103 protein-coding genes, 2 pseudogenes and 1 CRISPR repeat array (1 of these 106 only partly in view) are annotated in these 115,343 nt (G+C 66.7%); of the genes and pseudogenes, 28 read left to right on the top strand and 77 right to left on the bottom strand.

Translation table 11 applies throughout. The features are described 5' to 3' along the window. Window positions 1-1,320: 1,320 nt before the first annotated feature. The 6 genes from cas6e to cas3 are packed head-to-tail and all read right to left on the bottom strand — an operon-like array spanning window position 1,321 to window position 8,984. On the bottom strand, window positions 1,321-1,998 hold the full coding sequence (cas6e, locus tag EV646_RS35390; RefSeq protein WP_132156563.1) for a type I-E CRISPR-associated protein Cas6/Cse3/CasE: 678 nt from the start codon (window positions 1,996-1,998) through the stop codon (window positions 1,321-1,323). Window position 1,999: 1 nt separating this feature from the next. Beyond that, window positions 2,000-2,725 (bottom strand): type I-E CRISPR-associated protein Cas5/CasD, encoded by a 726-nt coding sequence (gene cas5e, locus EV646_RS35385; RefSeq protein WP_132156561.1) that lies wholly within the window; start codon window positions 2,723-2,725, stop codon window positions 2,000-2,002. Then, window positions 2,722-3,843: a type I-E CRISPR-associated protein Cas7/Cse4/CasC gene (gene cas7e, locus EV646_RS35380; protein ID WP_132156559.1), complete on the bottom strand. Its 1,122-nt coding sequence runs from the start codon at window positions 3,841-3,843 to the stop codon at window positions 2,722-2,724. Before cas7e ends, cas5e begins: the two co-directional genes overlap by 4 nt. Before the next feature lie 11 nt (window positions 3,844-3,854). Further along, entirely contained in the window at window positions 3,855-4,514 is a 660-nt protein-coding gene (gene casB / locus EV646_RS35375; RefSeq protein ID WP_199237375.1) for a type I-E CRISPR-associated protein Cse2/CasB, read from the bottom strand. After that, the gene (gene casA / locus EV646_RS35370) at window positions 4,511-6,160 is read right to left on the bottom strand and encodes a type I-E CRISPR-associated protein Cse1/CasA (RefSeq protein WP_132156557.1); all 1,650 of its coding nucleotides are present in this window, start codon (window positions 6,158-6,160) and stop codon (window positions 4,511-4,513) included. The genes casB and casA overlap by 4 nt, the downstream gene beginning before the upstream one ends. Beyond that, window positions 6,150-8,984: a CRISPR-associated helicase Cas3' gene (gene cas3, locus EV646_RS35365; RefSeq protein WP_132156555.1), complete on the bottom strand. Its 2,835-nt coding sequence runs from the start codon at window positions 8,982-8,984 to the stop codon at window positions 6,150-6,152. The genes casA and cas3 overlap by 11 nt, the downstream gene beginning before the upstream one ends. 158 nt (window positions 8,985-9,142) lie before the next feature. Continuing rightward, window positions 9,143-9,416: direct repeats of the CRISPR family, unit length 30 nt; unit sequence GTGCTCCCCGCAGACGCGGGGGTGATCCCG. A 776-nt stretch (window positions 9,417-10,192) separates the two neighbouring features. On the opposite strand from cas3, the gene EV646_RS35360 reads away from it, so the two are divergent. Beyond that, window positions 10,193-10,558, top strand: a complete 366-nt coding sequence (locus tag EV646_RS35360) for a hypothetical protein (RefSeq protein WP_132156553.1) — start codon at window positions 10,193-10,195, stop codon at window positions 10,556-10,558. Window positions 10,559-10,689: 131 nt separating this feature from the next. On the opposite strand, the gene EV646_RS35355 is transcribed toward EV646_RS35360, so the two are convergent. The 3 genes from EV646_RS35355 to EV646_RS35345 form a co-directional block, all read right to left on the bottom strand. Further along, window positions 10,690-11,184, bottom strand: coding sequence for a hypothetical protein (locus tag EV646_RS35355; RefSeq protein WP_132156551.1), 495 nt, complete (start codon window positions 11,182-11,184; stop codon window positions 10,690-10,692). A gap of 458 nt (window positions 11,185-11,642) precedes the next feature. Then, window positions 11,643-12,080, bottom strand: coding sequence for a hypothetical protein (locus EV646_RS35350; RefSeq protein ID WP_132156549.1), 438 nt, complete (start codon window positions 12,078-12,080; stop codon window positions 11,643-11,645). Between the two features lie 428 nt (window positions 12,081-12,508). Further along, on the bottom strand, window positions 12,509-13,081 hold the full coding sequence (locus EV646_RS35345) for a recombinase family protein (RefSeq protein ID WP_132156547.1): 573 nt from the start codon (window positions 13,079-13,081) through the stop codon (window positions 12,509-12,511). Between the two features lie 364 nt (window positions 13,082-13,445). Here EV646_RS35345 and EV646_RS35340 point away from each other — a divergent pair, with 364 nt between their 5' ends. The 3 genes from EV646_RS35340 (at window position 13,446) to EV646_RS35330 (ending at window position 16,383) form a co-directional block, all read left to right on the top strand. Next, complete coding sequence (locus EV646_RS35340; protein WP_132156545.1) at window positions 13,446-13,751, top strand: hypothetical protein; 306 nt, start codon at window positions 13,446-13,448, stop codon at window positions 13,749-13,751. A 405-nt stretch (window positions 13,752-14,156) separates the two neighbouring features. Next, the gene (locus EV646_RS41135; RefSeq protein ID WP_132156543.1) at window positions 14,157-15,221 is read left to right on the top strand and encodes a recombinase family protein; all 1,065 of its coding nucleotides are present in this window, start codon (window positions 14,157-14,159) and stop codon (window positions 15,219-15,221) included. A 121-nt stretch (window positions 15,222-15,342) separates the two neighbouring features. Further along, complete coding sequence (locus tag EV646_RS35330; RefSeq protein WP_132156541.1) at window positions 15,343-16,383, top strand: hypothetical protein; 1,041 nt, start codon at window positions 15,343-15,345, stop codon at window positions 16,381-16,383. Window positions 16,384-16,439: 56 nt separating this feature from the next. Here EV646_RS35330 and EV646_RS35325 read toward each other — a convergent pair whose 3' ends face one another. The 3 genes from EV646_RS35325 to EV646_RS35315 all read right to left on the bottom strand — a co-directional run bounded on the left by EV646_RS35325 (window position 16,440) and on the right by EV646_RS35315 (window position 23,731). After that, window positions 16,440-16,643: a hypothetical protein gene (locus EV646_RS35325; protein ID WP_132156539.1), complete on the bottom strand. Its 204-nt coding sequence runs from the start codon at window positions 16,641-16,643 to the stop codon at window positions 16,440-16,442. 156 nt (window positions 16,644-16,799) lie between these two features. Next, window positions 16,800-17,066, bottom strand: coding sequence for a hypothetical protein (locus EV646_RS35320; protein ID WP_132156537.1), 267 nt, complete (start codon window positions 17,064-17,066; stop codon window positions 16,800-16,802). Beyond that, window positions 17,066-23,731: an RHS repeat-associated core domain-containing protein gene (locus EV646_RS35315; RefSeq protein ID WP_132156535.1), complete on the bottom strand. Its 6,666-nt coding sequence runs from the start codon at window positions 23,729-23,731 to the stop codon at window positions 17,066-17,068. Before EV646_RS35315 ends, EV646_RS35320 begins: the two co-directional genes overlap by 1 nt. A 349-nt stretch (window positions 23,732-24,080) precedes the next feature. Here EV646_RS35315 and EV646_RS35310 point away from each other — a divergent pair, with 349 nt between their 5' ends. Together EV646_RS35310 and EV646_RS35305 are read left to right on the top strand one after the other, a co-directional pair. Continuing rightward, window positions 24,081-24,383, top strand: a complete 303-nt coding sequence (locus EV646_RS35310) for a hypothetical protein (protein ID WP_132156534.1) — start codon at window positions 24,081-24,083, stop codon at window positions 24,381-24,383. Window positions 24,384-24,476: 93 nt separating this feature from the next. Continuing rightward, a complete protein-coding gene (locus EV646_RS35305) occupies window positions 24,477-25,061 on the top strand; it encodes a hypothetical protein (RefSeq protein ID WP_132156532.1) in 585 nt (194 codons plus the stop codon). A gap of 496 nt (window positions 25,062-25,557) precedes the next feature. On the opposite strand, the gene EV646_RS35300 is transcribed toward EV646_RS35305, so the two are convergent. From EV646_RS35300 to EV646_RS35290, 3 genes are all read right to left on the bottom strand, one after another. Then, window positions 25,558-25,803, bottom strand: coding sequence for a hypothetical protein (locus EV646_RS35300; RefSeq protein ID WP_132156530.1), 246 nt, complete (start codon window positions 25,801-25,803; stop codon window positions 25,558-25,560). Window positions 25,804-25,879: 76 nt separating this feature from the next. Then, the gene (locus EV646_RS35295) at window positions 25,880-26,512 is read right to left on the bottom strand and encodes a ribonuclease H family protein (protein WP_199237376.1); all 633 of its coding nucleotides are present in this window, start codon (window positions 26,510-26,512) and stop codon (window positions 25,880-25,882) included. A gap of 271 nt (window positions 26,513-26,783) precedes the next feature. Continuing rightward, on the bottom strand, window positions 26,784-27,857 hold the full coding sequence (locus tag EV646_RS35290) for a nuclease-related domain-containing protein (protein WP_132156526.1): 1,074 nt from the start codon (window positions 27,855-27,857) through the stop codon (window positions 26,784-26,786). A gap of 81 nt (window positions 27,858-27,938) precedes the next feature. Between EV646_RS35290 and EV646_RS35285 the strand changes: the two genes are divergently transcribed. Then, window positions 27,939-28,496 carry an IS630 family transposase gene (locus EV646_RS35285; protein WP_132156524.1) on the top strand — a complete coding sequence of 186 codons (558 nt, stop codon included), beginning with the start codon at window positions 27,939-27,941 and terminating at the stop codon, window positions 28,494-28,496. Between the two features lie 94 nt (window positions 28,497-28,590). On the opposite strand, the gene ltrA is transcribed toward EV646_RS35285, so the two are convergent. Next, window positions 28,591-30,027: a group II intron reverse transcriptase/maturase gene (ltrA, locus tag EV646_RS35280; RefSeq protein ID WP_132156522.1), complete on the bottom strand. Its 1,437-nt coding sequence runs from the start codon at window positions 30,025-30,027 to the stop codon at window positions 28,591-28,593. 610 nt (window positions 30,028-30,637) lie between these two features. Between ltrA and EV646_RS35275 the strand changes: the two are divergent. After that, window positions 30,638-31,180, top strand: a pseudogene (locus tag EV646_RS35275) (IS630 family transposase); the annotation flags it as partial. A gap of 68 nt (window positions 31,181-31,248) precedes the next feature. Here EV646_RS35275 and EV646_RS35270 read toward each other — a convergent pair. The 11 genes from EV646_RS35270 to EV646_RS35220 form a co-directional block, all read right to left on the bottom strand. Next, the gene (locus EV646_RS35270; protein ID WP_132156520.1) at window positions 31,249-31,653 is read right to left on the bottom strand and encodes a hypothetical protein; all 405 of its coding nucleotides are present in this window, start codon (window positions 31,651-31,653) and stop codon (window positions 31,249-31,251) included. Beyond that, window positions 31,650-32,042, bottom strand: a complete 393-nt coding sequence (locus EV646_RS35265) for a hypothetical protein (RefSeq protein ID WP_132156518.1) — start codon at window positions 32,040-32,042, stop codon at window positions 31,650-31,652. The genes EV646_RS35270 and EV646_RS35265 overlap by 4 nt, the downstream gene beginning before the upstream one ends. A 141-nt stretch (window positions 32,043-32,183) precedes the next feature. After that, window positions 32,184-32,546 carry a hypothetical protein gene (locus EV646_RS39640; RefSeq protein WP_199237373.1) on the bottom strand — a complete coding sequence of 121 codons (363 nt, stop codon included), beginning with the start codon at window positions 32,544-32,546 and terminating at the stop codon, window positions 32,184-32,186. 875 nt (window positions 32,547-33,421) lie between these two features. Continuing rightward, window positions 33,422-34,768 (bottom strand): hypothetical protein, encoded by a 1,347-nt coding sequence (locus EV646_RS35255; protein ID WP_132156516.1) that lies wholly within the window; start codon window positions 34,766-34,768, stop codon window positions 33,422-33,424. Window positions 34,769-34,777: 9 nt separating this feature from the next. After that, on the bottom strand, window positions 34,778-35,353 hold the full coding sequence (locus EV646_RS35250) for an HD domain-containing protein (protein WP_132156514.1): 576 nt from the start codon (window positions 35,351-35,353) through the stop codon (window positions 34,778-34,780). After that, window positions 35,350-35,958 (bottom strand): class I SAM-dependent methyltransferase, encoded by a 609-nt coding sequence (locus tag EV646_RS35245; protein ID WP_132156512.1) that lies wholly within the window; start codon window positions 35,956-35,958, stop codon window positions 35,350-35,352. The genes EV646_RS35250 and EV646_RS35245 overlap by 4 nt, the downstream gene beginning before the upstream one ends. A 9-nt stretch (window positions 35,959-35,967) precedes the next feature. Next, a complete protein-coding gene (locus EV646_RS35240; protein WP_132156510.1) occupies window positions 35,968-36,807 on the bottom strand; it encodes an SDR family oxidoreductase in 840 nt (279 codons plus the stop codon). Between the two features lie 333 nt (window positions 36,808-37,140). After that, window positions 37,141-37,626 (bottom strand): abortive infection family protein, encoded by a 486-nt coding sequence (locus tag EV646_RS35235; protein WP_158291106.1) that lies wholly within the window; start codon window positions 37,624-37,626, stop codon window positions 37,141-37,143. Beyond that, entirely contained in the window at window positions 37,623-38,249 is a 627-nt protein-coding gene (locus EV646_RS35230) for a hypothetical protein (RefSeq protein WP_132156506.1), read from the bottom strand. Before EV646_RS35230 ends, EV646_RS35235 begins: the two co-directional genes overlap by 4 nt. Before the next feature lie 519 nt (window positions 38,250-38,768). Beyond that, on the bottom strand, window positions 38,769-39,794 hold the full coding sequence (locus EV646_RS35225; protein ID WP_132156504.1) for a PIN domain-containing protein: 1,026 nt from the start codon (window positions 39,792-39,794) through the stop codon (window positions 38,769-38,771). A gap of 472 nt (window positions 39,795-40,266) precedes the next feature. After that, the gene (locus EV646_RS35220; protein WP_158291105.1) at window positions 40,267-43,185 is read right to left on the bottom strand and encodes a tetratricopeptide repeat protein; all 2,919 of its coding nucleotides are present in this window, start codon (window positions 43,183-43,185) and stop codon (window positions 40,267-40,269) included. A gap of 1,284 nt (window positions 43,186-44,469) precedes the next feature. Between EV646_RS35220 and EV646_RS35215 the strand changes: the two genes are divergently transcribed. Then, window positions 44,470-45,057: a hypothetical protein gene (locus EV646_RS35215; RefSeq protein WP_132156500.1), complete on the top strand. Its 588-nt coding sequence runs from the start codon at window positions 44,470-44,472 to the stop codon at window positions 45,055-45,057. A 1,198-nt stretch (window positions 45,058-46,255) separates the two neighbouring features. Here the strand turns inward: EV646_RS35215 and EV646_RS35210 are convergent. From EV646_RS35210 to EV646_RS35125, 19 genes are all read right to left on the bottom strand, one after another. Then, entirely contained in the window at window positions 46,256-46,630 is a 375-nt protein-coding gene (locus EV646_RS35210; RefSeq protein WP_132156498.1) for a hypothetical protein, read from the bottom strand. Continuing rightward, window positions 46,627-48,384, bottom strand: a complete 1,758-nt coding sequence (locus EV646_RS35205; protein WP_132156496.1) for a type IV secretory system conjugative DNA transfer family protein — start codon at window positions 48,382-48,384, stop codon at window positions 46,627-46,629. The genes EV646_RS35210 and EV646_RS35205 overlap by 4 nt, the downstream gene beginning before the upstream one ends. A gap of 4 nt (window positions 48,385-48,388) precedes the next feature. Continuing rightward, window positions 48,389-49,822 (bottom strand): ATP-binding protein, encoded by a 1,434-nt coding sequence (locus EV646_RS35200; protein ID WP_241996534.1) that lies wholly within the window; start codon window positions 49,820-49,822, stop codon window positions 48,389-48,391. Beyond that, complete coding sequence (locus EV646_RS35195) at window positions 49,819-51,258, bottom strand: SCO6880 family protein (RefSeq protein WP_132156494.1); 1,440 nt, start codon at window positions 51,256-51,258, stop codon at window positions 49,819-49,821. Before EV646_RS35195 ends, EV646_RS35200 begins: the two co-directional genes overlap by 4 nt. Further along, a complete protein-coding gene (locus EV646_RS35190; RefSeq protein ID WP_132156492.1) occupies window positions 51,258-52,412 on the bottom strand; it encodes a dermokine domain-containing protein in 1,155 nt (384 codons plus the stop codon). The genes EV646_RS35195 and EV646_RS35190 overlap by 1 nt, the downstream gene beginning before the upstream one ends. A 58-nt stretch (window positions 52,413-52,470) precedes the next feature. Beyond that, window positions 52,471-52,764, bottom strand: coding sequence for a DUF6112 family protein (locus tag EV646_RS35185; RefSeq protein ID WP_241996533.1), 294 nt, complete (start codon window positions 52,762-52,764; stop codon window positions 52,471-52,473). Window positions 52,765-52,775: 11 nt separating this feature from the next. Continuing rightward, window positions 52,776-53,300 (bottom strand): CHAP domain-containing protein, encoded by a 525-nt coding sequence (locus EV646_RS35180; RefSeq protein WP_199237372.1) that lies wholly within the window; start codon window positions 53,298-53,300, stop codon window positions 52,776-52,778. Then, on the bottom strand, window positions 53,297-53,890 hold the full coding sequence (locus tag EV646_RS35175) for a hypothetical protein (RefSeq protein WP_132156490.1): 594 nt from the start codon (window positions 53,888-53,890) through the stop codon (window positions 53,297-53,299). The genes EV646_RS35180 and EV646_RS35175 overlap by 4 nt, the downstream gene beginning before the upstream one ends. A 2-nt stretch (window positions 53,891-53,892) precedes the next feature. Next, window positions 53,893-54,054, bottom strand: a complete 162-nt coding sequence (locus EV646_RS39125) for a hypothetical protein (protein ID WP_158291104.1) — start codon at window positions 54,052-54,054, stop codon at window positions 53,893-53,895. Window positions 54,055-54,089: 35 nt separating this feature from the next. Next, the gene (locus EV646_RS35170) at window positions 54,090-54,815 is read right to left on the bottom strand and encodes a hypothetical protein (RefSeq protein WP_132156488.1); all 726 of its coding nucleotides are present in this window, start codon (window positions 54,813-54,815) and stop codon (window positions 54,090-54,092) included. A 107-nt stretch (window positions 54,816-54,922) separates the two neighbouring features. Next, window positions 54,923-56,041: a toprim domain-containing protein gene (locus EV646_RS35165; protein ID WP_132156486.1), complete on the bottom strand. Its 1,119-nt coding sequence runs from the start codon at window positions 56,039-56,041 to the stop codon at window positions 54,923-54,925. Further along, window positions 56,001-56,915: a hypothetical protein gene (locus EV646_RS35160; RefSeq protein WP_132156484.1), complete on the bottom strand. Its 915-nt coding sequence runs from the start codon at window positions 56,913-56,915 to the stop codon at window positions 56,001-56,003. The genes EV646_RS35165 and EV646_RS35160 overlap by 41 nt, the downstream gene beginning before the upstream one ends. A 104-nt stretch (window positions 56,916-57,019) precedes the next feature. Then, window positions 57,020-57,346: a hypothetical protein gene (locus EV646_RS35155; protein ID WP_132156482.1), complete on the bottom strand. Its 327-nt coding sequence runs from the start codon at window positions 57,344-57,346 to the stop codon at window positions 57,020-57,022. A gap of 72 nt (window positions 57,347-57,418) precedes the next feature. Beyond that, window positions 57,419-57,691 (bottom strand): hypothetical protein, encoded by a 273-nt coding sequence (locus tag EV646_RS35150; RefSeq protein ID WP_132156480.1) that lies wholly within the window; start codon window positions 57,689-57,691, stop codon window positions 57,419-57,421. A gap of 8 nt (window positions 57,692-57,699) precedes the next feature. Further along, on the bottom strand, window positions 57,700-58,314 hold the full coding sequence (locus EV646_RS35145; protein ID WP_158291103.1) for a hypothetical protein: 615 nt from the start codon (window positions 58,312-58,314) through the stop codon (window positions 57,700-57,702). 570 nt (window positions 58,315-58,884) lie between these two features. Beyond that, window positions 58,885-59,121, bottom strand: a complete 237-nt coding sequence (locus EV646_RS35140) for a hypothetical protein (protein WP_132156476.1) — start codon at window positions 59,119-59,121, stop codon at window positions 58,885-58,887. A gap of 993 nt (window positions 59,122-60,114) precedes the next feature. Continuing rightward, a complete protein-coding gene (locus tag EV646_RS35135) occupies window positions 60,115-60,537 on the bottom strand; it encodes a hypothetical protein (RefSeq protein ID WP_132156474.1) in 423 nt (140 codons plus the stop codon). Window positions 60,538-61,001: 464 nt separating this feature from the next. Then, window positions 61,002-61,745 carry a potassium channel family protein gene (locus EV646_RS35130; protein WP_132156472.1) on the bottom strand — a complete coding sequence of 248 codons (744 nt, stop codon included), beginning with the start codon at window positions 61,743-61,745 and terminating at the stop codon, window positions 61,002-61,004. A 611-nt stretch (window positions 61,746-62,356) separates the two neighbouring features. Beyond that, entirely contained in the window at window positions 62,357-62,710 is a 354-nt protein-coding gene (locus EV646_RS35125) for a hypothetical protein (protein ID WP_132156470.1), read from the bottom strand. 170 nt (window positions 62,711-62,880) lie between these two features. Here EV646_RS35125 and EV646_RS35120 point away from each other — a divergent pair, with 170 nt between their 5' ends. Beyond that, window positions 62,881-64,194, top strand: a complete 1,314-nt coding sequence (locus tag EV646_RS35120; RefSeq protein WP_132156468.1) for a tyrosine-type recombinase/integrase — start codon at window positions 62,881-62,883, stop codon at window positions 64,192-64,194. Between the two features lie 39 nt (window positions 64,195-64,233). Here the strand turns inward: EV646_RS35120 and EV646_RS35115 are convergent, their stop codons facing one another. After that, entirely contained in the window at window positions 64,234-65,433 is a 1,200-nt protein-coding gene (locus EV646_RS35115; RefSeq protein ID WP_132156466.1) for an acyl-CoA dehydrogenase family protein, read from the bottom strand. A 164-nt stretch (window positions 65,434-65,597) separates the two neighbouring features. After that, complete coding sequence (locus EV646_RS35110; protein WP_132156464.1) at window positions 65,598-66,926, bottom strand: acyl-CoA dehydrogenase family protein; 1,329 nt, start codon at window positions 66,924-66,926, stop codon at window positions 65,598-65,600. A 72-nt stretch (window positions 66,927-66,998) separates the two neighbouring features. Between EV646_RS35110 and EV646_RS35105 the strand changes: the two genes are divergently transcribed. Next, on the top strand, window positions 66,999-68,069 hold the full coding sequence (locus EV646_RS35105) for a class I SAM-dependent methyltransferase (protein ID WP_132156462.1): 1,071 nt from the start codon (window positions 66,999-67,001) through the stop codon (window positions 68,067-68,069). Here EV646_RS35105 and EV646_RS35100 read toward each other — a convergent pair. Genes EV646_RS35100 through EV646_RS35090 form a run of 3 tightly spaced genes read right to left on the bottom strand, consistent with a single transcriptional unit; the run spans window position 68,058 to window position 71,780 of the window. Next, window positions 68,058-69,296: an RNA polymerase sigma factor gene (locus EV646_RS35100; protein WP_132156460.1), complete on the bottom strand. Its 1,239-nt coding sequence runs from the start codon at window positions 69,294-69,296 to the stop codon at window positions 68,058-68,060. The genes EV646_RS35105 and EV646_RS35100 overlap by 12 nt on opposite strands. Next, window positions 69,293-69,700: a TIGR03668 family PPOX class F420-dependent oxidoreductase gene (locus EV646_RS35095; RefSeq protein WP_132156458.1), complete on the bottom strand. Its 408-nt coding sequence runs from the start codon at window positions 69,698-69,700 to the stop codon at window positions 69,293-69,295. Before EV646_RS35095 ends, EV646_RS35100 begins: the two co-directional genes overlap by 4 nt. Further along, the gene (locus tag EV646_RS35090; RefSeq protein WP_241996532.1) at window positions 69,687-71,780 is read right to left on the bottom strand and encodes an MMPL family transporter; all 2,094 of its coding nucleotides are present in this window, start codon (window positions 71,778-71,780) and stop codon (window positions 69,687-69,689) included. Before EV646_RS35090 ends, EV646_RS35095 begins: the two co-directional genes overlap by 14 nt. Before the next feature lie 242 nt (window positions 71,781-72,022). On the opposite strand from EV646_RS35090, the gene EV646_RS35085 reads away from it, so the two are divergent. Both EV646_RS35085 and EV646_RS35080 read left to right on the top strand, forming a co-directional pair. Further along, entirely contained in the window at window positions 72,023-73,165 is a 1,143-nt protein-coding gene (locus tag EV646_RS35085; RefSeq protein WP_132156456.1) for a sensor histidine kinase, read from the top strand. Continuing rightward, window positions 73,162-73,818: a response regulator gene (locus tag EV646_RS35080; RefSeq protein WP_132156454.1), complete on the top strand. Its 657-nt coding sequence runs from the start codon at window positions 73,162-73,164 to the stop codon at window positions 73,816-73,818. The genes EV646_RS35085 and EV646_RS35080 overlap by 4 nt, the downstream gene beginning before the upstream one ends. A 36-nt stretch (window positions 73,819-73,854) precedes the next feature. On the opposite strand, the gene EV646_RS35075 is transcribed toward EV646_RS35080, so the two are convergent. The 11 genes from EV646_RS35075 to EV646_RS35025 form a co-directional block, all read right to left on the bottom strand. Then, window positions 73,855-75,450 (bottom strand): phytoene desaturase family protein, encoded by a 1,596-nt coding sequence (locus tag EV646_RS35075; protein ID WP_132156452.1) that lies wholly within the window; start codon window positions 75,448-75,450, stop codon window positions 73,855-73,857. A 231-nt stretch (window positions 75,451-75,681) separates the two neighbouring features. Further along, window positions 75,682-76,512, bottom strand: coding sequence for an HpcH/HpaI aldolase/citrate lyase family protein (locus EV646_RS35070; protein WP_132156450.1), 831 nt, complete (start codon window positions 76,510-76,512; stop codon window positions 75,682-75,684). Further along, window positions 76,513-77,700: a CaiB/BaiF CoA transferase family protein gene (locus tag EV646_RS35065; protein ID WP_132156449.1), complete on the bottom strand. Its 1,188-nt coding sequence runs from the start codon at window positions 77,698-77,700 to the stop codon at window positions 76,513-76,515. It lies immediately after the preceding gene. Further along, window positions 77,697-79,682 (bottom strand): SUMF1/EgtB/PvdO family nonheme iron enzyme, encoded by a 1,986-nt coding sequence (locus EV646_RS35060; RefSeq protein ID WP_132156447.1) that lies wholly within the window; start codon window positions 79,680-79,682, stop codon window positions 77,697-77,699. The genes EV646_RS35065 and EV646_RS35060 overlap by 4 nt, the downstream gene beginning before the upstream one ends. After that, window positions 79,679-80,587 carry a ribokinase gene (locus EV646_RS35055; protein WP_132156445.1) on the bottom strand — a complete coding sequence of 303 codons (909 nt, stop codon included), beginning with the start codon at window positions 80,585-80,587 and terminating at the stop codon, window positions 79,679-79,681. The genes EV646_RS35060 and EV646_RS35055 overlap by 4 nt, the downstream gene beginning before the upstream one ends. Next, window positions 80,577-81,872 carry an ADP-ribosylglycohydrolase family protein gene (locus EV646_RS35050; protein ID WP_132156443.1) on the bottom strand — a complete coding sequence of 432 codons (1,296 nt, stop codon included), beginning with the start codon at window positions 81,870-81,872 and terminating at the stop codon, window positions 80,577-80,579. The genes EV646_RS35055 and EV646_RS35050 overlap by 11 nt, the downstream gene beginning before the upstream one ends. Before the next feature lie 39 nt (window positions 81,873-81,911). Continuing rightward, window positions 81,912-83,060: an ADP-ribosylglycohydrolase family protein gene (locus EV646_RS35045; RefSeq protein ID WP_132156441.1), complete on the bottom strand. Its 1,149-nt coding sequence runs from the start codon at window positions 83,058-83,060 to the stop codon at window positions 81,912-81,914. Next, window positions 83,060-84,346: an ABC transporter substrate-binding protein gene (locus tag EV646_RS35040; protein WP_132156439.1), complete on the bottom strand. Its 1,287-nt coding sequence runs from the start codon at window positions 84,344-84,346 to the stop codon at window positions 83,060-83,062. Before EV646_RS35040 ends, EV646_RS35045 begins: the two co-directional genes overlap by 1 nt. 20 nt (window positions 84,347-84,366) lie before the next feature. After that, a complete protein-coding gene (locus EV646_RS35035; protein WP_132156437.1) occupies window positions 84,367-85,200 on the bottom strand; it encodes a carbohydrate ABC transporter permease in 834 nt (277 codons plus the stop codon). Beyond that, window positions 85,197-86,120 carry a carbohydrate ABC transporter permease gene (locus tag EV646_RS35030; RefSeq protein ID WP_132156435.1) on the bottom strand — a complete coding sequence of 308 codons (924 nt, stop codon included), beginning with the start codon at window positions 86,118-86,120 and terminating at the stop codon, window positions 85,197-85,199. Before EV646_RS35030 ends, EV646_RS35035 begins: the two co-directional genes overlap by 4 nt. 115 nt (window positions 86,121-86,235) lie before the next feature. Further along, entirely contained in the window at window positions 86,236-87,225 is a 990-nt protein-coding gene (locus tag EV646_RS35025) for a LacI family DNA-binding transcriptional regulator (RefSeq protein WP_132156433.1), read from the bottom strand. 170 nt (window positions 87,226-87,395) lie between these two features. Between EV646_RS35025 and EV646_RS35020 the strand changes: the two genes are divergently transcribed. Next, window positions 87,396-88,712, top strand: a complete 1,317-nt coding sequence (locus tag EV646_RS35020; RefSeq protein WP_132156431.1) for an MFS transporter — start codon at window positions 87,396-87,398, stop codon at window positions 88,710-88,712. Beyond that, entirely contained in the window at window positions 88,709-89,857 is a 1,149-nt protein-coding gene (locus EV646_RS35015; RefSeq protein WP_132156429.1) for an LLM class flavin-dependent oxidoreductase, read from the top strand. The genes EV646_RS35020 and EV646_RS35015 overlap by 4 nt, the downstream gene beginning before the upstream one ends. A gap of 202 nt (window positions 89,858-90,059) precedes the next feature. Here EV646_RS35015 and EV646_RS40445 read toward each other — a convergent pair. The 4 genes and pseudogenes from EV646_RS40445 to EV646_RS34995 form a co-directional block, all read right to left on the bottom strand. Then, window positions 90,060-90,176: pseudogene (locus EV646_RS40445) on the bottom strand (zinc metalloprotease); the annotation flags it as partial. A 69-nt stretch (window positions 90,177-90,245) separates the two neighbouring features. Then, complete coding sequence (locus EV646_RS35005; RefSeq protein ID WP_241996531.1) at window positions 90,246-91,196, bottom strand: potassium channel family protein; 951 nt, start codon at window positions 91,194-91,196, stop codon at window positions 90,246-90,248. Beyond that, a complete protein-coding gene (locus EV646_RS35000; protein WP_241996530.1) occupies window positions 91,168-92,283 on the bottom strand; it encodes a GNAT family N-acetyltransferase in 1,116 nt (371 codons plus the stop codon). The genes EV646_RS35005 and EV646_RS35000 overlap by 29 nt, the downstream gene beginning before the upstream one ends. Before the next feature lie 101 nt (window positions 92,284-92,384). Then, window positions 92,385-92,774: a hypothetical protein gene (locus tag EV646_RS34995; protein ID WP_241996529.1), complete on the bottom strand. Its 390-nt coding sequence runs from the start codon at window positions 92,772-92,774 to the stop codon at window positions 92,385-92,387. A 68-nt stretch (window positions 92,775-92,842) separates the two neighbouring features. Here EV646_RS34995 and EV646_RS34990 point away from each other — a divergent pair, with 68 nt between their 5' ends. Further along, window positions 92,843-93,448, top strand: coding sequence for an RNA-dependent RNA polymerase family protein (locus EV646_RS34990; protein WP_132156425.1), 606 nt, complete (start codon window positions 92,843-92,845; stop codon window positions 93,446-93,448). A 246-nt stretch (window positions 93,449-93,694) separates the two neighbouring features. Here the strand turns inward: EV646_RS34990 and EV646_RS34985 are convergent, their stop codons facing one another. Together EV646_RS34985 and EV646_RS34980 are read right to left on the bottom strand one after the other, a co-directional pair. Continuing rightward, entirely contained in the window at window positions 93,695-93,874 is a 180-nt protein-coding gene (locus EV646_RS34985) for a hypothetical protein (protein ID WP_132156423.1), read from the bottom strand. A gap of 4 nt (window positions 93,875-93,878) precedes the next feature. Continuing rightward, window positions 93,879-95,993 (bottom strand): S8 family peptidase, encoded by a 2,115-nt coding sequence (locus EV646_RS34980; protein WP_132156421.1) that lies wholly within the window; start codon window positions 95,991-95,993, stop codon window positions 93,879-93,881. 23 nt (window positions 95,994-96,016) lie between these two features. Between EV646_RS34980 and EV646_RS34975 the strand changes: the two genes are divergently transcribed. From EV646_RS34975 to EV646_RS34955, 5 genes are all read left to right on the top strand, one after another. Continuing rightward, on the top strand, window positions 96,017-96,991 hold the full coding sequence (locus EV646_RS34975; protein WP_199237370.1) for a helix-turn-helix transcriptional regulator: 975 nt from the start codon (window positions 96,017-96,019) through the stop codon (window positions 96,989-96,991). A gap of 102 nt (window positions 96,992-97,093) precedes the next feature. Then, window positions 97,094-97,846 (top strand): ABC transporter ATP-binding protein, encoded by a 753-nt coding sequence (locus tag EV646_RS34970; RefSeq protein ID WP_422386736.1) that lies wholly within the window; start codon window positions 97,094-97,096, stop codon window positions 97,844-97,846. Then, entirely contained in the window at window positions 97,843-100,500 is a 2,658-nt protein-coding gene (locus EV646_RS34965) for an ABC transporter permease (RefSeq protein ID WP_132156417.1), read from the top strand. Before EV646_RS34970 ends, EV646_RS34965 begins: the two co-directional genes overlap by 4 nt. Window positions 100,501-100,546: 46 nt before the next feature. After that, window positions 100,547-101,269: a hypothetical protein gene (locus tag EV646_RS34960; protein ID WP_132156415.1), complete on the top strand. Its 723-nt coding sequence runs from the start codon at window positions 100,547-100,549 to the stop codon at window positions 101,267-101,269. A 123-nt stretch (window positions 101,270-101,392) separates the two neighbouring features. Then, complete coding sequence (locus EV646_RS34955) at window positions 101,393-103,168, top strand: glycerophosphodiester phosphodiesterase family protein (protein WP_132156413.1); 1,776 nt, start codon at window positions 101,393-101,395, stop codon at window positions 103,166-103,168. Here EV646_RS34955 and EV646_RS34950 read toward each other — a convergent pair. Further along, the gene (locus tag EV646_RS34950) at window positions 103,165-104,220 is read right to left on the bottom strand and encodes a carboxylate-amine ligase (RefSeq protein ID WP_132156411.1); all 1,056 of its coding nucleotides are present in this window, start codon (window positions 104,218-104,220) and stop codon (window positions 103,165-103,167) included. The genes EV646_RS34955 and EV646_RS34950 overlap by 4 nt on opposite strands. Window positions 104,221-104,276: 56 nt before the next feature. On the opposite strand from EV646_RS34950, the gene EV646_RS34945 reads away from it, so the two are divergent. Continuing rightward, window positions 104,277-105,014 carry a HipA family kinase gene (locus EV646_RS34945; RefSeq protein WP_132156409.1) on the top strand — a complete coding sequence of 246 codons (738 nt, stop codon included), beginning with the start codon at window positions 104,277-104,279 and terminating at the stop codon, window positions 105,012-105,014. A 76-nt stretch (window positions 105,015-105,090) separates the two neighbouring features. Then, window positions 105,091-105,474: a DUF3037 domain-containing protein gene (locus EV646_RS34940; RefSeq protein WP_132156407.1), complete on the top strand. Its 384-nt coding sequence runs from the start codon at window positions 105,091-105,093 to the stop codon at window positions 105,472-105,474. Here EV646_RS34940 and pgm read toward each other — a convergent pair. Genes pgm through EV646_RS34920 form a run of 4 tightly spaced genes read right to left on the bottom strand, consistent with a single transcriptional unit; the run spans window position 105,471 to window position 109,392 of the window. Beyond that, complete coding sequence (gene pgm / locus EV646_RS34935) at window positions 105,471-107,093, bottom strand: phosphoglucomutase (alpha-D-glucose-1,6-bisphosphate-dependent) (RefSeq protein WP_132156405.1); 1,623 nt, start codon at window positions 107,091-107,093, stop codon at window positions 105,471-105,473. The two genes, EV646_RS34940 and pgm, sit on opposite strands and share 4 nt — an antisense overlap. Window positions 107,094-107,145: 52 nt before the next feature. Beyond that, window positions 107,146-108,612 carry a fused MFS/spermidine synthase gene (locus EV646_RS34930; RefSeq protein ID WP_241996528.1) on the bottom strand — a complete coding sequence of 489 codons (1,467 nt, stop codon included), beginning with the start codon at window positions 108,610-108,612 and terminating at the stop codon, window positions 107,146-107,148. 9 nt (window positions 108,613-108,621) lie between these two features. After that, the gene (locus tag EV646_RS34925; RefSeq protein WP_132156403.1) at window positions 108,622-108,987 is read right to left on the bottom strand and encodes an MmcQ/YjbR family DNA-binding protein; all 366 of its coding nucleotides are present in this window, start codon (window positions 108,985-108,987) and stop codon (window positions 108,622-108,624) included. 24 nt (window positions 108,988-109,011) lie between these two features. After that, the gene (locus EV646_RS34920) at window positions 109,012-109,392 is read right to left on the bottom strand and encodes a winged helix-turn-helix transcriptional regulator (protein ID WP_132156401.1); all 381 of its coding nucleotides are present in this window, start codon (window positions 109,390-109,392) and stop codon (window positions 109,012-109,014) included. Window positions 109,393-109,531: 139 nt separating this feature from the next. Here EV646_RS34920 and EV646_RS34915 point away from each other — a divergent pair, with 139 nt between their 5' ends. From EV646_RS34915 to EV646_RS34905, 3 genes are all read left to right on the top strand, one after another. Continuing rightward, window positions 109,532-109,939, top strand: a complete 408-nt coding sequence (locus EV646_RS34915; protein ID WP_132156399.1) for a RidA family protein — start codon at window positions 109,532-109,534, stop codon at window positions 109,937-109,939. Between the two features lie 253 nt (window positions 109,940-110,192). Beyond that, a complete protein-coding gene (locus EV646_RS34910) occupies window positions 110,193-110,759 on the top strand; it encodes a hypothetical protein (protein ID WP_132156397.1) in 567 nt (188 codons plus the stop codon). A 468-nt stretch (window positions 110,760-111,227) separates the two neighbouring features. Continuing rightward, a complete protein-coding gene (locus EV646_RS34905) occupies window positions 111,228-111,731 on the top strand; it encodes a hypothetical protein (RefSeq protein WP_132156395.1) in 504 nt (167 codons plus the stop codon). A 144-nt stretch (window positions 111,732-111,875) separates the two neighbouring features. Here the strand turns inward: EV646_RS34905 and EV646_RS34900 are convergent, their stop codons facing one another. Then, window positions 111,876-112,427: a YceI family protein gene (locus tag EV646_RS34900; protein WP_132156393.1), complete on the bottom strand. Its 552-nt coding sequence runs from the start codon at window positions 112,425-112,427 to the stop codon at window positions 111,876-111,878. Between the two features lie 280 nt (window positions 112,428-112,707). On the opposite strand from EV646_RS34900, the gene EV646_RS34895 reads away from it, so the two are divergent. Further along, window positions 112,708-113,196 (top strand): FBP domain-containing protein, encoded by a 489-nt coding sequence (locus EV646_RS34895; RefSeq protein WP_132156391.1) that lies wholly within the window; start codon window positions 112,708-112,710, stop codon window positions 113,194-113,196. A 71-nt stretch (window positions 113,197-113,267) separates the two neighbouring features. Then, a complete protein-coding gene (locus EV646_RS34890; RefSeq protein WP_132156389.1) occupies window positions 113,268-113,519 on the top strand; it encodes a hypothetical protein in 252 nt (83 codons plus the stop codon). A gap of 63 nt (window positions 113,520-113,582) precedes the next feature. On the opposite strand, the gene EV646_RS34885 is transcribed toward EV646_RS34890, so the two are convergent. The 3 genes in view from EV646_RS34885 to EV646_RS34875 are tightly spaced (at most 58 nt apart) and all read right to left on the bottom strand, a layout consistent with a single transcriptional unit that may run on beyond the window. Continuing rightward, on the bottom strand, window positions 113,583-114,185 hold the full coding sequence (locus tag EV646_RS34885; protein WP_132156387.1) for a TetR/AcrR family transcriptional regulator: 603 nt from the start codon (window positions 114,183-114,185) through the stop codon (window positions 113,583-113,585). A 58-nt stretch (window positions 114,186-114,243) separates the two neighbouring features. Beyond that, window positions 114,244-114,978, bottom strand: coding sequence for an SDR family oxidoreductase (locus EV646_RS34880; protein WP_132156385.1), 735 nt, complete (start codon window positions 114,976-114,978; stop codon window positions 114,244-114,246). A 36-nt stretch (window positions 114,979-115,014) separates the two neighbouring features. Continuing rightward, on the bottom strand, window positions 115,015-115,343 hold the 3' end of the coding sequence (locus EV646_RS34875) for a strictosidine synthase (RefSeq protein WP_132156383.1). It continues 478 nt past the right edge of the window; only the last 329 of its 807 coding nucleotides appear in the window; the start codon falls outside the window, past its right edge; the stop codon is at window positions 115,015-115,017.

Raw genomic sequence — 115,343 nt, 5'->3', positions numbered from 1 at the left:
GATCACCCCCGCGTGCGCGGGGAGCACCGCCCGCCGGTGCCGGGACTCAACAAGGACCACGGATCACCCCTGCGTCTGCGGGGAGCACCGCCGCGCCGCGACCCGCTCCATCCTGGCCTACGGATCACCCCCGCGTCCGCGCGGGGAGCACACGATGCCGGCCAGCATCTCGCTCTTGCCGTTCGGATCACCCTCGCTTCTGCGGGGAGCACGCGGCAACGAATGCCACCATGGCGTTGACCCACGGATCACCCCCACGTGCGTGGGGAGCAGTTCGACCATCTTGTCGTAAGCGGTCTGAACGAGGGGATCATCCCCGCGTCTACGGGGAGCAGGACTTCTCCCGGCCGAACGTCTCGAACGTCTGTGGATCATCCCCGCATCTGCGGGGAGCACGAGAAACCCGTATGCACCCGGCTTCATCCGGATGGGATCACCCCCTCGGGCACGTAGACCGCGGATCACCCCCCGGGTCTGCGGGGAGCACGCCGAGGCGATCGTGCTGGACACCGCGTACAAGGGATCATCCCCGCGTCTGCGGGGAGCCACCCCCGCGGTCGGGCATGTTGCTGTTCGAATCTGGGATCACCCCCGCGGCTGCGGGGAGCACAACGGATCACCCCCGCGTCTGCGGGGAGCACATGTTCGCGTGCGGTCTGGTCGCGCACTGCCTGGGATCACCCCGCGTCGCGGGGAGCACCGGTCGTTCCGGCGCACGGTCTCGTACGTGATCGGATCACCCCGCGTCTGCGGGAGCACAACGGCTGGCAGGTCCAGGTTCACGCGGTGCCGGGATCACCCCCGCGTCCGTGGGGAGCACTACGTCACCAGCCTGGGAGCACTCCCGGATGATTGGATCACCCCCGCGTCTGCGGGGAGCACTCCTTCTCCACGTACGTGGTGTAGCCGTTGCTGGGATCACCCCCGCGTCTGCGGGGATCACAGCCTGTCTTGCCAGGTGTGCCAGCGGGTGTAAGGATCACCCCCGCGTCTGCGGGGAGCACGGGATGAGCTGCACGTCGGTCAGCGTGATGTCCGGATCATCCCCGCGTGCGCGGGGAGCACCACTTGACCGGGATCAGCACCCAGTTGACCGGGGGATCACCTCCGCGTCCGCGGGGAGCACGAGGACCACACCCAGCGCAAGGACGGTATGCACGGATCACCCCCGCGTCTGCGGGGAGCACACCCCACTCGGTGACGGCCTCGGTGCCGGTGTAGGGATCACCCCCGCGTCGGCGGGGAGCACTGCCTGCCGCCGTAGGTGTCGTTCCAGTTGTTGGGATCACCCCCGCATCCGTGGGGAGCACGGCTAGGACGTCAAGGCCTATCCGGGCGTGCGAGCGTGAGCAGTCCGCAGCCGTAGGCTTTCGCGCGTCCGATGCCGTGGGTGAGGGTGCGTCGTAGAGTGGCGGGGTCGGTGACCTCGAGATGTCCTTGGAAGGTCGCGGTGGCGACTGTGACTGTCGAGCCTTGGCGCTTGAACCTGTGTACGGTGCGCGCCATGACCGCGAGATCGGGTTCGCCTTCGGGCGATGCGGTGCGGTTCGGGACGATTTGGAATCCCAGCCTGGGGGCGCGGTCCAGCAGCCATTGTTCCTGTTGCTTCACGGTCACGTGGGCCAGGGGTTTGGTGTCGCTCCATCCGTCGCGTCGGGCTGAATGGACCGGGTTCGCGGTGAGCCGGAACTGCCACTGTTGGCCTGTCCGAAGCGAGTCCAGTAGGCCGTCGTACGAACGCATGTCCCAGGCATGCGTCGTCGGCCAGCCGGCCTGTTCGATGACGTGGGTGAAGTCGGGCTTGTTGGGGCTTACGACGTAGAGGAGGAGTTTGCGGCCGTCGTCGTACTTGTCGAGCCTCCACAGGACGCGGCCTTCGGGTGTGGGGCGTGGGTCGGGGAAGCCGGCGAGAACTGCCGCGTGCAGTGCCTGCGGTGAAGACAGCAGCGTGCGAGTTCCGCGGCGGGCGGGGTTCAGCTGCATCTTGGTCAGGAACATGTCAGCCTCCCAACAGCGACATGGGATCGTGCTCGGCCGGCGGCTCCTCGGTGCCGTGGGGATTGGGGAGCAGCACGGATCCACGAACGATCGTGCGCCAGGCGTACTGGCGGCGGTTGGGGTCAAAGCTCACGGGGATATCTCGGAGTGTCTCCGCTCCGACCTCTCCTGGAAGGGCGTCGCGCATGGTCTCCAGCCGCACCTCGCGCTCACGGCGGTGCCGCTGGTGGTGACTGCTCGCGAGCCACGGCACGGTGGTGAGTGCGTGGTCCAGGTCGCCGTCGACGAGTCCGAGTGCGACTGGCCCGGCGGGCGGGCATGATCTGCGGCCGAGGTAGAGCGGGAAGGCCGGGCTTCGCAGCGCGGTGTCGATGCCCTCGACCAAGGCCTGGTCGCCTTCCAGGACCACGAGATACGTTGCGTCGGCCAGGTAGAACCGGTACGACAGCGGCAGCGGCTTCCAGGTGATCGACCCGTCGCGTGCCTTCTCGGGCCGTTGGGCGGTGTGGAAGTCGCGGACCAGCTGGCCAGGCTGGTCGATTCGCACACCGAGGCGAAGGGGCAGCAGTTCCTCGATCGGCTCGGTACGGCGGACTCCCTTGGCGGCCGCGACAAGTCCGAGAACACCGCTCTTGGTCGGTGCCGTCTCCGTCCCGCGGCGGACGAATTTGCTCCCCGAACCCCAGGACTGCAGTGGCCCGGCCAGCCTCAGCGCAACGACGGTCATGCCGGGTCCCGGAGACGTTCGGTCACGAGCGCGCCCAGGGCTGAGATCAGCTCGCTGAGCGGCACGTTGGGGCCTAGGTCGTCGAGGCTGGCGGTGTCGGTGCCGACGCGCGTGACCCAACTGGCCACCGGCTGCTCGCCGTAGGCTCGCTCGATCTCGCGTGCTTCGTCCCGCAGCGCCTCGGCTGCCGCCTTGACCCGGCCGGCCGTCTCGGTCTCGCGGACCGGGCTCTCGAATGCCCCGACCAGGTTGATCGGCTGACTGCCACGAACCTGGACCACGACCGCCTCCGGCAGTGTCCGGTTGGCGAACGTGTTCTGCTTGCCTGTCGGCATCGAGCGGACGAAGCAGTCGGCGAATGCCTCGACCGCTCGGGTTGTCGCGGCGGCGTCGCCGAGGTTGTGGGCCAACTGGTCGACGGAGATCGTTGCGTACCGGTACAGGGTGGAGGAGTTGAACTCGACCGTACCGATCATGCCGGCGCCACTCTGCTCCTCGGTGTTGGTGTCGTCGACAGCGGTGAAGTAGTCGAACTCGGTCTCGACCGGATGAACGCTGATCGCGTGCGCCACCTGGGCGGCCGCGTCCACGCTGATGTCCTTCTGGTCGGCGACCATGCGGCCGAACAACGCGATGTCGACCGAGTGATCCTGGTCGGCGATCTGCTTCACCTTGGCGTCTCGCAGCGCCTTCGGCACGTCCTCGGCGCTGGCCGCTTCGATCGCCGCCACGGCCAGATTCTCGATCTGGCGCCGGCTGAGGAAAACCAGGTAGCCCGCCTCCTCGGGCAGGTCCGCCTTGGATGCCTTGACCTCGATCCCGACGGCCTTCAGCGTCATCGACGCCAGCTCGGACGCCTGGTCTTCAAGCTCTGGACTGCGAGCGATGATCTCGTCGGCGAGCAGCATGACGACCCGCTTCGTCCGGGTTCCCAGCTCGCTGCGGTCCAGGCGATCGTTGAAGGCGAGCCGGGCCGCGCGTTTCCACGCCTGACTCGACACCCGGGCACGGCGGACGCCGCCGTAGATCGCGGTCTTGGGGCTGCCGGTGTCGTCCCGGTTGAGGTTGCTGGGCGGCACGGTTTGCAGGACGTGGATGTCAACGAAGGTGCGGTTCACTGTCTGCTCCTTTAGTTGTCAGGAAGGTCGTCGGCAGGGGTGTCAGAGGCGGCGTCTGCTTGACCCGTCGTCCGATAGAAGGCACGGCCCCAAGCCAGCCGTACCGACGTTCCACGCCCGGGCGTGAGGATTGCCATCACGTCGTCGGCGAACTGGGCGTAGTCCATGCCTCGTTTGGCCGTCCTGAGCTGGCTGACGAGTCCTCGCACGTGGGTCAGCAACTCGTCGGCCGACTCCGCTGTGGCCGCCGCCATGAACCGACGGGCAACCGCGGCCTGGCTGGGTCCGGCGCCTCCGCCGAGGTGCCCGACCGCCTGACCGAACCCGACGCCGGGAATGTGAGCCGGGCCAGACATTGATTGCTGGTGTAGCGCGTATAGCGTGAGCGCGGCATGTGCCGCATGCTCGGCCCGGCTTGGCTCGTCACGGTCCCAGCTGAGGTCGGGCGGCACCGCCGCAATTGTCAGCTCCCACAGCTCCGGGACGCTCCCGGCCGGCTTGCCCAATCCACGGCGCAGCCGCGCCAGGTCTGCCCGAGCTGCCGGTGAGCCACGCAGGTACTCCGCCTGCAACCGCCCGACCCGGCGGTCCAGTACCGCGCCGAGAGGGCCGAGCCGCCGCCTCCTTGCTGCCCGTGCGGCCGGCTCCGGTCCGGTCATGGATGTCGTCACGATGCGACCTCCTCCTCTGAGCGGTTCGTCGTCGGGCCGAGCGCCAACCCGAGAATGCTGCGGACACGAGCGCTGAACCACGCCTCCGCTTGGGCGACGTTCACAAGCCGGCCGTGGATCTCGCGTCCGATCCAGGCCGTCGGCCCGGCCGACTCCACCACCACCGCGGCGATGGGCCGCGCCAATCCGTACACAGTCGATTGCCACGCCGCTCTCGCCGCCGCGGTGTCCGTTGCCGCATCCAGCGAGGCCAGCCAGGCCCGGTACGGCGACTCGAGCGCGGCGTACAGCTGCTCGCGAGCGCGCTCACCAGCGCCCGATTTGGGGGCAGCGCCGCCGGCCTGGGCAACGTTCTCGGCCAGTTGCCAAAGCGCCGCCGCGGTGCGCTCGGCGTCCTCCACGCCCGCCTCTGCCAGTCGACCGAGTGCCGGGCTGTCCTCACGGAGCAACGCGATCGCGAGGGTCAGGCGGTCGTCGACGATCTCGTCGTAGGTCGCGCTCTGGGTCCCGTAGACGGCCCCGATCGCTCTCGTTCGGACGACGTGGCTGGCAGGGAGGATCCCGGCCGCTGACAGTTCGCCCAACCATTGCAGTACGCCGGGTGCGAGGAAGGGTGACGGTTCGTCGTGCCGAGCCCGGCGGCCGGACAGTGAGGGCAGCAGCGCCTCGAGTCCGCGCCAGACAGATCGTTCGGGGGCATGGCCGCGAGGCATGTACGTCGGCCGTTTGAGCTTCTTTGTCTGAGGTTCGCTGAACCGCCACGCCGTGTGCGGATCCAGCTGATGCCGATTCTGCGGCTGAATCTTGTCTCCGTTGGCCAGCACGACGCCTGTCACGCCCCACCGGTCACCCTTCAGCCAGACTCGCCGGGTCTGCCAGGTGTAGAGATCGATCGCTCCGCCCGGGGGACGGTCCTCGAGCCCCGCCGGCCCGTCGATTTCCCTCTCCCACGGTGGGAGGTCGCCTGGACCGCCGATACGCACGTAGGCCTCGACGTCTCGGGCAACCAAGTTGAGCAACAACGTCTCCCGCAAGTTATTGCCCTCAGCAAGGACACCACCGATCTGCCCAGACCACCCGGTGCCGATCGGATATCCCTTGCCATTCTTGACCTTCGGATCTCCGACCGCTCCGGACTTGATGCCCGACGGATCGAATGCGTGCACGTGCACCAGCCATCGTGCAGCCTCAGCGCTGCTGATCGAGGCAAGACTCGCAGCTGATCGAGTCGTGAACAGTGCCGCGCCGTTCGGCACGTCGGCGACGATCTTCTCCAGGCCGGACGCCTCACCGTTCGCTGTTCGCAAGCGGGGAACTTGGAAGAACGGCACGTCGGCGTCGAAGAGGTCAAAGCGGTGCCTGACCTGGTCGGCGTACCGGCGGATCCTGTCGATCGGCAGTGCAGACGCATGCCAGAGATCAGCCCACTCCTGCTGATCTTCGGGCCCGTCGACAGCTCGGTGCAGGAATGCCAGCAGAAGTCGGGTGATCGCGAAGCCCTGGGTGGGCACCTCGCCCCCCATGGTGATCAGACCCGGAGCTTGCTCGAGCACGCCGAGGATCGACAGTTCGACCTCTTGACCTTCCGGGCCGAGGGCGACGATCCAGGGCTCGTCAAGCAGGTTGAAGCCGTTGTCACTGCTCACGTTCCATCACTTCCAGTCCCCTGCCTGTCGTGTACCGGACGCGACGACCGTTGATGACAGCCCACCCAGCGTCGTCGACGAACAGCGCGGGCCATCGGTAGATCAGCGGGGAGTGCTCCCACGCCGGTGGAGTGGACTCCCACAGCTCCTTCTCGGTCTCGGCGTTGCTGAACTCCAGTGGCAGGCGGATCGCGCACGACGCAAGCACCTCGGCCACCTCATCGGGTGGCGTCTTGTCGCTGGGCACCGCGAGATCGAGGACCGGTGCGCCCAGCCAGCTCGGCGTGTGCAACCGACCGTCGGCGCCGACCTGCACCAAGATCGCCTCTAGGCTCGGTGCCCCGTCGCGAACCTGGCCGCGGCCCTCGGAACTCTCGTCAGCCTCCCCCACGTTCGCCGACAGCCAGCCAACGATCGCCCTACCTGGCTTGGCCGGATCGGCGATCTGGAAGTCGCGCGCTCTCTCCTCACGGCGCGCGGTGTCGGCCAGCCAGTCGGACTCGGCCTGTTGCATGGCGTCTTGCCAGTCCACCGGGCCGAGCGGCTGGTCGCCGTAGGCCGTCTGGACCAGCGGTGCGATGTCGTCCGGCAACTCGATCGTGCCGCCGAAGTGCGGCACCAGCACCGCGGCCGACCTGAGCAGCGCATGAGCGCCGTAGACGTACCGCCGCGCACCCGGTTCCAGCGCCGGTGGGCTCTGGTTGAAGTCGGCGCCCGTGATGAGGGCGCGGGCCGCACGCACCCGCTCGGGCCGGTCTCGCTGATCGGTGCCGCGCTGGTGGCGATGCAGCCGACCCATTCGCTGCAAGATCAGGTCGATCGGCGCCAGGTCCGTGACGAGGAGATCGAAGTCGACGTCGAGCGACTGCTCGACCACCTGCGACGCGACGACGACGTGACGATGCGGACGCTGCAGTGCCCGGCCGGGCGCACCGAAACGGTCCAGAAGGGCGTCATCGTTACGCAACCGATCCGCGGTGATGAACCGGGAATGCGCGACCGTGACCTCGCCCGGGAATTCCCGCTCGATCACCTCCGCCGCGTCAAGCACCCGGCGGACCGTGTTACGGACGACCAGCGCAGTCCCTCCCTCGGCCAGCGCGTCCCGCAACACCGCGAGCAAAGACCCGGGGTCGTCGTCGAGGGCATCGATCCGCACCGTCGTACGGCGTCCCGACGCCGCCGCGACCCGCGCCCGGACCCGACCACCATCGGTCCACGTCACCACCGGATAGCCGACGCTGCCATCGACGGGAGACGCGTCGATCTGTACCGATGCCGGCACGGCTCTGGCCATCCCGGTCTGGTACGCCGTGACGAGCGCACGGCGCCGGTCGGCGGGCAGGGTCGCCGACAGCGCAACCACCGGCACCCGGTACGCGCCGAGCCACGTAAGCACCTTCGCCAGGTACGAACTCATGTAGGCGTCGTATGCATGGATCTCGTCGATGATCACCACTTTGCCCGCGAGGCCGAGGTGCCGGAGCATGAGATGTCTGGACTTCAGGGCGGCGAACAGTAACTGGTCGATCGTGCCGACCGTGAAGTTCGCCAACTGCGCCTTCTTGCGGCCCGACAACCACGAATGCGCGGCAACCACATGCGGGACCTCGCGGGATGACTCGTCACACCCCACCTCTCGCAACCGACCCTCGATCATCAAGCCGCGGAACAGGTGGTTGAACCTGGCCTTGCCATGGCTCAACGTGATGGACGACCCGGCCGGCGAGCTCGCCGAGTCCATTCGGTCCAGCCAGTCGACAATCCTGGCGAACATCGCGTCCGTCGTGGCCTGCGTCGGCAACGCAACGAACAAGCCGCCCGCACCCGTCTGAGCGGCCAGTGCCTCGGCGGCCGCCAGCGCGGCCTCCGTCTTGCCCTCCCCCATCGGCGCCTCGATGATCACGATGCCGGGTTCGGCCATCTCCCGGGCGACGTCGATGGCTACCTCCTGCACCGGCCGAGGCTGCGCCCCCGGCGGGAGCTCGAACCGCTCGCGGAAGAGCTCGGCAGCCGACAACCTGACCGGCGGGCTTCGCCACGGAGCCGGCAGTCGAAGCCTGGTGAGAGCCTCCGCTGCCCGAGGCGCTGTCCCGTCCGGTGCCGGTAGTTGCTCGGAGCAGTAAGGGAAGAGATCGGCGTTGCTGGCGATCCAGTCCGACATGATCACCACGCCCGTGGCAAGCACCTGGAACTGCTGAGACAGGGCCCGATCGCGCCAGGTCTCAAGGAACGTCACCGCACCCGACCTGATCGCGATCCGCTGGACCAGCTCCTCCCGCACCATCTCCCACGCGCCGGACCCGAACAACTGGGGGACCTCGCCGGGCCGGCCCCGTTGTTCAGCCATCGCGTCGGGCGGCACCCCATGATGGCCGCCCAAGACAACACCCCAAGTCCGCGCGACGCCTCTCGACCACCCACGACCGACGAGCCACTCAACCAACAGGTGGTGGCCGGCCAGCGAGTGATGTGCGAGCTGCCGGTCGGGAAGTTCTGACTTCGTCAGCGGCACGTACAGACCGAGGTCGCACATGCGCTTGGCCAGGACCGTGTCCTGAACGGCGAACGCCGGTGTCGCCTTCCCCAGGTCATGGACCCCCGCAAGAAATGACACCGCCGCGCAAGCCGCCGTCGCATCACCGCCGAACTCGGCCGCGAACAGTTGCGCCACGCTGGGCGCCAGCCACTCGGCGAACAGACGCCGAGCCACATCGGTCGAGTCATCCAGGTGCTGCCAAAGCGGCAGCCACCCGCCTTGCTCGTCGAGCGACTTCGCCCACACGGACCGGGCAGCATCGCTCAAAGCGCTCTGATGTCTCATCACCGATGACGATCCCCGAATACCCGCATTGAACCAATACTGCGCAGACTAGGCCAGAGCCCGGACAAATCTGCTCCACAGCGTCCAACCCTGAGGCCCCGAGCATCCAACTGATCTAAAATCACGGATCCGAGGTGTATCTGCGCAGGTCATGCAGTGTGCTCCCCGCAGACGCGGGGGTGATCCCGTGGTCCCTGCACCGGTGAACGATGTCGATCCGTGCTCGCCGCAGACGCGGGGGTGATCCCTGCCGGTAGATGCGCGAATCGGTCCAGGCCATGTGCTCCCCGCAGACGCGGGGGTGATCCCGTCGGTTACGGCACCCTCCAAATCATCCCCTCGTGCTCCCCGCAGACGCGGGGGTGATCCCGGCGGCGGAAAGAGCGCGGCGGCGGTGTGGGAGTGCTCCCCGCAGACGCGGGGGTGATCCCGGGTCCGGTTCGGGATCGGGGGCGAAGTGATCCTGCTCCCCGCCGCACGTGGGGATGATCCGGTGGACAGGTCCGGTACGACGATCTCGCCGTCCTGCTCCCCGCGCACGCGGGGGTGATCCGTACGGTGGGTACGGCCAGCTCGATCCGAAGCGCTGCTCCCCGCGGACGCGGGGGTGATCCGTCGTTCGGGAACCGCACATCCGTGATGACGCCCTGCTCCCCGCAGACGCGGGGGTGATCCCATCATCACGACCCCGGGTCGAGGAGTGGATCGCGTGCTCCCCGAACGCTCATCACCCGTCACCTCCTTGAAAAGGACGCTTCCGCGGAGGTTGCCGAGTTGTTGCGCGGTCGCCGGGTCCTTGATTCGGTGGGGTGTTGAGAATCGATCGTTTTCTGGACATCCATTGCGCGTGTCTGGGTCGGCGTATGGATGGACTGGAAGTTGAACTCCTGCCGTGGCTGACCTTCTCATACGAGTTCGTGGCCTTGAGCATCAATCACGCGACGACCTCCGACCCTGAGCAGTGACCAGGGTCGTTGAGGGCTGTTCAGGGCCATTCGGGGCATCTCGGAGGCACCGGTCAAGGTTGCTGATCGACCGTCGATGGGGGTCGATCGCGCCCTTTGGCATGGTCGGCGCTGAGCGTGCAGCCCGCCCTGATCGGCGCGAGCTGTCCACAGCCGTCCACGGGTCCTGTTAGCAAATCCGTTAGCAACGTGGCCAGCTTGGAATGGCAGAAGACGCGCTGGTCGCGTGATAGGTAGGTCAGCATGGATGGGGCTTCTTGGGTGCTGGTCGGCTTGCAAGCCCTGTGGCTGGTGGCGCTTGTTGCCGTCGGTCTGCTGCGCGCAGTACGGCATCGCGTGCTGGTGACATCCGGGCTCGGCGTGGTGATCTCCCTCGTCGTCTCGACCACCGCCACCCCGATGGAGCGCGGTTTGCCGCTTGGCGTAGCGCTGGGGGCCGGGGTGGCGGTCGGGCTCTCGCTCGCCACCCGTAGTGGGGTGACCTTCACCTGGATGCCCGACAAGGTGTACTGGCTTGATGAGAAACGGCCACCGATGACCGAGAATCTGATCCTGCTGTTGACCGCGCTCTGCTGCTGTGTCGCGGCGGCGGCACTGGTGACCAGCTAGCAGTTTGGAAGTGCGGCTGACTGCCTGCGCGGACCGGGCCTCCACGCCTGCAACGAAGGCCCGCAACACACCGTGAGTGACCGTCAGCGACCATCGGCTAGGGCACGTAGAGGGCACGAGCCCTAACGGTTCTACGGTTCTGCTGGGTCGCCTTCAGGTCGCTCGGATTGGGCCCACCGGGTGATCTGGAATGCCACGCTGTCAGGTCCGGGTCTGCCGCCACTGCTCAGCTCGGTCGAGGTCCACTTCGGCGCGACGAATGCGAACGCGAATCCACCGCCTCGCTTGCGAATGATGAGCCCCCAGTAGTTGAAGTGGGCCGACTCGACCTCGGCCCTGGGAACACGTTGACCACCGATCGGATAGCGGATCAGCAGCTCGTCTCGTGTCAGGCGCACAGTCCAGCTACTGCGGAGCGCCGCCAGCGCGAAGTAGGACACAAGCAAGTACACGGGCCAAGTGACGCTGATCGGCGCAACCTCACCGATGTGGACAGTCCACAGAGTCCCTAGGATCGCGGCGAGCAACGGCAGGAACATGATGATGCGCCACACAAGAGCGGTACCCCACTCCTGCTCCGCTGGCAGAGAACCCGGTGATGGTTCATGCGGATCGCCACCGTTCATGGGTGAAGTCTGGCAGGAATGGCCCAGCGTCGTTGTCAGGGGCAATGATGGAGCGCTTCGAGGTCCACACCTGCCCCGTCCCCCCATAGCTGCCAAACCCAGGCCAGCGCGGCGCAGAGTCGGCTTGCCGATCCCGCAGGGACGCCGTAGGCGCTCTTGACCTGGGTCGTGGTGGCCGTACGATCGAGCGGCCGGGGGGACGAGGCAACCGGGGTCAGCCGCTCGCACGTCGGTCATTGGGAGTTGGGATCGCGTGGACGTGGAAGCGTCCTGCTCGATAGGCCCGGCGAGGACGGCGCGCCAGGGCCGCCCGCAGTCCGGGTCTGCGCGCCGAAGGCGCGCCCTTGATCCATAGGAGCGAAATTCGGCAAAGAGGCGTCGAGCCGCGTCGAGCCGCGAGGGCCCTCCGTCGGGCGATGCGCGACACTCGTCCGCGGAGCCGTGGTGAAACGGGCGTGCTATGTGTCGTACTCGAGCCCATCCCAGGGTTCGTAGTACGCGATGAAGTCGCCTGGTTCGATGTTGATCGAGTAGAGGCCTTCGAACTCACTGCCCACCCATCCAAAGGTCACACCGTCGACCTCAACGGCAAAAGGCTCGACCTCGACCGGTTCCAGGACGTACTTGCCGAGCTCGGCCAGCCGGGAGGCGATGAGGTCGTCCGCACCGGCGGCCGCCGCCTGGCCCGGGGGTACGCCCTCGGCGCGACGAACCTCGTCGACTCTCACCTCGTCGAACGTCCCGTCGGCCTTCCACAAGAACAGCCCGACATAGCCCGATCCGGGGGCGAACAGTTCGTCGCTGAGGAAGAACTTGCGGCCGTCCTCGGCGGTGCCGGCGTAGGGCACGTGATAGTCGTCAGGAACGATCGTGAAACGCTCAGGTGCTTGGTTCATGGCAGCTTCTCCTGCGGGATCTGCGGACGTTGATGCACACCCGGACAGGGCGGGGAACAGCGAGAGCGCGACTGCACACAGCACGCGAGAACGCCGATCCAAGCGAGGCGCTGTTCGCCTCGCCACCGAGCGCAGATCGACTGACTCACGGCGCACAACCTAGCCTGCCGTCCGCGACCGCACCCATCTTGGAGCCCCGGTTACTGCGCAGATGTCCGCTGCATGAGGAGCTGGTTGAGGGCGGCGCTGGGGCTGAAGTCGCCCGCCGCGATGCCGCGTCGGATTAGGTGGGCGATGAACCGGTGCCTCGGGGGCATGGCACTCCTCGCGCTGGTTGCTGTCCACGGTACGTCCCTTGGCGAGCCGGATCGAGTGCAGCGGAACTGCGGCTCGTGACCTTGACTGTCGCCGGCGCGACCGTTGGGTGATTAGGCCCGAGACAGGTGGCGGTAGATGGTCGGGCGGGTGACGCCGAACTCTGCCGCGATTTGCGCCACGGTGTAGCGCCGCTTCCCGTCGGCGCCGGTCTCTTCGTACATCTGCCGCGCCAGTTTGACCTGGCGGGGGCCGAGTTTGGGTTTCTGGCCGCCGGTGCGGCCGCGGGCGCGCGCGGCCGCGAGCCCGTCGATCGTGCGCTCGGACATCAGCGCGTGCTCGAACTCGGCGATCGAGCCCAGGATCTGGAAGAACATGCGCCCGACCGCGGTGGAGGTGTCGATGCCCTGGTCGAGCACCACCAGGTCCACCCCGCGCGACTGCAGGTCCTTGGACATCTCGATCAGGTGTTCCAGCGACCGGCCGAGCCGGTCGAGCTTGGTGATCACCAGCTGGTCCCCCGCGCGGTTGGCCGACAACAACGCCCGGTCCAGCTCCGGGCGGCGGGCGAGCTTCCCGGATGCCTTGTCGATGAACACGTCGTCGCAGCCGGCCGCGCGGAGCGCATCGTGTTGGGCCTCGGGGTGTTGGTCGCGGGTGGAGACTCGTCCGTAGCCGATTCGCATGCGCCGGACTGTATCGCGAACCCCCGAGCTCGTGACGTTGCCGCGTACACGGCATTCGTTACAACTTCCCCCGCCTGGACGCCGCCGGCTTTAAGAGTGTCTCGTGAACGATCGTTAGTGAGAACCTCCGCAGTGGAGACCTCAGTCCTTAGAAGAGGGCTGTTCCGCCAGGGAACCCGTTAACCGGACTGTCGGCGCCGCCGGGTCGCCGACGCGGCCGGGAACGCTTTCCGCGTCGTGACTTGACGATCGTTGTGAGCCATGGCTCTCAACCTAGTTGTGATCATCTTCGGGAGATATGTATAACTCGGTGAGATGCTGATAAACTAGAGGAGTAAGTCCCCCACACAGGAGGTTGAATCTAATGGTCGAAAACCCGCCCGCGAGTACCCCCGAGCCGAACTGGTACAAGCCGTTCGAGATCCGCTACAGCATCGCGTTCAACGACAAGGCATGGCGGAAGGTCCACCCGCCACACCTCGCGGCTGCTGTTGCCGCGGGCGAGGCCGCGATCCGTGCTCACCTGCAGAGCGTGACGCCGGTGCCCTACAGCGTCGCTGAGGTTGAGGCGCAAGCCTCGTACTCTCGGAGACTGTGGGATAGCGAGTGGGAGTACGAGGAGGAGGGCGTCGAGGAGCCGTCGGCTGAGGATCTGGAGGCGAAGGCCTAATCAGGCACAACCGCCGCCCGAGGTCTTTACGACAGCACGACAGCGCGTCTCGAGGATGGTATTCCCCGGGGGACGCGCTGCTCGTTACTTCGGTCATATACGGGCCTGGTGGTCGGCCAGGTTGCCGACAAAGTCCAGATGGGACGACTCGGCAGCGGCACAAGACGGGGAGGACGTCGACGACTGACGTTAGCCGCGCGACGCAAGTCTCGCGAGACCAACACCGTTCAGCATCTCTGGACGAATCCCGGCTGCCTGTTGTTGGTGCTGACGATCGTTATCTGGACACCACCCGCCTGAGTCCGTTCGGCACTCGACACGCAGGCTCTGAGTGTCGAGAAAACGTGTTGCGAAGTCGGAGTGTCCAACAACCTGCCGCTGTCCCTTTCTCGTACAGTCGCGGTCATGGCGACCCCTGTGACCGCACCCGACCTGCTCGCAGCTGAACCCGCAGTGCTCACTGGCGCCTCGGTCGGGTATGCCAGGGTGTCGACGCACGGCCAGCTCCTCGACCGGCAGCTTCGGACGCTGAACGAGGCCGGGTGCATCAAGGTGTTCGCCGATAAGCAATCCGGCCGCGACGCCGACCGGCCCGAGCTCATCGCCTGCCTGGCGTACCTGCGCCCGGGCGACACGCTCGTCGTACCGAGCCTCGACCGGCTGGCCAGGTCGCTGCAGGACCTCCTCACCATCGTCGGTGACCTCCGGCGTAGTGGTGTCGGGTTCCGATCACTGCACGAGGCGATCGACACCACGACCCCCGGTGGCCGGCTCGTGTTCCACATCTTCGCCGCACTCGCGGAGTTCATCCGCGAACTCATCGTGGAAGGCACGCACGAAGGCCTGGCCGCGGCCAGAGCACGGGGTACACGCCTCGGGCGGCCTCCCGCGATGACACCAGACCAGGTGCGCTCCGCCAGAACGCTCCTCGCCGAGCCCGATCACTCCGTGTCCTCGATCGCCCGCCTGCTCGGCGTCAGCCGCTCGACGGTCTACAAATACTTGCCCGAACTGCGCTCCCCAGCGCTGCCCGGCACTGCAACTGCTCTGGAGCTCCCGGCAGTCACCGACGGCATGACGAACGGTTCGACGGATGAGCCGCCGCCGATGCCGGCACCGCCACGTACGGCGGCCTGCCCGACCTGTGGTTACCGCCCCTCGAACAAACACGAACTTCAACTGCACCGCGAAGGCCTCGACACCGTCTGGCTGATACCAGACCCAGATCGGCCGGCCACGGCCGTCGTCGAGCGCTGGCACTGCGAACGCTGCCAACCGCACCAGGCCCGCCTCATCATGTGCGGCCTGTGCAGCTCGGCCGTAATGCTCGGCGACGAGCTCACCAACGGCGACCCGGCACGGACTCCCGATGTCGCCGTACTGTGGCTCACTGGCCGCGGCTGGAGCCACGTCGACGGCCAGTGGATCTGCGGAACCCACGGGTCGGTCACACACCACGCCACGCCGTGACCTTTACGACGATCAGCCCTCAGTCTGAAGTGGCGCGATGAGAAGCCGTTGGCGGCATCATGTACTTGTCCGGGACCTCTAATGATCCGGGCGATGATGTTGAGCGAGGATGGGGGCGGCCATGGCCGACGAGGTCGGTTCCGAGGCGCAGACCGCGTATTACTACCCGCCGCCCTACTGGGTCGGACGTGAAGCCGACGAGCTGAAGACGCTCCTGCTGTTCTTCGACAACCTTTCGATACTGCTGCCGCGATACATGGCCGGTCGGCCGGAAATCGCGGATCCTGTTCTGGCCGGCCCGCTGATCGACCGAGGGCTGCTCCGGGTCCTGGAGCCTGAGACATTTGTCGATCAGCAGATGACCGAAGATCTCACCACTGTGATGGTGGACCTCCTCACCAGCAACGCATTCGACGACCTTGAACCGCATCCGGAGAGATATCACGAGTTGTCGTACAGTCGCGTCGGGTGGGGCGTCGACGTCGGGCTGGCCCGGATGCTGGTGGAAGAGCTGGAATCTCGTGACCTCGCTCGCCCCACCGAGGATGGCGTCTCGATACCGCTTCATCCCGTCGTGCGGACGACGATTCTGATCCTCCTCGCCCAGCTGGCCCGCGCCGCCGGCCAGCGGCAGGGCCTGTCGCTGCATCCCGTTACCGCCGACTCGAGGCCTGTGGATGACCTGATGCGGACTCTTAGCCGGTCGAAGATGCCATCGGCGGGGCATCTCGTCGCCCTCGATATCGAGCCAGTTGCGATCGGTCTTGAATCCGTGCCGCTCGACGAGATCCTCGACTTCCGCAGCCAGCACGGCGGCGAGTACCGGGCATACGCCCGCGATTGCCGACGCTTCCTGATCGAGCTCGGGCCGCTCCCGCCAGACGAGCGGCATGCCCTCCTCCAGCTCCGAAGGGAGGAACTGCAGGATCGTGCTCTCACCCTGCGGCGGACCGCCCAACGCGCATGGTCACTGCCGCAGATGGTCGGCTTCGGCCTTGGCCTCGCAGGCGCCGCATGGGAGTTGGTCGGCCAGCAAGATCCCGTCTCTGCAGCGATCATGGCCGCGACTGCGGCGACCCTGACCACGGCCGACGGGCCTTCAAAGACAACCGACGCCTACAGCTACATCTACCGAGTCGAGCGAACCTTCGCGCGACGCTGACTGCGACGCTTCCGCCAACCGAAGACTGCGGAGTGCAGGTTTGATCATCTCGAGCCTCACCCGAAATCCCGGCCGTATTCGCGTCGGCTTGTTTCGAGCAGCGACCTCGTCTCGTCAGAGGCGGCGCTCCACAGCGCATCGCGCTCGCGCAGCAATTCCTGTAGGTCATGCCAGCGGATCCGCACGAACTGGGTGCGAGGCCGTTGCTTGGCGGATGGTCGCAGTCGATTCAGCCAGCCGGGCTCGGGAACGTCGCTCATGTCACGACCTTACGGACGATGGCCCACCGGAGTCGTGAGAGCTGAATTTGAGGGTGTTGAGCAGCATAAGCGCAACCCGGACAACGACACTCCTAACCCAGCCATCGCCATAAGATCCGCGCAGATCGCTGAATGACCGAAGGAGTAGCGCTCACCTTAGCTTTGCCGATCGATGTGTCGCCTGCCCGAGCGGCGGACGGCCAATCCAACCATGACCAGAACGACGAATCCGACCATCGCAACAATCGCTAGCGGAACGCTCGAAAGCCCCGCCGCAAGCACAAAGGCGATCACTAGCACGGCCAGCGCCACCGAGTACCAGGTCCCGACTGTCTGCCGATCAACCAGGAAGAAGTTCAGTGCGCAGGCCAGTACGAAGACCAGGGTGAACCACCAGGAGTCGAGCACCTCGGCCGCGGTCATTATGGGATGTCCCATCCTCTGTAGCTCTTGTACCCGAGGCCAGCATTGGCCGCCGTCCAGCCTGCAGTATGCCAAGGGTGGTGACGCCAGGAGTGCACATAGTGCCTGAAGTGGCGTCGTGGGCTGATCCTATGCAGCCAACGTCCGCGGTGACGCCCAAACCTGCGAATGCTCTTCGTGTGGTTACGCCACTTGGCAAGCTTGCCGATCCTGGCGAACCGGCCAGGCGATGCATAGCGCGCGGCTCTGAACCTTGTGGTTGCGAAGTCGAAGGCGACATTCCGCGCTGCGTGTCCCCAGGTCTCACCACCCGTCGCGGCGTTGTAGCCGTGCCATGCCGCGCTGGCGCCAGCGGCGACCAAAGCCGCTCCTAGACACAGACCACCAGTGCCGATTACGCAAGCCACTGCAGCGGCGATCCCTGCGACAGTAGCGGCCCTGCTCAAGAACTTCTTCCAACCGAAGCGACCGTCCAGGTCGAAGCTGTTGATCGGGTCGGACGGATACGTATAGGCGTTCGCATTCCCGCCGGGGACTGGGTCTGCCGATGTGAAGAGACCGGTCGCCGCGTTGTAAAGGCGAACTCCCATGAGCGTCAGCCCTGAGCCGCTAGTCGAGCGCTGCTTTGCGCCCAGCCAGCCATAGTCGACGGCTCCTGTGTCCGCGGTGGTGCCTGCGGCGTTGCCGTACTCGTCGTAGTTGTTCCAGCCGACGATGCCCTCGGCCGCTGCGCCACCGCCAGGCAAGTCAACCGTGGTCACGATGTCGCCGTGGGTGTTGGCCAGAGTCAGGTCAGCGGTGCCGGATTGGTTGACAGTGAGGGACAGGTCGCCGCCGATCAGCTCTGCATAGCGCTGGGTGGTGGCGCCCTGGGTCACCCAGGTGGGGTTGTCGGATGTGTCGGTGTAGTGGCGGATGGTCTGGGTTGAGCCGGACGCGTTAGTGACCGTCTCGGTGGAGCGCCGGTCGAGGGCGTCAAGGGTGTAGGTGGTTGTGGTGGCTCCCTGGGTGATGGAGCTAGCCAAGTCGCTGTCGAAGTAGGCGAGGCCGATGTCTCCATCAGCCGGTCGAGGTGCATCCGAAGCCGGCAGGGTGGTGGTGCGGCCCAACAGGTCGTAGCTGTAACTGCCAACCCCGTTGGCGCCGGTGACGGGACGGTCTGCGGTGTCGAAGGCGCGGGTCACCGTGGTAGCGCCGGACGTGGTGCAGGAGCCGTCGGCCGCGGCCGGAGCGGTTGCCTTCGTCAACCGGTTGTCGTTGGCGTCGAAGCCGTAAGTGCGGGTTACGCATGGTGCCGCGTCCGGGTCCGCGCCGGATGCAGCGGCGGTGCGGTCGTTGACCTGGGTGAGGCGGCCGGCGTTGTCGTAGGAGTAGTGACGGTCGTAGGGGATCGCGCCGCCGCCGGGGTCGGTGAAGGCGGTGCCGTCGGGGGTCCATTCGTGGGTGACCCGGCCGGTGATGTCGTTGTCCAGGGACCAGGAGAGCCAGCCGCCGTTGGGGTCGACGGTGGTCGAGCCGTCGTCGTTGACGGTGGTGACTTGGCCGGTGTAGCGCAGCCCGGTGGGTTCGCCGGTGTTGTCGAGGTCGTTGTACTGGGTAACGCCGCCCGGCAACTTCTGGATGGTCATGGAGCCGTCGGCGTCGTAGGCGCCGGTGGAGGTCCAGGTGGAGCCGGCGGTGGTGACGTCGACCTTGGTCGCGAGTCCGCGGTGTTCGGTTTTGCCGGCGGCGTCGGTGCCGTCGTAGGTGTAGGTGGTGGAGCCGTTGGCGTCGGTGACCGTGGCGACTGAGCCGGCGGCGTTGTAGACCGTGGTGGTGGCCGATTCGCCTGAGGGCTGGTAGGTGGTCTGGCGGCCCCAGGTGTCGTAGCCGGTGGTGATGGTGCCGGCGGTGGTGCCGTCGGCGTTCTTGGCCGTCGCCACCGTGGGCTGACCGGTCGCAGAGTCGTAGGTGGTGACCTTCTCGGTGTTCGGGGTCGAGCCGGTCAGGCCGGCGACCACGGTCTTGGCTGAGGAGATGCGGCCGTCGAGCAGGTACGTCGTGGTGGTGGTGCGGGTGACGGTGCCGGAGGCCTCGGTGACGGTTTTCGGTGCAAGCAGGTAGGTGAATGCAGACGTGGTGGTGGACGGCAGCGTCGGCGTGGCACCGGACGGGCCGGTCGGGGCCGCGGCGGGGTAGGTCTTGCAGACCAGGCCGGCCCACTGCGGCTTCAGGCCGCACTCGGCGAAGGAAGCGTTCGCGGCCGTGGTGTAGTACACCGTCTTCGTCGTACCGGCGTCCGCACCGTTCGAGGCCGGTTGGCGGGTTTCGATGACGCGGCTTTCGGTGTCGTAGCGGGTGACCTTGACGATGTCGCCGCTGCTGTTGCTGCCGTCGAGGTCGACGTCGGTGATGGTCTTGCCCGGCAGGCTGAGTGCCCAGCCGTCGGGGTCGCCGGCGACGGGGGCGGAGTAGTCGGTCAGGGTCTGGCTGGTGGTCTCGAGGTCGGTGCCGGTGCCCGGGTCGTGTGCGAACGACGTCTCGGTGGTGGCGAGCCGGTACGGCAGCGACGTGTCGGGGTTGATGCCCGCGTTGGGCGCGCCCTGGTCGAAGGTGGTGTGGGTGTGCGGGCGGACCCACGCGACGGTGCCGTTCTTCAGCGCGGCGTACCGAGCCGGGCCGTACGTGTCGGTCACCAACGTGCCAGCCGGAGTCACCACCGTGTCGCCAGCGGCGTTGGTGATGTCGGCGTTGTAGACGGTGACCGAGGCGAGCTGGTCGACCGTCGCGCCGGACGGCATCGTGTCGTCGATGACCGCGCGGAGGGCGCGTTCGTCGAGTTCGCGGACGACGTTGCCTTGGTCGTTGTAGTCGGTCGAGGTGTACTGCCAGTCGCCGGCGCCGTACTTGGCGGTGTTGATGGTGTAGCCGGCGGCGTCGGTGTATTGCAGGTCGGCGTACTGCCAATCCCCCGACCCCGGGGCACCAGTGAGGGGGTGGTCGGGCCCGAAGACCGCGAACCCGTTCGTGGGCGTGGCTTTCTGGTTCCAGCGCGCCACCGAGCCGCCGGTCAGGTCCGGCAGGCCGGTCCCGGACAGCGGGACGTCGTACACGTACTTGCCCAGGGTCGCGGTGCCGCCGGCCGGGTCGCCGGCCGGACGGTCCCGGGTGACCGTGTCGAGCTTTTCGCGCTGGTCGACGGTGACGTAGTTGAACTGGTACGGGACCTGGCCGGCGGGCTTGACCGAGGTCAGGTGGTTGGAGGCGTTGTAGGTGTACTGGGTGGACAGCCCGGAGCGGGGGTCGGTCACGGTCGCGAGCCTGCCCGAGGTGTCGTAGGTGTAGGTGGCGACGTTGATGGAGTCCATCCCGGCGCCGCCGGTCTTGTCGGGGTTGTAGATGTCGAGCCACGCATTCACCAGGCGCCCAGTCGCGGTGCCGGTGGTGCCGTAGTCGAACCGCAGCGCGCGGCACCCAGGGTTCAGGGTCCCGGTGGCGGGGCAGGTGACGCCCGGCGGCACCGGGGCCAGGATGCGGGACACGCGGCCGGAGGCGTCGTAGGAGTAGCTCGTCTTCGACGCGACCCCGGGCTCGGCGATCCCGTCCGGCCGGAACACGGTGGCCGCGTTGGCGACCGGTGCCGCGGCCGGGGTGAAGGTGGTGACGGTGCCGTCGTCCTCGATCAACGACAGCGTGGTGGACGTCCCGGAGCCACTGACGGTGAGCCGCGACCCGTCGAGTTCGGTGTCCTCGTCCGCCGGTACCCAGGTGCCGGTCGCGAAGGCCGCCGTCGTACGGCGCTGCCCGGTCGGCGACTGGAACACCAGACCGGTGCCGTCGCCGTCGAGCAGCGCGATGGTGCCGTCGATCCGGGTGGAGTCGACAACCTCCGTCCCCGCGGCACCGGCGTCGGCGCCGTCGAATTGCGCGGTCCACCCGGGCCCGAACACACCGTTCACCGTGGTCGGGGCGCCCGCATAGGTGGAGTGGGATCGCGAGACAGACAGCGATCCGGTGTAGCCCGGGACGGAGATGTCGGTGGTGTCGGTGTTGAACTCGCCAGTCCACAGCGCGACCTGACCGGGGCCGGCGTCGGCGGTGGGGAACCCGTTGCCGAAGGCGTGCGGCACCCGTTGCACCGTCGTCCCCGGCGCCTGCGACCAGGTGCACTGAAGCGAGGCGTCGTAGCTGAAGCAGACCTGCACGTCCAGCTTGACCGGGATCCGGCTGTTCAGCGTCGTCGGCTGCACCCCGGTCGTGTCGGGGTCGGAATCCAGGTAGTTGTCGACCGTTGCGTTGCTGGTGTCCCAGGTCGTGTTGACCGTGACACCGGCGGCGCCGTTGTCGACCACCGGCAGCGCGGTGGCGTCTTCGGTCCAGCCGACCAGGTCGTCCGCGCCGCCGTAGCCGGAGACCCGCCAGCGGATCTTCGCCGTCACGCTAGCCGCCGTGCCCCTCGGCGGACCAGAGGCGGCGATCCGGACCGTGTCCGTCGTCGTGATCCGCGGGTCCGCGGTCGGCGAGGTCAACATGGTGCCGCCCCAGCCGAAGCTGTAGCTGGTGGTGCCGGACAGTTTCCCGGTCGGCGACTCCGACCGGGCGGTCAGCTGATGCAGGCCGGCAATGGATTTGGGGACGGTGATCTGGGTGCTGGTGGTGCCACCGTTGAACGGCGGCATCACCTTCACCTGGCCCGCGACGGTGCCGCCGGTGCCGCCGCCGTACGGTTTCCCGTCCAGCGTGAGCCGGAAGTAGCCCGGCACGCTGTAACTCGCCCCGCTGGTCGTCACCGACACCGTGCAGGTGACGTCCGCGGTCGGTGGGATGTCCTGCCACGTGTTGTTGCCATACGGCGTGGGGCACGACACCGTCGGCGCGACGGGGGTGCCGGCCGCGGTGCGGATCGGGGTCCAGCCGGAGTAGTTCCCGAACAGCATCACGTTGCCGCCGGTGTCCATGTCCCCGGCCCGCGACCGTACATACAGCTGGGTGTTGTCCGGCAACGTGCCCGGCGCACAGCCCGCCTCAGTGGCGGAGGCGACGGCCTGGGAAGCGCAGGACGTGACCAAGCCGCTGCCGTCGGTGGAGGTGTGGAAGTAGAAGAAGTACCGCACCTGGTTGCTGTCGGCATCGCTGGCCGTCGACGACACCCACGGCGTCAGGTCAGACGTGTACGACAGAGTGCTGCTGTTGGGGGCGGCGTAGGAGACCGCGGACCACACCTTCGGGGCCGTGGTCTGCGAGGGCGCCCGGTTGTAGGTGATCAAGACGTTGGGCGGGTAGGAGCCGTCGATCGAGTGGAACTTCTTCCACGACCCCGAATCGGTCTCGTTCGCCGCCTTCAACGCGACCCCGACCGTCGTGGCCGACGACGCCTGCCATCCGGTGTACAGCGCGGAGGCGAGCGGGACGGTGACCTTGGCGCCCGGGCAGGCCGAGCTGTAGCCCTTCGCGACCTGCACCGACCCCGACACCGTCGACGAATACGTCGGCTGCGAACCCCACCGCGACGACGTCGACGCCAGGTCCGAGGAGTGCACCTCGAACGTGGTCGGCGTACACGACGCCGAGTAGGTCTCCCACAGCTGGAGGACCGCGGAGCGGATCTGCTTGTTCTTGAACGGCGCGGTCGGGAAGTGCACGAACGACCGGGCCTTCACCGCGCCACCGTTGTACGTGCCCAGCCTCAGCTCGGGCGAGGCCGACTGGTCGGTGGTGTAGTCGGACTCTACGTAGGTGTCGAACGTCGTGTTCACCGTCTGGATCGCGTACGTCGGGTCCACCGTCACCGGGAACACCCGGGCCGGGTCCAGCAACCAGGTCGGGTCCGGGGTGATCACCAGCTTCGCCCGGCCCGGTGTCGCCTGCTCCACCGTGACCGACACCTTCGAGCGGTCCGCAGGGTCGCCGCTGGCCGGGTCGATCACCGCATCCCACATGTAGGCGACCGGGATCCGCGACCGGACGACGTTCCGGGCGTCGACGAAGTCGATCGACCCGTCGGCCTGGGGCTTCGCGGTCAAACCCTTGGTCCGCAACGGGATCCGCCACACCGGCGCCGTCGTCGGGCGCTGCTTCACCACGAAGTCCTGCTCGAACCCCGACCGGCGAGCATCCAGCACCAGGTCGATGCCCGGCTGCACGTCCGCGTAGGTCGCCTTCGTGCCATCGAGGCTCGGCTCCGGCAGCGCCCACGGCGCCAGCCACTCCACCTGCCGCCCCGAACCGGCCTGCACGGACGCGAACACCCCACCCGTCGCGGCGCTCCGCTTCCCGAGCTGCAGCCCGTAAGCGTGTCCGCGCGGCGCGACCGTGCCGTCGGTGCCCTGCACCAGATCCAGGTCGATCGGCTGCCACATGCCAGCCGCGTTCTTGAACCGGATCGGCGCAGCAGACGCCTCAGTCGACATCGTGCCGTCAGGATTCGCCCACGTCGTGTCGGTCTCGGTGCGCAACGACTCCACCTCAACCTTCGAGCCCTGCGCCCGCGCGGTGACCACCGCCGACACCAGGTCCGGGCGCGAGTCCACCTTCGTCGCCAACGGCTTCGGATCCGCCGCCGGCGCGGCCTCTGCCGGTTGATGAGCCTCCAACCCGGTCACCAGCAACGCGGCCGACACAACCACAGCGACAATCCGCGGGAACTTCTGCACACGGGCGCGCTGCGAACGATCCAGAACGAACACGATCGACTCCCCACACATGCCGGCCGGAGGGACGGGCTTCGGTGACAGGCGGGTCACCGGGCCGGGCCAGCGATCGATACATCGCTCACGAATGCAACTCCGTTACAGCCACAACCTGGAAATCTCACCCAGGCGGGGCGGGCTGGCTGGCGTGTCAACGCACGAGTGCGTGGTGGCGCGGTAACGATCGAGGACGCCCATCGATATAGGACCGGGCACTGCGGGCGATCGGAGCTGCAAAGATCGGTCGCTGGCGGCGTGGTTCAAGTCCGGCAGCAGGAACGGGCTCGGTCGACGCCGGGCATCCCATACTGGCCCGACCAAGACATCGAAACGATGGGCCGCAGTCATGACTACAACTGATAGCTCCGCTTCACCGCGGCTCGGGGCAATGTGGCTCGAGCTCGGACTGCCGTTCGGCGCAATGCAGGGTGCCGGCTGGGTGGCCGGTACCATGCACGGCGCGCCAAGCCTGGTCCTGCGGGTGCTGGCTGTGGTTCTGCTGCTCATCTTCCTTCTGCGCGCCGCTCGCTGGGCTGAGCGAGTTGCGCGCAGAAAGGGGATCTACCATCCGCAGTACTTCGTGCTGGGGCCGATCGGACTGATCATGGCGCTCTGTGCCAAGGACAAGACCCGATCTACACCGCGATGAACTCCCACGCCCACAGCAGCTTCCCCGCCGCCGTGTCCGCGATGTTGAACCGTCGGCTCCATTGCTCCGCGCAACGACAGGAGAATACGACCCGTGACCAGGACCAAGATCCGTAAGACCGGCGCCGCGACCACCCTCGCCGTCGCGGCAATCGGATCAATCGCCCTGCTGACCGGATGCGGCGGAAACGAGACGCCCGCCGGCGGCTCCCCCTCGAACCAAGGCACGACCGCCGGCATGCCGAGCAGCACGAGGCCGAGCGCCAGTGCGTCCGAGTCGAAGACTGCGCCGGACGCGGCCACGATCGCCAAGGCGCTGCAGGCGGCCAGCGGCGGACACATCAAGTCGCTGTGGACCTACACCGAAGACACCGACCCCAACAACCTGATCGGTCGTCCAGGCGGCTACACCTCCGCCACGTTCGCGTACGACAACCGCGTTCCGGACTGCAAGGCCAAGCCCGACAGCATGTGCGGCGCCCAAGTGGAGCAGTTCGCGAACGAGGCGGACGCCAAGCGCCGGCTCGACTACATCGCCGGGATCTACAAGGCCGCTCCGATCCTCGGCACCGAGTATCTGACCGTGGAGGGCTCGACACTCCTTCGCGTAACAGGCGAGCTGAAGCCGTCCGTGAACCGCGCATATGTCGCCGCCTTCAACGCAGCGCTGAGCAAGTAGAAGAAGAGACGAAAACGCCCGTGCGGCCAACGCCGGCAGAGCAGGTTCCAGGATGACCGGCCGGAGGGAGACCCGGGGTCCCGGGGCTCGCAGGTGGAACGCCGGTCACCGCGTAGGGGCGTGACGGCACCGGTGAGGCTGATCAGGGTATTGAACCGCTCGAGGTCGTCGGGGCGGGCCGCCCGGGCGGTGATGCCAGGGCTGATCTCGCCCGACAGGTCTACCCAGATGCGGCACCCGCCGCGGCAACGGGGCGATCCGCGCGGTCGAGGAGGCCCGTACCGAACTCGACCTGGCCGTCATCGACGCACGCCCGACGGAATGGGATCACCTGGCAGGAGATCGCAGTTCTGCTCGATGTCACCAGACAGTCGGCGCACACAAGCGGTGGGCCGCAGCAGCCGACAGACCTCTCGGGAGAAGGTGAATGCCTTCCGTTGCCAGCAGCCGCCTACCGGGCTGCGCGACTGTGATGGGCCAGCCAGCCCTGGGTGGCTCACCGCGGTCCGCGTTGTACCAGGATCTTGAATCTCGGCTCGGTCTCCCATTGGGTGCCGTAGTCGTCCTCGTGGCGCCCGGGGTGCCGGGCTTCCTTCTGGCAGCGGTACACCTCATCCGGGCCGTACATGTTGTTCTTGCCGCCGGCCCGCGACGTCGCCCGGCACTGGTTGCGGACAGGCGCATCGCGGCCGGTCCGTTCCGCGAGCGCGCGCAGCCGTTCGCGCAGCCGGTCATCAGACATTCGCTCGCCCCTCCACAGGTCGGCATCCATCCGCATCGTGCCGCCTGCCGCAGGTAAGCACAACCCGGTCCGGATCTCAGCCTTCCGGGTGATGGGACGCGTTGTTCGACATCGCTGCGTGGACAGCCAGCTGGTCCACCAGCTCGTTCATTGGATTTCCCGAGTGCCCCTTGACCCAGCGGAACTGAACGTCCGTTCGGTCCAGCACGAGATCGATGAGGGGCTCCCACAGATCGCGGTTCTTGACCGGCTGCTTGGCCGCATTCACCCAGCCTCGGCTGTGCCAGCCGGCCCACCAGGTCTTCTGGAAGCAGTTGACGACGTACGTCGAATCGCTCACCACCACCAGCGGGCCAGTCAGTGCTCGCACGGCTTCGAGCGCGGCCGTCAGCTCCATCCTCTGGTTGGTGGTGGCGGGATCAGCTCCAGATGCCTGGGGCCCGTCAGCCACCGCCCAGGCCCACCCACCAGGGCCGGGATTGCCGCTGCACGCCCCGTCGGTGTACACCTCGATCGTCCCCGCTGGCAAGGGCGTCGACGGCTGCGGGACACGCGACGGCCCGCGCTCAGTTGATCGCTTCGACGCCGCGCGCTTCGGTCTATCGATGCGAGTCGACGGGCTCGGCTCTGCCAGTGTCTTGGCCACAACCTCGGGGTCGGGATGGCAGGCAGCATGGACCCATCGGCCACTGCCCGGCTCGCCGAGCATCGCGATAGCGTCGCCACGCTGGATCCGCTCCGGACAGGTAGCGCACTTCGTCGCAAAACGTGCGTGCATCAACAGTCCTTCCGGGCATCGCGTGGCGTTGGCCTAAGCTACTCGCCCGACCGCTGGCCGTGTTGGACGCGGACCGCCACACCCTGGGATCTCCCAGATCTTGCGCGCCCAGTCGGCGAGGAACACGGCGATCGTCCAGTCGTTGATCTTCCGCTCAGCCTGGCCGAACTCGTTCCGAAAACGACCGTTTGTGGAGCGCCGACTAGTGCGCCGCAGCGGTGTAGATCGCCGCGGCAGCGCCGAGGACCGAGGCAGCGGACAGTCCGGTGAACGCGGCGGTAGCGATCAGGCGCACCTTCGCTACCCGTCTCGCGAGAATGGGGATACCTAGCAGGGGCACATTCGCGAGTCCCCACAACCAGACGGAGTTCAGGGCGACGAACAGTTGGAGATTGAGCCAGAAGCACCCAACGCCCACCGTTATGAGCACCGCTGCGGCGACACAGAGGCTGAGCACAGACCGGGGCGCAGGGGTGGACAGGCGGTCGTGGCTGTCGCGGCGGCGCGCGTGGTGCTCCAGAACTCGCCACATCTGATCCACCTGCTCATCGCCGAACAGACGCCGACCACTCCGAGGCTGACAACTGGCTCGCCACTGACGCGCGGCTTCAGACCCGACGACGATGGTCACGTCATCGATTCGAGTAAGGCTGCCCTGTTCACCGGGGTTGTGTGCCGCACTGCCACCCCAGAGGAACACCACCGCATCGACCTCCGGGCCGACCGCTCGCAGTGGTTGCCAGAGTCGAAGGACTTTGACGTCGCGCTGCAGGCGCTGAACAATCTGTATGACTCGCTCCTCGGGCGGATCCACCGTCCAGCCCCGCGCCGACCACTTCGTCTCCACAGCGATCACACCGCCCGACCCGACCAAGACATGATCGATGTCGGAGGAGGCACGCAGCGAGAAGTGGTTCACCAGGCGCCAACCGTTCCTGCGCAGTGGGCGAAGTTCGCTCGCGGTCCACTGTTCGGCGGCCGCGCCCATGCTCTTCGGCGCCGTCCCGGTCGCCTGCATGACGAGGATTGCCAGCCCGAGCAGGGTGCCGGCAACAGCCGCGCCGACGATGAACCCACGCTGGAACGCATCATGCACGAACAACAGAACGACGGTCGTGACGATCGTGACCGCGACGACCGCTCCCGCGAGTACCCGCCGCTGACGCCGGATGAAGGACCACTGCAGCCGACGCGCCTCCGCACGCGCCCACTCACCGGCCCTCGCATCGCCGCTGAGCTGCCGCCTCCGCCACCAGTCGCGCACCTTCGTGAGCACAGCGACAGCGTTACAGATCAGCGCTGCCTAGTGTCGCGTGTCGTTGATTAGTTTACGTTTCGATTCGGGGAGAATCGGGTCATGTATGTGGCCCGTGCCCTTGAGCTTCGTGATGGTGATCGTGCGTGGCTGGAGGCGGTGACGCGTGCGTCGACGGCGCCAGCCGGCGTGGTCCAGCGGGCAAGGATCGTGCTGCTTGCCGCGGACGGCGTGCCCAACACCGAGATCGCGGAGCGGACCTCGTCGTCGCGGCCGACGGTGGTGAAATGGCGAAACCGCTACGTTGAGGCCGGCATCGATGGTCTCGGTGATCTGCCGCGGCCGGGCCGTGCGCCGGAGATCGATGAGATCGAGGTGCTGGCCGAAACCCTGGCGGACAAGGGGATGCCGCCGGCCGAGCTCGGGGTCACGCACTGGTCGTCGCGGCTGCTGGCGGCCCGGTTGGGGATCTCGTTCGCGACCGTGGCCAGGATCTGGCGGAAGTGGAACATCCAGCCGCACCGGATCGAGACGTTCAAGTTCTCCACCGACCCCGAACTCGAACCCAAGATCCGCGACGTCGTCGGGCTCTACTTGGACCCGCCGGCCAACGCCGTCGTGGTCTCGATCGACGAGTTGGGTCGGACTGGGGCGCGTTGACGCCTTTGCAGGCGTTACGTTTCCCCAGCCCGCCCGCCGAACCGGACGTGCGTGTCTCCACGCATCCGGCTCTCCACGAGCCCATGCCTTCGGGCTATGCGGCTGATCCTGGTGTTGTGCTTGCCCAGGGTGTGGCGATGTTGCTGGCCCGGTAGCGGTAACGGCTCACTGTCACCTGCTGGGGCTGGAACAGCACCACCTCGTCCTCGGTCGGTCGCCACCGGGGAAGGTAGCGACGCATGAGAACGGCCCACTTCGTGCGGTTGTGACGTTTGCGGATCCATCGGACCACCCGATGCCAGGTGTACTGGTCGAGGTAGCCGAAGGTCGCCTTTGACACGCCGTAGCGGAAGTAGGTGCACCAGCCCCGCAACACCGGATTCAGTTGGCGTAGCAGGGCGGCAAGACTCGGATGTGACGATCTGCGGGTCAGCGCGCGGACCCTGCCGACGATGGAGGCGAGTGCCTTCTTCGACGGGTAGGTGTAAACCACGCGCTTGTTGGTGCCTCGTTTCCGTCTCCGCTGGATGCGGAACCCCAGGAAGTCGAAGCCCTCGTCGATGTGGCAGACCTTCGTCTTGGCCTCCGACAGGCGCAAACCGATCGGGGACAAGACCGCCGCGACTTCCTCCCGCAGGGCCTGTGCGTGCGCCTCGGTTCCGGCCACCAACACCACGAAATCGTCTGCATAGCGGACGATCCGGTAGTTGGCGAGCCCGCTTCGGCGTCGCTTGGTCCGTTGATAGGTAGTGCCGCTGACCGTCTGCCAGGCCTGGTCGAAGTGCTCGTCCAGGACTGACAAGGCGATGTTGGCGAGCAGCGGGGAAAGGATCCCGCCTTGGGGCGTGCCGGTGGCCGTGTTCCGCAACTGGCCGTCCTCGCCGAGGATGCCCGCCTTGAGGAACGCCTTCACCAAGACCAGAACACGTTTGTCCCCGACACGATGACGCACCCGGTCCATCAAGCCCGGATGGTCGATCATGTCGAAGCACGCCTCGATGTCACCTTCGAGCACCCACTCATACGAGCGGGACGCGAACTGGTGAATCTCGGCGATCGCGTCATGGGCTCGGCGCCTGGGACGGAAGCCATACGAGCATGGCTTGAAATCCGCCTCGAAGATCGGCTCGAGCACCAGCTTGAGGGCCGCCTGCACGGTGCGGTCCCGAGCAGTCGGGATGCCAAGCCTGCGGCGCTTACTGCTGCCAGGCTTGGGGATCATCCGTTCCCGCACAGGCAAAGGGGCGAACTGCCGGGCCTTGAGATCAGCCCGCAGCCGCGGCAGAAACCCCTCCTCGGCGGAGAACACGGCATCCGGTCGGACACCGTCCACCCCCGCCGACCGCTTCCCACGATTGCCCCGGACCCGCGCCCACGCCACAACGAGGACAGCCGGGTCACAGACAAGGTTGAACAAATCGTCGAACCGGCGACCAGGATCATCGGTCGCCCATTGGTGCAGCTTGGTCTGGATCCGCAGTACCTGCGTCTCGGCCCACTCAACCTCGGGCCACAGCACGCCGGTATTCACCGGCGATCTCCTGCCATCCCAGTCCCTGCGCTGCGAACTCGCTGCCGCCCTTCGCCATGTGACCGGCTTTCCCGGCCTCGGACTACTGCGACGGCTCCGCCACGCCCCGGCCCGACCGGCCGACGACGAACCTGCCCGCACCCGACCCGGACGGCCGAGCAACGGGTCCAGCCCGGGACGCTTCCCACGTTCACCACACACCGGTCGACGGGGTCGGTGCCCAACTTTGCCCCTGCAGCATCGCCACGAGTACGCCGCAGACCTTCCTCGTGGCCTCCCTGCCGGCGACTTCACCCGACGCAGGAGTCGCCCGACCACCCCGAATGGAGTGTCGAGCGTGCACCGCACTCCGGCCCACATCCGCCAGGTTGGAGCCGGTGTATCTCTTAAGAGGCTTTACACGCTGGTTTCTCACGTACACCTTCCCGTCTCGCTAGGCAGACCCGGGCCGTCTGGCAGTGCCGACCCGTCCTGCCGTTGTCAGGGCTGCTCCCACCCTCCCCGGCGTCTCCCGGATCAGGCTGCCCTCAGCTTCCACCGGCCTGCTGCGACAGACCGGCGATGGAGTCCTTCCACCTCCATCCGGTAATGCAGCGCCTCGTGGCGCACGAAGTCGCAGATCCAGGCCCTGGACCGCACGGCGCCGATGCTGCCCATGCAGCCTGGCCTGCCCGAGCGACATACCCACGACTACCGGCGGCACGGGACGACGACGCTGTTCGCGGCACTGGAGATCGCCACCGGCGCCGTCACCGCGGCCTGCAAACCCAGACACCGCCACCAGGAGTTCCTGGCCTTCCTCAAGCAAGTCGCCCGCGCCTACCCCGGCCAAGAACTCCACCTGGTGATGGACAATTACGCCGCACACAAACGCATCGAGATCCGCACCTGGCTGGACAAAAACCCGCGGATCCACGTCCACTTCACCCCCACCTCAGGCTCCTGGCTCAACCTGGTCGAGGTCTGGTTCGGGATCATCGAGCGCCAGGCCATCCACCGCGGCAGCTTCGGATCTGTCCGAGACCTCAACACCAAGATCCGTGCCTTCATCACCGGGTGGAACAACCGCTGCCACCCCTTCGCCTGGACGAAGACCCCCGACGAGATCCTCAAGAAGGCCAACCGTCAGAACACTTCAAACACGGTCCACTAGGACGTCATTGCCCCTTTTAAACCGCCGCATCAAACCTAGGTCCAACCCGGCGACACTCAGCGAATCGATCACCACCGATTATGTCGGCCTTTCGCTGGATGTCGATCAGGGATCGTTGGGCGGGACGGATTGACCCGCGCCTTGAAGTTGCGCAACTCCGACAGCACCTCTTCGGCTCGCTGGCTGGTCAGGGTCCCGCTCGAGTTGCGTGCCAGCCAGTCGCGCAACTCCAACCCGCCGACGACCTCGACGCCATCGATCACCCGGCTCTCTTGTTGTAGATCGTCTTTCGCCCGACCCCACAAGACGACTAGCGGCTGAACCTGAAGGTCATGCACCCGAACGGACCGCAGGATCAGGTTGGCTATACGGGCTGAGCGAGTAGCGGCCGCGATGTCGGTGCGAAGAACGGTGTTGGTCAAGTCGGTGCCGTGCCACTTGCTGTCGATCGCGAGGATCCCTGCCGGCGTCACGACGAGGTGGTCGACGTCGCCGCCACCTCGAGGTTGTCGACCCAGCCCCAGACATGCCGGCGCCGCTTGGCAACCCGCAGCACCTCTCGGGTGTTGTCCTCGCCGTACGCACCCGACAACTCCCGCGACGAGCCCGTGTAAAGCAGGAAGAGCAAGCCGACCGCGGCTACGGCCGCCACGGTCATCGCACCATGCACGAAGCCACGCAAATATCCGCTCAGGAACATCGACGGGGGTATCACACTGACCACGCATATGGCGACGTACGCGAGCAACACCCGCCAGTTGCGCCGCAGAAACGCGAAGAGGCGCTCCCTGAACTGGCGGCGGGCATAGGACCGACGCCGCCGGAACACTCCATGCCGTTGGAACAATCCAGGCTGCCGCATACCCGCCATCCACATCGTCGCCCTCGTGATCATGGAGCCGTTCGCAAATCCGTTCCTTAAGCCACGCGCAGGACCATGACGACGCCCTCGGCCCGTTTCGTCTCATGCTTTCGACAGCGTTCGTTCACCAATCGAGATGCGCTACAGGCTCAGGTTGACGTGCCAGCCGGACGTGACAAGGTCACGCAGTGAGTACGTCACTTGGCCACGCCTTTCGGCGCCGATCTCCACAGCAATGAAGTCTGCCTCGGGTACGTCTTGCACCACGAACGGGAACTTCATGCCCCCATCAGCTGTGAATTGGCATCCGGTCAACTTCCCACTCGCGACGGTTTGCCCGCCGCCGTCGCGGACGACTACCTGCTGCCCCACATGGATGTCGCTATAACCCTCTTCGTCGTACCCACGACAATTCTCGGGGTAGTTGGGGTTGTGCCGGACAGCCAGCATCTCGAGCGTGCCGCGCAGAACGTGTTTTGGCGGCACGGCGTTCGTAGGTGACACCGTGGCCGTGGTAGTCACCCTGGCTGTCGCAGTTGCGGTCACGGTGGCTGTCGTTGTCGCCGTCGCGGTCGGTCGAGCCGCTGAGCCCGTGCATCCTGATAGCGCCACGAGCGTCACTGCCAAGAGACCGGGGACCATGCTGACGGTGCTGAGCGAGTGTCGTTTCCGGTTGGCTGTCTGCCTATCGGCGCATCTACTGTCTGTCCGTTGCGTCACCTTCGCCCTCCCCGAGCGCAGTAAGTCGTGCACTACCTCTGAGCGCCACCGTGACACTCGCTCAGCAAACAGTGCTTCAACGCGGGCCCGTTGCAACAGCAGGCAATCGGCCGACACCAAGTCGACAAGCTGTCATCCATTCGGCCGACGCAGGCGCGGCAGTGTCTTTCTCGGGCTGGATCTTGTGGTGGTGCCTATCGACCATCGAGCTCAGCCACCGACCCGCTGATCGGCCGGCTCTGTGGATCTGCCTCCGCGTGCCATGGTTCGTGCCATGAAAACGCGTCTAGCAGAATGGGTTGAGTCGGGCAGAGGGGCCGCATCACCGAGTCCTGCCGCCTGAAGTCGGCCAGTGTGGCAAGTCGCGTGGCTCTCATAATCCCAGGGCACGGTTCGAGCCCGGTCTCCCACGAGCATGAGGCGACGTCTGCCAGCGGTCCGCGCGTCGATCAACCGCCGCCTGCCACGGCCCGGCAGTCCCGCGTGGGACACACGTCTGAAGTCACGCACGCAACTCCGAGCAAGCAATTGTCATCGGCCAGATTTGTCAGACGGCATGAGGTCGTGCCGTCGGATGCGCCAATCTGCGAGGCCCACATCCCGGCGGGCAGCCGACGGCAACCCGAGGCAGGACCACGAGCACCAGAGCTCCGCTTCGATCAACCCCATGTTCGAGAGGAGGGGTGCTGTCTTCTCCAGTTACTCAGCCACCAGAGCTGGGTTGCGAACGCTCCCGCCCTGCGCTCTGTCACTGCGTCAATGATCTCCTTCTCAACTTTGTCGATCGAGCGGTCAAACACCTTTGTAGGCCAAAGGACGGTCACCCCAGCCGCGCCGCTTGCCAACGCCGTCAACCAATCCTGGCCCAGAACTGCGGACGCGGTGGATAACGCTGCCGCTGAACCAATCTTGATTGTGAAATCAGTCCACGCCCGGCTCCTCCGCGAGGTTCGGGCGCGGGCGGCGCGCAGGCCGGGTCCCTGAACTTCACGCAGGGTGCCGGTAAGGATTTCCTCAGCGATAACAGCCCGGTCAACGAGTCCGTCAGTGACCATAATCTCGGCCGCCGAAACCTCGCTCTCCAGCGCCTCCATCGCTCTCCAAAGTCGCCGAGACATGCCGTCTTCGTGGAACTGCGCTACCAGACTCAAGTCGAGGGACGACGGAAACGACAAGTCCAGGCCATCAACCAACAAGCGCGCCGACTCATCTACGAGTCGCCTCTCGCTGCGATCTAGGCCGAGAAGCACAGGCTCATCGACGGCGGACTGGATGGCGGTCATGGTCTTGAGCCCATAATTTGGCGTACCTCCCATTCCAATAAGAGTCGGATATGTCAGGATTTCACTCAGCTCAAGAATTCTTCGGGCACCGTGACTAACATTCGGCAGCCCTGCCAATCGGTGGGCTAGCGGGCTCCAGCCATAGATGCATAGATCAACGAAATTGGTGATTAACTCAATCTCAATTCGCTCCGATAGCTTTTTCTGGGACAGACTTGGAAAGTGTTTTCTGAACTTTCGTCGCACCCAAGCGAGTTGGAGCATCTCACTGATAGGCAACACGGCCCGTGCTTGATCCCAATAACTATCAGCATCAGCGAATCGTCGAGCGAGCTCATCGCCTCTAGCCCACACCGAGGGTGGCCTAAAGGAGAAGAGATCATCGAAGTGACCTTTGCGCGCATAATGCGTCGGGTGACCAATGATCGGTTTAATCGAGCCGAGCTCAACAAGCTCTAGAAGATCATTCCACTCAGCACCGAACCGACGCTCAAGGTCGGCCTTTCCAGCGGGTGGAAAATACACAACAGTCGCCTCATACAACAGCAGGAGCGCCGTAAGGGGCGAACCAGAGCGAGCAAAACCTACACGCTCAGGAAGGTGTACATCCTTATACAGCCTCCTGGCATCCGTGACGACCCCATCCATAACAGCAGTGGAACCGTTGGCGCGAACGAACGACCTCTCTCGTTCTTCGTAGTCCTCAAGGTCGGATCTGCGCACCTGTCCAAGCTACTCGTCTGTGACTGCCCGTGGCCACCAGTCGTCGGGGTCCGATTTCGCAATGGCATCGATCAGCTTCTTGGCCGACGCCGTGCGGATAGATCGACTCAGGTAGGTGTGCCAACGAGCTACAAGGTCCGGTCGCCCGGGCAGACTCTCTCTGACGTGCAGGATGGACTCGATGACATCCGCATCCCGGGCCACATCGGCCTCCGCGGAGCTATCACTCACCCATTGTTCAGCGCGCCGCTGGATCAGGTCTCGAACTCGCGCCGTTAGGCGATCCGTCTGATCATCAACCACTTGCCGAAAGGGCTTCTCCTCCGCGAGGTACCGTCTGGTCAAGTGGTTCATATCGCCGAGTCGAGCCTCGGGTAAGTCATGTATTAGTGCAATGGCAGCCGCCCTGTCGGCGTCAGCGCCCTCGAGCTCAGCAAGGATCATGGCAATCACGGCGGCGCGGAACGAGTGATCCGCGACCGACTCCCGGTTGCTCATCCGCGCTAGGCTCCAGCCTGTCCTCCAAGTCCTCTTCAGCTGACCGACCTCGTAAAGAAAGTCGGCCAGACCATCGACGTTGCTCATCGATTCTCGAGCGGCCGGGCGAGGCAAAAGACCTGAGCCTCGGATGGGCCCTCGATGGGCGCATGGTCGACAGTTCGGAGACTGACCACCTCGTAGCCGGCATGCTCTAGGACAGCGGGCAGCTGCGCCTCGGTGTAGCCGGACGCCTGGAATGTGGTTCCCATGAACTCCACCTCGACTGAGTCGGCATCGAACTCGACCAAGCTGAAGGAAAGCAGGCCACCCCTCCGCAGCCAAGCTCTCACTTCGGTCAGGAGCGCCGCCATGTCCGCTCGAGAGAGCATCAGGAGGGAGAAGTACGCAGTGACTGCATCGAACTCGTTCGGACTGAAGCTCAGGTGTCGCATGTCGCCGAGGACGAACTGCGCTTCTGGGACCTGAGCCCGGGCCAACTCAAGCATCCTGACCGCAGTATCAACACCGATCACGCGGTGCCCTTGCCCAGCGAGTAGTCGCGCAGTAGGCAGCCCAGTCCCGCAGCCGAGATCAAGCACGTTGGCACGAGGAGGCAAGTGCTGCGCCAACTCTGCTATCGCTTCCAGTTGATGCGGATTCGCGCTGTGAACCCGCTGATAGTCGTCCGCGATCAGGTCGAATGGCTCCACATCGTGAGTCTACCCCTGGTCGATGAGAAAAGAGTTAAAGTCGAGTAGTTGGATGGCCCCTCCACGCGCTCGAAGGGATGCGCCCAGCCCGCCGTCTACCTGGATTCTCGTCCCGTTCACCCATGCTGCTGACTCGGTCAGCAGGAACTCGATGACAGCGGCTATCTCATCGGCACGAGCGTGGCGTCCAAGAACTTGCTCTGCGGTATCGATCCTTTTGGCGCCCATCGACTCGCGAAATCGCGGCAATAGACTAGTGGTCACGGGCCCGGGCTTCACACAATTTATTCGAATCTGCCGAGGATGCAATATTGCGGCAAGCTCGACTGTCAATTCATCCACGAGATATTTCGAGAGCGTGTAGGCCTGCACAGGCCCCACCGAGTGCGATTGGGCCCAAGCTCGCGAACGCTCCAGTGAGGTCGAGTCAAGAAGCGCCCGCAAGTCGCTATCAGCAACTCCATGCCGAGAGGTCGATATAGAGCCTAAGACTACAATAGCGGCGCCGGGAACCATCCGTGGGAGAATCCTGCGCAGCAGGCGAACAAACGCGACGACGTTCACCCACATTACCTCGCCCGCGTCATCGGTACCAGCGAGGCCGGCGCTGTAGACGAGCCCGCTGATCGTATGGGGGAGTTCGGCGACAACTCGGCCGACGGCCCGATCGTCTCTGAGATCGACGACGATGTCGGCAACACCTCGAGGCTCGGGAGGGACGAGATCGAGGTTCGTCACCTCCGCCCAAGCGGCGAGGCGTAGAGAAGTTGCTCGCCCAATCCCGGATGCACCTCCTGCAATCACAACACATGGGCGTTCTATCTCGCTTGAGTCGCGTTCCGTGCTCATCCGCACCTACCTCGCGCCGGCCGAGTCGGTAGCCTGCTCCACTCCGGGTCAGTCAATCATGGCAGTTTCGAGTCCTTCTCAATGCTGGACCGGGATGGGCGTGCCGTCGTTGCTGAGCGCACCCACGTACCGCGTTTGAGCCAACGTCCGCTCTCGCGTACAGCGGTTCAGCGGGGAACGGCGTGGGAACGAAGGGGTGTCGAATCGGGTCAACTGGCGACAAGACCGGCCGAACTGCTGATGCCACATTAGGCTTGAAGAGGTTGGTGTCGACGGAGTCCCTCGGTTTCCTAAACCGCACGTCAAGCAGACCTACCCGCCAGCAGCGGGTTATCAGAAGCCTGGGGGGTTCCGCACTAGCCGCAATGACGCCTGGCGAAGGAGGAGCTTCTTGCGTCCGTGATGGTCGAAGACGACCTCGATCACCGGGCCTGAGTCGGTTGCGCGCAGTGAAATCAGTTGACCTTCGCCGAACGTCTGGTGCTGCACGATGCTGCCGACGACGAACTGGCCTTCCATGGCTGGAACTGGAAGGGCCGGGCCGTCAGCGGACGGAGCAGAGGCTGCCAACCGGTCTTCATAAATCTCGCAGAGATAGACGACGGCCGACATCACCAACCCAGCTGTTAGGCGCGCCAGCGCATCGTCGACAAGTGGCGCCCCGCTGCGACCGTGGCCTGCGCCTCGGCGGTTCCGAAGCTCCCCGGCGCCTTGGAGCACGTTGCTCAGTCCGCCAAACAGTCGCTTGAGCGCGCGTGCCTCGACGCCGTCGCCGCCGGCTGCCTCTGCGTCCTCAGGGTGCAGCCCGAGGTGCTTCAACGTCTTGTGGACGAGTGCGGGAATGCCATCCGTCGTGTCGTGATCACCGGTGAGGCCGAGGATCGTCTTGCAGGTCGACTCGACCGATCCCTGACGTGGCCGATCAACGCCTCCGAATCCTGGCCATGATCGCGACGGATCCGGTCAACTTGCCTCCGCATCTCCGCGACGCCTAAGCGGCCAGCCGTCGCTTCGACTGCGTTCAGGACCGTTCCGTCCGGTAGCAGGGTGTCTGCCTGATCGTCAACGACGATCTGGGCGGCAAGCGCAGGATCGTTCTCGGCGAGCCAGTCAAACACGCGAAGATGGTCGGTGACCGTGGTCAGGTGCTTGAACCGCTCTTCCGCAGTGAGGGGCTTTCCGAACGGTGGAGGCTCCATCCCAGGAGGGGTTAGGTCTCCGAGTACGAACGGCAGAACATGGTAAACCGCGCCTTCGTAGTCGTCATCGCCGAAGGCGAGCGCACGCAGGAGTCGCCGGTGGCCCTCGATTTCGTCGCGCGTGTCGGTCAAGAGAGCAAGCTGCATCCAGGTGCCCCGGTCACGGACCGCGGCCAGTGTCTTGCCGACCGCCAACATGACCAGGTTGGGCGATGCATCCTCGCGCCACCGTCGACTACTCACCGAACCAGGCTAGCCATCTTCGGCGACCGGCGCCGCCGCATATCCGGAGCGAGCGCCAGACAAGGGGTCAAGCCCGGGTGACGGTCGCTGAGACCGGTCCCGACGCCAGGACCCGGCCGTGCACGATGCCCTCGTGCGACCCAGAAGCGCCGGCCGTTTCCGCTTGGGGCGAGATTCGGCTGCCGCCAGGCCTCATGGGCTCGCTCGCGGCGCGCGCGGTGTGGCTGGCACGCGCGCCAGTCCGATGCCGCCGCGCAACACGTGCAGCTCGGCGCGGGAATCATCATGGGCGTGGGGCCACTCGTGGGGCCAAATGGAGTCAAATAGCGTTGGCAGAGTGGTCTCGGCGGGCCGAGCCACGGACTCCCGGAGTCTCAAGTAGGCGCCTGTGGCAACGGCCGCCGGACTAATAATCCTTGGGACGCGGTTTCGAGTGAACCCGCTCTCCCATCAAATGCATGCCACATCTACGGTGCCCACAGCGCGGTGAAGCGGCAGTCCCAAAGCCATTCGCGTTGGTCACCGAGTTTCGCTCGATCGTGGTTTCCACGATAACGACGGCTGGGTCTCCAACTCGCTCCGGATACGGCCAACGGCCCAACCGTAGCGGCTCACGAGTTCGAAGGACGGGTGGGATCGAAGTAGCGCTGGGAGCTGACGCCGAGCGGCTGTGTCGAGGTCTAACGCCTCGCCAATGGCTCCCATCGTCGAATCCGGGTTGCGGACGAGATGCGCGGCGACCCATGCCTCGAGCCGATCGGTTTCGGGGGCGGCAATGAGCCGGCCATCCCTGAGTGCTTGGCGAGCAGTATCGCCACGCTCGATTGCCGCGCCGGCCCGCTCGATCAGCGGTTTGAGCCGCTCGGCGATGCGTTGCCGCCGATCGGGTACTGCGAGCACAGAGTAGGCACTGGCGGCGGCGGCGAGAGCGAGGCCGGACCAAACCATGGAGGGCCTCACGCTGAGGCGAACGGAGGTCCACGACACGATTGAGGTGGCACCGACACCAGTGAGACCGATCACGAGTCCGATACCGCGTTCGGACTCGTGGCGACCTGATAACACCGATAGATGCACGATCCGTAGGTCGTAGTCGGTTCGGGTTGCGGGTGCGAGCCGCGGCCGGCGCAGGTGCTTGTCGTGCGAGTAGATGGCCCTGGCGGAGACTAGCCTGGCTACCTGGACGTGGGCTACATCGTCAGGGTCGACTATGTCGGTCGCGTCGGGCATCCAGTGGTCAGTGTCGGCGGTCGGCGTGACGACAACGGGGACGCGAGGCAGGTATTCGTCCGTGATGAGGGCGCGAAGTGCCTCGTGCTCGACGCCCCGGCCTCGCGCGGCTGAGGCCGACATCCAGCCGATTTCGCGGAACGCGCGCTCGGACATGAGACCGATTGCGGAGCCGGCGTCGACGGCACGTAGCAGAGGCGAGCGCTGGCCAGTGACCAGGGCGTCACAGGCATCGCCCAACAAGACGTCGGTATCGGCGACGAAGACCTCGGAGCCGAATGCCTGGTCGGCGATCAGATCCGCAACGGTGTACACCGTCTAAGCGTAGAAGAGCCCTGCAACGGATAACCTGCCGTCGCGGCCTCACCACGTATGCCCGCTGGCATGGGCTTCCGCTACCGCGAGCCCTAGACTGCCACTTTTCAAGCGCCGAAACCGACAGCTTTGGAGCGCGGTCGACAATCGCCGGCCGAGCCGACCGAAGACACCTCCCCACTTACACCTCCCGTCCATCCCCCTGGCTGGTGACGACGACCCAGCTCTGCTCGGCGGTGTCTACCGAGCACCGGCGGAACACTTTGTGGAACGAACTGGCGAGTAACCGAGTTGCTGGAGTCGACAAGAGCCGAACTCAGGGCGGGCCCTGAGGCTGAAATCGGCCCCTGCCGAAGCGGTCCGGCGGCCTTCTAAACCGGGCGTCGCTTCGTTGTTCGATTAGCTCCAGCAGGCCCGCCTCAGACTCATGGCGACGTAGGGCTCTCGCCGAGGCGTACGTCGATGATGGACGTCATACGACGCCGAGCCATATGAGGACGGCCGCTCCGACCAAGCCCGCGCCGGCAACCAGGCCTGTCTTGCCCAGGCTAGCGCCGTCGAGGGGCGCAACTGGAAGCAGAGTGGACGCGGCCATGATCAGCGCGGCGGTACCCAGCGACCGGCTGAGCGGCACCTCGAAGGCCGAAGACTCAACGGAGAGAATAATGCCGACGATGGCAAGGGCGATCGGCGCAGTGGCGTGAATCCGGGAGCTAGCGTCTTTGGAGATGTCCCTGTTTGCCCGGATCACCGGCAGTGGTGCCCATGGCGCCAACGGGGCGGTCGCCACACCGACCGCGACGCCTGGTCCCCAACTTTCCTGGCGTGTCGTCACTCCTACTCGTCGTGCGACAAGTCTCCGCGCCCACATGGCCAGTAGAGCCATCGAGAGGACGCCTACCGATAGGGTTACAGCTTCGGTAGCCCCGGCTCGGAGGCGAATGACGGCCGGAAGTGTGAATATAAGCACGGTAGTCGCCAACGCCCACAGCGGGTTGCGCAGCCGGTTAAGGAGAGTTAGACGCCCGAGGCGCTTTCCGGCGGACTCCAGCAGACCTTCCGCCTGGCTTACTTGCGTGCTCGAGCCGGCTGTCTGCGCTAGCCCGAGCCCCAGCAGCAACGCGCCTAGCAGACCGATGGATGGCGCGGCCGACAGAACCTGAAGCTGGGAGAAACTCCAGCGAGGCGGAAGCGGCTTGGACAGGTCAAGGCCGGTTCGGTAGATCTGTGCGTCAATCGTCAGGAGGGGCTTCCGATCAACGAGCTCCTTATCTAGAGCGAAGGCTCGTGCGAATGCGCCCTGGCTTTCCAACACTCTCCGTGGTCCCATCTGGGAGTAAAGGACTCCAAGATTGAACCAAGCCAATGCGTAGTCTGGGCGTATTCCGACCGCTCGGCGCAACGATGTCACTGCATCATCGCGACGGCCTAGCTTGGCCAGTTCCACTCCGAGGTCGTTGGCGGCGGGGAACGCCCCTGGATCACTCATGAGCGTGGCGGCGTTGTGACGCACCGCGGTTGCAGTCTCTCCGGCACGGTTGGCGATGAAGCCGGCTGTCATTAGAAAGCCGGGGTTCATCGGATCGGCGCGCAAGGCACTTTCAATCCGCTGCCTGGCTCTCGCCAGCCGACCTAGTTGGAGTTCGGCGAGTGCTTGGTTGGCGTCGATACGCTCGCTCCTAATGCCGGCGACACCTCTGTAGGAAGGTGGCGGAAGCAGTTCGCGGGCAGCTTCGTAGTCGTTGACCGAGGCGTGAACCGCGCCGGACTCCCGTTCAGCGTCCGCCAGTTGGGCGCGAGCATGGTACCCAATGGCCGCAAATTGAGCTGCAGCGTCTTGGTTGCTGCGGCGCCAGTACGCCGCGCCTCGTTCGGCACGTTCGGCGATCGTGCGGAGCAGAGGTAGCCCCTCTGTGTCTCGCCCTGCGTGAATGAGCGATGCGCCCTCATCGAGCTGAGCCTGCCACACGCCGAGGTCATTGTTTTCCTCTGCATATCGAAGTCGCCTGGCCGCGGCTCCGAAGGCGGCGGCGGCGTCGTCGTACCGACGCTGGAGGAAATACACTTCGCCAAGCCGAAGCATAGGACTGCCCGTGGTGGCACCGGCCGCCTTCAGCCAGTCTTGAATAGTCCGCTCGGCGCGCGGCAAGTCTCCCGCCCACCGCCAAAGGTTCTGTCTTTTCTCGGCGACAGAGTCGAGCGAGTCACGGTCGACCGGCAGGCCCTCTTCGAGCCGCGCAATTTCCCGGATGTCCCCAGGAGCTCCGCAACCAGTATTTTCATAGTCTCCGATCGGACGAACCGACTTGAATTCATCCGGAAAGTCTGTCAGCGCAGCTCGGGCATGACCTGCCAGGATCGCGTTGCGACGCCAACTGACTTCTGCACAGCTCGCCATTATTTCCAAAACGCCTCCGTCGGGGCGATAGAGCGGAATGAAGGACACATCTTCCACGGTCGCGCCGGCGCCGCCGGGCAGCGGCTGCAAATAGACGCTCAGTGTCGTGTACGTCTCCCAACCCAGAGATTGGGGCCCCATGGGATCTTGCTTGAGGTCTTCATCTCCGGGAGTTTCGTCCGCGCCACCGGGCACTGCGAAAAGCGGGAAACCATGGGGATAAGCACCGGGGCCACGACTGGCCAACTGGCGGCCAGCCGCCTCGGCCTGCCCGAACTGGTGAGCGGTCTCCTCCGCCATTATCAACAACTCGAGCATCGGGCCCGGCGTGCGCTGCCCGGCAATCGATTCCCGCGCCAGTTCTGCCGCATGGCCAGGCTCGCCCAGCCCGATGAGAGCACGGGCGAGACCAGCCGCCGCCCCAGGCGCCTCGATGCTGCGCGCCTGCTGGTAGCCCGCAGCAGCAGTCTGCAGTTCATGTCGGGCCGTGAATGGCTGACTAACAGCCAGCCGGAAGCCGGCTCGCAAGTGCGCGTCGGCAACTCCTGTGATCGCTGCGGCCGAATCGGGGAAGCGTTGTGCTAACCGCTCGAGCGTGTCCAAAGCCTGCCGCTGGGCGGCGGCCGGAACCGAATCGCCTGGGACCGCATCCCCGGTGGAGTTGCTTAGGCTGTGCACCCGGGCCCGCTGAGACTGGTACTGCCCGAGCAGCCACAACGGGGTGGGATCGTCAGGACATACTGACTCAGCCCGTTGCGACTCGGCATGAACTGGCTTGTCACGTGGCTCCTGATCGGCGGCGACGAGTAGCAACAGGTTTAACTGGGCAGGGCAGTCACCATCTGCGCGGGCACGGTCGAGCACGGCGAAAGCGGCCGCCGCGAAGTTGAGGTTCGAGTTCGGTCGTGCGGCCATCAGTAAGAGAGCCGCACCTAATTGCTTGGCTTCGGCGGTGTATGCGCGACCGGGGGCTTCGTTCAGGAGCCGCGTCATCGCAGGGTACCGGTACGGGTACGGTGCAAAGGACATCTTTCCACCAACCGCTGTGTCCTGCAGTGCCTCGTTTTGATCAAGCAGCCTCAACAAGGAACGACTGCCACGCTGGCCGAGGGCGGCATCAGCTAAGACACGCAGGTCTGCCAGGCTGCCCACGTTGAACCCAGGAGGGAGCCCTGCGGGGAGCTGACGCAGGGAACGACCGTGCTGATTCTCCGCAGGTCCTGAGCGCCGCAACTCCGTATCAATCTCGGAAGAAACCGGCTGACTCGATGCCGCAAGGTGTGCCAGCGGAGCAAAACCCAGCACCGCGAGCAACACAATCCCTCCGAGGATATTCAGGACTGCAACCACACGCCTCCGGGCCTGCGGACCAGGGCGCCACGACCCCAATCGCTTATCCGTCATGGCGCGCCGATTCGGTTGGCTCGCACGCCAATATAGGCCGCACCGCGGCGGTCTCGGCACCGCCATACGCTGAGCCCGGCCGAGGATTAGCTGGTGCGCGCAGCGAGTCTCCGATGCAACTTGGAGCTCGTATGACTGCTAGTCTCTGGCGGCACCGAACATTACACCGCATCAGAACCACCCCCATCCCAGGATGCTTTCCGCCATGCGGCCTGGCAACGGCCGAATCCCTGCGTAGGGCCAGTAGGCGGCAACCGGCGGCTAGCCGCCAAGATTCAGGCTGTGCCAGTCGGTCTGCGATCATGACGTTCCTGAGCCGGTCCCTGCGCGGGCGAGGACCTGCCTCCACAGCCATGTACGGCGGAGGTGGTTGGGGAACAACACGCCGGCAGGCGCCCTCGGACCGGGACCGCGCGCTGCTGAAATCGCGCGTTGGACAAGGCGGTGCGCGAGCGCTGACGAGCTCCGCGCCGGGCTCAACACCAATCGTTCGCCAGCTCAGTACCGACAGCCCACGAACGAGCCCCACGCTCAGCAGTTCAGCGTGGGAACAGCATGGGAACAAAGAGGGGTCGATTCCAGTCAACTGGAGTCAAGATCGGCCGAACTGGTGTTGCCTGGTAACGCCTGTAGGGGCGCATGTCGGTGAGGTGCTTCGGTTTCCTAAACCGCGCGTCAGACCATGGTTCGCGCGCCAGGATCAGCATCCGCGAGCACAGCGGAAGGTCGGCGGTTCGAGACCGCCCCTGACCACCCTTGCTAAGCGTGAATCGGGCCAATCCGGACCGACCGCCAGTCCCCGTGAATCCCCCTCAGCGACCACCCGTAGTTGCACGAATGTTGCACGAGCCTGTGACGCGCTACCGTCGACCCGTGTCTGATGCCTGGGCAGGGATAATCGGCGCTGCGGTGGGCGGCGTCATCGGCGTCTTGGGAACAATCCTCAGCCCCTACATGAGCAGCCGGGCGAAGAGGCGGGACGATCGACGATCCGAGAGCCTGGCCGCGGCTAGGTCTGCTCACTCCATTGTGCTGAAGCTAGAGGATGATTTCGAACGGCGCACGTTGCTGCGGCAGACCGAGGACGATCAGCCGCTTCAGAACGACCCTGACTACCATGCCGTTCGGCGAGAGTTTGGGGCACAGGTGTCACTGATCAGCGATCCGCCGCTGCGTCGACGACTAGCCAAGTTGACCTATCTACTCAGCGATCTGAGCCTAGAACGCGACAAGATGAGCCCCTTCACGTACGGTCGCCGCATCACCGAGCACGCGAGTGACTTGCTCTCAACGTACCTGCGTGGCGACTCCCTCCCGGCCACACCTGATGACATAGTGCTGTGGCTCCAACATATTCAATGGCGGGACGAGATGTACGAAGAGCAATGGCAAGAGATCCTGGCCATCCGCGAGGAGGAAGAAGCTCGCGCCCGCGCCGACCAATCCAAACCGCCGTTCTGACGCGTAGTCGAGTTCAGACCGTCCACCGCTGACCACTGCGCGCCTAGACGCCGGTGCCGACCCGCCGGCATAGCCAGGGTCGTCCGACCCGATCCAAGCTTGCTGTTAGCAAGCCCTACGTGCCCGAGCTGTTACGAATCCGTACCCGCTGCGCCTATTTGCTTGCAATCCCTCCGCCTGCCGCCACAATGGCCATGTGCGCCCGAGTAGACGTCCAGACCGCCCTTCCACGCCGCGGGCGGCCTGGGTGGCTGTGGTTGCGGGCCTCGCATCGGCGGCCAGTGGATGGTCTGACGCACCCAATCTGAGCCAGGCATGCATGTTCGCAGTGTTCGCGATCGCGCTCGTGATCCCAGTTCTGGATCAAAAAAAAATCGCTTCACGCGTACACACCCTTAACGTTGGGCCAGCCCCATCGGGTGAATCAGGATCAAAAAAAAACCTTCTTCGCGAAAACAGACGGCCGTCCAAATCGGTAGGGTCGGCTCTCTTGACCCTTCTGACCGCGACGATCCGGCGGGTATTTCGCACTCCTGAGCACAGGACGAAACGTCTTCCCGTCTGCCGTTCAGCCACGCGTAGCGCGATCAGGAGACGCCAGAGGGGCCAAGGTGGAGCGCCCCACCGGACGAACGATCTTCGCCCCTCTGGTGGCTCCTGATAGGTCCTGACTGGGCTGAACGGCAGACGAGAAGACACAACCCGCCCCCCGACCAAAGCGCCGGCCGATTCCGACGCGTCATCCCGGAGTCGTGAGGCCCCCGCCGCAGGCAATGCTGCTGGCTCAGCTGAAGACCCCAAGTGCGGGCGCGGGCGGTGAACGGCCGGAGGCCGCATGCGCATGCCCGCGCCGCGCGCCGAAGGTTGCGCCTTGATCTACTTGAGCCTCGTTCGGCAGCCTGGGCACGTCGAGCCCGTTTGAGCGAACTGCGGCGACGAGCGAACCTCGCTAGCCGACGACGCCTCCACGTGACATGACTCGTGACATGAAATCGCGTCAAACAGAGTGGATTCAGTCGGCTAGAGGTGCCGAATCCCGGACCCACGCAGCCTGAAGTTGACCAGCGTAGCAAGTGGCATGGCTCTCATAATCCCTTGGCTAGGGGCCTCGATGCCTCGTCATCAAATCGCGCGCGGCCGTTCGCCTGGCGGCACCTTGCCGGAGGCTCCAGGCAACTTCGGACTGCGAGACTCCTGGTCAGCTGACCAGTTCGGGACGGTGGGTGGTTCGGGTGCAGCCTAGGAGGGATGACCAGTCTCGGAGGCGGCGGAGGGTGAGGGTTAGGTCGCGGTGGAAGGCTAGGGGGTCGGCGGGGTTGGCGTCGTCTTGGTAGCAGGATTCCCAGTAGGTGCGGAGGGCGGAGAGTTCTTCGACCAGGGCGCCGTGTTCTGGCCAGCAGGGTGGGATGGTTTTGTGGTCGACGCGGTAGCGGTGGATGACCCAGGCGACCCATTCGGCTAGGCGTTCTAGTTCCTCGGTTGTGGACTGTGGGTCTAGGTCGCGCCAGCACACGATGTAGGGATCGCTCGCGCCGGCTAGGGCGAGAGCTTTGGCTAGGTCGTCTTCATTCATTGGGATTTGCTGGTGAGCTCGATGCTGTGGCGGATTTGGTCGGCGTCGGGGCGGGCCGTCCAGGGGGTCATGTTGAGGAGGATGGGTGGGGCGGTGCGGGCGAGGAGGACGCCGGCGCCGAAGGGGAGGGTGCGGATGACATCCGGCGGGAGGATCGGGATGCGACGGGTGCTGGTGGAGATGGCGCGGCCACCGTCGGCGCCGCGGCTCCAGTTGCGGATTTCTTCGTCTCGTTCGCCGCAGACGGCTGCGAGGTCTTGAAGGTCGCGGTGTTGGGCGGATCCGCCGAGGATGAGGCGGAGGGTGGCGGCGTCCCACATGGCTGCGGCGGCTTGTTCGCCCCAGCGTTCTCGGGCTTGGGCAAGCGATTGGATGACGACGAGGGTTGTGATGCCGGTGCCGCCGCCGTCGGCCATGAGGGAGGGCAGGGATGGTACGGCGCAGAGGTTGGCGATCTCGTCGAGCACTAGCGCGAGTGGTGGTTCGAGGCGACCGCCGGGGTTGTGGGCGGCGAGTTGGCGGGCTGACTCGGTGATGTCTTCGAGCAGGGCCGCGATGAAGGCTGAGGTGGCGCTGGCTCCGGCGCCGGTGCCGAGTAGGTAGATGGTGCCGCGTTCGCGGATGAACGTGGCGGGGTCGAGGCCTTCACCGGGTGGTGGATCGAAGGCCTTGCGTACGGCGGGATCCGCGAGCGCGGACAGGGCGGAGCGGACGCCGGCCCAGATGGCGTCGCGGGTTCGGCCGTCCATGCGGACGATGCCGTCGAGGGTGTCGCCCCAGCCTTCAGCGGCATCGATGGAGCGGTTGAGAATGGTAACGGCCTCGATGGCGGAGGCTGGTTCGAGGCCCCAGCGGTAGAGCTGGGCGATGCCGGTGTCGTCGAGGGCCGCGGCGTGCAGCAGACCGCGCAGCGCCATTTCGGTTTGACCGTGCCAGAAGGCACCATCGGTCACGTTGCCCTTGGCGAAGCCGGCGCCGGCGGCGAGGCCACTGGCGCGAACCATGGCCGTGGTGGGATTCTCGCAGCCACGCACCGGGGACCAGCGGATGCCCTCGGCTTTGCCGAGCCCTTGGGGATCGAAGACAGCGACTGGACCGATGGCCCGGCGGAGTTCGAGGGTGGCGGCGAGGTTGTCCGGCCGGGTTGAGGTGGTGACGACGGCGCCGGGTGCGTCGATGATGGCGCCGATGATCTGGTGCAGGCCTTTGCCTGATCGTGGTGGGCCGACCACGATCACGGAGTCCTCGACGGATGCCCAGCACCCGCGCCCGCGGGAACGACCGAGCAGCGTGCCGACTGCCTCGGGTGAGCGTGCCGGTGCAAGGGGCCGAGCTGAACGGCCTCGGCGTACGACCTGATGACGTCCGACCGCCGCTTCGACGTCGGCACGCGTCGCCAGGCCGGGCCGCGCTGCGACCGCCTTCATCCGGCTGGTCATGCCCGCTGCCCTGCCCTGCCGGAGTCGGCTTGCGATGACCAGACAGAGCAGAGGCAACGCGAGCAGGGCGAGAAGCACCAGCCAGTAGAACAGCGGATTGAGGCTAGCGACGCCGAAGACTGACGCCGGATCGCGTGGGTCGAACGTGACCTTGAGCGCGTTGACCCATGACGACCGGATCCACTTCCCGGTGAGCAGGAGGCTGCTGAGGCCGCCGGCCAGGTACAGGACTCCAGCGCAGGCGAGGATCACTCCCCCGCCGATGAAGATCATGTCGGTGAGATCGCGGGGCGGAGCATTCTTCGGTTGGTTCATCGGGTCACATCCGCGCGTCGGTGTCGAACAGTTGGACCTCGCGGGCGTGCCGGACGAGTTGTACGACGAAGGATCGGTTCGGCAGCCGCCATAGCGCCCGGCCCTTTGGGAGTTTGGCGATGGTCGCGATCTCGACATCGGTCAGTCCGAGCAGCGTGGCGGTCCGGGCGAGCTGGTCGGGTTCTTGGCGCAGCATGATCCGGGTTGAGCAGTCAGCCAGGAGGCCTTCGGCCAGGGCGCGGGCTTCGGATCCGAGGTCGCCGACGGCGGCGAGGTCGGATAGGCGGTGGACGATGAGGACGTTGGCGACGCCCCAGGCGCGTGACAGTTTCCATTGCTCCTGCATGCGACGGAGCAGTGCTGGGTCGCGCATGACGCGCCAGCCTTCGTCGTAGACGATGTAGCGGTTGCCGCCGGCGGGGTCGGCGACTGCTGCTTCCATCCATGAGGATGCGCAGGCCAGGGTGAGGCGGAGTGCGTCGTCGTTGCCGCCGCTGCCGAGCCAGGACGAGTCCAGTGTGACCATCGGCAGCGCGGGGTCGAAGGTTGTGGTCGATGGGCCGTCGAACATGCCGGACAGGTCACCGTGTACCAGCCGTCTGATCGCGTGCGCAACCTCCCGGCCGTCCGTTGTGAGGCTGCTCGTCTTCAGCCCTGCTCGTTCGGCCCAGGCCGAGTCGGGCGTGAAGAGGGCGACGACGACGTCGGGGATCGTCGGCGACTCCGCGACGCTGGAGACGGCCTGCAGCGCGAGGTCGAGCACGGTGTGTTCGACGGCGGCGAGTGGCCGCCCGAGGGTCGACTCAGCCAGTGTTCCCAGCAGGGCGCGGCGGCGTGACCAGACGATGCGGTCCCACTCGTCCAGGCCGATAGTGCTTGGGCGGCGACCGGCGTCGAGTGGGTTGAGCCTGGTGGGCAGGCCGGGCCCGATCTTGATCGCCGCGCCACCCATCGCCTCGGCGACCGATGTCCACTCCCCCTTAGGATCGCAGGGGACGTAGGCCTTGTGGCCGAGGGCAATGGATCGGGTGATGAGGGCCTTCGCGGTGGATGACTTGCCGCTGCCGATGACGCCGGCCAGGAGCACGTTCGGGTTGGTGAGGACTCGGGCCTGGTAGAGGACCCAGGGGTCGTAGACGAACGATCCGCCGCTGAAGACGTCCGCTCCGATATAGGTGCCGTCAGCACCAAGTCCGCCCTCGGCGAGAAACGGGTACGCGACTCGGAGGATCTTCGTGGTCGCGCGGTGGGTATCGACCAGCAGCGGCAGCCGGCGGCGTGCGTCGTACGGGCGGCTCTTGACCGGCTCGGCTTCCGAAAGCTCGGTGCCCGTCTTGGCCGGCGTTGGCGGTCGGCCGCCGTACGCCGCTTTCCGGTTCGCCTTGCGGGTCTTGCGGTCGGTTTCGGCGAGTTCGTAGTACGCGGCTGATTGCCTCATCCGAGCCCGACCCCGAACGGGAGAGCCGCGGCCATGAAGCCCTCGACCTGCTGGCCGACGAGGCGCCGCATGTCCAGCAGGGCTTGGGATGCGGCGATCTCGATTTCAGTACAGGCGTCGTCGAGGGCTTCCTCGGTGTCGGCCGTGACCACGACCAGGCCAAGCCAGCGGACGTCGCCGTGGCCTGCAGCGAGGTCGCGTTCGCGGGCGGCGACGTCCGCGTCGAGTTGGCGGTCTTCTTCGGTCTCGAGCTGCCCGATCTTGGCTCGGGTGGCTCGATCGGTGACCCGTTCGACCTGGTGCCGGCGCGCGTCGCGGAGCGCTTTGGCGATCGGGATCGGCTGCAGCACTAGCGAGAACGTACGGCGGATTCCCGGCTTCAGCAGCAATGGACTGAGAAACGAGGGCGTCGTGAGCACCCGCGGCCATTCAGAGATCACATACACCCGGTGGAACGACGAGTCGGTCCGCAGCTGATCCCAGGCAGCATCCACGGCCAGCGGACCGGCATCGGCAGCGTCGAGCTCATCCGGGTTGGCGACAGTGCGAGTCGCTGCAGGGTCGAAGGCCACGCGGAGGCTCATCGCGAGTTCACCGACACCGAGCCAGCGCCCCATCACTCCGGCAGCGGCCAGAGACGTCTGGAACGCGCGTGCCTCGGACTCCAGCACCGCGGTCGCGCCTAGGATCCCGCCGCCGTGCTTGCGCACCTCGCGCGACACGGCGTCGAGGTTCACCGCGATGCTGAACAGCGTCTCGTGCCGCGCGGCAGCAGGCGCCGCTCGTTCGAGCAGATCGGAGTAGATCGCTCCGGCTGGCGTTGTCGGGTCGACGTTGCGCCTACGTGCCCACTCCCCCAGCTCGTCACCGGGATCAGGCAGCGTGCGCTCGAGGATCTGGGCCCGGGCGATCCGGTTGCTGTGGCAGAGTCCAGCGATCAGACGCCCGTACGCCGCCACCCGCCGATCCTGTTCATCGGTGTTCTGCAGCAGATGCGCCGGGCCCTCGATCTTCGCTACGGCGATCAACCGCCGACGCACCGGATCGTGGACGACGCCCACCGACGACACGGTCTCCAGGATCCGCAACGCACCGCCCTCACCCGGCAGCTGCAACAACCCATGACGCTTCGGCTCCGCTACCCGAGCCCGGAACGACTGCTGCTTGCGAAGCGATCGCAATACGTGCGCGCCACGTAGCAGCAGCCACCGACACACCGGCAGGCCCTCTGCTCGCCCAAACGCGACAGCTGCGCACAGGAACGCGAGGAGCAGGCCGGAGAACTTCACCGGCAGCGTCCAGCGGCTGAAGATCGACAGAGCCGACGCCAGAACCGCCGTACACACTAGCGCGATCTGAATCGGTCGCAGGCCGAGCAGTACGGCGTTCCGCTGCGGCCGCGGGAACCTGGTCGAGATCGATTCCGAGGTCGTCATCAGTCATCTCCCCCGCGCGAGTCCCTGTTCCCCGAGTTGTCCGATCGTGGACCGCCCGACCCGTCACCAGAGACCTGACTCGTCGCCACCGCGATCGCCGTCGATCCCGCGCCTCCAGCCACCGAGGAATCCGCTGCGCCGCTGGTCGAGTCCGACGGACCGCCGCCGGAGAAGCCGTTGCTGACCGAGTCGACGACATTCTCATCGCCATCGCTGTCCCTTGAGCCGACGACCGGATCGGGATCGTTGCCACCGGATCCGCCGAAGTGATGAGCACCCCACTGCTGAGCCTGATCGAACCGCTCCTTCACGGCGGTAGGTCCCGCCGTCGCCAGCTGCAACGAGTGCGCCGCAGTAGCTCCGTGGTCGCCGGCCCAATGCAGGAACGAGAAGGTTGCGATCGGCGCGAACGCCGCCATCGAGACCAGCAAGATCCCGGTCAGGAACGTTCCGATCGATGGCTCGGCGGTCCGGCCGGCGTTGCCGGTCGCCGAGATCCCGACCGCGAACACGACAGCCATCGCAATCTTGGAGAACAGCAGCGCGCCGACGACCTCCACCCAGCGCCGCAGCCAATGCCTGGTCGCCGACCAGGTCCAGCTCGCCATCGCGATCGGCGCGAACACGACAAACGCGACGATCGCCACCTCGCGGATCAGCATCACGAAGTACAGCGAGATCGACGCGATCAGCCCGTAGATGACTGCAGTGAGCAGGAAGCCACCCAGTGTGCCGGCGGTCAGCAGTGTGCTGATGTCGACCATCCGCTTCAACCCGTCGTAGGTTCCCTGGTTGCCGAGGATCGCGAGGGAGATCTCGTCGACCGCCTGACCGCACCCCGCCACCACGGCGACCGCGAGCGGCACGCCGGCTGTGCCGAGCAGTGCGCCGAGCAGGGCGTGTCCGAGCCGTCGGGGTTCTCGTCGTACGACGGCGGACATGCACTGCAGCACGAACGCCGCGACCAGCAGCGGCAGCGACACGGCGGTCATTAAGGCGAGGTTGTCGGTCCACCACTGCTGGTCGAAGCGGGGCGCCGTACTGAGGCTGAAGGCCTGGAAGACGTACGACGTGACGTCGGTCAGGCCGCTGGCCATCCAGCGCAGGAACGAGTTCCAGGCCGAGTCCGTCGCGAAGTCCGTGCCGAACGACACCGCGCAGCTGGTTGGGTTGAGGAGACAGGCGGGCCAATCCACTGGTTGTTCTCCTGGGTCAGTTGAGGACGATGCTGCTGAAGAATCGGATCAGCCCGTTGGCGGAGCCGATGAGGATCGCGGCGCCGGCGGTGACCAGGCATCCGGTCTTGCCCTTGCCGGCGAAGTGGGCGTTGCTGTTGAAGCTGCCCATCGCCCAGGCCGCGGCCGAGATGACGAACGCGGCCACGCAGGCGACGAGGCTGAACGTCAGCAACGCGCCGACCAATTGGCGGAAGGCGCCGAGCCCGGGCAGGCCGTTGGTGTTCGGGGTGATGCCTGGGTCTTGCAGGATGATCATGTAGCGGAGCACGTGCGGGGTCCTTAGGTTGAGTAGATGGGCGGGGCCCAGCCGAGATAGGTCGCGTTCCACTTGGATTCGATGAGGCCGATCTCGACCAGGTAGACGCCGCCTTCGCCGGGCACCGCGTCGTTGATGTCGTTGGAGACGATGCGGCCGTTGCCGACGTACACCGCGACATGGCCGTACGGTCCGCCGGTCGCCCAGAACAGCAGCGCGCCGACCGGTGGCTGACGGTCGCCGCGGTGCGCATTGCCGGTGGCAACCATCTGGCGCCACTGTTCGGCCGCCGAGAAGTAGCCGGCGCGTGGGCGGCCCCAGATGTTCGCGGCCAGGCGAGCGCACAGCTGGTAGTAGCCGTAGCTGCCGACCAGCTCGTGCGCCCGCTGCACCGCTGCTGCCGCACCAGGCAGCTGCGTCTTGTCGTCGTACGGCGCCTGAGCCTGAGCCACGGGTGCGTCAGCGCCGGCATTGGCTAGGGCGAGCGGCGGGATCAGGCAGACCCCGCCGGCCAGGAGCGCGCCGGCGAGGGCCACCTTGCCGATCACGGGGACACTTGCGCGGTCGCGGACCAGAACTTGCAGATCGAGGAGCACACGATGCCGACCGCTGCCTGCCGGTCAACGACCTTCGTTTCGGTGTCGAGAACAGCCGTCTGCTTGCCACGTACGACGTACCCCGTCCAACCATTCGGCGCCTGCCCGTTGTGTTGCATGGCTGTCAGCTCCGGAGTGGTCTCGGCGGTGACGCTTTCGACGCTGGCACGAGCCTTGTGCAGCTCCAGCTGTTTCCACTCCGACCACATCGGCAGCAGGCTCTTGGCGACGCGGGGACTGTCACCGGTTGGATCAGCGAAGACGCTGACCGCGTCCTGCCACTCGAAGTAGCTGTGGACCGACGTGTCGTAGGTCCAGATCGCCCGGGCATAGGCGATCGCCATCTCCCTCGGATCTGTCGTCGTGGGCCGCGCCCAGGCATCCAGCCGTGCCGGCTCCTCGGTCGACGCGCTCTGCCCGTCGGTGGGCGTGGCCTGTTCGGGTGAGTCATGCCAGCGGGCGATCAACCCCAGGATCAAGGCAATGATCCCGAGCAGGATGACGATCGGGATCATCACGTGCGATCGCAGAAGCTGCTTCACGTTCAGTTTCCTCTTCTCGGTGTCTCGGTACGGCGCAGCCAGGCGAACAGCCAGGCCGCGATCGGCGGCGGCAGAATCCGCAGCGCCGTGAGGACATGCAGGTTGAACCTGAGCTGGGCGCGGTAGTAGCGGACCAGCCAGTTGTGTCGCTGTCGTTCAGTCATGCCGCGCTCAACGGATGACGTCGGGGGACTTTTCGTCAGGCGGTTCGGGCCAGCTCCCATCGCGCTGCCCGCCGCCGTAACAGGCCGGTGTCTCCGCCCGAAAAGCTGAGGTCAAGCCCTGCGGCCGCTAGGACCCAGCGTCGTACGACGGGATCCTTGAAGACCTCTGTCGGACTTTCCCCGGTGGCCAACCGGGCCAGCGCGGAGCGGTTGGCGGCACCGCCCCGCACCAACCACACGAAGCCCTCGGCCTGGGAGCGCAGTGCGCCGGCCAGCCGGAGCCGGTTGACGATCGCCGAGCGGTAGAACGGCGGACCATCCGCCGCTACTCGGATGAACCGTCGCGCCGCCGACGCCGGCAGACCGACGCGATCCAGCTCGAGCGCGATCCGCTCCAAGCACGGCCCGAGCGGCAGGACCTGCGGAGCCTCACGCTCTGGGAGTCGGTCGGTCAGCGGGTGACGCTGCCGCCGCGTGACCTCAGCCCGCAGCACGTCGATCAGCCGCCAGCGGACCAGATTCGCCAGATAGCCCCAGGACACCCCTGCCTCCGGGCGGCGGACGGCAAGCTCACGACAGCGTTCCCACGCGATCGTCCTGGCCAGCTGCGCCGCCTCGTCACGCCCGAGCGCGACCGTCAGGCGGCTCGACAACGGGGCGACGATCTGCGCCTCGATCCCGTCGGCGAGTCGCCGCGACGGCTCACCGGCCCAGTTCGAATTGTCCGCCTCGGCGATGAGTTCCTCCAGCTCAACGTCCATCGATTGACTCCGTCTCGGGGAAGGAGGAGCTGCCAGGTGCCCCTCGTCGTACTGCGGTGACACAAATCTGCTGGCCATTGCCACGGGCAAGAACCTGGATTCCGAAATCAAGGACTCCAGGAACAGTCCGGATCGGCTGCTGCATCCGCGGCATCAGCGCTCCGGCTGGCCCGACGCCGAACTTGCCGTTGCTCGGTCCGCAGGCCGACAGCCGCGAGTACCTCGCGCGACACGATGTCCGAGTCCAGTCGCAGCGCCCTCGACAATCTGGCGATCTCGCTGGCGACACGGTTGGCTGGAAGTCGTGAGACGAGTGGCGCCACGGCTCGTACGGCGTTCACCTGCCCACTGATGTGATCGCGGACGCGATCCCAGCGCGCCAGCTCCATCTCGATCGCCAGGTCGACCAGCGGACGCGGCGCACTCAAGGCAGCTAGCAGACGGTCCGGATCTTTCTCGAAGACGGATGCCGGATCCAGTGTGGCCGGCAGGTCCGCGACGAGCACCTGGTCGAACACCGCGGACAAGGCGTCGAGACTCCGGACAGCACCCGTCTTGCCAGCGAAGTCACCGTCGAGCGCGACGATGACCGCGTCGGTCGTTGCGTGCCGCCTGACCACCTGCGCCTGTTGGCGCGTGATCGCCGTACCGCACACCGAAACCCCTGCCCAGTTCGCACCCAGCTGGCCAACGGCGAGCGCATCCGGCACTCCCTCGACAATCACCGGAACGGCGCCCGAAGCAAGCCGATCGCGCTGCGCATCGAGACCGACCAACGCATGCGACTTCCTGTAGATCGCCGTGGTCGGCGTGTTCAGGTAGCGCACCCGGTCGCCGCGAGCTCTGCCGACAAACCCGACCAGATGCAGGTCGATGTCACAGGCAACGAACATGATCCGATCACGGAAACGGTCGATGAGATACCCGTTCCTCGTCGGCGAAGCCAGTCCGGCATCCAGCAGAACCTTGTCGTCGAAGCCCTGCCGCCGCAGGTAGCCAACCAGCCGCGACCACCCATCCGGGGCATAGCCCACCCGCCACGGCGACCCTGGCGCGAGAACGCCGTCCAGCTTGCGATCCCTCAGGTGCTGAGCGGCCCAGCCGTCGGGTGTGTTGATGAGTTCTCGCCGATAGAACGTTGCCGCGACCTCGTGCACCCGGATGAGTTGCGCGTGCTCGGACACATCACAGCCCCGGTCCCCGGGCCGGTGGATCTGGATCTGCATCCGGAGTCCTCAACCGACGCGTTACGGCCACGTACCGCCTGGAGCGGTAGTCAGCCAGCGGACGCGATGTCTCCAACGCCTCGCGCAGCTGCTGAGGACCGTTCTTGGTGAGATACAGCGACGCCGGCGTCTGCCCCGGCGGCAGACCGATGACTCGCACACGATCGAAGAAGAACGCCAGATCCAGCAGATACCCAGCGGTCTGCCGTCGCTCCGCATCACCACCGGACAGCACGACCACGGCAGTGTCGGTAACACTGGCCCCGCTCAGAATCCTCGCCTGCGCCGTCGACAACCCGGCACCACACACCGGGATCCCAGCCCACCGACCTCGAGCCTGGCGGCTGACCTTTGAGATCGCGATCGCATCCATCGGATCGTCAACAATGATCGGCACCGCACCATCACCGAGCAGCACCCGCTGCTCGTCCACACCAACCAGCACGTTCGACGGACGATGAATCGCCGTCGTCGGAGTCACCGACCTCGCCTGACCGTCTGGTCCGATGCCAATGAACCCGACCGGCGCCGAACGTTGGTCACGAGCGACCAACATCAACTGATCGCGATACCGATCGACTGCCTCACCCTCATCGGTCCACTCCACCAACCCAGCCCGCACCAGCGTGCCGTAGCTGAAACCCTGCTCCCGCAGATGATCAACCAACCGAGTCCACGAATCCGGCGCATAACCGATCTTCCAAATGGACTCGGTACTCAGAACCTCTCTCGCACCCTGATCGGTCAGATACCGCAGCGGCCATCCACCCGTTGCCCGAAGCAACTCCCGGCGAAAGAACTGACTCGCCGCAACGTTTGCCTCCAGCAACCGCCGCCGCTCCTCCACCGACACAGCAAAACCCGGGTCACTCATGAATCCCTCCGAAGCCGTAGAACCTCACGACCTCGAAGATCTCCTCACCAAGGCCTTGCCAGAACCGTGATCACGAGATCAAGGACATCCGCGGCATTCCGCAGTCACGGCATCTCCCGCTCGTACGAAGCCGATGACTCATACAGCAGAGCGTCGGCCTCAGACGAAGCTGAGCTCGCCGCGTTGGCTCTCCAGCTGCGCTGCTTCGCGCCGGATGACGACTCGTCGATGGACGACCTGTTCGATCCGACCGACATGAGTCCCGCCGAACGCGCGAGCTGCTCACCCATCCGATCTATGGCGTCGTCGAGCAACTCGATAGCCCGACGCACGGACCAGACGGGCAGTGGTTGCTTCGTCTCCGCTCCTGGCCGATCTTCATCGGTATCGCCGCCCGCAGATCTCGTTTCACTCATGATCTCGACGATCACCTCGGCAGTCGAAGAACAGAACCTGGATGAGAGGATCCAGGACTGCTCCGTCCAGTCCACGTGCGCGCAGAATCAGAGATCAGGTGAAGGCCCTGGACGATCTGGATCTGACAACAGCTCCAGCGCGTGCGCCGTCGTGGCCTGCTGCGACGGATATCGATAGTCGGCAAGCGGTCGGGTGGCGAGCAGCACGTCCTGCAACTGCTGATCCCCGTCCTCCGGCAGATGGAGCGCCGCCAGCGTCTGACCAGCCGGCAGTTCGACCGCATGGACTCGCCTGAAGAACCGCGAGAGATCAGCCAGATACCCAGCGGCCGCGCGCTGCCCTTCGCGAGCGTCACTCAATACGACGATCACTGTCTCAGCGGCGGAATGACGACCGAGCATTCTCGCCTGCGCCGCCGACAACAACGAACCACACAATGGGATCCCGACCCACCTATAAGCGAGAGGCGGCTCACCTTCTCGACCGCGACGGCGTCCATCGGATCATCGACGAGAACAGGAATCGCACCGCCGGACAGCAGATCCAGTTGCTCATCAACGCCAAGCAGGACCTTCGATCGACGATGCACCGGCGTCACCGCTGTCGTCGTGTAGAACGGCCGCGCGCCGTCCCGAAAACCAACGAACCCGACCGGGTCCAAGCCCTCGTCCCGCGACATCAGCATCAACTGATCCCGAAACCGATCGACGATCTGCCCCTCAGCGGTTCTCATCGCCAGACCAGCCAGCTCGAGGGTCTGGAACTCGAAGCCACGCGATCGCAAATGATCGACAAGCCGCGACCACGAGTCCGGCGCATACCCGAGTGCCCACCGAGACTCAGGAGTCAACACGCGCCTTGCGCCTCGCGCCTCCAGGTACCGCGCCGCCCAACCACGATCTGCGCGCAACAGTTCCCTGCGGAAGAACCGGGTCGCGGCCAGGTTCGCCTCCAACAGCCGTCGACGCTCCGCCTTTGACACCGATGGAACATTCACACCTCGACGGTCGCCTCGCCACCGCCAGCGCGGAACCTGGATCCGAACATCAGGGAGTCGTCACCGGCGTAGGCTCCCGCGCCAGGGTCGGCGGCAGCTGAAGACTGATCAGTCGATCCCGGGCAGCGGGGCCCCGCGATCCCCTGACACCAATCCGAAGCCGACCCTGTGGGGCCTCAGCGATCCCGCCGAAACGCATTTCTTGCCTGTCGAGTCATGGCGAACAGCGCGATAACAATGACCATGGCGAGCCCGGCGACTAGCCAGAGCCACTAGAGGGTTGTGGGGCCAGGCCAGGAGTAGGGCCGGAATGGTGAGGGCGACAGCCAGCCCGGCGGCGGCCACGATGTCGACAACACTCCCTGGTCCGGCTTTCCGGGGTCTCCGTGTACAGGTTCTCGGCGGCCTCGCCTCGATTGCTCGATGGCGGGGTCTGTGCCCAGTAGGTGAGCAGGTCGGCCGCGCGGTCCTCGCGTGTTCGCTGGCCGGCCCACTGGGCGATCTTGGGTTTGTGCAAGGCCAAAGCGATGCAAGGGCGACCAGCTCGCCGACTGATCACCACTCCGAAGGAGCCGGGCTTGGCCGAAACGACGTTCTCTCGGGCGATTGCTCGTCGGGTGACATCCAGACCGCGGGCCGGACGATGCCCAACCACCACAGCACCGCGTACAGCGCGATCATCGTGAGCGGGTCACTGATCGGGTAGTCGTCTTGCATCGCGGTGGAGATCAGGGCGACCGTGCCGGTGGCGAGGATTGCCGCTACTGTCCCGAGCCGGATGGCCAGGCTCACCCGCCAACAGTGGCCGGGCCGCACCGTCAGCCAACAACGATCCCGCGCGCCGGTCTGTGCTCACTCCCGAATGATGGCAGGCATGTGCCTGGGAGCGGAACCGGTTGCCGCACTCGCCGCGTCGGCGCAGCCGTCCGGGTCTGGCGGCATAGTTGCTCCATGAGCGCTCGACGCGACGACGCCGGGCCTGGTGTGAACCTTGTCTCGGCCTCTGCACGGGGGACTTGGCGAGGAACTGTCGTGCCCTCGTCGAGCGGGCTTGTCGTCATCGCAGTCGGGATCGCGGTCGAGACCCTCGGCCTGGTGGTATTCGGCGTCGCGCTCGCGCTCGCTGGGCTCCTCCGTGCGCAGTGGTGGGCCAAGGTGTGCGCAACAAGCCAGCTTGTCACGACGGCAAGCACTTGGTGTGGATGTACCGGGGCGATCGCCGCGAAGCCGTGGCCTGGGCTGACCTGCGGCACCTGTTGTTCCAGCGCTGGGCACGTCAACTTGTGTGGGCAATCGGGCCAAGATCAGGTGGACCGTTCCCATTCGTTCTGGTCGATTCTCGCGCCGATCCGGCGCCTTCAGGCTTCCGCCATTTCGCTGAGGTCATGATCATCGATCGTGCCCAACTCCAGGCAGCTGATCAGGCTCTAGCAGATGCTTGCCGACGGCACGGCGTTACCTATCACGGACCCGAGTCAGGCTGGTGAGGGCTCTAGCTCGGCCAGCGTTGCTTGTGCTGCTACCGGCCTGATGGTGATCACCCAGCGCGCCGACGACACAATCACGTGTGAGCGCCCGCTTGGCGACACACCGCGGCATACGTCTACTTTGTCATCGTCGCGACCTGCGTGGCATCGCTACAGACGACCCGATTATCAGCGGATTTGAAGTTGGCCGGCATGTCCTCGCTTCGCGTGGCCTGGATGGCCGTCCTGGCAGATCTGAGCCCCTTCTCTCATCAAACCGACCACCAGTCCGCCTGCTCGACGACTCCGCGCGCGCAAGCTAACCGTCGTGGGTGTCGTCGGTCAGGAGATTGACTCGGTGGCGGAGGCGGCGTTGAAGGTACCACTGCCCCGCCACACCCAGTGTCCAACAGATCGCCAGTACGGCGCACCACAAGGACGGGTTGACAAACAGGTTAACCACGGCGATGACCAGGTTCACACCGAACACAATCACGATCAGCTTGCGGCGCCGGCGAAGGCTGCTGAGCTGGTCCACCGCCAGCCGGGCGGCGGCTGCACGGACCGCGGGGTCAGCCGGGACGGCCCCGCGGGCAGCGGCCCGGCGTGCGGCCTTCCAATCCTGTTGGCGGACGTTGCCGAGCGCACGTCGTTCACTGCGGCGCTGTCTATTCAGGCTGTAGGTCATCCCCGCGCCGAAGAAGGCGCCGACCACCAACCCACCGACCAGCGCGAAGGTCACACTGCTGGAGCCGTGGGTCTGGGTTGAGGACCGCGCCGATGTGCAACTCCTTCACCGGCGGCGGATATCGCGCGGTCACCCTGTCGATCGCCCTTCCCTGGTCGGCCTTCGATTCCGATGAATCGACCGCACAGATCTTCCATGCAGCGCTCCATCGGCTCTATCGCCACGTTGCGACTCGGCGGAGCTGGCCGCAGCCGCCCCCACCGATCGACCAACTTCCACCACTCGGCGGGACGCAACCTCGGCGTCCCCGCCAGCTTCGGCTTCCGCGGTTCAAGGCCAGCTCACCTGGATGCCCCGCACCCACTGGTGGCGCCATCGACCGAGAGCTCGGTCCGGCATGCCAGCGCGTCGGTCATCCGCTCTCACAGTCAGTGATGAATGGTCGGGTCGTTATGGCTCAGGAGACAGGCGATCGCCCGCGGGACAGCCGTTGATCGATTGTTGTCCGCTGGGCGCATCTACTCCGTCGTTTCGGGCGACGACGATCCCATTCTGTCGTTCGTGGACAGCTGCGCACGCAGTGCTCTGACCTCAGCTGTCAACTCAGCCAGCTCAGCCTGGCTCTCTGAGCTGGCCTGCTCGACGGTCTGCACGTGCTCGAGGAACCAGGCGGCCAACGAGGCAGTGATCGTGCCGAGTAGTGCTATGCCGGCGATCATCAGCGCCACAGCGACGAGCCGGCCCTCTGCTGTCGTCGGGAAGGTGTCGCCGTACCCGACGGTGGTGATGGTGGCGGCTGCCCACCACAACGCATCGCTGAACGACGTGATGTTGGCACCCGCGCTGCCTCGCTCGGCGTCGAGCACCGCAACGGCGGCGACCAGGGCGAGCAGGACGACTGCTCCGATGACGTAACTCAATATCTGGACTCGCAGTGACGCCGACGCCCGGTCTATTCGTGCAATGGCCGTCACCACGCGCAAGGCCCGCAACGGTCGCAGCAGCGGGAGCGCGAGGACCAACAGATCGCCGATGTGGGCACGGACGAAGCGGGGCTTGCTGGTTGCTAAGCCGAGCCGGACGACGTAGTCGATGGCGAACATCGCCCAGATGGTCACGTTGGCCACCGAGCACGCGCGCGACAGGTCAGCCGAGATGCCTGGATCCAGGATCGGCCAGGCATAAACGACCAGAAACACCACCGCCGCGACAGTCAGCGGCCAACCAGTACGGCGCTCATACGTCGCCAGTGAACTCTCCATCGCGCCCCCTCGGTATGTGCGCCCGCAACCTGGCCACCCAAGCTCCAGCCGTAGGCGTTCCTCGCCCCTCTCCAGCTAGATCGATCCCCGAGCTGATCCGTTAGCGGACCCGCACCACCCCGCCGCCTCGTCGCATTCGCCAGAGAGGGCGGACTGCGGGCGCCAAGACTCTTAGAGCGGCTACGCGCAGGAATGGGTGATCAGGCATCGCGATCGGCCGCGGTGATTGGGAGCGCATACTTGCGTGCCACCTGTACGTACCGAAGCACGTAGGTGCAGCGGTAGCCGCGGTTGATCGGCAGCCACTCCCCTGGACCGTCGTCGCTTTTGGAGGCGTTCGCCGAAACGCGGCCTGGTCGTCGGCGAAGTCGACCCGCCGCTGCTTCGGTCGATCTGCACTTTGGTCGCAGCGGCCTTGCGAAAACTCGATGTGGCGACCGGTGTATTGGTCAGTGCGAGCGTGCGATCGCGACGACGCGGATGCGGCAAAGCTCAGCGAGGATTAACTTGGCTGAGCCGGACGACGGTGAACTGGAAGGGCCTTGTGGTGGGCGGGGTTGTCGACGGCGCATAGGCCCCGGGCGCGGCAGTGCTCGCAATTGTGTCCTACCTCAGCCGGACTCGGCGTTGCCGGCTGGGCGGAGTTCGGTACCGGGGATCCAGGTGACGCGGCCGTTCTCGTCGCGGACGCGGCCGAGCCATTGGCCGTTGTCGCGGATCCAGACGTCGAGTTCGCCGTCCTGCCACTGGGCCCGCTGCACCGGCTGGGCCGGCTCCACCCGCCGTACGGCGTCTGCCGGGCGTGGACCGTGAGCGTCGTACTGGACGTCGAGATCGCTGGCTATCCGGTGCGCCTCCGTCTCGTCGCCGATCCCGATCGCCCGCCACCCGTTGACCGCGCCGTCCCAGACGCCGAATCTGTCCGATCCGTCGTCGGCCGGTCGCACCGTGAACCGCCCAAGCATGAATCCAGAATACCACTTCTTCGAACATTTGTTCGATTTCTGTGCGAGCTGGGGCCGCAGGCCGCTCCTGCGGCGACAAGGCGTCGAGTTATCCACAGGCTGCCAGTTCGATCCTTCCTCTCGCCCTGCGTTGACCACGGTTGGTGGGTCAACGAACTGGGAGGTTGCAGGTGGCGTTTGCGAAGGATCAGTGGACGAAAGCGGTCAAGCAGGCCGACGGCACTGTGAAGCGGGAGCGGGATGAGAAGCGGTGGGGGCGGGGGAAGAGGTGGCTGGGTGTCTGGATCGATCCGCACGGGAAGGAGAGGTCGAAGGCCTTCGAGACGAAGGTCAGAGCGGTGCAGTACGCCACGGGCATGGAGACCGATCGGGATCGTGGGGACTATCTCGATCCGAACGCCGGCAAGGCACGGCTCGACGAGCTCTGGCCACGGTGGATCGGGTCCCGGACCGTCGACCCCGCCAGTGAGATCCAGTACGAGTCGAAGTGGCGGCTACATGTCCAGCCGATGTTCGGGCGGCGGATGGTCAAGAGCATCGTGCCGTCAGAGATCGCCGTCTGGCTGACCGATCTCATCAGCGCGCACGGTCCCTCGACCGCTCGCGGCGCGTTCCTGGTGCTCAACGGGTGCCTCGAACTCGCGGTCGCCGACGAACTCATCAAGCGCAATCCGGGCCAGTCGAGGATCGTCAAGAAGCCGGCCAGACGATTCTCGAAGGTCGTCGCCTGGTCGGACGAGACGGTCGACCGCATCATCGAGGCGCATCCCGAGGAGTTCAGGCTCATTCCGATCATTGGATCGGCAGCCGGCTTGCGTCAGGCCGAGATCTTCGGGCTCTCTGTGGACGACTTCGACTTCGAAGAGCAGGTCATCAGGGTTCGGCGTCAGGTGAAGCGGCTCGGCAGGGAGTTCGTCTTCGCTCTCCCGAAGAACGACAAAGAACGCATCGTTCCCATGTCGGCGTACCTGGGAAAGGTGGTCGAGGAGCACATCGAGCGTTTCGGCACGACGACCATCTCGCTGCCGTGGGAGCGGCTCGATGGCGAGATCCAGGATCACGCCCTCCTCTTCACCTGGTCGGACGGCAAACAGCTCCGGGCCCGCCTGTATGACTTGGTGGTGTGGAAACCTGCGCTCGTAGCGGCTGGCGTCATCCCGCCGCCTGTCAAGGACAATCGAGGTCGCCTACGCTTCAAGTCCGACCGTACGACCGGTCTGCATGCGCTGCGCCACTACTTCGCCAGCATCACCCTGGCGGACGGGGTCAACATCAAAGAGCTGTCCGAGTATCTCGGTCACCATGACCCCGGGTTCACGCTACAGATGTACACCCATATGCTCCCGTCGTCCTACGACCGTGCTCGGCACGCAATCGACCGTCGCCTGGAGCGACTCGCTCTGCGGCTGACGGAGCAGTCACGGAGCAGGGCCGATCTAGGCGCCCCGTACGAGGAACTTGAGGCCGGTCCCGGCCTGATCTAACACTGCCACGCAGGACGCGGGAATCCCTTACAGACAAGGCTACTTCAGCTCGGCGGAGGTCTTCCCCAGGAGCCGTCTGGCGACGATCAGTTGCTGGATTTGTTGGGTGCCTTCGAAGATGTCCAGGATCTTGGAGTCTCGGGCCCATTTTTCGAGGAGTTCGTGTTCGGAGTAGCCCAGGGTGCCGGCTAGTTCTACGCAGCGGAGGGTGATGTCGTTGGCGGTGCGGCCGGCTTTGGCTTTGGCCATGGAGGCTTGGAGGGAGTTGGGCGCGGCGTTGTCGGCCATCCAGGCGGCCTGCAGGGTCAGCAAATAGGCAGCTTCCCAGTCGGATTCCATGGCAAGGTACGACGCCGCGGCCGCCGGCTGGAGGTGGACCGGACGGTCGTAGTCGACATCGACTCCAGCCTCAGCAAGCAGCGAGCGGGTGAGTTCGAGCGAAGCACGAGCGCAGCCGACGGCCATCGCTGCGACTAGAGGTCGCGTGTTGTCGAAGGTCTGCATGACACCGGCGAAGCCCCTGTCGATAGAAGCCGAGCCCAGCAGATTCTCCGCGGGCACGCGGCAGTTCTCGAAGCGGATCGTTGCCGTGTCGGAGGCGCGGATGCCCAGCTTGTGCTCGAGCCGCTCGACCGTCAGACCCGGCGTGTCCTTCGGTACGACGAAGGACTTGATCGCGGCCCGGCCGAGTGACTTGTTCAGCGTCGCCCACACCACGACCGCGTCGCACCGGCCGCCGGCGGTCACGAAGATCTTCTCGCCATCCAGCACGTAGTGGTCGCCGTCGAGCCGCGCAGTCGTCTGGATGTTCGCGGAATCCGACCCACACCCGGGCTCCGTGATCGCCATCCCGGCCCAAACACCAGCAAACCGACGAAGCTGTTCATCCGAAGCAACAGAAGCGATCGCCGAGTTCCCGAGCCCCTGCCGCGGCATCGACAGCAGCAGCCCGACGTCGCCCCAGCACATCTCCATGATCGACAACACCGACGACAGGTTCGACCCATTGACGACCTCATCGGCTGATGCGGTACGACGTACGCCGGAAGCACCCGCACCGGCGCCGTTGCCCGAGGCTCCCAAACCGTCGACGAGAGCAGCGAGCATGTCGAGCTCGACCGGATACTCGTGCTCGGCAAGGTCGTAGCGGCGTGAGTTCGGCCGCAGCATCTCCGCCGCCACCTGATGCGCCTGGTTGATGAAGGCCCGGAACTTCCGCGGGGTCTCGAGGTTGATCATCAGGGCGTGTCTCCTCATCTCGTGCAGTCGCGAGCAGGTGCTCGGTGGTGTATATCGGTGTGCCGGAGCGGAGGTCTCGATGCGGAGCATCGTGGCCTTCGGTCCGGTGCAGCGAGATGCGCCGCCGAGTGCCGCGCAGCACGCACGAGATGAGGAGACACGCCCTAAACCAGCACCGCACCTTCCATCACGCCGATTGCTCGCAGATCGCGGTACCACCGCTCGACCGGATGCTCCTTCACGAACCCGTGCCCGCCGAGCAGTTGTACGCCGTCCGTGCCGATCTGCATGCCCTTGTCCGTGCACAGCCGCCGGGCCAGCGCGACCTCGCGGGCGAACGGAAGCCCTTGTTCCGCACGCGATCCGGCCCGGTAAGTCACCAGCCGCATGCCCTCCAGCTCGATCCCGATGTTCGCGACCATGAAGGCGACCGACTGCCGATGACTGATCGGCTCCCCGAACGCCGTACGAGAGTTCACGTACGGCGTCACGTAGTCCAAGACCGCCCGAGCCGTACCAAGGGACAACGCACACCACCCGAGCCGCGACAACCGCACACACTCGGCATAGTCCTCCAGCGTCCCCAGTTGCACAGCCGGAACATCCTCGAAAAGAACCCGGCTCAGCGACGCCGCCCGCAATCCCATCGACGGCTCGGCCTCGATCGTCACACCAGGATGATCGGACTCGACCAGGAACAACGCCGGCCCGGAAGACTCCAGTTGCGCGGCGACCACGAACAGCTCCGCCTCGGAACCACGCGGCACCAGCGACTTCACGCCGTTCAGCAAGTACCCGGTTTGTTGCCGCGTCGCCCTGGTCTTCAACACGAACGGATCGAACAAGGGCCGCGGCTCGAGCAGAGCCAACGCAGCCGCCGGCACCGACGAGCCGGTGAAAGCCGGCAGGTACGTCGCCTGCTGCGTCTCATCGCCCCACAACGAGATCGCCGTACTCACGGCCGCCGGCGCCAGGCACGCAACCGCCTGACCCATGTCTCCATGAGCCATCGCCTCGGCCACCAGTACGCCCGTCATCGCCGAGCGCTCGGTGACGATGCCGCCGAGCTCCTCCGGCACCTCGATCAGGCTCAACCCCAGCTCGGCGGACTGCGAAAGCACCCCCGCGTCCGTGGTACACGCGTCATCCGCAGCAGCCGCGGCAGGACGCAGCACCTCGGCGGCGAACTCCTTGACCACCCCGACGACCATCTGCTGATCCTCGGTCGGCGTCAGGTCGAACCGCCCGGTCCCGCGAGCAGCGGGCAGCCGGGAAGGCGCGGCCAGCTTCGAAGCCGCGGTGAACCGGCGGGTCAACGCGCCGGCCGTCCGGAATCCGGTCTTGGTCGCCTCGAACACCACCCGCTCGGTCTGCTTCCGCAACCCGAGCCGGTCGATCGCCCGCGACCCGGCCAGCCGGTTCAGCAACGCCACCCCGACGCCGATCGCATCCCGCCGACGCTCGGAAAGCTGTGTCCGCTCCTGAACGCTCATACCCGCAACTGTAAACCGAAGTTACACCTCAGGTCACGTGACCCATCCCACACCCCGCCGTACGATCGCTGCATGGGTGACGAGGGCAGAACCCAGCAACTGGCCGAACGGCTGCTCCGGGACGCCGGCGCGGCCCTGGAGCTCTACACCGTCTACCTCGGCGAGCGCCTGGGTCTGTACAAGTCACTCGCCGAGCAGGGCCCCGCCACCTCGACGGAGCTCGCCCACCGCACCGGTACGGCGGAGCGCTACATCCGCGAATGGCTCGAGCATCACGCCGCCAGCGGACTGCTCGACGTCGACAACACAACCGCCGAGCCGCACACCAGGCGGTACAGCCTGCCGCCCGAGTACATCCCGGTGCTGGCCGATCCGGACGACGTCCGCTATCAGGCCCACGAGGGCGTGGAGCTCGCCCGCGCCGGGCGGCGGCTTCCGGACCTGGTCGAGGCCTTCAAGACCGGCGGCGCACCGCCTCCCCTGGCCTGGGAACCAGAAGGCAGGGCGGAGTGGAACCGGCCGATGTTCCTGAACCTGCTGGCGAAGGAGTGGCTGCCCGCGATCCCGGAGCTCGACCGCAGGCTGCTCAGCGACCCGCCGGCCCGGCTGGCCGATGTTGCCTGTGGCACCGGTTGGGCGGCGATTGCCATCGCTCAGGCCTATCCCCGGGTCGCTGTCGACGGGTTCGACCTCGACCAGGACGCCATCGCGGCAGCACGCAACCATGCCGAGGAAGCAGGCCTGGCCGATCGACTGACCTTCAGCACAACGGATGCCAGCGATCTGTCAAAGACCGACTACGACCTGGTCACGATCATCGAGGCACTGCACGACATGTCCCGCCCGGTCGAAGTGCTGAAGAGCGTGAAAACGATGCTGGCCGAGAGTGGGTCCGTCCTGGTGATCGACGAGCTTGTCGAGGACGAGTTCACAGCGCCGGCCTCGGAGATCGAGCGTCGCCACTACGGCTGGAGCGTCCTGTCCTGCCTGCCCGACGCGATGGGCGACCCGCAGACAGCGGCGACGGGAGCGGTGATGCGCCCGTCGACTCTCCGCCGGTATGCCACCGAGGCAGGCTTCCGGGACGTGCTGATCCTTCCGATCCGCAACGACTACCTGCGCTTCTACCGCCTACTCCCCTGAGATGGCGGCGGCTTTCGCCTGCAGATAGCGCTGTTCCGGCAGGCTCGTCGTACGACGCGCCGCCGACAAATACAACGAGTGCGCCTGGACGAGATCACCGGCACGCTCGAACAAGTGCGCCCGTACGGCGTCCAACCGATGCGTCTCGGTGAGGTTCTTGTCGTCGTCGAGCGTGGCCAGCAGGTCGAGCCCCGCCTGCGGACCCTCGACCTGGGCCAGCGCGATGGCGCGATTGAGCGTCACCATCGGATTCGGCGCGAGCTTCTCCAGCAGCAGGTAGAGGCCGAGGATTTGCGGCCAGTCGGTCTCCTCCGCGCTCGGCGACTCCGCATGGACCGCAGCGATCGCGGCCTGCACCTGATACGGCCCGACCGCGCCGTGAGCGAGTGTCCGCAGAATCAGCGCAGCACCTTCTGCGATCTGCCCGCGGTCCCACAGCGACCGGTCTTGCTCGTCGATCGGGATCAAGCCGCCGTCCGCGGTCGTTCGCGCCGTACGACGGGAGTCGGTCAGCAGCATCAACGCCAGCAGACCCGCGACTTCACCGTCGTCGGGCAACAGTTCGTGCAGCATCCGGGTCAGCCGGATCGCCTCTGCGGTCAGCTCCACACGCTGCAAGGAGTCGCCCGAGCTCGCGGTGTAACCCTCGTTGAAGATCAGGTACAGCACCTGCAGCACGACCCGCAGCCGGTCGGCGCGCTCCTCCTCCGGCGGCATCGCGAACCGGCTGCCGGCCGCCTTGATGCTCTTCTTCGCCCGGCTGATCCGGGGCGCCATCGTTGCCTCCGGCACCATAAAGGCGCGGGCGATCTCGGCCGTCGTCAAACCACCGACTGCGCGCAGGGTGAGCGCGACCTGTGAGGCGGGCGTGACGGCAGGATGACAGCACAGGAAGAGCAAGGTCAACGTGTCATCGGCGTCCGGCGCCGCGTCTACATCGGCGCCAGGAGCAACCAACTCCTCCGGCCCGGCCATCGCTGCGACCGTGTCCTCCCGCCGGCGCCGCGCGTTCTCACTCCGGAACTGGTCGGTCAGCCGCCGCGTCGCGACCGTGATCAGCCACCCGCGCGGATTCGCCGGTACGCCGTCCACCGGCCACTGCGTCGCCGCCGCGAGCAATGCCTCCTGTACGGCGTCCTCGCAGAGGTCGAACTGCCCATGCCGCCGAGCCAGAAACCCCAGCACCTGCGGCGCAAGCTCCCGCAGCAGCCGTTCAACCTCATTCATGCGTAAGACCACCCCGACCATCCATCCACACGTACGGCGATCACCGGCCCGCGCGGCGGATCAGCGTCGTACTGCCGATACTTCGCCACCAGCAACTCAACGGCCGCCGGCGCCGCCGGGAGAACTCGCGCGACGCCGTCGACCCGCACCCACCACAGGTGCGTCCAGTCTTCGTCGTACTCGTCGACCAGGATCGCAACCCGCTCGTTCGCCTCGATGTTCCGCAACCGCTTCAGCTCGGTCGTGGTCTTCGGCTTCTGATCGATCCCGATGAACACCTCGTCACCGTGTACCGCATAAGTCACCGGTACGACGTGAGGCCGCAGATCAGCACCCACGGTCGCCAACCGCCCCACCCGCGCGGCAGCCACCCTGGCCCGGCACCCGGCCTCATCCAGTCGCACACCCCGACCCTAGCGGCTGGCCCGCACCTGCCGGCGCCAGAGCACCGGCAGGGTCCTCGACCCCGCCATCGCCGGGCAGCAAGCGGCCGGGCAGCAGGCGGTCGAGCCAGGCGGGGAGCCACCAGTTGGCGGTGCCCATCAGCTTCATCGCGGCCGGTACCAGGACCAGGCGCACGATGGTCGCGTCGACGAAGACAGCGGTGGCCAGGCCGAGCCCGAACATCTTGGTGGTCGGATCGTCGCTGACGGCGAAGCTCAGGAAGACCGAGATCATGATCAGCGCGGCGGAGGTGATCACCCGCCCGGTGGTCGCGATGCCGCGGATGACCGAGCCGGTGGTGTCGCCGGTGCTCAGGTACTCCTCCCGAATGCGCGAGAGCAGGAACACTTCGTAATCCATCGAGAGACCGAAGAGAATCGCGAACATGAACATCGGGATGAAGGGCAGGATCGGTACCGTCGACTCCAGCCCGATCAGCCCGGCGCCCCAGCCCCACTGGAACACCATCACCATCACCCCGAACGAGGCGCCGATGCTCAGCAGGTTCAGCAACGCTGCCTTGAGTGGCACGAGCACCGACCGGAAGACCACGGTCAGGAGCAGCAGCGACAACAGGATCACCGCGCCGATGAACACCGGCAGCCGGTCGTTGACCCGGTCACCGACGTCGGCCAAGGTCGCCGTCTGCCCACCGATGTGAGCCTTCGCCGGGCTCTGGCCGATGACGGCCGGGAACACCTCCGTGCGGAGCCGCTTGACCGTGTCCATCGTGGCATCGTCCTGCGGCCCGGTGGTCGGGAACGCGATCACGGTCGCGACGCCGGCGTTCACCTCGGCAGGCGTGACGGCGGCGATACCCTTGTCGGCCTTGACCGCGTTCACGAGAGGCTGGACCACGCTCGCGTCCTGAGAGATGTCGACGGCGATGACCAAGGGACCGTTGATCCCAGGACCGAAGCCGTCGGCGACGAGATCATAGGCTCGGCGTTCCGTTCGGTTCTCGGGCAGCGTGCCCTCGTCGGGAGTGCCGACCCGGAGCGCCAGCACCGGTGCCGCGAGCGCCAGGAGTGCGACGGTCGCGCCGATGGCGTACGCAGCGGCGTACTTGGAGACGTGCTGAGCCCAACGCTGCCAGCCCAATCCCGCATGAGCACGCTTGCGGCGGAGTCCGAACCGGTTGATCCGGTGCCCGGCAAGACCCAGGAAGGCCGGGAGCAAGGTGATCGAGGCGAGCACCATGATCAGCACGATGAGCGAGATGGCAACACCGCCAGCGGTCATGAATGGTACGCCGGCCACCGCCAGTCCCAGGATCGCGATGACCACCGTGCCACCCGCGAACACCACGGCCCTACCCGCACTGGCGACAGCCCGCCCGACCGACTCCTCGACGCTCATCCCTCGCCCGAGGAACTCGCGGTACCGGGTGACGAGGATCAGGGCGTAGTCGATGCCCACCCCGAGGCCGACCATGCTCCCGAGCACCGGAGCCCAGCTCGGGATGTCGATCAGGTACGTGACGAGGGACATCGAACTGATGCCGAGGGCAAGGCCGAACAGCGCCATCCCGATCGGCAGACCCATCGCGATGACAGACCCGAACGCCAGCAGCAGGATGACGATCGCGGCGACCAGGCCGATCGCCTCGCCGATTTCCGCCTCCGGCTCCTCGAACGCGAAGAACAGATCGCCGCCCAGCTCGATCCGTAGCGGCGATGCCTGCTCCGCAAACGCCTTCAGGTTCGCGAGATCAGCCGGGTCCAAGTCTTCGAGTACCGGATACTGCAGCCGGATGAGTCCGACGCGGCCGTCGGGTGAAACGGCTTCGGTGGTCCCGAGCACGTGCGGGAGCTCAGCCGCAGCCGACCGAAGCTGCGACAAGGCAGCTCGAGCCTCGGGTGAGTTGGAGAACGTGGCGCGGTCATCGCGAGGTGTCACGACCACCTGTGCGGTGAGGCCCGCCCGGTCCGACCCGGCGGCCGACAGCAAGTCGGTCGCCTTCTGGGAGTCGACTCCTGGCGCCCCGAAGGACTCCTCGAGTTTCTGACCGAATGCACTCGAGGTGGCGACCACGAGCACAGATACAACGAGCCACGCTCCGATGACAGACCATGATCGACGGGCGGCGAACCGTCCCAACCGGTACAGCGAATTCGACAGCATCCTTGATCCCCTCCAGCGTTCGACGAGGCCTTCATCGTGTCGAGACGACCCGGAAGGCACCTCGGAAGAAGGGGCGGACTTTCCTCGGCCGACCGGCTGACCGGCGACCCGTACTTTGGGCCGATACGCCGGGCGGCCGGGATATCTACGCTGTGGTCATGTTGAGAAACGCCACCCGCGCACTCTGGGCCGAACCGCGCGCCCCGAAGCCACCCCAGCGCGTGTGGCGGGACTGGGCGCTCATCGCCCTGCTCCTGCCGACGGCGATCTTCGAAACCATCTTCCGCGAGGACGTTGTCTGGAGGCCGGTCGCGCTCGTACTCGCGGTCGTCGTCATCGGCGCACTGCTGTGGCGGCGTACGCATCCTCTCGCGGTGGTGGCTGTCACGTTCGGGTTGGTGATCCTGGTCGACATCGCGAGCCTCATCGGTACGGGCGAACCCGTGGGCCTGTACACCAACGTATGCGTCGTGCTGTTGCCGTATTCGCTGGTTCGCTGGGGATCCGGCCGTGAGGTCGGGATCGGCTTGGCGATCATCGTGGCCGCGTTGATCCTGGGCCTCCTGAGCGACTCCTCCGGGGTGGGCGATGCCGTGGGCGGCACCCTGTTCCTGTTGTTCCCGGCGCCGCTCGGCGCGGCGGTCCGTTCCTTTACGACGTCCCGGGCGCGAGAGCTGGACCAGGTGAGGCTCCGGGAGCGCGAGCAGCTGGCCCGGGAACTGCACGACACGGTCGCTCATCATGTCTCGGCCATCGCGATCCGGGCGCAAGCCGGCCGCGTCGTTGCCGCCTCCCACCCCGAGGCCGCGCTGGACGCCCTCGTCGTCATCGAGGAAGAGGCCTCGCGTACGCTCGCCGAGATGCGCAGCATGGTCGGTGGTCTGCGCGACAACGGAGCAGCCGCGCTGCGGCCGCAACCCGGGCTGGCCGACCTCGAGCGGCTGGCCCGCAGTATCGGTGACGGGCCGCGGGTCGAGCTCGTGCTGTCGGGCGATCTGGAGAACCTCGGGTCATCGGTCGGGGCGGCGATTTACCGGATCGCCCAGGAGTCGATCACGAACGCCGTACGCCATGCGCGCCATGCGACCCGCATCGACGTCCGCGTGACCGGCGACCACGACTGCGTGCGCCTGACCGTCTCCGACGACGGAGACGCCGGGCTGACCCCACGGAACCCGCTGGGTTACGGCCTGGTGGGGATGACCGAACGAGCGTCGCTTCTCGGCGGCACCTTCACCGCAGGTCCCGATCCCGGCCGGGGCTGGACGGCCGAGGCAATGCTGCCCAAGGCGGTCAGATGACCATCCGGGTGCTCGTCGCCGACGACCAGGACCTCATCCGCACCGGGCTCGCGATGATCCTCGACGCACAACCGGGTATCGACGTCGTCGGTCAGGCGGCCGACGGTCTCGAAGCGGTTGCGCTCGCCCGGAGGCTGCGCCCGGACGTGTGCCTGTTCGACATCCGCATGCCCGGCATGGACGGGATCGCGGCGACGCGCGAGCTCGCCGGCCCCGGCGTCGACCACCCGCTCGCGATCGTCGTGATCACCACCTTCGACGTCGACGAATACGTGTACGGCGCACTGAAGGCAGGCGCCCGGGGATTCCTGCTCAAGGACGCCGGACCCGACCTGCTGATCCAGGCGATCCACGCCGCCGCCAACGGCGACGCACTCATCGCCCCGCGCATCACCGCCCGGCTGCTCGCCGCCTTTTCCGACTCCCATTCCGCGCGTACGCCGATCCAGCCGGTCGAACCGCTCACGGACAGGGAGGAGCAAGTCCTGACCACAGTGGCCCGCGGCCGGACCAATGCCGAGATCGCCGACGAACTCCACGTCAGCCTCAGCACCGTCAAGACCCACCTGACCAGCATCATGACCAAGCTCGGCGCCCGAAACCGCGTCGAGATCGTCATGTGGGCCTACGAAACAGGCCGAGTCGCCCGCTGAGGCAGCCCATGTTGCCCGGGACGGCTACCGCAGCGCCTAACGTTGCAGGTGGCGGAGCGCGGCGGTGGGGAGCGTGCGGGTGAGGGGGCCGATCAGGGAGGCGTCGCGGAGGGCGGTGCGGGCGGCCAAGTGACCGCAGGCGCCGTGGACGCCGCCGCCGGGGTGGATCGCCGAGCTGCCGAGGTAGAGGCCCGAGACGAAGGTCCGCGGGCTGCCGAGGCCGATGGTCGGGCGGAAGATCAGCTGCTGTTGCAGCTGCATGGTGCCGCCGCCGACGGCGCCGAGGCCGAGGGCCGCGTTGCCCGACTCGAGGTCGCTCGGCCGCTGCAGGTCGCGGTCGATGATGAGGTCGCTGAAGCCCGGCGCGTACCGCTCGATCGCACGCTCCATCCGGTGCGCCAGTTTCTCCGCCGACTCGTCGTCCGCGATGCCCCGGGGCAGGTGCGAGTACGTCCACACCGCCTCGGTCCCCTCCGGCGACCGGGTCGGATCCGACTTGGTCGTCTGCCCGATCAGCAGGAACGGCTGCGACGGCAACCGGCCGGTGTCGAGATCGGCGCTGAGGTGGACGAGCTCGTCCGCGGTCCCACCCAGATGTACGACGCCAGCCGTCCGCGCGTCGGTGGATCGCCACGGGATCGGCCCGCTGAGCCGGTAGTTCAGCTTCACCGTCGGGTAGTCCCACTCGAACCGCTCGTCCAGATCCCGCCGCAGCCCCGCCGGAATCGTTGCGTTCGGCAACAGCTCGCCGTACAGCGCCGGCGCGGACACATCCGCGATCACCGCACGCCCGACGACCACGGTCTCCCCGGAAGCCGTTCGTACGCCGGTCACCCGGCCGGACGAGACCTCGATCGCGGCGACCGGCGTACCGGAGACGAGCAACGCACCGGCACGCTCGGCCCGGCGGACCAGCGCACCCGACAGGCCGCCGGATCCGCCTTCCACCACGGGGTAGCCGACGTCCTGGGCGAGCATGGCGAGCAGCCAGCCCATCGTGCCGCTGACCGCGCCGGACAGCGGCGCGTCGGCATGCAGCGAGTTGCCCGCGAGCAGTGCGGGGCCGCCGGGTCCCTCGAACAGTTCCTTGCCCATCCGGTGCATCGGCATCGCCATGAACCGGGCGAACCGCAGCAACTCCCCCGCCGACCCGAGCTTGCGGACCAGCTTGATCCCCGGCCCGACCGGCGGCCAGGAGGTGAGCAGCGCCTTCAGCAGCGGCTCGCGGATGGCGACGTACTGCTGGTAGAGCCGCAGCCACGCTTCGCCGTCGCCCGGGTGGTCGGCGCCGACCGACTTGGCGGTGGCCTCGGGGTCCGGGTGGATCGCGGCAGACGTACCCTCTTCGGAGTCGAGCAGGTGCACGAGTGGCAGTGGAGCGTAGGCCCAGCGGAGGCCGAACTTCTCGAGTTCGAGTGCGCGCAGTACTGGCGAGGCCACGCCGAGTGGGTAGTTCGAGCTGAAACGGTCGCTGATCCAGCCGTCGCTCTCGGTGGACCGCACCGCACCGCCGAAGGTGTCGGCGGCCTCCAGCACCAGGACGTCCCAACCCGCGTCAGCAAGCGCGATCGCGCTCACCAGCCCATTGGGCCCCGACCCGATCACCACAGCATCAACACTGCGCGGCAACATGCCTAAAACCTTAGCCTGCATCCCCCTCGTCACCCCGCAGCACCTCCGCACCCCGCCCTCCCCGAACCAGACCGGGGCGGCGCCACCCGGGGACTGTGTGCAGATCGACAGGACTTATGCCCCCACTGGCCAGGTGACGGCCGGTCGTGTGAGCGTAGATCCGCCTGCCAAACGCAGACACATCCTGTCCAAATGTCCCCTGCGGCTCGGGGCGTGGGGCGGGTGGCGCGGTTAGGGCTGGGGCTGGCGGGACTCGATCTCTTGCATCAGGGTGGTGAGTTCCCGGGCGCGGCCGAGCATGGCGGGGTCGACCATGCGGCCGTCCGGCAGCACGATCACCCCGCCGAGGGCGACGTCGGCTTTGTCGACCGCGGCAAGTAAGGCCTCGGCGTCGGCGATCTGCGTGGCAGTCGGGGTGAAGCATTCGACAATGGTGGACAGCTGTCGCGGGTGGATCGCCGTACGGCCGACGAAACCGAGCGCCCGGCCCTCCAGACACGTCTGGCGCAGCCCGTCGAGATCGTTGACGTGAGGGAAGACCGACATCATCGGAGCGCCCAACCCAGCCGCGCGGGACGCCGACACCAGTCGCCCACGGGCCCAGGCCAGTCCCTCCGGCCCGTCCACGCCGAGCGAGCTGGTCAGGTCCGCCTCTCCGAGGGCGACCGCGACCACACCACGAGCGGAAGCGATCTCGAAAGCTCTCTCCAGCCCGAGCGGTGACTCGATCAACGCGGTGATCTTTGCCGTCGGCACCTGATCCAGTACGGCGTGCACGTCGGCCGCGCTCTCCACCTTCGGCAACCGGATCCGGATCGACGGTACGGCGGCCACCGCGGCCAGGTCGTCCTCGATCCACGGCGTCCCCGGCGCGTTCACCCGGACCTCGACCGGCCCGGACGCATTGGCAGCGATCCACGCCACCGCCCACCCGCGCGCATCCACCTTGTCATCCACCGGTACGGCGTCCTCGAGGTCGAACACCACCACATCGGGGCCTGCGGCAACGGCCTTCGCAAACCGATCCGGCCGATTCGCCGGAACATAAAGCGCGGTCAGCACTTAGACCACGCCGGCTTCGCGCAACGCCGCGAGCTGCTCAGGTGTGATGCCGATCTCCGCAAGCACGGAGTCGGTGTCGGCGCCGTGCGGTCGCCCGGCCCACCGGATCGACCCCGGCGACTCCGACAGCCGGAACAACACGTTCTGCATCTGCACTGGTCCCCCCAGTTCCTCGTCGTCCACCGCCACGATCGTGTGCAAAGCGGCGTACTGCGGATCGGTCATGATCCCCCGGATGTCATGCACCGGCCCGACCGCGGCCTCGGCCTTCTCGAACGCCGCCATCACCTCGTCGAGCGACCGCTCCCCGATCCACGACCCGACCGCGTCGTCCAGTACGTCGGCGTGCTGCGCGCGCTCGCGACCGGTCCGGAACCACGGCTCCTCGACCAGCTCCGGCCGGCCGACCAGGATCATCACCCGCTCGGCGATGCTCTGCGAGCTGGTCGACACCGCGACCCACCGGCCGTCGGCGGTTCGGTAGACGTTGCGCGGAGCATTGTTCGACGAACGGTTCCCGAGCCGCGGCTGCACATACCCGGTCTGCTGGTACGCCGTGATCCCACCGCCGAGCATCATCAGGATCGGCTCGATGATCGCCATGTCGATCACCTGCCCCTGACCCGACCGATCCCGTTCCCGCAGCGCGACCATCACGGCATACGCCGTCGCCAGCGCCGTGATGCCGTCGGCAAGGCCGAACGGCGGTAGCGTCGGCGGACCATCCGGCTCACCGGTCACCGCCGCGAACCCACTCATCGCCTCGGCCAGCGACCCGAACCCAGGCCGGCTCGACCACGGTCCGACCTGCCCGAAGGCAGTCACCCGGGCGATCACCAGTCGAGGGTTGGCCTCCAACAGCACATCCGGCCCCAGCCCCCAACGCTCCAGCGTCCCCGGCCGGAAGTTCTCCACCAGTACGTCGTTCTGACGCACCAGCTCGAGGAAGACGTCACGACCACGCGACAGATCGAGCGTCGCCAGCCGCTTGTTCCGGCCGAGCGTCTTGAACCACAGCCCGACCCCGTCTTTCGACGCACCGTGCGTCCGCGCGGCATCCGGCCGGGTCGGATGCTCGATCTTGGTGACATCGGCCCCGAAGTCCCCGAGGAACGTCGCCGCCAGCGGCCCCGCGAACAGCGTCGCCGCCTCCAGCACCTTCACACCCTCAAGAGGAGCAGCCCTCATCCTGCAACCCTGAAACCGATGGTCTCGGAGCGATCGAGGCCACCACCTGTCAGCACCAGCTTGAAGCTGACCTCGGGTTCCTTCGGTCCGCCGTCGGCGTACCAATCGGAGCCCTCGGCAACATAATGCGACCCGCCCTTGAGAATGCAGAACCGGCTGCGTCCGTCCCGGTGCTCGCTCTCGGTCAGGTTCCACACCAGCGGCTCCAACCGGCTGAAGCCCTCCAGGCCGGCCGCGACCTGCCACTCGTCCTCGGTCGGCAGCCGGCCGCCACGCCAGTCAGCGTACGCCCGCGCGTCCGGCAGATCGACGTACGTCACCGGATGGTCCTCGGTCCCGGCTACGGGCGCGCCATCCACCCAGTGCTTCAGGAACCGGTTGGTGATGCGTGGGCGATAGCCGGTCGCCGCGAGGAACTCGGCGTACTGCGCGTTCGTCACCTCGTTGACCGCGACCGAAATCCCTTCCAGCACCACCTCGCGGCGAAGCGTCTGGATGTCGTGCAGCCGTGGCGGCAGCGGCTTCCACTCCTCCACGTACGGCGCCTGGTCGTACAGCCCGGTCTCGCGTCGCCGATGCCGGACCGTCAACGCCCGCTCCCCCGCCGGTACGACGACAGCCGGACCGATCTCAGCACCGCTAACCGCCGGGACGGACACCCGCTCAGCCGGGGCCATGGGGAAGGCCGAGTCCTTGACGTGGGGCCGCGGCATCGTGCCCAACCGGCGGGCCGTCGCCCGGCAGGACGCACCCGCGGTCGCGCCGACCCGGACGATCCCGGTGACACCACGACCTGGAACGACCAGGTGTACGCCGTCGTCGTCGGCGGTGATCGGGACGCCGGACGTCACGTCGTACCAGTCCCCGACCTGGTCCTCCGAGCGCAGCACGATGCCTTCGAAGTCCTCCTCGTCGCGGTTGATCAGCGTCCAGAAGGTGATGTCGGCGAGGTCGAACCGCGACCCGTAGACGCCGTGCTCGCGGGCCTTGTCCGGAATCTCCGGCGTCAACTGGATCCAGTCACCGTTGATCAGCACCGGCGCGAACGCCCGCTGCGCGGCGACCATCCGGCGCAGCGTCGCGCGGTCGCGCGCGTTCCAGCCCACCCAGGCCGAGAAGACCGACTCCCAGACCAGCATGCCGACGCCGTTCACCCAGGCGGACTGCAGCTCGTCGCTGTGGTCCCGGTTCCAGCGGCGGGTGTGGTGCATCATGTGCCGGCGCTCGAACAGGTGCGCCCGCAGCACACCGGGCGCCAACGTGTCGGCGAACCACTGCGCCCAGGACAGCGCGTGGTCCTGGATCCTTGCCATCGGCAACCGTGACTCGCCCTCGAAGGCGATCGCCGGATTCGCCTTGCGCAGCGCCCGGGTGAAGGTGGGATCGCCTTCCTTCAAGGTGTCGAGGAAGACGCCGTCAACGTCGTAGTCGGTCACCAGCGCAGCGAACTCGTCCGCGTCGGACCGCGCCGACCGGCGGGTGCCGACGTCCCACGGGTTGTAGTCGAAGAACACCTTCAGCCCGAGCCGGTGCAGGTCGTCGACCAGCTCCCGTAGCTTCGGCACGTCCCGGTAGAAGTCGAACTGGTTGCGCGAGTCGATCCCGATCACCGGATACGCGTGCCACAACACGACCGCGTCGTACCCACCGAAGTCGTCGATCCCGTGCTGGACGAACTTCTCCGGCGTGAACCTGCCTGTCGCCACGTCGTACAGCTGGTCGTCCCAGAGCCAGACGAGCGCCACCGAGTACGCCGTCTGGGTCCACTCACGACCGGGCACCTCGTACTGCGAGCCGTCGTACGGCATCCGCTCGTACGCGCTGGCCAGCCACTCCGCGAGCTTGCCGCGCCAGCGTGGCAAGTCGGCCGGGTCGTCCGGCGCGCCGAGAATCTTGGCGTCGTCCAGGAAGGAGACGTCAACCCGGAGCCCGAGATCAACCCTGGCAGGGAGATCGATGGGCCGCGGCTCGAGCGGATTCACAGGTACACCTCCGCATAACGCGCGTCGATTGCATCCCCGTGAGGCACCGAGGGAATCGCCCCCGCGGCCTGAACACTCAATGAAGCAGCAACGGTAGCGCGTCGGACCGCGTTTCGCAGGTCGGTTTCAGTCATCGAGTCGGTAGCTGACACGGCAGCCAATGTTGCCGCCAGCACCCCGCAGAATGTGTCGCCGGCGGCCGTGGTGTCGACCGCGTCCACGGGCACTCCGGCGACCGCGATCTCGTCACCGCCACGGGTCAGGATCACCGCGCCGGCGGCGCCGAGGGTGACCACCGCGGCCGGCACTCGCTTGAGCAACGCCGACCGGTCGCTGCCGGCGATCGCCTCGGCCTCGGTCTCGTTCACCACGAGCAGGTCGACGTTCGCGAGGAGCTCGTCGGTCAGCTCGGCCGCCGGCGCCGCGTTGAGGATGAAGTACGAACTCGCCGACGCGGCCGCGTGGACCGTGGCGAACGGAATCTCCAACTGGGAAAGGACGATCTTCGCTCCGCCGATGGCCCGGGCCGCGGGCTCGGACAGGGTGAGCTCGCCGTTCGCGCCGGGCGCGACCACGATCGAGTTCTCACCGCCGGCGTCCACCGTGATGATCGCCGTACCGGTCGGAGTTGTCGTCGACGCGACCAGCGAGAGGTCGACATCCGAGCTGGCGAGAGCATCGCGGAGGAGGTCGCCGGAGTCGTCCACACCGAGTGAGGCAACGATTGCAGTTCGTGCTCCCGCGCGAGCCGCCGCGACCGCCTGGTTGGCTCCCTTGCCGCCCGGGCCGCGCGTCATCCCGGCCGCGAGCACCGTCTCGCCCGGGCGCGGTATCCGCTGGACCGGAAGGACCAGGTCGACGTTCGCACTGCCGACGACGACAACGTCCAGGACGTCAGGCTCCACCCCGCGCCACCTCCACGGTCCTCGCTGCCAGCTCGCTGATCGCGATCTGGTTCATTCCCGGCAGGCTCGTGGCCATCCGGTTGTCCAGTGGTGTGGACCACTCTGCCGGAACCCCGCGCACCGCGCCAAACACCGCACCGACCGTGGCGCCGACCGAGTCGGTGTCCCATCCGCCCATCACCGCGCGACCGATCGCGGTGGCGAAGTCCGGAGCCGTCAGTGCGTACGCCGTGAGTGCGGAGTTGTTCACCGCATGCACCCAGTGCAGGTGACCGTACTCGCCGTGCAAGACGTCGAGCGCGTCGTCCAGCTCCTGGTCTGCAAGCGCCAGCCCGAAGCGAACCGCTTGTGCAATTGCGCCCTCAGCCGCGACCACGTCCAGTCCGGCGACGGCTACCTCGCGCGGATCGTCCAGCACCATCGACGCAGCTGACATCGCGGCCACCCACAGGGCGCCGTCGACACCTGCGCCGGTGTGGCTCAAGCGGGCGTCGACGAGCGCGAGCCGGGCGGCCGCCGTACGGTCACCCGGATGTGTCCATCCGTACGCGTCGGTCCGGATCTGCGCGCCGATCCACTCGCGGAACGGGTTCCGTACGACGGCAGCGCGGGACGGCTCGACACCGTCGAGAAGGTTGCGGTAGGCAACTCGCTCGGCGGTGAAGACGCGACCGGCCGGCAGGTCGTTGAGCCAGGCTTGTGCGACGTCCTCGGTGGTCAGTGCGTCGCCGTGGCGCTCCATCAGCTGGAGCGCGAGGATCGCGAAGTTGAGGTCGTCGTCCTCGGGCATCCCGTCGATGTTCTCGCGCAGGCTGGTCGGCTTCGACCGGCGATTCCACGGCCAGCGCTCTTGGATTTGATCCGGTACGCCGACCGCGGTGATGTACTGCGTCAGCGGCCACTGCCCAGAACTCTCGAGGATCGCCCGGATGCCCTCGCGCGGGATCTTCTCCACCGGCTTGCCGAGCAGGTTCCCGGCGGCGCGGCCCAGCCAGGCATTGAGCGTCCGCTGCTCGAAGTCCTTGGCCTCGGAAACCGGCAGCGTCGGGATCGCCGGCTCCTGCCACTCCCCCGCCCGCCGGTCCAACTCGTCGAGCAGCTCATTCGCCAGAACGCGCAGTTCCGGCGGGGCCGGTTTGTCCGATGCGCCCGACACCGGCGCTTCCGTCGTACCGCCGGCTGCCAGCCAGCGCTCCTCGACATCGGCGACGTCGACGCCTTCGGAGCGGGATTGGACCAGTTGGTGCGGCAGCAAGTCCTCCGGCTGCACCCAGGTCATTCTCATCGGGCTTCTTCCTTCCCCTGTCGCATCCGGCGAAACGTCTCAGACCGATGCGTCGAACGCGGCCGTTCTCCTGGCCCACCGCTCGGCATCGGCCGCGCGGATGTCCGTGGCCACCGACGCCATCACGCGTCCCGGCCGCTCCAGGTTGGTCTTGCTCGCCGCGGCGACGTCCGACGCCCAGTCCGCCGGTACGCCGTTCAGGCCGCTGAGCGCACCGGTGATCGCGCCGGCCATCGACGCGATCGAGTCGGCGTCCCGGCCGTAGTTCGTGCCGCCGAGCACAGCCCGTCGTACGTCGCCCTCGGAGACGAGCACGAACCCGAGCGCCACCGGCAGCTCCTCGATCGCCTTGGTCCGGCTCGGCCGCCGGGCGTCCAGCGACTGGTCGCGGTAGTCCGGCCCGACCAGATCGTACGGCTCGATCGCCTTGCGGAGCAGGGGAATCGCCTGCTCCCACTCGGTGATCCCGTCCGCAGCCGCGACCACCGCCTCGACGGCCCTCCGAGTGCCGTCCTTGGCCAGCTTGACGGCCGCTTCCACGGCTGACGCCGCGGTGGCCCCCGGCGTCATCGCGGCGGCGACGGCGGCCGCGAACACGCCGGCCGCCTCCCGCCCGTAGCTCGACTGATGCGCACCGGCGACGTCGATCGCCTCGGCATAGGCCCCGGCGGGATCGCCCGCGTTGGCGATCCCGACCGGCGCCATGTACATCGCCGCACCGCAGTTGACGATGTTGCCGACCCCGGCCTCGCGCGGATCGACATGCCCGTAGTGCAACCGGGTGACCAGCCACTTCTCGGCCAGGAACACCCGGTGCAGCAGCAGCGCGTCCGTCTCCAGCTCGGGCACCCACCGGCGCCCGTTCAGCATCTTCGGCACCAGCAGGTCCGCGATCGCGTACGCGTCCAGGTGAGTACGGCGCTCGTCGTACACCTCGACCAGTGCGTGCGTCATCAAGGTGTCGTCGGTGATGTGCCCGTCGCCCTTGTGGTACGGCGCGATCGGCCGGGCGGTACGCCAGTCGTCGTACCAGGGACCGACGATGCCGGTCACCCAGCCGCCGTGCCGCTCCCGGATCGCCTCCGGGGTCCAGCCCTCGACGGCACCGCCGATCGCATCACCGACCGCGGAGCCGACGAGGACGCCTGTTGCCTTATCTTCCAACACAGTGCCGGCCTTTTCTGGCATCAGCTGTTGACCTGGCCCCATCCGTCGTTCAGCTTCTTGCCCAGCGTGGCGAGATCGGTCTTGTTCGCCAGGTACTCCTGGAGTGCCGGCGTCGCGATCTGGTCCTTCCACTTCGGGTAGTTCTCCACGCTCTGGAACGGCGCCTTGGTCAGCTCGTTGCCGCTGACCAGCGTCTGCTGCCAGCCGTTCTTGCCGCCGGTCGCCTTCAGGATCGCGTCCCGGGCCGCCTGCGTGGTCGGGATCAGCCAGTCGCCCTGACCGACCGCGGCCAGGTTCTCGGCCTTCATGTAGTAGTCGATGAACTTCGCCGCCTGCTCGATGTGCTTGCCCTCGGCCGGCACCGACAGCGTCTGCGGGTTCGCCGCTTGCTTGCTGCTGGTGCCCTTCAACGGCGGCAGCACCTCCCACTGGAAGCCCTTCGGCGCCTCCTCCAGGATCTGCTGCGCGGCGTAGTTGCCACCGACAACCATCGCGTACTTGCCGGCGTAGAACCCGGGCAGTACGTCGGAACCGCTCTGGGTCAGCGAGGTCGGGTCGATCGACTTGTCCGTGTAGGCCATGTCGTGGATCCGCTTCGGCACCGCGAGCTCGGCGTCACCGATCTTCGCCTTGGCGTCCCGCCCGGAGCCCTCGAAGAACTGCCCGTCGAAGTTCATGCCCAGGTTCAGCACGGTCGCGGTCGGGCTCTTCAGCCCCCAGCCCAGGCCGTACTTGCCGTTCGCGGTCAGCTTCTTCGCGTCGGCGGCCAGGTCGTCCCAGCTGAGCGAGTCACCGGTCGCCGTGATGCCGGCCTGCTTGAGCAGCGCGGTGTTGGCGAAGACGACGTACGACTGGAGCAGGGTCGGCGCGGCGTAGACCTTGCCGTCGCTGGAGACAGTGTCCCAGACGCCTTGCGACACGGCGTCCTTGGTCTCCTGGCTCAGGTACGGCGAGAGGTCGGCGAGGTAGCCCTGGTTGATGAACCCGGTGATGTCGGCGGACTCGTCGTGGATGATGTCCGGCGCCGTACCGCCCTGGAACTGGGTCACCAGTTGGTCGTGGACCGAGTCCCAGCTGCCCTGGACGTACTCGACCTGGATGTTCGGGTTGGCCGCATTCCAGTCTGCGACGATCTTCTTGGTCGCGGCGACGGTCGTCTTCTGGAAGGCGAGGCTCTGGAACTTCAGCGTCACCTTCTCGGTCGACGAGCCGGAGCCGCCGGATCCGTTGTCGTCACTGTTGCCACCGCACGCCGCAAGTGTCACCAGGGCGCTTGCCGCGAGCAGCGCGGTCATTACTTTCTTCATTGCATCTCCTCAGGGGATTTCTAACCCTTGACTGCGCCGCTCAGCAGGCCGGACGTCAACCGGCGCTGAAGGAAGGCGAAGAACACCAGGCTGGGGACTGTGGCTAGGACTGACGCTGCTGCCAGTGGGCCGAACTGGACCTGACCTTCAGCTCCGACGAAGCGCGCGAGTACGAGCGGCAGCGTCTTGAGGTCCGGGTCCTGCAGCAGGACCAGAGCGAAGAAGAACTCGTTCCACGCCGAGATGAAGGTGAACATCGCGGTCGCGATCAACCCCGGCCGCAGCAGCGGCATCACGATCGACACGATCGTGCGAAGCCGACCGGCGCCGTCGACGGATGCGGCCTCTTCCAGCTCGCGCGGTACGGCGGCGACGTACCCCTGCAGCATCCACAACGCGAATGGCATCGACCAGACCATATAGACGATCACCACCCCAGGGATCGTGTTGGTCAGGTGCAGCGGCCGCAGGATCATGAACAGCGGGATGACGATCAGGATCACGGGGAACACCTGGCTGACCAGGATCCAGCCGTTCGTGATCGGCCGCAGCCGGCTGCGGAACCGGGCCAACGCGTACGACACGGGCAGCGAGACGATCAGCACCAGGATCGTGCTGGCGATCGAGATCTGCAGGCTGTTCATCAGCCCGCGGACCAGACCTTGCTCGCTCAGAGCGTCGCTGTAGTTGGAGAAATCGACGTTCTTCGGCAGGATCGTCGGCGTGATGCTGGCGAACTCCTGCGGCGACTTCAGCGAACTGGAGATCAGCCAGAGCAACGGAAAGCCGAGAAACACCAGGTAGCAAACGACGGCGACGTACTGCAGAACCCTTGCAGTGGGACGTGTTCTCATGCCTCGCTCCTGAGCCGGTTCCGGAGGTAGAAGGCGAGGAACAAGATGATGATGACCACCATCACGTCACCCATCGCGGCCGCCATCCCGAAGTTCCCGTAGCGGAACGCCTCGTTGTAGGCGAACAGCATCGGCAGCATCGTCTTGCCGCCCGGTCCGCCCGCGGTGAGCACGTAGACCAGGCCGAACGAGTTGAAGTTCCAGATCATGTCGAGGCTGGTGATCGCGACGATGACGGTCCGCAGCTGTGGCAACGTGATGTTCCAGAACTGGCTCCACGCGCTCGCGCCGTCCACCGCGGCGGCCTCGTACAGCGATCGGTCGATGCCCTGCAGGCCGGCCAGTAGCGTGACCGTCGTCATCGGCATGCCGACCCAGATACCGACCACGATCACCGCGGGCAACGCCGTACTGAAGTCGCCGAGGAAGTTGATCGGATGGTCGGTGAGGTGCAGCTTCTGCAGGATCTCGTTGACCGGGCCGTTCGTCGGGTGCAGCAGCAGCCGCCACATGATCGCGACGACCACCGGCGGCATCGCCCACGGGATCAGCGCCAGCGTCCGGGCGACGCCGCGGAACTTGATGTTGGTGTTCAGCAGCAGCGCCAGGCCGAGCGCGGCGACGAACTGCAGGATCGTCACCGACAAGGTCCAGATGATGCCGATCCGGAACGAGTCCCAGAACAGGCCGTTGTGCAGCAGCCTGGAGAAGTTGCCGAAGCCGATGAAGTTCGTGTCGACCCGCAAGCCGGCGCGCGCATCGGTGAAGCCGAGCGCGATCCCGCGAATCAGCGGGTAGACGCTGAGCAGAAGAACCGGCAGCAACGCGGGCAGAAAGAGAAAGATCGCCTCGCGGTTCTGCTTCGGCCTGCCCGTCTTCCTGATCGGCGCTTCCGGTGGCGCCGTCACCGTCGCGGTCATGGGGCCTCCCGCCCTGGACTGAGGAACGCAGGGAGCGAAGCGACTGGAGAGACGAGGGAAGGGCGGGAGCCAAGGCCCCATGACCCCCGCGCCGGAGGCGCGGCATTCAACACGGTCATGGGGTGGACCTCCGCACACTCAGAGACGGCTGTACGACGATCCGCCGCGGACTCCGGGCCGGGTCGTCAATCCTTGCCAACAGCAACTCAGCCGCCCGCCGCCCCCGCTCCGCCGACCCCAGATTCACACTCGTCAACGGCGGAAAACTCTGCTCAGCCAGTTCACTGTCATCCATCCCAACCACAGCAACATCTTGTGGAACGCTCAGCCCGTAGGCGGCGAGTTCGTGCATCACCCCAACGGCAAGCAGATCGTTGGCACAGATCACCGCGCCGGGACGGCTCTTCTTGAACAGCTTCTTGCCCGCTTCCCGTCCAGCCGCGAAGGTGAAGTCGGCGGCTTCGATCTCACCTGCCGACCGCAGCTTGAACTCCTTCATGGCTTCGGCGAAGCCTTTCGCACGAGCTGTGCCGGGCACCGTGTCCGCAGGTCCATTCACGAAGGCGATCTCCTGACGACCCTTGGCAGTCAGGTGCTCAACCGCCAACAGAATGCCTTTCGGGGAGTTCGCGCGGACGGTGTCGACACCTGCTTTGGGGGGGACGTTTCCGGCGACGACCACCGGGACCTCGCACTCGCGGATCGACTTGATCAGGTCTTCGTCGACGCGCAGCGGGCTGATCACCAGGCCGTCGGCGTACCCTCGCGCCATCCCCCGAACCAGCGCGACCTCGTCCACCACATCCGGCCCGGTCGTCGTCACCACCAGCCGATAGCCCGCCGCTGACACCACTTCCTCGACCGCGCGCATCATCGTCACGTAGACCGGGTTACCGACGTCCGCGACGGCCAGCGTGAGCTGGAACGTCCGGCCGACCTTCAGCGACCTGGCCCGGGCATCCGGCACGTAGCCGAGCTCCTCGACGGCCCGCTGCACCCGCTCGACCATCTCCTCGGTGGCCGGCAGACCGTTCAGCACGCGCGACACCGACGCCACCGAGACCCCGGCTGCCCGGGCCACTCCAGCGATCGTCGGACGACTCACGCCCGCCTCCTGTAATCGTTCTTGTAATCGTTTACAACGGCGACATTAAGACGACATCCAGACCGCGTCAACACCGGGTAGGCGACGACCGCATGGTGAAACCGGACCGTGACCCGACGGATATCCAACTACTCTCATTGACTTAGTCGAGATATCCGGGAGCCCATTCCATGACAGACAAGCCGCCGCCCTCGGCTCGGAAGGTCGCGATCGCGGCCTGCGTCGGGGCGACCATCGAGTGGTACGACTTCTTCCTCTACGGCACCGCCGCCGGCCTGGTCTTCAACAAACTCTTCTTCTCCGACCTCAGCGGCCCCGCCGCCCAGTTCGCGTCCTTCGCCACCTTCGCGGTCGGCTTCCTGGCCCGCCCGGTCGGCGGCCTGCTGTTCGGCCACTTCGGCGACCGCATCGGCCGCAAGCAGATGCTGCTGCTCACCCTGGTCATCATGGGCCTCGGCACGACGCTCATCGGACTGCTCCCGAGCTACGACACCATCGGCGTCTGGGCGCCCGTACTGCTCGTCGTCCTGCGCATCCTGCAAGGCATCGGCGTCGGCGGTGAGTACGGCGGCGCGGTCCTGCTCGCGGTCGAGTACGCACCGAAGACCCGGCGTGGCTTCTTCGGGAGCTTCGCGCACATCGGCGTACCAGGTGGACTGTTCCTGGCGTCGGCCGCGTTCTCTCTGGCCGGACTGCTGCCGGACGATGCGTTCCTCGCGTGGGGCTGGCGGATCTGCTTCCTGGTCAGCGCGGTATTGCTTGCCATCGGCGCCTATATCCGGCTGTCGGTGATGGAGACACCCGCGTTCGCAAAAGTCCGCGAGCGCAAGGAGGTCTCCAGCATCCCGTTCGTCGACCTGCTGAAGCAGCACCCGCGCTCGCTGCTGCTCGGCATGGGCACCCGCTACATCGAGGGCTTCACCTTCAACCTGTTCTCGGTCTACCTCCTGTCGTACGTCGCCAACGACCTCGATCTGCCCCGCAGTTACGCGCTGAACGGAATCGTCGTCGGTGCGCTGATCGGCGTGATCCTCGTTCCGATCGCCGGCGGACTGTCCGATCGCTTCGGACGGAAGCCGGTGTATCGCGCCGGAACGTGGGCCGCGTTGCTGTTCGCTTTCCCGGCAGCGGCGTTAGTCCAGCACGGGACATCCGTGAGCGTGTTCATCGCGCTGGCGGTCGGGGTCGGCGTACTGGATGGAGTGATCTATGGACCGCTGGCCGCCTTCTGGGCTGAGCTGTTCAGCACACGGGTGCGGTATACGGCGCTCGGTGCGCTGTATCAGTTGTCCGGCATCGTCGCGTCCGGGCTGACGCCGTTGATCGCGGCCTGGCTGGTGAGTCTCGGCGGTGGCGACCTGTGGTGGCTGGCGACGTACAACGTGCTCATCGCTGTGATGAGTCTGCTGTCGGCGCGCGCACTCCCGGAGACCCTCGGCCGCGATCTCGACGAAACCCCACGCGTACTGGATGGAGCTACCCGATGACTCTGACTTTCCACTGGTTCCTGCCCACGTCCGGAGACTCGCGGAACATCACCGGCGGCGGCCACGGCGCAGAGGTGGTGCACCGGGACCGCCGCGTCACCACGCGCTATCTGCGGCAGATCGTCACCGCGGCCGAGGAGCTCGGCTTCGTCGGCGCCCTGACGCCGACCGGATTGTGGTGTGACGACGCTTGGTTGTCGACGGCATCGTTGCTCGATTCAACCGATCGGCTGAAGTTCCTGGTCGCGTTCCGGCCGGGCCTGCTGGCACCGACGCTGGCTGCGCAGATGGCCGCGACGTTCCAGAACCAGTCGGGTGGGCGATTGCTGCTCAACGTGGTGACGGGTGGCGAGCCCGCCGAGCAGAAGGCGTTCGGCGACTTCCTGAGCAAGGACGAGCGGTACGAGCGGACCGACGAGTTCCTGACCATCGTGCGGAAGCTGTGGGCACACGGGGACCCGTTCGACTTCAACGGCAAGCATCTGCGGGTCGAGCAGGCGCGGCTGGTGTCGGTGCCGGATCCGACTCCGCCGATCTACTTCGGTGGCTCATCGGCCGCGGCTGGTCCGGTCGCAGCGGGGCAAAGCGATGTCTACCTGACCTGGGGCGAGCCGCCCGCCGCAGTGGCCGAGAAGATCGCCTGGATTCGCAAACTGGCCGACGAGGCGGGCCGGGCGGTCCGGTTCGGCATCCGCCTGCATGTCATCACTCGCGACACCTCCGACGACGCATGGCGCGAGGCCGCGCGGCTGCTCGACGCGCTGCCCCCGGAGACGATCGCGAAGGTCCAGGAGAGCCTCCGCCGCAGCGAATCCGAAGGCCAGAAGCGCATGCTCGCCCTGCACGGCGGCCGGCCCGAAGATCTCGAGATCTACCCCAACCTCTGGGCCGGCGTCGGCCTGGCCCGTGGTGGCGCCGGTACGGCGTTGGTCGGTAGCCACGACGAGGTCGCTGACCGCATCAAGGAGTACGCCGACCTCGGCATCGAGGAGTTCATCCTCTCCGGCTACCCACACCTCGAAGAGGCCTACTGGTTCGGCGAGTCAGTCCTCCCCCGCCTCCAACGCGACGGCTTGTGGGTGCATCCGTCAGAACCCGTCAGCACCCGCCAAGCCGCCGTACCGTTTGCCGTTCAAGCCCGGTAGAAGAGCCAGGCGTCGGCCATGCGCTGGGACTGGCCGGGCGTGAACTCGGTGTAGCAGGAGTCGAACGAGTAGTCCATGTAGTTGTGGATCGGGTCGAGGCCGGGTGCCTTGCAGGTGTCCTTGCCTGCCGGGCATCCGGACGTCGGCGTCTTCTCCGGCGGGTGTCGGCGACGAAGTCGCCCTTCGCGTTGCAGCCGCCGAAGAAGGTGTGCTCGAGGTTGAGCCAGTGCCCGACCTCGTGCGTCGTCGTCTCGCCCTGGTCGTACCGGCCGGCGTACGTGGTCGACGTACCGAGGAAGGACTCCCAGTTGATGACCACGCCGTCGAGATACCTCACGTACCCCCAGGCAGTCCGACTGTAAGCACGCCAGGCGCACCAGCGGAAGGGCTACTCGTCCTCTTCGTCGGCGCCCGGCCGCTCGGCCCACGGGGTTTCCTTGGCCGGGCGGACGACGATCAGTTTGTCGCCCGCGGCAAGGACCGAGACGTTCGAGTCGTAATATCGGTGGACTTTTCCGTCTCGTACGACGGAGACGACGCGGTCCGGCAGCGCCGCTGGGGGCTTCCCGACCTCGCGGCCGAGGACGGGGCGTTCGGCGACCTCGAGGCCCTCGCCGTACGTCAGCAGGTCTTCCATCACCTCGCCGAGGTTCGGGCTGACCGCGGACAGGCCGAGCAGCCGGCCGACCGCCTCCGACGACGTGACGACCGCGTCGGCGCCGCTCTGCCGGAGCAATGGGACGTTGTCCTCTTCCCGGACCGCGACGATGATGTGCGCGTTCGGGTTCAGCTGGCGGACGGCGAGGGTGACCAGGACGGCCGAGTCGTCCCGGTCCGTGGTCACGATCACTTCGCTCGCCGTCATCACCTCGGCGCGGCGCAGCACCGTCCGGTTCGTCGCGTCGCCGTGGAATGCGGCCATCTGATCGTTGCCCGCGTCACCGATCGCCGTGGCCCGCGGGTCGATCACCACGATGCGGTCGCGCTTCACCCCGTTGCTGAGTAGCGTCTGGACCGCGGAACGGCCCTTGGTGCCGTAGCCGACGACGACGGTGTGGTCTTTCATGCGCTTCCTCCATCGTGTGTCGCGCATGACGCGGCGACTCTCGTTGGCCAGGACTTGCAGTGTCGTGCCAACCAGCACCACCAGGAACGCTATCCGCAGTGGCGTGACGATGAAGGCGTTCACCAGCCGGGCCGTCGACGTCACCGGAGTGATGTCGCCGTACCCGGTCGTGGTGAGCGTGACCGTCGCGTAATAGACGCTGTCGATCAGGTCGACATGACCGTCGTAACTGTCCTTGTAGCCGTCACGGTCGACCACCACGATGAGCACCATCAGGGTCAACAGCCCCAGCGCGATCAGAAAGCGGCTGAAGAGCTGGAAGAGCGGCGAGCGCGTGCTCGCGGGCAGGTTGACCAGAAGACCGTGTGGGTTGCGACCGGTGGGCAGGGATGGCACGTGTCTGACGATATTGCACCGGGGTCCGATCCACCGCATGCGACAGGCTCTGGTCGGACAGCGCGACCGTCACCATCAGGCTGTCACCGTCCTGGACCACCCGGGTCCGCATCCGCAGACCCTCGATCGTGCGGAGCATCGCAACGTTCTCCGGCTGCACCATGCAGATCGCCCGGTCGGCCCCCAGCGCCCGGGCCTCGCTGATCAGCCGGCGCAGCAGCTGCGACCCCAGCCCTTGCCGCTGCCAGCCGTCTTCCACCAGTACGGCGACCTCCATCGCCGTACTGCCGAGCTCCTCCCACGGAGCGGCCGTCGCCATCCCGATGACGGCGTCACCGACCGCCGCGACGATCGAGACGCCACCGGCCGGTGCGGACAGGTGCCGCGCGGTCCGGGTGGTCAGCCTTGGCATCGGCACGTGGTAGCGCCGGGTGCGGCTCTCGTACGAGCACCGCTCATGCATGGCGACGACAGCCTCCGCATCGTCGACAGTGGCCGGCCGCAGGTCCGGTACGGCGCTGCCGGGGCGCGGGCCCTCGATCACGTGACCTTGGACCCGCTCAGCCAGCCGGCCGGCGATCTCCACCAGTACGTCGGCCCGGGCCCACTCGGCCGGGGTGTACTCCTCGAAGCCCTGCAGATTGCCCAGCTCGTCGTCGACGGACACCGGGTCGTCGATCAGCCGCAGTACGGCGCGCAGGTACCGCGTCGGGGCGTCACTCAGTACGTCGGCCTGGCAGGGGCGGACCGTCGTACTGGAACAGCCTGCCTCGGCGGCGAGGGCGACCAGGCCGTCAGCGGTCCAGCCGACGCCGGTGGAGACCACCAGCTCGTCGACAGCGCCGGTCTCGGCGGTGAACACTTCCAGGCTCAGAATATTGATGTCGTCCGCACCACACCGTGCAGCGAGTTCGGCCAGCGCACCGGGCCGGTCGGCGAGTTCAGTCCTGATCTTCCAGAGCATGCGGACGCCCTCCCTCGTAAGCGTCCTTCCAGACTGCGGTCCGCCTGTTGCCTCACCGGGTCCGCAATGTTACGCCCGCGTCAAGATGTCGGCTTTGGCTGTCAGCGGCGGCGGAGGGTGGGGATGAGTTTGGGTTTGCGGGCGGCGAGGACGGCGGCGGGGTCGCGTTTGTCCAGGTCGGCGTGCCGGAGCAGCTCCGGGTAGGTGTTCGCCGGGACCGGCGGGTAGGTGGTGACGATCGCGTCGCCGCTGAAGACGAAGAAGATCGCCTGACCGTCCTTGATCACCTTGAGCAAAGACCCGTCGCGGACGGTGAGAGCATGTTCGAGCGCCTTCTTCCGGGCCGTGCGCTTCGCCAGCGCCGCCTGGACCGCCTGTTGCGCCGGCTCGCGACCATGCTTGATCGCCTCCACCGCCAGCGGCCCGTACCGCACGCCGTACTTGACCAGGTTCTTGGCCAGCTTGCCTTTCCCACCCGTCGCACCCGCCATGTACTCGAGCCTACTGACTACACCGGGTCGGCATGCGATCGTTGGCTGCGTCAGGCAGGATTGAGCGTGTGACCAGCTCCAATCCGCGCCGGCCGATCATGCCGGGGAACAAGTTGTTCGAGTCGTTGCCTGGTGCTGCCGACCCGGCGACTGTGACCGAGGTCGCGCACCGGACCGCCGAGCTGCTGGTCCGCGGGGTCCGCTCGTCGGAGGACACCGAGGTGCACGCGCGGGTGGTGAAGCTGGCCGACGACTACGGCCTCGACGAGCTCGCGGAGCTCTGGTCCGACGCACCGGCCGACTCCCTGCCCGGCTCGCTCTGGCGGCTGTACCTGCTCCGCTCCTGGGTGCACTCCAACTCCGAAGAGGTCTCCCGCGAGTTCGCGACCGGACGCAAGTACGCCGAAGTGCACGCGGTGGTCGCTGGAGTCGCTGAGCCGCCTGGTCCGGCCGAGGTGCGCGACATGGTCGACGCCGTACTGCGAGGTGTCGCGACCGGGGACTTCGCGACCACATTGGACCGGGCGGCGGCGTTCGCGCGGATCGTCGCGACCGGGCGGGCGCACCTGGCCGACGACGGGCACGACCAGGTGCTGTCGGCGTCGAAGCTGGTCGAGATGGCGGATCAGCTGCAGACCGCGGCGCGGGCCGAACGCGCCGGGCAACTCTGGTAGTCGCTTGACGATTGCGCGGCGCTCGGCATTGGTGGTTGCGCGTCGGGAGCTTGGATGCTATGGCGTCTTGAAGGCCGGGAAGCCAACAGGACAAGGGGTTTTGACACCCGCTACACTGTTCGAGGTGTCGGGCCGGTGCAAGCCCCGGGTCCCAAATTAAGCCGCTACGAGCGGCCACGCGCCGTGAGGCGCTTCCCGGTCCGGCGCCACATACTTCCCAGTCTCATCACAGTCCTGGAAGTTTTCTTACCAGGATTGATTCCCCTGCGGGGGCTGATCCACACCGCTTTCGGCGGTCGACGGCGACTCCCACGAGTAGTTGCCGCGCTGCCACCGGAACAGGTTGTAGACCAGCTCCAGGTTCGTCGAAGCGGCCAGCACATCCCAGAAGCCCTGCCCGTAGAACCCGTACTGCCCCAGCGACACCCCATCAGCCAGCAGCTCGGTGTTCCCCAGATCCAGGAACCCCTGCCGCGCGAAGTGCCCCGGCTGACTGTCCGACCACGCGGGGAAGTTGCTCCAGACCGAGTTCCCCTCCCGCGCCGCCGGTGCGTACTTCAGCCCGGTCGTCTGATCCGTCACCATCCCCGGCCGCAGCCCCGCCTTGTACCAGCTCTCCGCGTGCCGGCTCCCAGCCTGGTACGACGTCGCAGTCGACGTCATCAGCGTCGCGAACGGCCAGCTCATCGCATCCGAGTGCCCGACCATCTGCGACACACGTCGCATCGATTGTCGCCAGCTCGCGATCGCGGACCCGATGCTCCGGCTTCCCCTTGATCTGCTGCTCATGCGTGAAAGCGAGGCTGTACAGGTACGGCGACTTGGCTGCGGCCGGTGACGCGAACTGCCAGCCCTCGACCACCTCGAACGTCCCGCGCTTCGCCTTCCCCGTCGTCCCGAGGTAGATCGACTTGATCCGGGTGCCGAAGCTGCGGCTGGAGGCCAAGATCCAGTTGTCGATCACCCGCCCGTAGGTCAGGCTGCCGCCCTTGCGTTCGGTCGGCCGTTGCGTCGTCACCTTGGCCTCGGCCGCCGTACGAGCGTCATACGTGATCGTGAGGTTCTTCGTCAGGGTGATCTCGGGGTCGCCGAGAAAGGCGTACGACTCGACCAATCCGTCGGCGTCGCCGGTAGCGATGATCGCGGCGAGCGAGTACGTGCCGGCCCGCAGATGCAGCGTCTGATCCGCGCCCTCGAACCCGATCCGTTGGGCGGCGATGCTGTCGGTGTCGAACACGTCCAGCGCGGTGATCGACGAGGCGGGCTTCCCGTTGCGGTCGATCAGCTTGAAGGTGACGTCGACGTACTGCGGCTCGAGGTACAAGCCGACCGGGGTGACGACCGTGCGTCCGTCGTTGCTGGTAGCAACCACCCGTGCGCTGATCGCGCCGTACAGGCCGTAATCCACGGAGACCGTGGGATCGACGACCAGCGGCAGCGAAGCGGTCCCACCGGCCGGGATCGTCAGCGAGCTCGAGCCAAAGCTGATGAGTGCACGTGGCAACGTCTTCCCGTTGTTGCCGCGGGCATCGACGGCGAACTTCAGCGTCACCGGCTCTTTCCCAGTGTTGCGATAGGTCAGTTGCTTTGTCGTCTTATCTGCCGCCGTATGCGGCCAGGCGAAGGTCCCGAGGTCGGTCGTCGCCGGTCCGGTCACCTGCTGCGTGATCGCGTTGGACACGCTGAGCTCGCCGACTCCCTGCTCGTAGACCCCGGCGGTGCTTGCCGACCGCACCGAGTTCTGCAGGATCGCCTTCAGCTCGGCACCCCTCAACTCAGGATGCTTCTGCTTGAGGATCGCCGCCGCGCCCGCGACATGCGGCGTCGCCATCGAGGTCCCGCTCATGTCGATGTACGCCGAATCGCCGCGACCGCCGGCCCGCGCCGCGGTGATGTCCACGCCAGGCGCCGCGATGTCGGGCTTGACCGCGTGGTTGCTCATGACCGGCCCGCGGCTGGAGAAGTCCGCGGTGGTCTGAGTGAGATCGGTCGCGGCAACGGTCAACGCGGACGCGGCACAGCCCGGGCTGCTGATCGTCTCGGCCGGGCCGTAGAGGTTGCCGGCCGCAACGACGAACAGGACACCCGACGATGCGCTGATCCGGTCGACGGCGGCCGCCATCGGGTCGGTGCAGTCGACGGGTTCCGACGTACCGATGCTCATGCTGATCACGTCGGCGCCCTGGGCAACGGCCCACTCCATACCGGCGATGATCCAGGACAGGTCGCCCTGGCCGTAGTCGTTCAGGACCTTTGCCGAGAGCAACTCGGCGCCCGGAGCAACACCCTTGATCTTGCCGTTCGAGGCGACGCCGCGGCCGGCGACCGTGGACGACGTGTGCGTGCCGTGGCCGTCGTGGTCGACGGCGTCGGGGCTGTCGGTGAAGTTCTGCTCGGCCTTGACCGCGCCGGCCAAGTCCGGGTGCTCCGCGTCGACACCGGTGTCGAGGACGGCGACGGTCGTACCGGTTCCGTCGTAGCCCGCTTGCCAGGCCTGCGGGCCGCCGACGTACGGGACGCTCCGGTCAAGGGTCCCGGCCGCCACACAACCGTCAGCTGGGAGGCATCGTGCTCGACGTGCTGGGACTGGATGACCCCGAGGAACTCGCCTACCGCGCCCTGATCGAGGTGCCGTCGTACGACGCCGCCGGGCTGGCGGGGCGGCTCGGCTGTCACCCGGTGGAGGCCGCGCGCGCACTGGCGGCGCTGGAGACGCTCGGCCTGGCCGCACGCTCCAGCGGCGGCACGGACCGGTACGTCGCGTCTCCCCCATCGGTCGCACTCGCCGCACTGGCCGTGCAGCGTGAGGAGGAGCTGCGCCGGGCTCAGCGCGAGATCGAGTCGCTGGCCGAGGTCTACCGCGGTACTGACACCGACCGTGAAGTGGGCGACGTCGTGGACGTCGTACGCGGGGCCAAGGCCGTCGGGCAGCGGTTCGCGCAGCTGCAGATGTCCGCACGCGAGGAGGTCCTCGGCTTCGTCAAGGCGGAGATCGCGGTGGTACCACCCGAGGAGAACAAGGAGGAAGACGCCGCGGTCACCCGTGGGGTGCGCTACCGCGTGGTGATCGAGCGGAGCGCGTTCGACCGCCCTGGGTTCTTCGCTGCCGCGTCTGACTCACTACAGGCGGGTGAGGAGGTCCGGGTGGTGCAGGAGCTGCCGATCCGGATGCTGATCGTGGACCGCCGGATAGCGCTGGTGCCGCTGCTCTCCGGCTCAGGAGGCAGTATCGGCGCGCTGATCGTTCACAGCAGCGGCATGCTCGATGCACTGCTCGCTCTGTTCGACCGCGTCTGGCGCGACGGCCTGCCGCTCGTACTGGGCACAGACGGCATGGTGGAGGGTTCGTCCGACGGTCTGCCCGAGCTGGACGCCCGCATTCTGGGCCTGCTCCTGGCCGGCCTCACCGACCAGGCTGTGGCCAACCAGCTGGGCCTTTCCATGCGCACGGTCCAGCGCCGCGTCCGCGCTCTGATGGACCTCGTCTCCGCTGACACCCGTCTCCAGCTCGGCTTCCACGCTGCCCGAAGGGGCTGGGTCTAAGGGTGATCCAGGGGTTATCCCCCTATCGATATCGCCCGAACACGAGCACACTCGGGAGAAACAAAAATACGGCTGGGGGCCGCTGACCGCCAGGGAGGGGCGATGGTCGGCATGGTGGGGACTACGACTGCCGAGGTAGTGCACGCGGAGGGGATCGTCCGGGTGTACGGCGAGGGCGACACAGCTGTCCACGCGCTACGTGGGGTGAATGTGCAGATCGAGCCCGGACAGCTGACGGCGGTGATGGGGCCATCCGGGTCGGGCAAATCGACGCTGATGCACATCCTGGCCGGGCTGGACCGGCCGACGTCGGGGTCGGTACAGATCGCCGGGACCGAGATCACCACGCTCGGCGACGACGCGCTGACCAAGCTGCGCCGCAAGCACATCGGCTTCATCTTCCAGTTCTTCAACCTGCTGCCGATGCTCACCGCACGGGACAACGTCGTACTGCCGCTGACCATCGCCGGTGAGAAACCGGACCAGCAGTTCTTCGACGAGCTGATCGGGCGGGTCGGGCTGAGCGATCGGCTCGAGCACCGGCCGGCCGAGTTGTCCGGTGGTCAGCAGCAGCGGGTCGCGATCGCGCGGGCGCTGGTGTCGCGGCCGACTGTCGTGTTCGCCGACGAACCGACCGGCAACCTGGACTCCCGGACCAGCGGCGAAATCCTCGACCTGATGCGTGGCTCGGTCGAGGAGTACGGCCAGACCACGGTGATGGTCACGCATGACGCGAAGGCCGCCGCGATGGCGGACCGGGTGCTCTACTTGGCCGACGGCGAGATCGTGAAGGAAACCGGTCGCTCCAGCCAGCACGAGATCCTCCAGATCATCGACACGCTGGATCTGCAGTGATCCGGTTCGCTCTGCAGGGCCTGCTGGCTCGCAAGCTCCGTACCGCGCTGACCGCGATCGGCGTCGTACTGGGAGTTTCGCTGATCTCGGGCACCTACGTGCTCACCGACTCGATCACGTCGGCGTTCGATTCGATCTTCACCGAGAACTACAAGAACACCGACGCCGCGATCACCGGGAAGTCCGCGTTCGACCCGGCCGACGACGGCACCACGACGGCACCGGCGTTCTCGCAGGACCTGCTGCCGAAGGTTCGCGAGCTGCCGCAGGTCGGCGCGGCCGGCGGTGGGGTCTTCGGCGAGGCGCAGCTGATCGGCCGCGACGGCAAAGCGATCGTTTTCGGCGGCGCGCCGAACCTCGGCTTCAGCGTCGATCCGGCGCTGCCGCAGTTCAACACGCTCTCGCTGGTGAAGGGCGCCTGGCCCGCGGCCGGCGAGGTCGTGATCGATACGCACACCGCTGCGGAGAAGGGCTTCAAGGCCGGCGACGAGATCGGCATACAGGCACGCGGTGCGGCTGAGCGGATGCGGGTCTCCGGGCTGGTCGAGTTCGGTGCGGTGTCGTCCATCGGTGGCGCGACGCTGGCCGGGTTCGAGCTCGGTACGGCGCAGCAACTGTTCGGCAAGACCGGCAAGCTGGACCAGATCCTGATCGCGGCCAAGAAGGACGTCGACAAGCAGCAACTGATCGCGTCCGTCCAGCAGATCCTGCCGCCGGCCACCCAGGTCCGGACCGCGGAGGACCAGGCAGCCGAGGATGCGGAGGGGACGACCGAGTTCCTGAACTTCCTGCAGACGTTCTTGCTGGTCTTCGGCGGGATCGCGTTGTTCGTCGGCTCGTTCGTGATCGCGAACTCGCTGTCGATCACGATCGCCCAGCGGACCCGCGAGTTCGCCACGCTCCGCACGCTCGGGGCGTCCCGCCGCCAGATCCTCGGCACGGTCGTGCTCGAGGCGGTGGTGACCGGGTTCGTCTCAGCTGTGGCCGGGTTGTTCCTTGGATTGGCGATCGCGACCGGCCTGTTCAATCTGTTCGACGCCGTCGGGTTCACGCTGCCGAACAACGGGCTGGTGTTCGAGACCCGGACGATCGTGGTGGCGATCATCGTCGGCACCGTCGTGACCGTGGTGGCGAGTCTCCGGCCGGCTTGGCGTGCGACGCGCGTACCGCCGATTGCCGCAGTACGGGAGGGGGCGACGCTGCAGCCTGGGCGGTTGCATCGGTTCCGTCCTGTGGGTGCTGCGTTGCTCGCGCTGGCAGGGATCGCCGCCGCACTGGTCGGGTTGTTCGTCGACGGTTTGAAGACGAGCACGCTGCTGTCTCTGCTCGGTCTTGGGGTGCTGCTGCTGTTTATCGGGATCGCATCCTTCTCGAACCGGCTGGTGCGTCCGCTGGCGGCTGTGTCGGACCCGATCGCGCGCTGGTCGGTCGTCGTACTGACCGCGCTGATCTGGCCGTTCATCCTGCTGCCGTACTGGGCGATCCGGCGGCTGTTCGGCCAGCATCCGGAGTTCCCCCGCGTGCTGCCGGATCGGCCGGCGGTCGAGATCGGCGGGCAGAACAGCCGCCGCGATCCACAACGCACGGCGTCGACCGCGGCGGCGTTGATGATCGGGCTTGCCCTGGTCACGCTCGTCGCCACCTTGGGCGCAGGGCTGATCAAGCCCTTCGAGGACGCGGTCGACGGGATCTTCAGCGCCGACTACGCGATCACCGCGCAGAACAACTTCAGCCCGCTGCCACCGAGTGTGGCTGCCGCAGCGGCCCAAGTGCCAGGTGTGTCTGAGGTGACCAGCGTCCGCGGTGGTCAGGCGAGGGCGTTCGACAAGACGATCTCGATCACGGCGATCGACAAGACGGCCCCGGAGCTGCTCAGGTTCGACTGGCGAGACGGCTCGCAAGCGTCGCTTGGCCAGCTGGATCCGAACGGCGCGATCGTCGACGACGAGTACGCCGGCGACCACGGCCTCTCGGTGGGGTCGACGCTCGGCCTGGAGATGGTGACCGGCAAGGTGCTGCAGTTCCAGGTGCGCGGGATCTTCCGCCCGCCCGCGGGTGGGTCGCCGTTCGGGAACGTGACGATCGCGACCGCCACGTTCGACAGCGAGAACCCGCAACCGCAGAACATCTACACCTTCCTGAACATGGGCGGCGGTGTCACCCCGGAGAACACGGCCGCGCTCAGCACAGCGCTGCAGACCTTCCCGAACGCGAAGGCGATGACCCGGGACCAGTTCAAGAAGGCGCAGACGGACAGCATCAAGGGCCTGCTGAACGTGCTCTACGTCCTGCTCGCGCTGTCGGTCCTGGTCAGCCTGTTCGGCATCGTGAACACGCTCGTGCTGACGGTTTTCGAGCGTACTCGCGAACTCGGCATGCTGCGCGCGATCGGCCTGACCAGAGGCCAGGTGAAACGGATGATCCGCCAGGAAAGTGTGATCACGGCCTTGATCGGCGCGGTGATCGGCATCGTCCTGGGGCTGGTCCTCGCGGGCTTGCTGGCGGCCCGGCTGGACGAGATCACCTTCACCGTCCCGGCCGGTCAGCTGGTGATCTTCGCCGTCGTCTCGGTCGTCGTCGGCATCTTCGCCGCTATCTGGCCGGCCCGCCGCGCGGCGCGTCTGAATCCATTGGAGGCACTGCAGTATGAGTAGTTGTACGCAGGAGAGCTGAGCCTTTGGGGTTGTAGCTTCCCGACCTATGAAGCGAATCACCGCCCTCGCTGTCGTGCTCGTCCTGGCCGGATGCTCGACGGTGGATTCGAAGGACATCCGCACCAGCGGGATCACCGCTGACCTGCTCGTCTCGCTGCCGGAGGACACCGACGCGGCCGACGTCACCGCGTCCCTCCGCGTCGGGACCCTCACCTTCGTCGAGCTCGGCGACGGCGAGGACATCACCGCCTCGGGCGCCGGTAAGACCGTTCAGCTCAAGCACCGCCGCTCCGCCGGCGCGACCGACTACCGCAACCGGCTCGACGGAGTGGTTGCTCCAGGCACCGAAATCACCTTCGACCTGGAGCGATCCGGCGACGACACCTCCGCGCCCAAGTCGACCATCGCCCTGCCGGCACGGGTCCGCCTGACGGCGCCGGCCAGCGGTACGACGTACTCGCGCCGCCAGGCCATCGACGTACGGTTCACCAGTGAGCCGTCGCAGGCAGGGGCGATCCTGAGCTGGGCCGGCGAGTGTGTCACCACGGGAAGCCTGCAACTGGAGGGCGGACGGACCTCGGTGACGATCCCGGCCGGCTCGATCACGCCGTCCATGGCGACACCGACACCTGGCGTCAAGCCAACGACGACCTGCCCGATCAACCTCACGCTGACCCGGCGGGACGAGGGGACGCTGGATCCGGCCTTCAAGAACGGCACGATCGCGGCCGAGACCCAGTCCACCCGGCGAATCACCTCCACTCCGTAGCCGTCCGGCGACACGCGGCGGTCACCGGTCGGCCTTTTGTCGGCTACCTTCACGAAGGCACAGGTATCCCTGGGGCAGCCAGCCTCGGGTGCGTCCGCCCATACCGTTGGAAAGGTTTCCCTCATGCGCCGCCTTGCCCGCGCGCTCCTCCCGCTTGCCCTCGTCGCCACTCTGCTGCCCGCCGCGCCGGCCGCCGCGGCCCGTGGCGACTTCGACATCCAGGCTCACCGCGGTGGTCTCGGGCTGACCGTCGAGAGCACGATCGCGTCGTTCTCGCACGGCCTCGAGCTCGGTGTCAGCACGCTGGAGCTGGACGTCCAGATCACTCAGGACGGGTACGCCGTCGTCACCCACGACCGCAAGGTCTCCGGCACCAAGTGCAAGGACACCGCGCCGTACACGCCGAACGACCCCGAATACCCGTACGTCGGCAAGTTCATCAACACGCTGTCGCTGAAGCAGGTCAAGCAACTCGACTGCGGTTCGCAGACGCTGCCGAACTTCCCCGGTCAGCAGCCCGACCCCGGCGCCCGGATGCCGGAGCTGCGGGACATCTTCGCGCTCGTGCACCGCTACCACGCGTACGGCGCCAAGCTGAACATCGAGACGAAGGTCGAAGCCGGCGCACCCTCCGAGACCGCGCCGCGCGAACAGTTCGTGCAGGTGGTCGCGCGGGAGATCCGTCAGGCACACATCGCCCGGCAGGTGACGATCCAGAGCTTCGACTGGGGCGCACTCATGCGGATGCGCGAGGTCGCGCCGGAGCTGCCGCTGGTCGCGCTGACGAACTACGACTTCCTGCAGGTCGGTCAGCCAGGCAAGTCGCCGTGGCTGGGTGGCCTGGACATCGACGACTTCGGCGGCGACCTGGTGAAGGCGACCAAGTCGTTCGGCGCGTCGGCCATCTCACCGGTGCACGGCTTCCCGCAGGACGGCAAGGTCACCGACCCGACCTACCGGCCGTACGTCACCGCCGACATGGTCAAGTCCGCGCACGCGGCCGGGATGAAGGTGGTGCCGTGGACGGTCGACGACCCGGCGACCATGCAGTCGCTGATCGACAAGGGCGTCGACGGGATCATCACCGACTACCCGGACCGGCTGCGTTCCGTCGTACGCACCGACGGCTTCAAGCTTCCACGCGCGTACAACGCTCCCGCCGTACAGGCGCTGCCGTCGGCGCACGCGCACAACGACTACGAGCACCGGCGTCCGCTGCAGGACGCGCTGGACCGCGGTTTCAACAGCGTCGAGGCAGACGTGTGGCTGGTCGACGGCGAACTGCGGGTCGCGCACGACCTGGCAGACGCCAAGCCGGGCCGGAACCTCGAGAGCCTCTACCTGAAGCCGCTGGCCGATCGGGTGCGTGAGAACCACGGCCAGGTCTACAAGCACGGCCGGGACTTCCAGCTGCTCATCGACATCAAGAGCGACGGCCCTTCGACGTACGCCGCTGTCGACAAGGAACTGGAGAAGTACCGCGGCATCAGCACGGTGTTCGTCGACGGACGCGTGCTGACGGGTGCGGTGACGTCGGTGATCAGCGGCAACCGGCCCCTCGACGTACTCAAGGGTCAGAAGGTCCGGTATGCCGGGTACGACGGACGGCTCGGCGATCTGCAGTCGGGGATGCCGGCGTCACTCATGCCGCTGGTGAGCGACAACTGGACGAACAACTTCACCTGGAACGGTATCGGCCCGATGCCGGCGGCGGAGCGCAGCAAGCTGCACGACATCGTGGTAACGGCTCACCACGCCGGCTACCGGGTGCGGTTCTGGGCGACGCCGGACGCGCCGGGTGCGGCGCGGGAGGCGCTGTGGAGCGAGCTGGCCGCGGCTGGGGTCGACCACATCAACACGGACGATCTGCACGGCTTGGAGGACTTCCTCCGCAGCTAGGGTTTGACTTCCGTGAGGGCGATGAGGTTTGCGCCCTCACGGAAGGCCTTGCGTTGGCGGACGGCTCCGTTGCCGGTGGCTAGTACCCGCTGGATGGCGTCGTCAACCATGGCTGAGTCACCCAGTTCCTGCAGCGCCGGTTCGACGTACTGGCGTAGTCCTTCGACTGCCTTGGTCATGGGCATCGGCTCGGCCTTGAGGACGTCCAGCGCGTTGCCGGTGAGTCCGTCGCGTGCAGCCAGCCAGTAGGCCGCTCGCAGTACTTCAGGCTCCAGCGTCGGGCCTTGGGTGCCCTGGTCCAGTGCTGTCATCACCAGCGCGCGGATGAGCGTGGCAAGCAGTACGGTCTCGTCCACTGTGAGCGGGATGTCGCTGACCCGCACCTCCACTGTCGGCAGGTGTGTGGACGGCCGGACGTCCCAATAGACCATCTGCTCATCCAGCAGCGTGCCGGCAGCCATGTGCATCGCCACCAGCGCCTCGTAGTGCTCCACCGACTCCAGGTACGGCGGTGGGCCAGCACACGGCCAGCGTGTCGCCATCAGCCACCGCCAGCTCGCAAAGCCTGTGTCCTGCTCCAGATAGATCGGTGAGTTCGCGGTGAGCGCCAGCAGAGTCGGCAGCCACGGCCGCAGGTGGTTGCTGACCCGCACAGCCGTCTCCTTGTCGTGTACGTCGACATGCACGTGGCAACCGCACACACCTTGCTCCCGCGCCAGCAGGCCCCACCGCGCCGCCAGCTCCAGGTAGCGCCGCTTGTTGGTGATCGACTGGGCTGCCTTGCCGTGTGGAGGTACTGCGATCGCCAACAGCCGTGCACCCTCCTCAGCGGCTGCCTTCGCGAGCTTGGAGCGCATGTCGGTCAGATGGGCGCGCAGCTCGGAGGAGGTCTGGCACACCGGAGTGTTGATCTCCACCATCGCCCTGGTCAGTTCCAGGGCGACGTCCAGGTCCTTGAGGTCCTCCACGACCGCTTTGCTGCGTGGGAGTGGATCACCGGTGGCGGATACAAGCAGGAGCTCTTCTTCGACTCCGAAGGAAGGGTGCTTCACTTTTGGCCGGTACCCGGGCGTTCGAGGCCAGAAACGGGCTGACTAGGCTCTGCGACGTGAGCCTGCCGACCATCACCGCCACCCGCTACGTGCTGCCGTTGCGCGAAGGCGGCTCGCTGCCTGGTGTTGTCGAGGGCAACGATCTCGGCACCTACGTACTCAAGTTCCACGGCGCCGGCCAGGGCCCGAAAGCGCTCGTCGCCGAGGTGATCGTCGGCGAACTGTTCCGCCGGCTCGGCCTGCGCGTGCCGGAGCTGAAGCTGATGCAGCTCGACCCGGCGATCGGCAAGTCGGAGCCGGACTTCGAGATCCAGGAACTGCTGCTGCGCAGCGCCGGCCTGAACCTCGCCGTCGACTTCCTCCCCGGCTCCTTCGGGTACGACGGCTCGAGCGGCGGCCCGGGCGACGAAGGCATGGCCCGCATCCTCTGGCTGGACGCGTACGTCGCCAACGTCGACCGGTCCTGGCGCAACACCAACATGCTGGTCTGGCACAAGAACCTCTGGCTGATCGACCACGGCGCCGCGTTGTACTTCCACCACTCCTGGATGTCCGCGGAGAAGTTCGCCTCTCTCCCGTACGACGCCTCCGACCACGTCTTCTCGGTCGCCACACCATCCGTCGCAGCGGTGGACGACGAGCTGGCGTCGTCGATCACTCCAGACTTGCTCACCGAGGTCATCGGTCTCGTCCCCGACGAGTGGATCGAGGACGGAGATCGCGAGCGATACCTCGGTCATCTGACCGCGCGGCTCTCGGATCGCTCTGCTTGGCTGCCAGGAGGTGCACGATGACCGAGCGGAGCGAGGGCATCAAGACGGCACAGCTGATTCGCGCCTCATCGGCGCCCGGAGCGAAGCGAGGACGTCGATGAGCTCCCTGGTCCCCTTCGATTACGTCATCCTGCGAGCAGCGCCACGGATCCAGCGCGGCGAGTTCATCAACGTCGGCGCCGTGCTCTACTGCCGCTCCCTGGACTTCCTCGCCGCTGCCTGGGACGTGGATCAGGCGCGATTGAAGGCACTCGACCCCGCCGTCGACGTCGACGTGGTGTGTGCGTCCCTGGACCACATCCGCGCAATCTGCGCCGGTGACCCCGTCGGCGGCCCGGCTGCGGCGACCGGCATCGGTGAGCGCTTCCGCTGGCTGGCCGCTCCCCGCAGTACCGTCGTACACCCCGGACCGATCCACAGTGGGATCACCAACGACCCCGCCGCGGAGCTGGACCGGTTGCTGGACGCCTTCGTCCGTTAGCCGAGGGCCTTCGAGACCACATCGCGAGCCTGGACGAACACCTGCTCCAGGTGGTCATTCCCCTTGAAGGACTCGCCGTAGATCTTGTAGAGGTCCTCAGTCCCGGACGGGCGAGCCGCGAACCAGGCCGACTCGGTCGTCACCTTCAGTCCGCCGATAGCAGCTCCGTTGCCCGGGGCACTGGTCAGCCGGTCCACGATCGGCTCGCCGGCCAGCTCGGTCGCCGTCACCGCGTCCGCGGACAGAGCCGACAGCCTCGCCTTCTCCTCACGAGTGGCCGGTGCGTCCACCCGCGAGTACGCCGATGCGCCGAAACGCTCTACCAGCTTCGCGTGAGCCTGCGACGGCGTCTCACCGGTGACTGCGGTGATCTCGCTCGCCAGCAGCGCCAGCAGGATGCCGTCCTTATCCGTCGTCCACACCGTCCCGTCGAAGCGCAGGAAGCTCGCTCCGGCCGACTCCTCGCCGCCGAAACCGACCGATCCGTCGATCAGCCCGGGCACGAACCACTTGAAGCCGACCGGCACCTCCCAGAGCCGCCGGCCCAGGTCCGCGACCACCCGGTCGATCAGCGACGACGACACCAGCGTCTTGCCGACCGCGACGTCCGGGCCCCACTGGCGGTTGGCGAACAGGTAGGAGATGGCGACGGCGAGGTAGTGGTTCGGGTTCATCAGCCCGGCGTCCGGGGTGACGATGCCGTGCCGGTCCGCGTCCGCGTCGTTGCCGGTGGCCACGTCGTACCGGTCCCGCTGCGCGACCAGCGAGGCCATCGCGTACGGCGAGGAGCAGTCCATCCGGATCTTGCCGTCGTGGTCCAGCGTCATGAACGACCAGGCCGGGTCGATCGTCGGATTGACCACGTTCAGGTCGAGCTGGTGCCGGTCCGCGATCGCAGCCCAGTAGTCGACGCTCGCGCCGCCGAGCGGGTCGGCGCCAATCTTCACTCCGGCCGAGCGGATCGCGTCCAGGTTCAGCACCGAGGGCAGGTCGTCGACGTAGTGGCCGAGGAAGTCGTACTCCCCCGCGTGGGACCGGGCCTGCTCGAACGGCTTCCGCCGTACCTCACGGTTGCCGCCCGCGATCAGCTCGTTGGCCCGGGCCGCGATCCAGCCGGTCGCGTCGGAGTCGGCCGGACCGCCGTGCGGCGGGTTGTACTTGATGCCGCCGTCGCGGGGCGGGTTGTGCGACGGGGTGATGACGATGCCGTCCGCACCAGCGCCGGCACCGCGGTTGAGCCGCAGGATCGCGTGCGACACGCCAGGGGTGGGCGTGAGCCGGTCGTCGCTGTCCACCAGCGTCTGTACGTCGTTGCCCGCGAGCACCTCGAGCACAGTCCGCCAGGCCGGCTCGGAGAGGCCGTGACTGTCCCGGCCGACCAGGAGCGGTCCGCTGGTGCCCTCACCGGCGCGGTACTCGCAGATGGCCTGGGTGATGGCCAGGATGTGCGCCTCGTTGAAGGCGCCGTCCAGGCTCGAGCCCCGGTGGCCCGACGTACCGAAGACGACCTTCTGGGCGGGGTTGTCCACGTCCGGGGTGATGTCGTCGTACGCCTTGAGCAGCGCGTCGACGTCGACGAGGTCCTCGGGCTGTGCGGGCTGGCCTGCGCGTGGGTGCATGACCACATGCAACAAGCCCGAGCCGTCCAGCACAACTCCGGGGGTGGTTGTCTCAGCTCGTGTACGGCGTCAGTAGCTGGTCGACGGGTGCGTAGTCGTCGGTGAGGACCGGGGCGTCGCCGACGAAATCCCGCAGGTCGTCGCGGATTTCCATGCCCGGCCCGAGACGGGCCGCGATGGCGTCGGAGTTGATCGGCTGGTCCGCGGCGGCCAGCACGAAGTTGCCGCCGCTCTCGTCCTGCTTCGCGATCACGGCGACGTGCGGGAAGTCGGTCTGCAACGTCTTGATCTCTGCCTTGGCGAACTTGGCGCCACCGAAGTCGATCACGTTGATCAGGTAGAGGCCGTCGCTCTTGAGGACCCGGCGGATGTCGGCGATCAGCTCCTGTGTGGTCAGGTGCCAGGGCACGGACACGCCGCTGAACGCGTCCATGATGACGACATCGCGGCTGTCCGTCGGCTCCGCGCGTACGCCGAGCCGGCCGTCGCGGACCGTGACGTCCAGGTCCGGCCCGGTCCGCACACCCAGCTCAGCCTTGTCCAGCTCGACCACGCCGGCGTCGATCTCGTACACCTTCTGGTGACTGCCCGGCCGGGTCGCGATGAGGTAGCGCGGCATGGTGAGGCCGCCACCGCCGATGTGCAGCGCCTCGAGCGGCTGGTTGCCGTCGTACTGGCCGTTGATCGCGGCGGCGAAGTTCTTGATGTAGTCGAACTCGAGGTACGTCGGGTCCTTCAGGTCGACGTACGAGTGCCGCAACTGGTCCAGGTACAGCGTGCGGCCGTTCTCCCGGCTGGGGTCCTTGGCTACGCGCGCGCAGTGGTACGCCGTCTCGACCTCACACGGGCGCGGTGCGACGACTGTGAGCGCTGTGCCGATCATTGCGAGGGCTACCGGCTTCACAGCCGCTTGAGCACCACGCAGTACGACGGTCAGCACCACACCGACGACGACCAGGAGGCCGCCGAGGGTGAGCACGATCGTGCTGACCGGGACGTTCGCCACGAAGACGAACCCGGTCAGGACGGTGCCTGCGATCCCACCGACCGTGGCGTAGGCAGACAGCCGGCCGACAACCGTTCCGGTCTCCGCCAGCGTCTCCAGCCGCAGCTTGGTCACCATCGGCGTCACAGCCGCCAGCAGCGATGCAGGCACGAACAATGCGACAGCGAGGACGAGGAACACCAGGTTGCTGCCGCCGCCACGCACTGCCTCACCGGTCCAGCGGACGACCGGGAGGATCAGCATCACCAGCGCACCACCGAACAGCATCAGCGGCCCCAGCGTCTTCTGCGGCGGCACGGCGTCCGCGTACCGCCCGCCCAGAGCCGCACCGGTCGCAATCGCCGCCAGCGCGACGCCGATGACCGCAGTGTTCGTTTCCAGCGTCAGCCCGATGTACGGCGCCACCAGCCGCAGCGACACCAGCTCCAGCACCATGACAGCGGCTGAACTGCCGAACGCCAACGCAATAGCCAGTCGCTGCCCGACCGCCAGCCTCACTTCACCCTTGCCCACCGCGTCACCCTATCGGTGGTCCTCATCCAGCTGGGCGATCAGTGTCTTGGGAGCGATCTGGCGATAGGCGCCCTCGACCAGGTCCTCGAGGTGCTCCCAGTCGACGAGTTCCACGTCCAGGTAGACGCCGAGCCAACCGCGATGACCGACGTACGGCGGCCGGAAGAAATGCTCCGGGTCCTCGGCCACCAGCGCCTCCTGCACCCCGGGAGCCGCTGCACACCAGAAGCCGACCCGTTCGTCATGATGCTGGTCGGCGAACATCACGAACGTCTTCTTCCCCCGCACGAACCACGTCGGCTCGCCGTGGCTCAGCCGCTCGGTCACCTCCGGCAGAGCCAGGCAGAGTGTGCGCAGGCGCTCCAACGACTCCATGTCATCGCTCCGCATTCACCACCGTCAGGCTTCGAAGCGCCGCCGGGCGGTCTCGATGTGCCGGAAGTACCGGTAGGTCCAATCGCACATCCCGTCGACCGTTGCCCGCAGTCCGTGGCCCGCTTCGGTGAGCGTGTACTCGACCCGGGGCGGGACGGTGGGGTAGACGGTCCGCTCGGCAAGGCCGTTGCGCTCCAGCATGCGCAGGTTCTGGGTGAGCATCTTGTGGCTGATGCCCTCGACCCGGCTGCGCAGCTCGCTGAAGCGCAGGGTGCCCTCCCCCAGGGCTTCGATGATCAACAGTGCCCACTTGTTGGCAACGTCGGAGAAGATCTCCCGCGCCAGGGAATCGGCGCGCCGCAGGTCGGCATCCTCGGCCGAGCCGCTGAACTGCTTGGTCACCATCAGGTTCCCCAGTCACGGAAAAGTGCGTTCTTCCATACCAACGCACACTCTCCTACAGTTCCTGAGTAACTACAAGAGACCACGTGGTCTGGTTTGACGAACACGGGCTTACAGGAGCCTGGACAAGGAGGCGGACAGCATGACCATCACCCTGAAGAATCCCGATGAACTGCCGAAAATCGATGTCTACCGGCAAGTGGCGATCGCGTCCGGTTCGAAGCTGGTCTTCATCGCCGGGCAGGTCGCCTGGGACGCGGAAGGCGTCACGGTCGGCGAGGGCGACCTCGCCGCGCAAGTTGAGCGGTGCTACCTCAACATCGCCGCCGCACTGGACGCGGCCGGCGGTTCCTTCGACGACGTCGCGAAACTGACCTTCTATGTCGTCGACTGGACTGCCGACAAGATGACCCCGCTCCTGGCGGGCATCTCCCGGGCGGCCGCGACGCTGGGGGTCACTCCGGTGCCGCCGACCACCCTGATCGGCGTCGCGGCTCTGGACGTCCCCGAGCACCTGGTCGAGATCGAAGCGACCGCAGTCCTCGACTGAAGCTGTGTACTGACCGCCGAAGCGGCCAACTAGAGCCTAGGAATCGGGGGCGCCCGGCACCTCCGGCCGCGGAGCGAAGCCTTATCCAGTACTCCGGTTGGAGGGTCGCTGTGATTCAGGTCACAGTGACCACGATCCGTGTCGCCGCGTTACACGGTCAGTGCCGGACGGCGTGCACTGTGCTCAGTGCACATCCTGGGTGTGCCCGACGGTGCAAGCGGCCATGCCGCGCCCGACAGGAGGTTCGGACACCATGCGCATTCGGAACCTGGCGGTGACCGCCACGCTGATCCCGGTTTTGATGCTCTCCGGCTGCGGCAGCGAGGACTCGTCCGACGTCGCCGCCTCGTCACCCGGCGCCAAGAAGGCGTCGAAGCACGGCCTCGCCGACGAGGCCGGCAGTGCCGGTGAGGCCGAGCAGGCAGCCGGCTCGGACGACCCGGTCGTGAACGCGTACTACGACTACCGGGTCGCGCTCGACGTGATGATGCGCAGCGGTGGACGGAAGGTCAAGCAACTGGAACCGGTGATGACGCCGAAGATGTTCCAGTCGATCAGCGCCCAGGCGAAGTACTACCGCACCAAGAAGCTGCACAACACCGGCGTCACCAAGGTGCTCTGGGCCAAACGCACCCTCGCATCCAACGGCGTCATCGTCAGCGCCTGCTACGACACCACCGCAGCCCGCACCATCGACGCCAAAGGCAAGCCAGTCCTCCCCGCCACCACCCCCACCCGCTGGCTGGACCACATGCGAGTCCAACAACTCCAAGGCCACTGGGTAGTAGACGGCGGCAGCACCACCCCCACCAACTGCTAACCACGCCACCACCGGCCAACCCACCGCCAGCACCCCATGCCGACCTACCCGTCGGCTAGCACCGCCCGGCCGCCGCTCAAGCCATCTCCGGCTGACTGCAACCCAACCGCCACCGCGCGTCAACCACCTACGGCTGGCATTGCCCACGGCCCACGCGGCCGGCGGATGCCACCGCCAGGGGGCGCATATCGTTCCGGCCGCTGCCACCCGGCACACCTCGCGGCCCGGAGCCCCGCAGCGCGGAGAGCCTCCCTCTCCGCGCTGCCGCCCGCCCCGCACGACTTGCGGTGGATGTTGCGGGAGTGCGTGGGGTTTGTGGCTGCCGCCCGCCCCGCACGACTTGCGGTGGATGTTGCGGGGCTGGGTGGGGTTTGTGGAGGTGGGATCACGATCGGGGTGGGCGGGTTCGGTGCTGTGGCGGGGTGGGGAGACTGGGGATGAGTGCCGGCTAGGTCGAGGGGTCCGCCGATGATCGACACGAGGTTTGGGCGTTGGTTGTTGCCGCTGTTCGCGCGCCGTCGTGGTGGACGCCGTACGCCTGAGGCGTTCCGTCCACGTGGGACGAGCTCACGGGTGAGCCGACTGTCGGCGCGGTACGACGCCGACGTCGACGAAGCGCTGCAACGACTCTGGCCGAAAGCCCGGATCTATCACGATCGTGAGTTCACCCACGACCGAGCCGACTTCCTCCTCGTCGTCCGCGGCCGCGGGGTGATGGTCGAGACCAAGGTGAAGAGCGATCCCGGAGTCTTCCGGGGCTCCACGCTGCCGCCGCTCCTCGATCGGCTGCAGCGCGACGGGCGCCGACTGGTCGTCGTACTCAACCAAGGAGATCCGACGCCGGCACGCGAACTGATCGCCAGCAAACTGGGCGACAAAGGCTGCGTCGTGGTCTGGTCGGGACCCGAGCACGACAACGAACTGCGCGGTGCGGTCGAAGGCCTGCTGCAGCGAATGGTCCGGCACGCGTAAGGCAGCGAGTGACCAGGCGCTCGTGTCAGCAGAGATCCCGCGGCCGCGCTCAGGCGACCGCGGGATCTCGCCGGCGACCACAGCCAGCTGCTCTACCAGCTGAGCACGCGCGCACCCGGTGTGGGTTCGCCGTACGCGAACCGCTCAGGTGTTCTTGATCGCGGACACCTCGATCTCGAGGGTGACCTTCTCGCTGACCAGGACGCCGCCGCCTTCGAGTGCGGCGTTCCAGCTGACGCCGAAGTCCTTCCGGTTGATCACGACCGAGCCTTCCAGACCGACCCGCTGATTGCCGAACGGGTCCGTCGCCGACCCCGTGTACTCGAACGGGATCTCGAGCGGCTTCGTCACCCCGCGGATCGTCAGATCCCCGGTCACCGTGAAGTTCTCGTCGCCGGTCTGCGCGATCGCGGTCGACACGAAGGTGATCTCCGGGTGCTCGTCCATCGCCAGGAAGTCGTTGCTGCGCAGGTGTTCGTCGCGCTGGCCGTTGCGCGTGTCGATGCTCTTGGCCTGAATAATCACCCGCCCGGACGAGTTCGCCGGGTTCTCACCGTCGAGGTGAATCGCCCCCTCGAACTCGTTGAACGACCCCCGCACCTTCGTCACCATCGCGTGCCGGGCGACGAACCCGACCCGGCTGTGCGCGGTGTCGATCGTGTAGTCGCCGGTCAGAGCGGCATACTCGTCGGCCATGAAGAACTCCTCCAAACAGATTGGTTGAAGTTTGCATAGTCAACCATTCACCCATCGGGCCCGGATGTCCACCCCGACCTGCCCGGCCGGTCCGACAATGGGATTGTCGACACGAGGACGGCACCTTCAATCACGACACCGGCAACCACGACACCGGCCGGGTCACGGACTGCGTCGACGCCTAACCGTTGCCCCCAGCAACCAGACGGGCCCGCATTATTGGGTTGCGGGCCGCACGGACAGCAGGTGTGATGTGTGGTCGAAGGATCGGAGGACTGTCGTGCAACCGCTCACCGCCGACGAGATCAGGCGCTCGTTCATCAACTCGTCCAAGAGCCTGGTGAAGGCGATGACGCTGCCGCCCAAGTTCGCGGAACTGCCATGGGAATCGCTGGACTATCTGGGCTGGCGCGACCCGAAGGCGCCGAACCGCGCCTATCTCGTCGTACGACGCAATGACGGCGTGACGGGCATCGCGCTCAACACCCAAGCGACCGGCAAGCCGCGCCGAGGGACCGGACTCTGCGACCTCTGCCACACCGCACATCAGGTAACCGACGTCGCGCTGTTCGCGGCCCGGCGGGCGGGTGCGGCCGGCCGGGAAGGCAACACGGTGGGCACCTACATTTGTGCTGACCTGGCGTGCTCGCTGTACCTGCGCGGTCTGCGCGAGCTCGAAGTACCGCAGGGTGAAACCACCTCGCCGGAGGAGCGCGCCGAGCGGCTGAACAATCGGCTCGAAGGTTTCGTGAATCGCGTCCTCGCCTAAGCCGCGCGAAGCGGTCCGGGGAACTACGCTTGAACCAGCGGTCACCGTAGGCGAAGGGAGAGCGAGTCGCGATGACGGAGTTCAGAATCACGCACGAGATCCACCAGGTTCACCCGGACATCCGCGAGAAGCTCACCGCCACGACCATCGAGGCCATCAACGAGTCCAGTTCCCGGTCCGCGGAAGACGCCGCCCTGGTACTGCGGCACAAGCTCGGCGAGATCGGTGTCCACATGAGCGACGCCGCCTGCCTCGCCGCGATCGAACGCATCCGCTCCGGCAAACAACTCCGCTTCGAAATCGAATCCCTCGACGAGGACTGACCACAGTCACCCCGGCTCGTCCACACCTCCACCAAGTCCTGAGCCGCGTGGCTGCCGCCGGCATCACCCCGGTAGCAGAAGCCGGACCTGGTCGGTGATCTCCTGTACGACGTCGTCGACCGGGTTGGCGATGTTGATTGTCGCCGCCATGCTGACGAACATGATCGCGGAGACGATGTGCGCGAGGGTCGCGGCGTCGCCGGGGGTGATGCGGTCGTCTCGCTGTAGTACGTCGGCGATTGCCTTTTCGGTCTGCACGGTCAGGATGAGCGCGTCGCGGTGGTGGGGCTCCTCGGGGTCGCCGAAGACGATCTCGCGCAGGTAGGTCCGGCCGTTGTCGATCTGTTTGCGGTTGCACTCCACGACCGGGCGGACGATCGCCATCACCGCGTCGAGCAGGTCCGAGATATTCTCGGCCGCCGCCCTGCCCTGTGCGAGCGCATCGGCGTAGGTGGAGTTCTGCACGAGCAGGAGGAGCTCGCCCTTGGTCTTGGCGTAGAGGAACAGCGTGCCCGCGCCGATGTCGGCCTTGTCAGCGATTTCCTGCGTGGTGACCTCGTCGACGCCGCGCTCGGCGAAGAGCTCTCGGGCGGCGGCAGTGATGCGATCGAGCTTCTGCTGCTTGTTCCGCTCGCGCCGTCCGACTGGTTGGGAGTCGAGTGGCATGGCTGCCGTCCTTCTCTGCAGTGTGGGCTCAGGCTGTGTGGGCTCCAAGGTGCCGCGCTCATTCTTCCACGGCGACAAGGGGAGCCCTTGTGTCGCGGATCTCCGAGTAGAGCGCCTCGACCGGACCGCTCAGAGCCGCCTTGACCTGGGCGGTCAGCTCGTCGCCGATGACCTCGTACTCACCGGCCTCGACGGCGTCGTACACCTTGGTCACGAGCTCGGCCGGCTGCAGCTTGGGCCCGTCGGCGTGGGCGGCCATGCGGGTCTCGACGTACCCCATGTGTACGCCGGTCACGTGCACACCCAGGGGTGCGAGCTCGAGCCGTAGAGAGTTGGTGTCCGACCAGAGCGCGGCCTTGCTGGCGCTGTAGGTGCCGCCGAAGCCGTACCAGCTGGCGACCGAGTGCATGTCCACGAGAACGGACTGCGGCTTGGCGGTGAGGACCGGCGCGAACGCACGGGCGAGGAAGACAGGCCCGAAGAAGTTGGTCTCCATGTTCGCCCGGATGTCGGTCTCGGTCACCTCCAGCAGGCTTGCGCTCGGCGGGAGGGCGCCCGCGTTGTTGATGAGCACCGTCACGTCCGGCGCTGTGGCCACGGCTGCGGCGATGGATTCGGAGTCGGTGATGTCGAGGGTGAGGGGGACGATGCGGTCGTCGTCCCAGGTGCGAGGAGTGCGGGCCGTGGCGTAGACCTTCGCCGCGCCGCGTGCGAGTGCCTGCTGGACGAAATGGGTTCCGATGCCGCCGTTTGCCCCGGTGACCAGGACGACTGCTTCGTTGAGGGAAGGCATGTTCACTGTTCTTTCTGTTGGGGATGGCCCGATCGGCTATTGCTCGTAGTGCGGCAGGATGTCGCCGTTCTTGACGTAGGTGAGGGCGGCGTCGACGTCATACGCGTGGATCGCGGAGGCGAGCGGTGCCAGCTGGTTGGACAGTTCGGCGATCACGGTGCTGGTGAAGAAGGCATCGCGTGCTGCGGTGTCGGTGAACCCGAGGATGACCGAAGCGTGGAACTGCTGGTCGTGGGGGTTGTCGTGTGCGACGTTCGGGGTGTCCCAGAGCTTTTCGATCCAGGGCAGGAAGGTCTGCGTACGCAGCTCCTTGAGCACTCCGGTGCCGGCGAGTGCGGGTACAAGCTGGTTCTTGATGAACTTGC

Source organism: Kribbella antiqua (assembly GCF_004345665.1).
In the GTDB taxonomy this organism is placed as follows: Bacteria; Actinomycetota; Actinomycetes; order Propionibacteriales; family Kribbellaceae; genus Kribbella; species Kribbella antiqua.
Note: the sequence above shows the minus strand (reverse complement) of the source record. Positions and strands in the feature narration are given on the sequence as shown.

Bases quoted from the DNA above. Each gene is read 5' to 3' on its own strand.
- cas6e (WP_132156563.1), bottom strand. From the start codon at position 1,998: ATGTTCCTGACCAAGATGCAGCTGAACCCCGCCCGCCGCGGAACTCGC.
- cas5e (WP_132156561.1), bottom strand. From the start codon at position 2,725: ATGACCGTCGTTGCGCTGAGGCTGGCCGGGCCACTGCAGTCCTGGGGT.
- cas3 (WP_132156555.1), bottom strand. From the start codon at position 8,984: ATGAGACATCAGAGCGCTTTGAGCGATGCTGCCCGGTCCGTGTGGGCG.
- EV646_RS35360 (WP_132156553.1), top strand. From the start codon at position 10,193: ATGGATGGGGCTTCTTGGGTGCTGGTCGGCTTGCAAGCCCTGTGGCTG.
- EV646_RS35355 (WP_132156551.1), bottom strand. From the start codon at position 11,184: ATGAACGGTGGCGATCCGCATGAACCATCACCGGGTTCTCTGCCAGCG.
- EV646_RS35350 (WP_132156549.1), bottom strand. From the start codon at position 12,080: ATGAACCAAGCACCTGAGCGTTTCACGATCGTTCCTGACGACTATCAC.
- EV646_RS35345 (WP_132156547.1), bottom strand. From the start codon at position 13,081: ATGCGAATCGGCTACGGACGAGTCTCCACCCGCGACCAACACCCCGAG.
- EV646_RS35340 (WP_132156545.1), top strand. From the start codon at position 13,446: ATGGTCGAAAACCCGCCCGCGAGTACCCCCGAGCCGAACTGGTACAAG.
- EV646_RS41135 (WP_132156543.1), top strand. From the start codon at position 14,157: ATGGCGACCCCTGTGACCGCACCCGACCTGCTCGCAGCTGAACCCGCA.
- EV646_RS35330 (WP_132156541.1), top strand. From the start codon at position 15,343: ATGGCCGACGAGGTCGGTTCCGAGGCGCAGACCGCGTATTACTACCCG.
- EV646_RS35325 (WP_132156539.1), bottom strand. From the start codon at position 16,643: ATGAGCGACGTTCCCGAGCCCGGCTGGCTGAATCGACTGCGACCATCC.
- EV646_RS35320 (WP_132156537.1), bottom strand. From the start codon at position 17,066: ATGACCGCGGCCGAGGTGCTCGACTCCTGGTGGTTCACCCTGGTCTTC.
- EV646_RS35310 (WP_132156534.1), top strand. From the start codon at position 24,081: ATGACTACAACTGATAGCTCCGCTTCACCGCGGCTCGGGGCAATGTGG.
- EV646_RS35300 (WP_132156530.1), bottom strand. From the start codon at position 25,803: ATGTCTGATGACCGGCTGCGCGAACGGCTGCGCGCGCTCGCGGAACGG.
- EV646_RS35295 (WP_199237376.1), bottom strand. From the start codon at position 26,512: ATGCTCGGCGAGCCGGGCAGTGGCCGATGGGTCCATGCTGCCTGCCAT.
- EV646_RS35285 (WP_132156524.1), top strand. From the start codon at position 27,939: ATGTATGTGGCCCGTGCCCTTGAGCTTCGTGATGGTGATCGTGCGTGG.
- EV646_RS35265 (WP_132156518.1), bottom strand. From the start codon at position 32,042: ATGCGGCAGCCTGGATTGTTCCAACGGCATGGAGTGTTCCGGCGGCGT.
- EV646_RS35250 (WP_132156514.1), bottom strand. From the start codon at position 35,353: ATGAGCAACGTCGATGGTCTGGCCGACTTTCTTTACGAGGTCGGTCAG.
- EV646_RS35240 (WP_132156510.1), bottom strand. From the start codon at position 36,807: ATGAGCACGGAACGCGACTCAAGCGAGATAGAACGCCCATGTGTTGTG.
- EV646_RS35220 (WP_158291105.1), bottom strand. From the start codon at position 43,185: ATGACGCGGCTCCTGAACGAAGCCCCCGGTCGCGCATACACCGCCGAA.
- EV646_RS35210 (WP_132156498.1), bottom strand. From the start codon at position 46,630: ATGAATGAAGACGACCTAGCCAAAGCTCTCGCCCTAGCCGGCGCGAGC.
- EV646_RS35205 (WP_132156496.1), bottom strand. From the start codon at position 48,384: ATGAACCAACCGAAGAATGCTCCGCCCCGCGATCTCACCGACATGATC.
- EV646_RS35200 (WP_241996534.1), bottom strand. From the start codon at position 49,822: ATGAGGCAATCAGCCGCGTACTACGAACTCGCCGAAACCGACCGCAAG.
- EV646_RS35195 (WP_132156494.1), bottom strand. From the start codon at position 51,258: ATGACGACCTCGGAATCGATCTCGACCAGGTTCCCGCGGCCGCAGCGG.
- EV646_RS39125 (WP_158291104.1), bottom strand. From the start codon at position 54,054: ATGACTGAACGACAGCGACACAACTGGCTGGTCCGCTACTACCGCGCC.
- EV646_RS35170 (WP_132156488.1), bottom strand. From the start codon at position 54,815: ATGGACGTTGAGCTGGAGGAACTCATCGCCGAGGCGGACAATTCGAAC.
- EV646_RS35165 (WP_132156486.1), bottom strand. From the start codon at position 56,041: ATGCAGATCCAGATCCACCGGCCCGGGGACCGGGGCTGTGATGTGTCC.
- EV646_RS35160 (WP_132156484.1), bottom strand. From the start codon at position 56,915: ATGAGTGACCCGGGTTTTGCTGTGTCGGTGGAGGAGCGGCGGCGGTTG.
- EV646_RS35130 (WP_132156472.1), bottom strand. From the start codon at position 61,745: ATGGAGAGTTCACTGGCGACGTATGAGCGCCGTACTGGTTGGCCGCTG.
- EV646_RS35125 (WP_132156470.1), bottom strand. From the start codon at position 62,710: ATGCTTGGGCGGTTCACGGTGCGACCGGCCGACGACGGATCGGACAGA.
- EV646_RS35115 (WP_132156466.1), bottom strand. From the start codon at position 65,433: ATGATCAACCTCGAGACCCCGCGGAAGTTCCGGGCCTTCATCAACCAG.
- EV646_RS35110 (WP_132156464.1), bottom strand. From the start codon at position 66,926: ATGAGCGTTCAGGAGCGGACACAGCTTTCCGAGCGTCGGCGGGATGCG.
- EV646_RS35105 (WP_132156462.1), top strand. From the start codon at position 66,999: ATGGGTGACGAGGGCAGAACCCAGCAACTGGCCGAACGGCTGCTCCGG.
- EV646_RS35100 (WP_132156460.1), bottom strand. From the start codon at position 69,296: ATGAATGAGGTTGAACGGCTGCTGCGGGAGCTTGCGCCGCAGGTGCTG.
- EV646_RS35085 (WP_132156456.1), top strand. From the start codon at position 72,023: ATGTTGAGAAACGCCACCCGCGCACTCTGGGCCGAACCGCGCGCCCCG.
- EV646_RS35080 (WP_132156454.1), top strand. From the start codon at position 73,162: ATGACCATCCGGGTGCTCGTCGCCGACGACCAGGACCTCATCCGCACC.
- EV646_RS35075 (WP_132156452.1), bottom strand. From the start codon at position 75,450: ATGTTGCCGCGCAGTGTTGATGCTGTGGTGATCGGGTCGGGGCCCAAT.
- EV646_RS35065 (WP_132156449.1), bottom strand. From the start codon at position 77,700: ATGAGGGCTGCTCCTCTTGAGGGTGTGAAGGTGCTGGAGGCGGCGACG.
- EV646_RS35050 (WP_132156443.1), bottom strand. From the start codon at position 81,872: ATGAGAATGACCTGGGTGCAGCCGGAGGACTTGCTGCCGCACCAACTG.
- EV646_RS35045 (WP_132156441.1), bottom strand. From the start codon at position 83,060: ATGCCAGAAAAGGCCGGCACTGTGTTGGAAGATAAGGCAACAGGCGTC.
- EV646_RS35040 (WP_132156439.1), bottom strand. From the start codon at position 84,346: ATGAAGAAAGTAATGACCGCGCTGCTCGCGGCAAGCGCCCTGGTGACA.
- EV646_RS35035 (WP_132156437.1), bottom strand. From the start codon at position 85,200: ATGAGAACACGTCCCACTGCAAGGGTTCTGCAGTACGTCGCCGTCGTT.
- EV646_RS35030 (WP_132156435.1), bottom strand. From the start codon at position 86,120: ATGACCGCGACGGTGACGGCGCCACCGGAAGCGCCGATCAGGAAGACG.
- EV646_RS35020 (WP_132156431.1), top strand. From the start codon at position 87,396: ATGACAGACAAGCCGCCGCCCTCGGCTCGGAAGGTCGCGATCGCGGCC.
- EV646_RS35015 (WP_132156429.1), top strand. From the start codon at position 88,709: ATGACTCTGACTTTCCACTGGTTCCTGCCCACGTCCGGAGACTCGCGG.
- EV646_RS35005 (WP_241996531.1), bottom strand. From the start codon at position 91,196: ATGGTGCTCATCGTGGTGGTCGACCGTGACGGCTACAAGGACAGTTAC.
- EV646_RS35000 (WP_241996530.1), bottom strand. From the start codon at position 92,283: ATGCTCTGGAAGATCAGGACTGAACTCGCCGACCGGCCCGGTGCGCTG.
- EV646_RS34995 (WP_241996529.1), bottom strand. From the start codon at position 92,774: ATGGCGGGTGCGACGGGTGGGAAAGGCAAGCTGGCCAAGAACCTGGTC.
- EV646_RS34970 (WP_422386736.1), top strand. From the start codon at position 97,094: ATGGTCGGCATGGTGGGGACTACGACTGCCGAGGTAGTGCACGCGGAG.
- EV646_RS34960 (WP_132156415.1), top strand. From the start codon at position 100,547: ATGAAGCGAATCACCGCCCTCGCTGTCGTGCTCGTCCTGGCCGGATGC.
- EV646_RS34955 (WP_132156413.1), top strand. From the start codon at position 101,393: ATGCGCCGCCTTGCCCGCGCGCTCCTCCCGCTTGCCCTCGTCGCCACT.
- EV646_RS34940 (WP_132156407.1), top strand. From the start codon at position 105,091: ATGAGCTCCCTGGTCCCCTTCGATTACGTCATCCTGCGAGCAGCGCCA.
- pgm (WP_132156405.1), bottom strand. From the start codon at position 107,093: ATGCACCCACGCGCAGGCCAGCCCGCACAGCCCGAGGACCTCGTCGAC.
- EV646_RS34925 (WP_132156403.1), bottom strand. From the start codon at position 108,987: ATGGAGTCGTTGGAGCGCCTGCGCACACTCTGCCTGGCTCTGCCGGAG.
- EV646_RS34920 (WP_132156401.1), bottom strand. From the start codon at position 109,392: ATGGTGACCAAGCAGTTCAGCGGCTCGGCCGAGGATGCCGACCTGCGG.
- EV646_RS34915 (WP_132156399.1), top strand. From the start codon at position 109,532: ATGACCATCACCCTGAAGAATCCCGATGAACTGCCGAAAATCGATGTC.
- EV646_RS34910 (WP_132156397.1), top strand. From the start codon at position 110,193: ATGCGCATTCGGAACCTGGCGGTGACCGCCACGCTGATCCCGGTTTTG.
- EV646_RS34905 (WP_132156395.1), top strand. From the start codon at position 111,228: ATGATCGACACGAGGTTTGGGCGTTGGTTGTTGCCGCTGTTCGCGCGC.
- EV646_RS34900 (WP_132156393.1), bottom strand. From the start codon at position 112,427: ATGGCCGACGAGTATGCCGCTCTGACCGGCGACTACACGATCGACACC.
- EV646_RS34890 (WP_132156389.1), top strand. From the start codon at position 113,268: ATGACGGAGTTCAGAATCACGCACGAGATCCACCAGGTTCACCCGGAC.
- EV646_RS34885 (WP_132156387.1), bottom strand. From the start codon at position 114,185: ATGCCACTCGACTCCCAACCAGTCGGACGGCGCGAGCGGAACAAGCAG.
- EV646_RS34880 (WP_132156385.1), bottom strand. From the start codon at position 114,978: ATGCCTTCCCTCAACGAAGCAGTCGTCCTGGTCACCGGGGCAAACGGC.